The organism is Butyrivibrio sp. FCS014 (assembly GCF_000526935.1).
Lineage (GTDB): Bacteria > Bacillota > Clostridia > Lachnospirales > Lachnospiraceae > Butyrivibrio.
In genome coordinates this window covers 344,476-459,818 of record NZ_JAHA01000006.1, presented here as the reverse complement: position 1 = coordinate 459,818, position 115,343 = coordinate 344,476, and the positions used below count along the sequence as shown (strand labels likewise).

Below are 115,343 nucleotides of genomic sequence, written 5' to 3'. Positions count from 1 at the left end.
ATCAGCTTCTCTTTTCCACCATTCTGACCAGGTTGTAGAACTCGTCCTTGTAGTCATCGGTGTTGTCCAGCTTCTTGTAGGCCTTCATGATGTCGCTGTAGGTGATGTCGCCTGTGTAGTCGCTGTCGCCTATAAGCATTGCGAACTCGGAAACAAGGCTTGCAAATGCCAGGTTCTCTCCTGCCTGCTCATTGAAGAACTCTTCGTCAACCACGTAGGTAAGAAGATTTGACTTATCCTCATCGGGCTCCTTGTAGCGAATCTTGATCGTTGCGTAGTCGTCACTGTCGCTGTTTGCAGCGGTCTGATACTTAAGATCTATGGCTGATTTGCTGCCTGCGGGGATGATCTCATAAAGTGCAACCACGGTGTGGCCTGCGCCGATCTCGCCGCCGTCCTTGGCGTCATTGTTGAAATCCACTGCATCCATCTGTCTGTTCTCGTAGCCAATGAGTCTGTAGGCGTTTACTGTTGCGGGGTTGAACTCCACCTGGAACTTGACGTCCTTGGCAACTGTAACAAGGGTTGAGCTCATTTCATCCACAAGAACCTTCCTGGCCTCTGTCATGGAATCAATGTAGGAATAGTTGCCGTTGCCGCAGTCCGCCAGCCTCTCAAGCTTGTCGTCCTTGTAGTTTCCTGTTCCGAAGCCAAGAACTGAGAGGTAGATGCCGCTGTCTTTTTTCTCGCTGATGAAATCCTCAAGGTCGTCGGGATCTGAAATGCCCACGTTAAGGTCACCGTCTGTTGCCATGATAACTCTGTTGTTGCCGCCCTCGATGAAGTTCTCGGCAGCGATCTCATAGGCCATCTGCATGCCTCTTTCACCGGCTGTTGAGCCGCCTGCGGAAAGCCTGCTTATTGCATTTTTGATGGCGCGCTTGTTGGACATCTTCTCGCCTGAAAGAACAACCTCTTCCCTGCTTGCATAGGTAACTATGGAAACTGTGCCGTCCCCGGGAAGATTGTCCACCAGCTCTTTAAATGCTTTCTGCAAAAGAGGCAGCTTATCCTCGGAAGTCATTGACCCCGATACGTCGATGAGGAATACAAGATTGCTCTTGGGCATGTCGCCGTCAAACTTATCTTCTGCCTTTAATCCCACGAACATAAGCTGGTGATCTTTGTTCCAGAGGCAGGTTGAAACTTCTGTGGTAACTCCGAATTTCTCGCCTCTTTTAGGAGAATTGAGATCATAGGAAAAATAGTTGATGAATTCCTCGGGACGAACCGCCTCTGGATCGATCCTGTCTGCGCCGTAGCCGCTCTCGATCATCCTGCGTATGTTGGCGTAGGATGCGGTGTCAACATCTGCTGCGAAAGTTGAAAGGGGCTGCACCTGTGATAAGAAGAATCCGTTCTCCTCGGGCTTGTCGTAGGATTCATTATTATATGGAACCGGACAATAGGAATCATCCCAGTAATCTTCATAGATATAGCAGCCTTCTGCTGTTGCAGCGCTGTTCTTGTTGGATGAAAAGAACCCTGTAACAGCGTCCGCCGTTGAAGTACGGCCTGTTTCCTGAGGCGCCATGGGAGCAGCCTCCACGGGATACTCGGCTTCCGTGTACTCTGCCTCGCTGCCTGAATCATAAGTATCGGTAGCTATTGTGGTTTCAGTTGTTGTGGTGGTTGTGGTTGTGGTCTGCGTGGTTGTGGTCGCAGTATCTGATGTGGTCACCGAATTGCCGCATCCTGCCAGTGATGAAGCCATGATTGCGGCTCCTGTTAAGATTGATACATACCTGAACTGCTTTTTCATAATTTTTTCCCTCCGTTCATACAGCTTGTTTTTTGCTGTTCTACACTGTACACAATCGGGGGAAGGGAAATGTTGCAAAGATTTGAAAAAAATTTTTATTGGGAAAAGTGCCGCTTGTTTTAATTTTTTACATTTGTGTTGATAATAATCATGTTGTATTGATAATAATCATGGCTGGTATAGACTGATTCACAGATTGCGTAATTGGATATATGCTGCGAACTTACAGGATTTCGATGATTTTGGCAAGGCGTTTCCGACGCATTTGTCTGTTATGGGGCTTTGCGTCGGTAGTATTTGCGAAATAATGTACAGAATTCACAGAAAGCAAACGCTATCCTGATAATCAGGTGCTCAAACATGTCATTTATCGATATATCGTCAAGTTTTTGGGCTATTTTACCGACTCAACCAGCTTATATAATGCTTTGCGTCGGAGAAGGCTCAATTCACATGCCCCTCATCCTGCAGCGTCGGAGAGGGCTCAATTCACATGCCCCTCATCCTGCAGCGTCCAAGCACTTCCAATGCTAGGAAAACCACAATTCACGTTTGTACAATAATCAGTAATGAAAAAAGAGCCGTAGCTTTAAGGATTTTCATCCCAAAACTACAGCTCTTCTATGAATTTACAAATACATACTTCACCGCGGACGGTTTACACCTTGAAGCAGCTGCCGCCCACGAACTCCCTGCAGATGGAGTTTCTGGGGAGGAAGGAGCTGTCTACGCTTACGAAGTAATCAAGGAATTTAAGAAGTCTCTTGGCTTCGTAGTACTCCGGTTCGCCCTTGCCGATGTTGAAAAGAAGCGGCTCAGCGTACTGCTTGATAACTGCAAGCTCGTAGATCTGTGCGGAGTTGAACATCTCGTCGGCTTCCTCCTGGAAGGGGAAGATGTTGGCTTCCTCGCCGGCTCTTACAGAGCCCCACATGCTGATGGTCTTCTTGGCTGAAGCACCTCTCGTCCTTGCGTCTCTTACCATTCTTCGAAGGAGACGTCCATCGGTGGTGGCTATTCTGTTGTGATCATCGATACTAAGGGTTGTAAGGCAACTGATATATATCTTGAACTTGGACTCGGAAGGAAGAGCATAGCTCATCTTCTCGTTAAGTCCATGGATACCTTCGATGACGAGGACATCGTTCTGTCCAAGCTGCATGAAGTTTCCGTTCATCTCACGCTTGCCGGTAATAAAGTTAAATTCCGGAAGCTCTACTCTCTCTCCGTTTAAAAGCCTCTTCATATCCTTGTTGAACTGCTCAACATCCAGAGCTTCAAGGCACTCGAAGTTGTAGCTTCCGTCCTCGTTAAGAGGAGTGTCCTCTCTGTTGACGAAATAATTGTCAAGGCTTATGGGATGGGGCACAAGGCCGTAGGTCCGAAGCTGGATTGAAAGTCTGTTGGCAAAACTGGTCTTACCGGAAGAACTGGGACCTGCGATCATTACGAACTTAACATCTATCCGCTTAAAGATATGGCGTGCGATGTCTGCGATCCTGCTCTCCTGAAGGGCTTCCTGCACCAGAATCATCTCGTTGATCCTGCCCTCGCAGATCATGTTGTTAAGGTCACCCACATTGGAGATCCCCATCATGCTTCCCCAGTCACTAGCCAGCATCATGGTCTCGAAAAGCTTCTCCCTGGGCTCGGATACTATGAGCTGCTCCGGTGCCCTTCTGGTGGGCAGTGTCAGCATGATGCCGTCGTGGTACTTGTCGATCCTGAACTGCTCGATATATGAGGTGTTGGGAAGCATATACCCGTAGAAATAATCGTAGAGGTCACCTAATTTGTAGATGTTGATCTCTGAACTTCTGCGGTATTTAAGAAGAGCCACCTTGTCGGTCATGCCCTGCTTTTTGAAAATCTCAATGGCTTCATCAAGAGGATATACCTTCTTGGTAATGGGAAGCGCCTCGTCCACAAGTTCCCTGAATCTGACAGAGAACTTTTCCACCAGCTCATCGGTTACCTCCACACCATGAAGTGTGCAGAAGTATCCGTTTCCGATGGTGAATTCAACCCTGATCTTGGACTGGTTTTTCTCACCGAGAACGTCCCTTACCGCTTTGATAAGTACCATAACCGCTGTCCTGGCCATGGTCTTGTGGCCGATGTTGTCCTGAAAGGTGATAAAAGACAGCGTGCCGTCCTTCTTAACTGTCTTCATAAGCTCACGGATCTTGCCGTTATAGATGACCGCAGCGATCCTGTGAGGATAATCCTTCTGATATTCCTTGGCGATCTCCTCGAAGGTAGTCGCCTTCTCATATTCTTTCTCTACTCCGTTTATAGTAACTATAGGCATATGATTTCCTCTCTTTGCGGAAAAGTTGTCAAAACATCTTAAGAAGCAGATCTATATCCTCCGCTTCCTGTCTTACTTCATTGTACCTGTCACTATGACTTTGTTTATCAAGGCTCTTCATAATAGAGCCGCAAACCTGCTTTCCATGCAAAAGAAACTGCTCAAGAAGCGGGTCTTTCTTTATAATATTGATCTCTCCGTATCGGTTGCAGATCCTTTCAAGATCCCTTTCATCGCTGATATCAAGAGCCTTTGCAACTTCTGCCGGCCCCGGCATATCCATAAGTCTTAGAGGCGACCTTCCAATGGCCTTGCCAACACGGTCATCCTCCAGAACCTTAACCTTAATCGGGAAATAGTACTTGCCCTCATCAAGGACAATATTCTCATCGACAATGATAAGATTGTTGTCCCTTAAGTATTGTCTGAACTCGTCTATATCGGACTGTGGCTGAAGAACGGCACATTTTATCCCAAGATTCATAAGAGACTTCTTCTCAAGGATACTGATCATCAGCTTTCCGCCCATGCCGGCGATCACCAGAGCATCTGCTTCTCCCGGTTCAAGCCTTTCCAGTCCGTCGGAGAGTCTTGTCTCTATACACCCGGAAAGGTCAAAAGCCTGAACATTTCCTGTTGCCATAGCCAGGGGGCCGCTTCGAACATCCATAGCCAGTGCATTTGCGGCAATACCGCTCTGCACCAGATAAATGGACACATAGCCGTGGTCACAGCCAACATCCGCAACCCGCCTGAATGTTTCGTTCTCTCCACCAAGCATATCCGCCACGGTAAGAAGCCTTTTAGACATCCTGTCGGCAATGCCGGCCCCGGAATCTGTCCGGGACATCCTGTCGGTCACCTGGCTTAATATGTTATCCTGTTTATCCATATATTATCAGTCCAGATAATCTTTGAGCTTGCGGCTGCGGCTGGGATGACGGAGCTTCCTTAAAGCCTTTGCCTCGATCTGACGGATACGCTCACGGGTTACGTTGAACTCTTTTCCTACTTCCTCAAGGGTCCTTGCTCTTCCGTCATCAAGACCGAATCTCAAGCGAAGAACCTTCTGCTCACGCTCTGTCAGAGTGTCAAGAACCTCAACCAGCTGCTCCTTAAGGAGTGTGAATGCTGCTGCATCTGCAGGAACGGGCACATTGTCGTCCTGGATGAAATCACCAAGATGGCTGTCTTCCTCTTCACCGATAGGTGTCTCAAGGGATACGGGCTCCTGGGAAATCTTTAAGATCTCACGAACACGCTCAACAGGCAGGTTCATCTCCTTTGCAACTTCCTCGGGAAGGGGCTCACGTCCCAGTTCCTGAAGGAGCTGACGGCTTACACGGATGAGCTTGTTGATGGTCTCAACCATATGTACAGGGATACGGATAGTTCTGGCCTGATCTGCGATAGCTCTTGTGATGGCCTGTCTAATCCACCATGTAGCGTAGGTGGAGAACTTGAATCCCTTTCTGAAATCGAACTTCTCAACAGCCTTGATAAGTCCGAGGTTTCCTTCCTGGATAAGGTCAAGGAAGAGCATTCCTCTTCCAACATATCTCTTGGCAATACTTACAACAAGACGAAGGTTTGCCTCAGCAAGACGCTTCTTGGCCTCATCACCTTCGTAGATGGCCATGTTCAGCTCTTTCTTCTCAGCCTCTGTAAGCTTGTTCTTGCCCTCGTCCTCTGCCAGCTTCTTCTCGGCATCAAGACCTGCTTCCATTGCCTGGGCAAGGTCAATCTCCTGCTCTGCGGTAAGAAGCGGAACCTTACCGATCTCCTTGAGGTACATTCTTACGGGATCCTCAATGCTGATTCCGTCGGGAACGGAAAGGTCGATATTCTCCATATCAACCTCATCCTCCTCGGAGAGTACCATATCGTCATCATCGGGAATATCATCATCTGTATCGGATACTCTGAGTACATCGATACCGCTGTTCTCGATCACCTCAAGAACACCGTCCAGCTGTTCTTCGTTAAGGTTCATGTCTGCGAAGAAGTCGCTGATCTCGGAGTACTCAAGCATGTTTTTCTTTTTCTTGGCAAGGGCAAGGATGTCCTTGAGTTTCTGGCTGACAAGCTCCTGAGTTGCCTCATCAACCTCGTTTGCAGCCTCTGCATCTTTTGCCTTGGGAGCTGTCTCTTCAGCAGCCTTTTTGGAAGTCTTCCTAGCCTTGGGAGCTGCTTCTTCTGAAGCCTCTGCCTTCTTGGATTTCTTTGGAACCTTAACCTCTTCGGTCTCCTTTGCAGCCTTTGCTGCGGTTTCCTTCTTGGCAGGAGCTTTCTTTGCTGCCTTTTCTGCAGTCTCCTTCTTGGCGGAAGCTGCCTTCTTAGCAGGCTCTTTGGCCTCTTCCTTGGCAGGCTTGGTCTCCTTCTTGGCGGTTTCCTTCTTGGCTGGAGCCTTCTTAGCTGCCTTCTCTGCAGTCTCCTTCTTGGCTGCGGTCTTGGCAGCGGTTGCCTTTGTCTTCTTCTCTGTCTCTTTTGCTGTATCCTTCTTAGTTGCCATGTTTTTCATTCCTTTTCTATAGATTTTTTCATAATCAGTCGTCGGGAGAAATCGGCGTATGCGCCAGATTCTCAAGGTCCTTCTTGCCCTGAATGGTCTTCATAAGGTATTCAGGGTCGTCAGGCTTAAGTGTTTTCTTGAGCCGCTCGTATCCGGCCTGTCTGACACCGTAGATGATGTCGTGAAAAGCCTTCTTCCTCTGTTCGGGAGTTTCGATATCCACCAGATTGGTATTGAACATTTCGGCCACCTGCCGATGTTCCTCTTCATCCTCGAATTTGTCCAGAACAGCTGCCGGAGAAAAGCTTCCGCTCTCCAATCCGGAAAAGAGCTCTCTTGCAACGCTTCTGTATAGATCATCTGAGAAATCCTCAGGCGTTACCCATTTTTTAACCTTGGAAAAGATCTGTGGCTCATCCGTAAGCCAGGTGAGGAGGAGCCTCTGGTTCTTCCTGACACCGTCCTCGGGATCTTTCTTAGGCTGTATGCCGGACAAGGGTCTTGTGGCCGGCTTTATAAGGCCTCCCATGGAAGCATATTCCGCAACCTGCTTCTTGAGGTTCTCCAAAGGGATGTTGTACCTTGCGGCCGTAGCCTCGATGTAGCTGTCCCTCTCAAAGGCATCCTGTATCTCGCTGAGTTTCCGGGCAAGGCCTCTGTAGAACTCGGTCTTGGATTCGGGATCCGACATGTCATGCCGGGATTCCATGATCCTGGCTTCAAAGAAGAAGGGCCTCTCAGCGTTCCTGATGCGCTTTTCGAATTCCTCTTTGCCAAGGTTCTTGATGAACTCATCCGGGTCCTTGTGGGGCCGAAGGTCCAATACCTTGCACTTAAGATCGACCTCCTTGAGGTTCTCAATTCCACGCAAAGCCGCCTTGGTTCCGGGCTCATCGCTGTCGTAGGCAAGGATGACTTCGCCGGTATAGCGCTTAAGTATCATGGCCTGTTCAGCGGTAAAGGCCGTTCCCAGCGAAGCAACAGCCATATCGTACCCCGCCTGGTGCATGGCGATAACATCCATGTAGCCCTCGCAGAGTATCATGTAGCCGGCCTTGGAATTCTTGGCTATGTTAAGGCCGAAAAGATTCCTTCTCTTGTTGAAGATAGGCGTCTCGGGAGAATTAAGATACTTGGGCTCTCCCGTTCCCATGACTCTTCCGCCGAATCCTATGACCTTCTGGGAAGCATCCTGAATCGGGAACATGACTCTGTTCCAGAACTTGTCATGGGTTCCCCGCTTGTCATCGTGGGAGGCAAGTCCCGCCTCGATGATAAGAGCGTCCGAATATCCCTTGGACCTTAAATGCCTTACAAGCTCGTCGGAACTCATGGAGGCAAAGCCAAGGCCAAAACGCTTCATGGTCTCATCCGTCAGCTGCCTTCCCTTGAAATACTCCATGCCCTTGGCGCCCCTCTGGCTCCTTAGGTTGTGATAGTAATAGGTGGCAGCTTCCTTATTAATTTCAAAAAGTAACTGTCTTTTGTTTCTGTCTTCCCTGGCACCGGCGGAATTGTCCTCCTCCGGGAGCTGAATGCCCGCTCTTTCTGCAAGAGCCTGCACCGCTTCAGGGAAAGTCAGGCTGTCATATTGCATAAGGAAGGTGAACACGTTTCCTCCCGCCCCGCAGCCAAAGCAATGGAACATCTGCTTGGACTGGGATACGGAGAACGACCCCGACTTCTCGTTGTGGAAGGGGCAAAGCCCGAAGTAGTTGGCCCCCTTTTTCTCAAGATGCACGTACTGTCCCACAACGTCCAGGATGTCGTTTCGTGATCGCACTTCTTCTATGATGTCATCCGAATAGCGCAATTTATTTTCCCCATTTCGTTGTTAATAAATATATGTAATGATCCCCCGTTACAAAACCGTCCAGGAACGCGGTATATAGACCTCCTCAAACACCGCCACCGCGTATCTGTCAGTCATTGAGCTGACGTAGTCGCACACGATCCTCTCCTTCGAGGACTCGCCCCTGTTCATAAGGTCCTTAAGATAATTGGGAAGGCTATCCACATGATCAAGGTAATATCCGTAAAGGATCTTGATCATCTCCTCAACCTTGCCCTCCTGGCCCTTGGCTATGGGGTTTGTATAAACTCTCTCAAACATGAAGGAACGAAGCTTGTGGAAAGCATCGTACACCTCGTCGGACATTCTGATGTCATCGGTATCCATGCTGGTTGCGATGATGTCATGGATAAAGGTGTCAAGCCACTCTCCGTTGGTGTGACCGATGACCCTGGAAAGATCCTCGGGAACGTCCTTCTCCGTGATGATGCCGCCTCTTATGGCGTCGTCCATGTCGTGATGCATGTAGGCAATCTTGTCGGAGAGCCTTACTACCTTGCCTTCAAGGGTTCCCGGCATAAGATTCATCTCGTGATTCAATATGCCGTCCCTCACCTCCCAGGTAAGATTAAGGCCACGGCCGTAGTTCTCAAGCTTCTCTACGATCCTGCGGCTCTGCTCGTTGTGCCGAAATCCCTCGGGACAAACGGCGTTAAGCGCCCTCTCCCCGGCATGGCCGAAGGGTGTGTGACCAAGATCGTGCCCCAGTGCAATGGCCTCAGCCAGATCCTCATTCAGCAAAAGAGCCTTCGCTATAGTCCTGGCGTTCTGGGAAACCTCCAGTGTATGAGTCATACGTGTCCTGTAATGGTCACCGTCAGGGGACAAAAAGACCTGGGTCTTGTCCTTGAGCCTTCTAAAGGATTTGGAATATAGGATCCTGTCGCGGTCTCTCTGGAAACAAGGCCTTATGTCGCAAGCCTCTTCTTCTTTTTCTCTTCCCCTGGAATTCATGCTGAGAGTAGCATGTTTACTTAAGATTCTGGTTTCTCTCTCTTCGAGTTGTTCGCGGATTTTCAATGTCGTCTTCTTTCTTATAGTTGCGGCTAAATCAGACACAAACTCGAAAATGTAAACATTTTCTCGTTCGTGTAGCTCGCCATATAATCACAACCGCATTCGCATGCAAGCATGCATGCACTTGTGATTTCATGGCTCTGCTTTAGCACGCAAAAGGTCCCATACCGTAATTATTCGACATGGGACCTTAATTTCCTTTTTTTATTTTCCTTTTTTTAGTAAAAAATTACAGCGACCACATATCTATCCTGGTCTCGTACTGGTCGTTGATCCACTTAATGGCTTCTGCAAAGCCCTCATCGGAGATCTCGAAGGTCTTACTGGTCATCAGTGCCTTGTCAGTGGCTGCATATGAATAGGGTTCCGGCCAGACGGTTGCCATAAGTGTTGCGGGCTTCCTCTCCTCGGCCTTAACGAAAACCACGTTCTCAAGGGGTTCTCTTGCCAGTCTGTAGCGCATTCCCTTGTGGCTTCCAAAGTAGGCTTCTCCGTATTCATAGTGCTTGAGATTAAAAAAACTTGAAGGTTCTATTTCCATATAAACTGTTCGCTTTACCTGAATCTATTGAAAAAATTAGCCATGGGACCCACTGTGTCCTGAAGGTCTGCAATAGCTTTGTTGAGGCCTTCGTAATCAACATTGGACATGTTGTCCACCGCATCCGCAAGAGGAACCGCGTTGTCCTCGATGACCTTATTGACATTCTGGCTTGTATTGGTAACATCCGAAACCATTATATCTATCTCGTGGAGAGAATCGATAGCCACCTCTGCAACCTGGCTGACATTCTGAACAGCAACCACAACCTTTGGAATAACGTTAACTCCTACGATTATCAGTGTTATAACAAGAATGAGCACGGCTGAGGAACTGATTCTCTGCCATATAAGTTCTCTTTTGGTCATGTCCCGGATCTCAGTAAGCATATCAACTACTTCATGATCGCTTGCAGGCTGTATTGCCGCTTCCTCTGCAGCAATAACAACTTCGTTATTATTTGTATCCATAACTTATCTCCGTGAAAAAACTCTTAGTTATCAGAGACATTATACACTATTTTTTCAATTTTTAAACATCAAAATTGAGACTTTATTTCATTTACATTTCTACCGGCTCAGCCGCTGTATCTTTTTCCCTGTTCCATATAATGCGTGCAAAAACAGCGAATATGACCACAATTATAAAGATAACGATCTCGGTCACAATCTCTGCATGTGCCATTTCTGACCTGTAGATCATGACTGTAGCGAAATCAAGCAGGGCGTGAAGCAGTATCGCAACAGGGTAAAGGATCGTCTTGCCTTTTTTAACTGCAAACCAAACCAGAACCGAGAAGGAAAGGTGAGCGATCACAGCAGATACTCTCTCAATCATTCCAAGAAGGAAGGTGGCGGGAGCAATCGCTGCCAGGGCATCGATCTGGGTCTGAAGGGTTGCGGCCGCCTCAGCAGGGGCATTGGCCGTAAGTAGGGATAATGCACCGGTGTTTGCCATAACCGAAAGATATATGTTGCCGATCATGGTAATGCCAAGAACCACAATGACCTCAAATCCGCCATGGCCGGCGCCATACATAAGGGCATTGATATCTTTTCCCCTGTACTTCTTCAGAACAGTCTTAAAGGCCACAAATCTTCCGGTCTCTTCGAAAAGACCCGCCATAAGACCGCCGTACAGTGCATACAGAGCTACGTTATTGATTATCACCTCTCCTACAGGGGACATATTCAGAACCACCTGATGGACTAGCGACTCAATGATAAATGCAAAAAGAAGCATCACTGCGCATCCGATGAAAAATGGAGGGATGTCGGCGCCTTTTTTCCTGTAATAAATAAAAAGTCCAACAGGAAGCAGGATGGAAAAAACCACTGCTAAAACCATCACGGCTATGGATAATGAACTTATTGTCTGGATCATACCTTTCTCCTTCGGGATATCTTTTCCCAATTATTTAATGTCAAATTCCGGAGACTCATCAAGAGTCTCCGAAACATATTTGCCGTCCTTTTTCCTCTGCTTGACGCATTCCGTCAGCAGGTATTCGATCTGTCCGTTCACTGAGCGAAAGTCATCTTCTGCCCAGGCAGCGATGGCATTGTATAACTTCTCGTTCAGGCGAAGAGGAACCTGTTTCTTCTCTGCCATCAGTAAAGACTTCCTGAATTAACTATGGGCTGTGCGTCGTGGTTGCCGCAAAGGACTACGAGGAGGTTTGAAACCATGGCTGCCTTGCGCTCCTCATCCAGCTGCACCAGCTCTTTTTCATTAAGGCGTTCCAGGGCAAGTTCTACCATGCCTACGGCGCCGTCAACGATGAGCTTTCTGGCATCGACTACTGCTGCGGCCTGCTGTCTCTGGAGCATTGCTGCTGCGATCTCCGGAGCATAGGCAAGATATGTGATCCTTGCATCAACGATCTCGATACCTGCGTCTGATACCTTGTTCTGAATCTCTTCCATGATGCGGTTTGCAACAAGCTCTGTTGAGCCGCGAAGGCTGCCGTCATCGGCCTGTCCGTCGCCTGTGGTGTCAACGTTCTCCGTTACGTCGTAAGGATAGAGCTTAACTACGTTTCTGACTGCGGTATCGCACTGGAGTGAAAGGTATTCCTTGTAGTTATCTACTGAGAACACTGCCTTTGCAGTATCTGTAACCTTCCACATAACGGCAACTGCAATCTCTACGGGATTACCAAGGATATCGTTAACCTTCTGCTTGCTGTTGCTGAGAGTCATGACCTTAAGGGAGATCTTCTTGTTCTTCATGGAAGAAGTATCAATTGCTACGTTTCCTCCGCCTGTAAGGGCTGTTGCGAACTTGCTCTTGCCGTTGTCTGTGATGTCACCGCTCTGTCCGAGCTTGGTGTCTGCTGCGGGGTTAACTGCGATGCAGAAGGGATTCACAAAGAAGAATCCGTCGCCCTTTAAGGTTCCCACATATTTACCAAACAGTGTAAGAACAAGTGCTTCGCCGGGCTTAAGGACCTTAAGTCCAAGATATAATACCCAGCCTACACAAACGTAGATGATTGCAACTGTGAAGATGATTGATCCTACAGGGCCCTCTGATGATCCTCCGTAGATCAGAAGTGCTATTGCAACAATATATGATACTGTGATCAGTATAAGTGCTGCCATTCCGTTCTTGTGTCCGCGCATTTCTTTCTCTTTAATGTTCTCGTTCATGACAATTACCTCCGTTGTTTGTCTATGAAAATCTTTTGTTTATCTATTTGATATCATTATGATATCACCTTGGTATAAAAAGTCAACATCCCATTTTGGCAAATTAGAGGAAGGTAATCGGTCGCGGGTGGCGAGGGCAAAACACCGCCGCATCGCCCCATCTCAGACAAATGCGGCGGACTCACCTTTTCGAAATCATCGAAATCTTGTAAGTCCGCCGCAAATATCCCTTATATTCAATTATACAACCTGCAGATCAGTCTGCGCCCGCCATGATTAGTATGCCCCCACCGCTCACTTTCGGCTATTCTTGAGCCTTTTGTCTTCGTACATGGCATCGTCGGCTTCCTTTATAAGCTGCTCAATGTTCAGCCTGTCATCTATCAGCGCCATGGCGCTTCCGACACTGGCGGTTATCACATAGTCTTTATCCGCCACATCCGGTCTTCCGGCAAGATAGGCCGCTACGCGGTCTCTGAAGGTATCCGCTGAAAGATAGATTGGATTCTCAGTGATCATCGCGCAGGCGAATTCGTCACCTCCGTATCTGGCACTGATGCCGTTTCGGGAAGCCACGTGGTGGATAGCCTCCGCCATGCACTGGATCGCAAAATCGCCGTCCGCATGGCCGAAATCGTCGTTTATACGCTTAAGTCCGTCCATATCTATGGAAAAGACGGTCAGATACATTCCTCTGCTGGGCGCCATGGTTATGAGGCGCTCCAGTTCTCCGAAAAATCCCCTCCTGTTAAAGATTCCCGTCAGGTAATCCTTAAGGGACGCCTCCGCTATCTCCCTGTGCATGCGGATCAGATTCCTGTTGGCCGCAACGATATTGATGGCGGAAGAAATGAACATGCCAAATTCCTCGCACCTTCTGACATCCCGGTCATTGGTATCCTCCGCACCCTCCACCATATAACCGAAAATCCTGTTTCCGGAATGAAGGAGCTTAACGATCATTACATGTATATTGCCGCTTTCTATGAAGCTCTCGAAATCAGGGAAAAAGACATCCTCATTGTAGGGCTGTCCGATTCCCGTTGCCTCGCCATCCCTGTAGCAGAAAAACGGAGTGTACTTCCCGGGACCAAGATCCTCTATCTCATCCCGAAGAAGATCCGAATAAACCGCAGCAAACTGGAAATCCCTCTTCCAGAGCCACAGCGTCTCCTCTATGGATTTGGACAAATCCGTCAAAGTCTCAAGGATCGCCGCCTGGGAAAACAGCGAGTTAACGCTGGTAACCGCCCAGTTCACATCGTCATAATATTCAGAGAGGTTCTTGATATTCTCCGAAGAAAGAGTATCCCAGGACCTGTTACATCCGCAGGAGCCCCTTAGCCTCAGAAGGAAATCCACCTTGTCATGGCCCTCCGCCAGGGGATTACCCTCGTTATATTTAATCATTTCAATTATCTGATAAGCCTCTTTCATGTAATCAGGGGCAACCGTGGAGATTGAAGGCTGCTTGAAAAGGCACTTGTTAACTCCGTCAAAGCCTGTAACGATCACATCTTCCGGCACCTTGTAGCCAAGTTTCTGAAGCTCGTCGCTGACCGCAATTGCCATGTTGTCATTGGCGCAGACTATCGCCTCCGGCACATCTCCGTCCTCAAGGAACTTCCTGGTGGCTGCCCTTGCGGGCCTGTCCCAGAAATCGCCATAGCCGATTCTCTTTTCCTCAATGGGAATCCCGTTTTCCTGAAGGACCGTCTTATAGGCTTCTATCCTGGTCTCGGAGAAATGATCTCCCCTAAGGCCCGCCATCATATTGACTTTGCGGCATCCGTGAAACTCCACCACGTGGCGGACCATTTCCTCAAAGCCGTTTTTATAGCGCATGGAAATATTAAGACAGCCTTCAGTGTTGCGCTCCATGGCGACAATGGGAATGCCCTTCTCCCTGGCCAAATTCTTGAAAGCTTCTATAAGATAGTCGTTCTTGATGAACTCAAGGTGCATGATTATAGCTTTAAGGTCAAGCAAACCAGCCATCTGAATCAGCTTCATCTCACAGTTGTTCCTGTCCTGATCACTGAAAGTGGTCTCGGAAAACCCAAAGACGATCATCAGATAGCCGTTTTTTCTACACTGCTGCTCCATCGCACGGATGAAATAGCAGTTCTTCTCTTCATCGATCATTCCGCCCATGAAGGCGATAATCTTTTTCGACCTGCTCATATTCAACACCAAAGTATGAATCTCTTTGTTTTAGAATACTACAGCGACGTACGTATTTGTATTGGATAAAATGAATTTTTATACTAATTTTAGATAATTTGGCTTTTCAAAATGAAACTCCCCCGACACCTTAATTTTTGATAAAATAATAGTGGCAATATTTGCTTAAATTTATTTTGTCACCACGGAGGATTATTGATTTGAGGAAAAGAACCGACGATTTCGATGAACGTCTTGCAAAATATCAGGACGAGCTGAAGTGGCTCTACAATGAGCTTTACTATAACGACGAGCAGGCATATCAGTATTTTCTGTCCATGTTAAAAGACTTCTATGACAAAAGAAGCAGTGCCCTTAAGAAATGGGATGCGGAAAAAGAGGCTGATCCCGACTGGTACAAGGGTGGCAACCTGCTTGGTATGCTGATGTATACCAACTGCTTTGGCGGCACCTTGAAGGGTGTGGAGGAGCACCTTGATTATATTGAAGAGGCAGGAGTGAACTATCTCCATCTCATGCCCCTTTTGGAGAGCCCAAAAGAGCGCAGCGACGGCGGCTATGCCGTTTCCGATTTCAGGACTGTACAGCCTCAGCTTGGAACCATGAAGGACCTCTCTCATCTTTCCGCAAAATGCCGTGAGCGAGGCATCAGCCTGTGTCTTGACTTTGTAATGAATCACACCAGCGAGGATCATGAGTGGGCAAAACGCGCCAGAAGAGGCGAGAAGGAATTCCAGGACAGATACTTCTTCTTTGATGACTGGAACGAGCCCAATGACTACGAAGAGACGGTACCCCAGGTATTTCCCCAGACTGCTCCCGGTAACTTTACCTGGTGCAGTGAGGCAGGCAAAGTTGTAATGACCACCTTCTATTCATATCAATGGGATCTTAATTATAGGAATCCCACGGTTTTCAATGACATGACCGCAAACATGCTCTATCTGTGCAATCAGGGCGTTGGGATAATCAGACTTGATGCGGTGCCTTACATCTGGAAGACCATTGGCACCAGCTGCCGTAATCTTCCACAGGTCCACACCCTTGTAAGAATGATGCATATAGCAGCGAAGATTGTCTGCCCGGGCACTCTTTTCCTGGGAGAGGTTGTAATGGAGCCCTCCAAGGTCGTTCCCTATTTCGGAACCCTGGAAAAGCCTGAATGTCAGATGCTCTACAACGTCACCACCATGGCCAGCACCTGGCACACGGTTGCGGTTAAAGATGTAAGACTTTTAAAGCACCAGATGGGAATCCTGTTCTCACTGCCAAAGCAGTATATCTTCCTTAATTACCTGCGCTGCCATGATGATATCGGCTGGGGCCTTGACTACGATTTCCTCCGGCAGTTCGGTGTAAGACAGGTTGAGCACAAGAAGTACCTAAACTCCTATCTTACCGGTTCCATGTACGAGTCCTCCTCAAGAGGAGAGCTCTACAACGACGATCCGGCCCTTGGCGATGCCAGACTTTGCGGTACCACCGCTTCACTTTGCGGTATCGAGGCCGCCGAGTATGAGCAGGATATGAATAAGCAGGCCTGGGCCATTAAGCTTGATATCATGCTCCACGCCTTTCTCCTGACCCAAAGCGGAATCCCGGTCCTCTACAGCGGCGACGAGATCGGCCAGCTCAATGATTACGGATATCACAACGATCCCGTAAAGGCCGGTGACAGCAGGTACCTCCACAGGGGAGACTTTGACTGGGATAGCGCAGCCCTTCGGAAAAAGAAAGGTACCAGGCAGCAACAGCTCTTTTCCGCAATAGGAAAGCTCTCAAAGATCAGACGGGAACATAAGGTATTTAACAGCGCCGCTGATGCCTGGATCATAGAAACCTACAATGACCATGTCCTTGGTATCGGCAGATACTATGGCGGTGAGAAGTTCATAGGTCTTTTCAACTTCGGAGACTACGATGAGCTCGCCCACATCAATGAGGAGGGCAATTACAAGAATCTCCTGACAAGAAGACTGTTTACCGCCAAGAACGTGACCGTTCCGGCCCACGACTTTTTGTGGCTTGCCTATACAATGCGATAAACTAAAATACGATGCGAGCAAGAATAAAGCCCATAATACCGGCACTTATTTTCATACTTCTTTTTTGTTTCGCCCAAAAGACTGCTCTGGCAAGCGAACCGGAGACGGTCTCCTTAGTCATGGTTGGAGATATTCTTCTCCACACTCCCATAGAGGAAGTTTGTGTCGATGAAGATGGAAACTACAACTTCGATACGATCTTTTCAAAGACAAGGACCCTGATCGGCGATGCGGATCTTGCCCTTGTGAACCAGGAAGTGATCATCGGTGGAAAAGAGCTGGGAATATCCGGTTATCCGGCATTTAACGCCCCTTATGAGATAGGCGATGCCCTGGCAAAGGCCGGCTTTGACGTTGTGTGCCACGCCACCAATCACGCCCTTGATAAGGGGAAAAGAGGCATCACAAACAGCCTTGATTACTGGAGTGCGAATCACCCTGAGATCGCAGTTCTTGGGATCAACAAGGATGAAGCTCAGAAAAACACCGTGGACATCATCACTAAAAACGGCATCAGGATCGCAATCCTTAATTACACCTACGGAACCAACGGGATTCCGGCACCCAAGGATATGCCCTATGCAGTGGATATGCTAGATGAAACAAAGGTGAAAAGTGACCTTGAATTTGCCGAGGCAAATGCTGACTTTACCATAGTGTGCCCTCACTGGGGAACAGAGTACAATCTCGGGATCGATTCTTCCCAGAAGAAATGGACAAAGATATTAAGAGAAGGCGGAGCAGACCTGGTGCTTGGCACCCACCCTCATGTTATAGAGCCAATTGAATTTATAGAAGACGATAAGCCGGGATGCAGCAACAACCATGGCGGCGGAGACATGCTTGTGTACTATTCTCTTGGAAACTTCGTAAACTGGACTTCCGGCACGGGAAGAGGTGTTTCCAACCGGATGGTGGGCGGCATGGCCGGGGTAACCCTTGAGAAAAGAGCCGGCGGCGAAGTGGTCATATCCGATTACGGCGTAAGGGCCCTGGTGTGCCATGTGACCCACGCCCCCGGCGGCGTATGTGTTTATCCTTTAAGCAGATATCCCCAAAGCCTTTCTTTGGAAAATGCCATCCGGGAACAGGACAGCTCTTTTTCCAAGGAAAAATGCGTCGAGCTGTGCGATAAAGTCTGGGGCAGCTTCTGGAAATGACAATCCATCCGGATGTATGTGCCTGAATGTATCTTTTGCAGCTTCTGCGGCACATTTTTATTAAGCTAATAAGGCCAATCATGAGGCTGATATCAAAAAGTATGCCGCATTCTTTTTATGGTTCCATTTTAGGCACATGATTCTTGCAACACATGTGCTTATCTCTTGGGAAAATCTCTTTCTCGGCACATAGGAGAAGACATTTGGCCGCTTCCCCTGTGCCTAAATCTACCATTCGAAGCTTCCGGGGCACATTTTTATTAAGCTAATGAGGCTGATCATGAGGCTAATATTAAAAAAGTGTGCCGCATTCTTTTTATGGTTCCATTTTAGGCACATGATTCTTGTAACATGTGTGCTTAACTCTTTGGATAATCCCTTTATTGGCACACAGGAGAAGACATTTGGCTGCTTCCCCTGTGCCTAAACATGCCATTTAAAACTTCTTAGGCACACCACAGGCTTTTACAAGTCCTGGAATATATCAAGTAAACTCATTATTTTCGATCATCCTCTAATTGTCCGAACTTCCTCACTTTTCCAGGATCACAGCGTATTCCCGCTCCCCCTTCTTTGCCCGGTGGATTATCGTATAGTCTTTAAGAAGTTCATCTATTCTCTCCGGATTGTAGGGGCGAAAGAGCATTCCGTTCCTGCCCTCACCTGTGTACAGCAGCGTTCCGTCATCCAGCGTGACATGGACTTCATTAAGGTCTTCCTCTTCAGGAATATCAAATGAGAGCCAGATCAGGCCTCCGGATCTTGTGATTCGAAACAGCTCCGCCAGGGCTTTCTTCGCGTCCTCAAGTGTCAGATGATCCAATACCGCATGAGCTATCACTCCGTCAAAAGAGCTATCGGCATATCCGGTAGCAAGAATGCTTGCCACCTTGACGTTTGATGGATCGATTCCGTATTTTTCAAGTGCATTTATCGTAAGCTTTACGGCTGTTTCCGAAATGTCAAAGCTGTGAACACTAAAACCGTTTGACGCAAAGGCCAGTGAATATGCTCCGAAGCCGCATGCGGCGTCACAGACTTTCGCTATATCATGCTCCTTGAAGATTTCAATTTCCCTGCTTTTTAATTGGTAATAGCCTTCAAGGTATCCATACAATTCGACCGGATCTTCCTCATTCCAGCTGCTTTCCCAAAAAGCATCATAATCATGCTTCATCCAATAGTCCTCATGTAGGGATACTTCACCCGGGGATTTCGCCCGGACGTATTAAGTGAGTCAGGACGAAATACCCGGTGTTTTTAATGACTCGTTTTATTTAAATAGATTTTTATCCTCTTTGCCAAGTACCGGAATAAAGAGCGTTGTTATCATATCTTTGGGCAAATTATATCGGTCCAGAATCTTTTTCGCCAAATCATTTGCATTTTTCTTGGCATCAAGCTTAAACACCGTTGCAAAACTATCTATAACTTTTATACAGAACTTTTCTTTACTCTTTTGTTCTTCATTGTCTTCAAAAGTATTATAGTTCTCTTGTACATTTATAAGCTTGTCCCAATCTTCAACCAGAATCTTAAATGCCTCAATATCGGCATCTTTATTCTTGACCGAATGCTGTGTGACCATTACTCCCGCCTTAATCCTACGCATTATAGTTTCATCAGGGAAATTATTAATTAATGTTGTCCTCTTAGCTTTATAATCGCCCTTTAATTCAATTTTCTTTGATTCTGCTTTCTTCGCCTCTTCCTTCTTACGCGCTTCTTCCTTCTTACGCTCTTCTTCTTTCTTGCGTTCTTCTTCCTTCTTGCGTTCCTCTTCCTTCTTGCGCTCTTCTTCCTTCTTGCGCTCTTCTTCCTTCTTACGCTCTTCTTCTTTCTTGCGCTCTTCTTCCTTCTTACGCTCTTCTTCTTTCTTGCGCTCTTCTTCCTTCTTGCGCTCTTCTTCTTTCTTGCGCTCTTCTTCCTTCTTACGCTCTTCTTCTTTCTTGCGCTCTTCTTCCTTCTTGCGCTCTTCTTCCTTCTTACGCTCTTCTTTCTTGCGTTCTTCTTCCTTCTTGCGTTCCTCTTCCTTCTTGCGCTCTTCTTCCTTCTTACGCTCTTCTTCTTTCTTGCGCTCTTCTTCCTTCTTACGCTCTTCTTCTTTCTTGCGCTCTTCTTCCTTCTTACGCTTTTCTTCTTTCTTGCGCTCTTCTTCCTTCTTACGCTCTTCTTCTTTCTTGCGCTCTTCTTCCTTTATGCGCTCTTCTTCCTTCTTGCTCTCTTCTTCCTTTATGCGCTCTTCTTCCTGTTTGTTCTCTTCCTGCTTATTCTCTTCCTGCTTAAATTCCTCTTTCTTTTCTTCTTCCTTCTTTATCTCTACCTTTTCTTCTTTCTTCTCTTCCTGTTTGATATTCTCCTGCTTTATTTCTTCCTTCTTTTCTTCTTCCTTCTTAATTTCTTCTTCCTTCTTAATCTCTACTTTCTTCTCTTCCTGCTTGACGTTCTCCTGTTTTACTTCCTCTTTCTTCTCATCAAGCAACACACCGCCGGAAACATCTTGGACGTTCAGCTTTTTTTGTGCATCACCCAATAATATTTTCCTTGCAGCCTCAACATAAGTAAACTTATAGCTCTTATACCCAACCATTGCCATATTCTGGCGTTCCTTAGCATCCTCAGTGGTTTCAGGCGTAATCTTTTTAATCGCCTGAGTTCCCTCCATCTTAACGCCATGTTCAATCCCTACCTGAGTTATTACCGTCTGGATGCTTGCTGCCATAAGTTTCTTCGCCTGAAGCATCTTGAGCACAGGTTTGGGCAGATTATCAAAGAATGGCTTAAGCCACTCCTTATCTTGCAGATTAGTAAGATAAGTTGCTTTCGACATTTCTACCAGATCCTCAGGATGATCCTGCAGATAATGGTAGTTGGCCTGACCGATAGACAGCTTACAATTCAAAACATCCCTTACCAGATCACGAAGATATGGCTTAACTTGCTCAATATCGTGACTCATAAAGGCTTTGATCATTTTTGAATTGTACTCATATGCAGCCTTTCCTTCAGGACCGACAGGTTTCCCTTTGCTATCCTTTTGATATCGCTTGCACATAGAAGCTACAGATCTGCCATCTATAAACTCGTCTTTATGAAATTCTTCGTTCTTTCCCATCTTCTGGGTGATCGCAACAACTTCCTTATTGCCAAAATCAAATTTCTCTTTTGACCTTTCCACTACACGAAGGCCAATATAATCCAAAAGATGGTTTTCCCTGTACTCAGGTGTTTTCCTAACCTTCTTTGCCCTGAAGGTATCCTTGATCCTCTGTACCCAGCCCCAGAACCCCTTATTTACAGGCTTAAATTCCTGCATAGGTTCTCCGCCTGCAGCATCTTCCGCCTGAGCGCGATTCAGTATGCGCTGAGATTCCTTAACCGCAAGTTCGGACATCTCCTCATTGAAGATCTCATCCTTGGTCATTCCTTCGTGCAAAAAGTCTTCAACGCTTGAGTGAACGTGCACGTTAAGCTCTCTGTCTTCCTTTTCACGCTCTTTCTGTATCATCTGCTGCTGGCGCTGCTTTTCCCGCTCTTTTTCCAGCCTTATGGCGCCAAAGTTTTCCTCAAAAAAATCGCCCATGCTGTAACCTCCTTATATCAGCATATACTCGTAACTGTGCGACAGATTCTTGGCTCCGGGAAGCATCTGTGAAAGCACCTCCCCAAGCTCATAGCTTGCTGCAGGGATGTAAATCGTCATGGATTTTGAGTGTTTGTTCCTGCATGCGGCATCCGTAAAAGCACATAGCAGTTCCGTCAGAAGGTCCATATCATTGTCTTCATAGTACAAAGCAGATATGGTAAACATGCCTCCCATGGAGTCGTCAGCCACCAGGTAGCCAACTATTTCTTTTCCCTCTCTAAGAAGGATTGAGCACTCCGAGAAAATATCGGGAGATCTAAAGCCGTCTTCCGGTCTTTCCAGAACATTGGTTGCCGCGAAGGTTTCCAGCTCTGTAAGCTCGGCATCTGAGAGTTTGGAAAAAGAAACAGCTCCGGAACTGAAACGCCCGTTCTTAACCGGATCGGAATCCATTATTCCCTTCAGGTTGGTCTCATAAATCCCTAATACGCTATTGCTTTTTGTAAATCCATCATATTTTCCCAAAAATCTGTCAAGTGTCCTGTCTTCCATGATCATTGATACGAAATCGACAGTAACTATGGCAATCTGTTCGGGAAGGACAGAAATCAGTGTATCCATCATAAGGGTTGCTGCGCCTTGCCTCCGATAGTCAGGTGCAACATAAAGCGAGAGGATATCAAATATTGATTCATCTATGACCTGACCGCAGACAACTGCGATTGCAGTTTTTCCGGAAGTAACGCCCAGCGCAAGAATGGGCTCGCCCTTTTCCAGGCGCGATCTTACTTCGGGAAGTATCAGGGATCCGAAAGCTCCCACTTCTCCCGGTGCTATATATCCTATCTTAAATTCTGATGCAATCTCTTTTCCCATGTTCTAACCACCTTCTCCTTGTTGTACGCGTTTATTTGCAACAGATAACACTACCTTTTGGAGGATCTGCGATCGACTCCGCTCTTTCGGTAATACTCGGCTTTTGAATGATACATCTCATCGTCAGCCTTCTTCTCCAGGTCATGGATGTCAAGGCCTTCATTCTCCTTGCTTGAAGCATATCCGATGGAAACTGACAGTTTATCGGAATATTTGCCGCTCCAGTTGTCTACCTGTGCCTCGATGTCACGGCAAACCGTCCCGGGATCCTGCGTATGGAGAATGGCAGCAAATTCATCACCGCCGACTCTGTACACCTTGCCCTTGTTTCCTATAGCCAGCAAAAGACATTCCGCAGCCCCTTTGATAATCTCATCCCCTGCAATATGCCCTATGGTGTCATTCACCTTCTTAAGGCCGTTTACGTCCGCAGATAATATCACAAAGTCGTCCCCCAGGCCTTTCTCCATATATTCGGTAAGGTCTTCTTCATAGCTTCTTCGGTTAAAGAGCCTTGTAAGCTCATCGGTTCTGGCGATTCGAACCAGCCGCTCCTCGCGCCGTTTCTCATCGTCAACATTTCTGGTGGTAAAGACAACTCGCAGAGGAACGCCTTTTTCATCCACTTCCACGGGAATATACTGAGCCCTGAACCACCCGTCTTTCACATTTATAAAGTCATCACTTAAAAGCTTCCTGCCTACCAACCGGGATCTCACAGTACTGATATCAGTAAATTCAATAAAGCTCTTAAGCTGATCCGGCATGATTCCCGGTCTCAGCCCCTGAGTCATGACGGTGTGGGTCTGAGTTTTGAAATCAATGTAATATTTGGTCTGTTCCTTATCTCTCATGGACATCTCGGTATTGTTGGTAAAATCGATAAGATTTACTTTGTCATAGATGTCTGCAAAGGCCTGAAGTATGTTCATCTTATCCTTCAGCTCCGAGTCTTTGGCTTTTGCAAGCTGAACTCTGGCCTCTGAAGCCTTGCGAAGTGAATGATAACGCATTCCCATGCCTATAGCGCAGACAAGTACAAGAACGGAATAATTAATGGTATTTATACCTGCTGCTTTATCAACCGAATATAAAATGATGTAAAGGGTATAATATATGACAAGCATCAGAATAGAACTGAACCAGGGCTCAAGAATGATGAAGATCACCATCATGATCTCCACCGCATAGAAAGTCAGCATCTGCCCGCCCTTGATATAATTCCGATAAGACGACCACATAGACCATATCGACATCAGCAACAGATATATAGTATTGAGTGCAGCTACCCGGAGGTGTTTCATCTTCTCCTTCTTAAGCATGGCTCTCGTTACAAGGAACCCGCACAGACAGGAAACTATGCAAAAGAGGACGCTGGCAATACTGGCCCATTCTTCACTTCCAAAGCTCTTCCTGGTCATGACAAAGTAAAGCAGCGTCAGTGTTTCAAAAATGGCCACTATAGCAGAAATATTCTCTATATTTCTGGTGCTGGTTTCATCCATCAGCTCTCTGACATCATTATCAACCGCTGGGAAAAAGAATCTTTTTATCATGCTTTACTCCACATCGCCTGTTACGGCACGTTTAATCTTTTTTCTCTCGCGTTTATTTTCATACATAAGTTCATCAGCGCGTTTAAGCACATCGGCAACCCCCTTGTCCAAAGCAGGATCAAATTCCGCAAATCCGCTTGATATCCATACTTTCTCCCAGGGGTTACTGGCTGCTGCATTGATCTTCTCAACAGATTTCTCAAAGCGCCTTATGAGTTCTCCCCTGTGATTATAGTCTCCTCTTCTGAAAATAACACAGAATTCATCTCCGCCCATTCTGAACACGGGACTTCGCTTAAATGCATCGCTTATGGCAGCGCAGGCGTTTTTGAGATATTCATCGCCCTTGTCGTGTCCGTAGCGGTCATTTATCTCCTTAAGACTGTCGCAGTCAAAAGCCCCAATGGCAAACTCTGTCTCTTTTGCCCCGTTATCAATCTGCTGCTGCAGTTCATCGGAGATCTTCGCAAAAGCAGCTTTGTTTTTTACCTGGGTGAGAGAATCCACAAATGCCTGCTCGCTAAGGTCGCTGATGTGGGCCCTCATGTTATCCGACAGATTTTTAAAGGAGCCGGTAAGTCTGCCCAGTTCATCATCCTCATTATAAGGAAGGTCAACGTCGTAATTACCCTTCTCAACCTGTTCCGTCGCCTCAGTAAGCTGTTCAAGAGGCTTGGTTATGCGCATGGTGTAAAGCATCAGGAAGAGACTTGATATCAGCAGCACCAAAACAGCGCCCAGGGAGATGTTCAGAATAAGCCCGATCCAGTCTCCCTTGGTCTCAGATTCGGGAACCGAGACGATCAGGCGCATTCCGTTGCTCAAAGGAAGCCACACTGCCTCTTTTTTCTCACCGTTATAGCTGTACCGGACAAAAGAGCTGTCTCCGTCCATGCTAAAGGGTATCGCGTAGCTTGCATCCGAAGGCGCGCTCGTAACGTCTATATGAGGGTGGTAAAAGAGCTTGCCGTCAGCCCCGCTAAGGAAAGCATAGCCGTTGTCGTAAAACTGTATGCTGTCCACTTCCTGCGCCATGGTGGAATAGTCAACCTCTATACCCACCACTCCGATGAACTGCCCATTGCAGTAAACGGGAGCGTCGTAGGAAATAACGCGCACATCCAGATTGTCTGTTATATAAGGCGGAAGCCAGATGGATCTGCCCTCATGCTTGGGGACCGTGAACCAGACCAGCTTTGATGTATCATCCACGTCGTAAAGGGTGATATCCGTCACTTCATGTTCTTCAAAGCCTCCTCCGCTGAGGTTCGTGTACCAGAAGCCTTTTACTTTCGAAGAAACAGAAGGATCTATGCGGTAATAGTAAGTCAGGACGCCCTTGGTCCTTGAAGCCATCATGCCAAAGTATTCTCTGGCGCGCTGCATATGCTTCTCCAGCTCCTCATCACTGGTATCCTTCAGGTCTTCTTCAACAAAGGAAGATACCCTGTCCACGGAGTCCTGAACGCTGTCAAAGTAGTAGTCAAGACTCTGCTCTCCCATCTTACAGAGCATAAGAAGAAGCTGATCTGTTTTTCGACTCTCGGTCCTTCGTATGAAAATCGCACTCAGCAATGTGGTGAACACAAGAGCAATGAATATCACACAGAGCATCGTTGCGGTTATTCTGGTTCTGAGCGAACGCATTAATTGTCTCCTCGGTATCGTATGTTAATCCATGTAATAGCGATAAATACTTATAATTACCTTATTTTATTGTACCGCAGATTAACTATTTTGCGTTCACTTTAGAAAAATATAACATATATTGGAATTTGTTAAGAATTGGAATTATGGATGCTGATAATAAATGATTTCATAAATAGTAAACTGATTTTTACTGGTTAAATTAGCGCTTTTAATACTTTTTTAATTTATATTTTAGCTGCTCAAAAAGCTAAATAACGTATAATAATATATGCAGTATTATTCATAAATTTAGCTGATTTGGAAAGGAAGTGGATCTATGACAAAACGGGCAATTATTCCACTGGCTCTTTTGACGGCATTTATGTGCCTTACATCCGGCTGTGGAAATCAGGCAGCCTCAGATGCCGACGTATCTGAGAGCACTACTTCAATCTCACTGCTCAATACTAAAGGTGAAGTTACTTCCCAGATAGAAGCACTTGCAAAACAGTATCAGGCAGAGACCGGTGTAGAAGTCAAGGTTCTGGGAGTAGAAACAGGTGCTGATGCTCAGGCCACATTAAAGGGTTACTATCTTGCCGATCAGATGCCGGATATAATCGCCTGTGAGTCTTCCGGTTTTGGAAACTGGGAAGGTCTGCTGGTCGATATGAGTGATCAGGACTGGACCAAGAGAACGGATGCGGCTTATATAGACTCAGAATACGGGACACTTGGGTTCCCTTACACCACAGAAGCTATCGGTCTTGCCTATAACGCAGACATTCTGGAAAAAGCAGGCGTGGATCCTTCATCCATCACAGGGCCCGATTCAATGAAGGCAGCCTTTGAGAAGATCGATGCAAAGAAGGATCAGCTCGGACTTACAGCGGTCATCGGTTTCTGTGCTGAACCTGAGAACCTTGGATGGTCCGCCGGCAACCATATTACCGGAGCTTATATAGACTCAGGTCTTTCAAGGCAGGACACAACATATATTGACCTTTTGAAAAACGGAGGCGGAATCGATGATACCCGTTTTTCTCATTTTGCTGATATGATAGGTCTTTTCAACGAGTATTCAGATCCTGCTCTTCTGACGAAGGGCTCCTACGACGATCAGGTAATGGGCTTTGCATCAGGAAAGTACGCTTTTATCACACAAGGATCCTGGATAGGAGCACTCCTTACCGGAGGTGATGCAGACGCTTATGCAAAAGCAGGAAACTTTAAGGTGGGAATGGCTCCATATGCTTTCGAAGAAGGTATGGATACTATTCTGACCAGCGCACCTTCCTGGTGGGCTGTATCCAAGGAGGGTAATGTGGAAGCTGCTCTTGCTTTCCTGCAATGGTGTTCTGAAGACAGCGCACAGCAGATACTGGTAGAACAGGCCGGATTTGTAAGTCCTTTCGTGGATTGTAAATACGTCGCTTCAGATCCTTTTGCTTCGGTTATTTCATCCTACATCTCAGCAGGAAAGACATCCAGCTGGCACTGGATGGAAATGGCGGAAGGTCTTGGGCAGAATGGCTTTTCCTACGTATATCAGAAGTATGCCAATGGAGAACTTGATGCTGCAGGCTTTTTGAGAGAATTCAAAAAAGTAGCAAGTGACTGGTACTCTAAACTGTAAGGAGGGGAACATGAGAGAAGACAAAATACAGGTTAAAAAAATCAATTCTATTATGTTCCAGATACTGGCAACCAATCTGGCTATTTTACTGGCGTTCGTAATTGTTATGAGCTTCGTCATGTCTTCAATGAAGACATCAACCGCCACCAGTATTCAGATGTTTCAGACAATGATGCAGCTTACACAGGATGAAGCCAATCTGAAGAGTGATGTCATGTCACTGTACGATCAGGCTACCGGCTATGTTTCTGCTTCTGCAGATGAAACCAAACAGGCTCTGCTGCCTCAGATTGAAAGTGTAAAGAGTACCATAGAGGCAGATATTTCTACATTGGAGAAAGATTTCTCCACCATGGGAAATGACACTGCCATTGCCAAGATGACAGAAATAAGAGCCCAGTATCAGAGAATGGTAAAATTCATTGATGCTTCTATTGCCAAGTGCGATGCGGGAGACAAGGATTCTGCCTATTCGATACTTTTTGATAAAGCCGAGATACAGAAAATTGCCATCTTCCACTCTACCAAAACTCTGGACCAGGCAATCAATGATTCCGCAAATGATACAACTTCGCTGATGACACAGCTTCTTAAGTCGGGTAATCTGACAGCCATGATCGGAACAATTCTGATCGTAGTCCTGATAATCATAAGCTTCCTTATCAGCTATAAGAATATAGTCAAGAAGATCAGAAAAATAGCGGATGAAGTGAACGTGATCATCAGCAATATCGAAGATGGCCAGGGTGATCTTACCGCAAGAGTTAAGACAAAGACCAAATCAGAGCTTCTTTTCATAACATCAGGAATAAATCACTTTATAGAGACGCTTCAGGGAATCATGAAGGATGTAAAGGATGGTTCCATAGTTCTTTCGGAATCCTCCGAAGAGGTTTCATCGCAGCTTCATATAGCAGATGACAACGTGACCAACACATCGGCTGCACTGGAAGAGCTCTCAGCAAGTATGGAGACCGTTTCAGGAAATGTATCCCATATCAACGAATCCGTTGAATGTGTAAAAACTGCAGCTCAGGAAATCGCAGACCAGGCAACAGAAGGCACAAAGACCGCTGACAGCATCAAAGCCGAAGCTGATGAGCTTAAGTCCCGAGTAACAAGCAAGAAAGCTGAAGCCGGTGAAAAAGTGGAGCATCTGTCGGAAGTACTGCTCCAATCAGTGCGTGAATCCGAGAAGGTTGCTCAGATCAACGAACTGACAAAAGTCATTCTTGATATAGCAAGTCAGACAAACCTGCTGGCTCTTAACGCTTCCATTGAGGCCGCAAGAGCAGGCGAAGCCGGAAAGGGATTCTCCGTTGTGGCAACAGAGATCAGTTCCCTCGCGGATAACAGCAGACAGACAGCTGCAAATATCCAGGATATAAGCAATGAAGTAACCGAAGCTGTAAACAACCTTGCCAAGAACGCACAGGCAGTTCTGGATTATATAAACGGTCAGGTAATCAGCGACTATGACGAGTTCGTAAGCACCGGTGAAAAATACGAGCACACTGCGGACATCATGGAAGAAATGCTTACAAACTTCAATCAGAAGGCTGAAAACCTTACGGATATAATGACGGAAATGGTTGAATCGGTTCAGCTTATAAGCACCTCTGTTGTAGAAAGCTCGCAAGCCATCGCCCAGTCCGCTGAGAGTTCTCAGGAGATTGTGGGCGGCATCAAGAAAATCACAGAGGCGATTGATAAAAATAACGAGGTTACGGAACAGCTCTCGGATACGACGCAAAGATTTACTATGCTATAAGAAATATGAAGGCACCGAAGAGGGCCGGCTCTTTCGAGCCGGCCCTCTTATTATTTCAGCTTTTTCATTGATGTGCTCTTTATATTCATTCATCCGGCTGCTGTCCGTCGTGTGCAGCCCATGCGCATTCCGTCAAAGCCATATCTGTAAACTCTGCAGTAAAAGAAGAATCCTCCGGAGAGCAAGCATATATGCCGAAGCTAACCTTGCCAGCACCTTCATGCAAGTGGCAGACTCTCATCTGCTTCCACTTCTGTCCGTCATCCGAGCATTCAATGCAATAATCATCTTCCCTGCGGCTGAGTCTATACCACATACTTTTTACCGATGCAGGGATCTGTGTAGTTGCCCAGTCAGAATATCCGTGATTGGTAACTACTGAGCCAAGGTGACCCATCTCATCATTTTCATATTCAACGGACCCCTTCAGCCAGTTATCGCTATCAAGATACATGACAATGCCACACTGATCAAAACGGTGATGACTATCTGCAAAGTTTGTCTTCACAACAAAAGAAAAATATTTCTCCTCGGTATCCATTTGGAAAACAGGCGCATTATCATTTCTGAAATGATAATACGTGCGCTGCCACAAGTCTGTGTGGGGAAGCGTTGTTATGGAAATCTTCTCTCCTTCAATCACGAAGCTCTTCGGTTCTCTTGTCCATTTGAAATCTTTAATATCCATTTGAATCCTCCTATTTCAGAAATCATACCTTCTAACTTCGCAGTTTTTAATACCAAAAGATGAAAATTCTTCGTTATCCATCTCCCTGAAATATGACTCAACTATCCTGGCGATTCCGTTATGTGCTACAAGAATACAGACCTTATCTCCTGCCTTTATGTCATCAAGAAGGTTATATATCCTCTGGGCAAGGTGCAGCATGGACTCTCCGGTCCCAAACCTGCTTGCCATATCCTTTTTGGCTTCGTGAAATTCCTTGCCGTCCCTTGGAGTAGATTCATACCTTCCAAAATTCTGTTCTAAAAGACGCTCTTCCACCTTTACAGGGATTCCTGTTATCTCAGATATATGTCTTGCAGTCTCAGATGCACGAACCAGTGGGGAAGTCAGAATAAGATCAGCTTTTATGCCTTCCTTAAGAATCTTTTCTCCTGTTTCCACCGCCTGCTCATGGCCCTTTTTCGTGAGCTCTATATCGGTAGCTCCGCAGATCTTGTTCTCGACATTCCAGATGGTCTCCCCATGTCTTACAAAATAAAAGTGATTCATATCTCGCTCCCAAACTAATTTTTTCAAAACTTCAAAACCATGTAGATATCATCACTGTATGTGCCGTCATCGTATTTGTTGGCATTTGGCATACGTCCGCATTCCTTGAATCCAAGGCTCTCGTACAGATGATATGCCTTATCGTTTCCACTTACGACAGTAAGCTCTGCCTGCTCATATCCGCAGTCTTTTATCTTTTGGATCAGCCTCTCCAGCATTAGTCTCCCGAGGCCGAAACCTGTGTATTTCCGGAAAAGAGCTATCCCGATATCAGCTCTGTGTCTGGCTCTTCTGCTGCTTCCTCTGCTGGTAAAAGAGCAGTTTCCTGCATATGCACCATCTACGAAAGCGCACATTACAAGTTCATTATCCGACTCGTTATGACTCTTGATGAACTTAACTTCATCTTCTGTTGTGTACTTGACCTCATCAGGATTGACCAAAAGGAAATTTGTCTCTCCGCAAACTGTTTTAAGGTAATCTATGAGCATGTCAGCTTCATCTTCATGAGCGCTGCGCAGAACAATATTTCTCTCCCCCAACGTATACTTTTCTTCATTGAAAATCATTTTTCGCTCCTCCTAAAGTTGTCGTAAATCTTCACATAGATACTTTATAACTCACTATAAAGTAAACTACTACCCGTGTCCAGGACACGGGTAAAGCAGTCAAAAGAACCGTCCCCATGACTGTTTCTCACTCATCTATGTATGTACAGCCTTGTAGGCTCAGGCTCTCCATCCCCCTGTGCCATACAAAAGAACTCCCATCCATATCTTTCATAAAATCCAACATGATCCGTAACAAGGTAGATTGGAGAAATGCCCTTGGATTTCATATCTTCAACCACCATATTTAAAAGATTTCCGGAAATACCTTGGCATCGATATCCTTCTTCTGTATAAACAGCACAGACATTAGGCGCAAGATCTTTCCTGTCATGAAAATCATTGTCTATAACTCCAAGACCTCCGACGATTTTTTTTCCGTCAAGACATATATACCAGCCATATTCTGTAGTGCCTTCAATATAGGCATCAATACATTCCATATAAGCCTCTGTGGGTACTCCCCACTTTTCATGGAACCAATTCGCTGCCGCTTCATTGAGTTCCGGTTTTTCTCTCAGATTAAAGTATTTATAATCGCTCATATTTTTTCATACCCCTTTTTCTTTTCAATTCATAGCAGTCAAAGGGACGGTTCTTTTGTCTTATTCTCTATGCTACTCTTTTCCTGCTGTCTGAACTATATTACGTCCTATTCCGGTAAGTCTTGATATCTGGCGCACAGACAATCCGTGTTCTTTGAGCTTTGCCAGCGCGGCATTTCTATCTTCTTTACTATATTTTTGTAAAGTCGTGCCACTTTCGATGCCAAGATATCTTTTCATGATTTCTTTTGCCCAGGAATCACCGTGTCTATTTCGCGAATGCTCAAGCCCCTTATCTTCATCTTCCCCTTCAATATACTTGCTATAATTTCTAAAATCGCCTAAAAGGCTGTGAATTGCTGATAAATCCATAAACGGAAGCGGATTATCATAGTACCTGTAGCTGTTCCAAGGATATTGCATTGCACTGCATATTCCCGCTTTCTGCGGATTCTTCAAAATATACCTGAATGCCGTCAGAAAATAGGCCTCGTTTTCTATAGGTTCACTCTTATATCTATCCTGAAAAAGATGACCTTCCCTCTCATATTTCTTATTATAATACCAGGAATAGCTCACCCCTATTTTTTTCATCAAAAGAACTATTGATTCATGTTCTCCCCTTACTAATAGATGCACGTGATTATCCATAAGGCAATAGGCACATACTCTAACCTCTGTATCCATACAGTAGCGCTCCAATTTAGCCAAATAATATCTATAATCATAGTCATCCTCAAACAACAATTGCTTCCCAATCCCCCTTACTATTATGTGCATATAGCCTGATGCACTCATAATTCGCGCGCGACGCGGCATTAATAATCCTCCTATATAAATTTTTTGAAATGGAAATCGACTGAATAGAGCAACTTCTACTCAGTTCCCTCAGAAAAAGAGAATAGATTTTTAAATTTCAAGAATGAACTATATCATCAAATACGATAGTTGTAAAGCAGTCAAAAGAACCGTCCCCATGACTGCTTCGCGCAAAAGAAAAAGGACCAACTCTTTCGAGTTGATCCTTTTCTTTCGTGCGGAAGATGGGACTTGAACCCACACGATGTAAGCATCACAAGATCCTTAGTCTTGCTCGTCTGCCAATTCCGACACTTCCGCATTTCCCTTCGTCATGGCTTATCGCTCGTGACGACTTTCATATAATAGCAAACTTGAAAGTCTTCGTCAACACTATTTTTAAAATTTTTTTCAAAAATCGTTATGGCAATCGTAACCCCGCGGAAAATCGCTAATTCCTCACTACGTAAGTCTCCAAAAGCCGTGTAAACACGCCATCCCCGGCAAAATCCCTCTCATGCCAAAAGAAAATCAAAAAATCAGGAAAAATCTTTGCAAGTCTGCAGTCATTATCCTAATTTTTCCAGAATACCCACAATCTCCATTGGTTCTTCAACGAAAAAGTTATCTCCCGCTCCTGCTTCAACAAGCTCCTCTTTCGTCCTGAATCCCCACAGACATGAGATACATTTCAGTCCCGTATTGACCGCAGTCTTGTGATCAACCTCCGAATCACCCACATAAATGCACTCATCAGCACTGCTTCCAAGAAGCTTCATGGCCTCCAGGCACTCATCGGGATAGGGCTTGCGCCTTAAGGTGTCTGTAACACCAATTGCCACATCAATGTAGTCTCCAAAGTAAATCTTATTGAGTTCCTTCACTGCTCCCATAGGCTTGTTGGAAACAATAGCCATCTTGTAGCCTCGCTCTGAAAGTGCCGTCATAAGCTCTTTGATCCCCTTGTAAGGACCGGTCTTGATGTTGCAGTGCTCCTCGTAATACACCTTGTACTCCTCAAGAATTGCCTCGAAATCCAGTGTCTCTTTTCCATGAGGAAGGGCACGCTCCATCAGCACCACTGCTCCGTTTCCCACAAAGTGCCTGATCTCGTCGATGGTCCTTTCGGGAAAGCCGTGCCTTCCAAGTATTACATTCACGGAATCGGTGATGTCCTCAAGGGTATTGAGAACCGTCCCGTCCATATCAAATATCACGGTATTTATCTTCATCAAAAATCTCCTTTCAAGCAAAAACAAAGGCTCCGAAATACTTTTCGTACTTCAGAGCCTCCGTATCAAGTGCAGAAGAAGGGACTTGAACCCTCATGTAGTTGCCTACACATGGACCTGAACCATGCGCGTCTGCCATTCCGCCACTTCTGCAAGCGACAAAAATAATGATACTCATTTTGCGGCGAGATGTCAAGGCATTTCAAAGCATTCTTCCATCATTATTTAACCGTCAATTTATCTATGTAGACGCATATTTTTTTCACCGCGTCGGACATAGCCTTGTAGCGAAATCCGAGCCAGGCGGCGCATAAAGCCATCACTGCAGCTGCCACAAAGCTTCCGATGAAGAAATTCACAAATCCCGCAGCCAGAAAGATGCATGCGCAGATAATAAGCGCCATCATGGGCAAAAGAAGTCTCATCATTTCCTGATGGATCTCGGTGAGCCTAAGCTCAAGCCTCTCCCTCTCTTCCCAGATTTCTTCCTCTGAGATCACCTCAAAATCAAGCTTTTCCAGATGTCTTAAATAGTCTCTCAGTCTCTTTTCCATCAAACGCCTCCGATTCGGGATTTATGTCTTTATTTCATTATACGCTATTCCGTCTGTGCTTGCACAAAATATTGCATCACTTCTTCATTAAACCGCTGATTTCCTGCAATTGCGGCATCAAGATCGCAGTCCTCCTGCTCCGGTGCGCACTCTCCGCAGATGTCGATTCCAATGATTCCCTTACCGCCCTCTGACTCTTCCCTTCGGAAAAGAGCCTTCACAAATCCGATAACCTCCGAAACCGTAAGTTCTCCCTGGTCCCAGTTTGTTACAAGTTCATCCCTTCTGATAACGTCCTTGTCCACGGAAATGTATACAGGATATTCTGTCGCAGGAAGTACCTCTGCATTTTCGTAAAATTTCACCCTTTTCCGGGTCTTTTCATCCACCTGGGATATCAACACAGGGTCTGCCCCAATAACGTGAATATCGCGGACGTAAGGGTTATTTTCGATGACATGGAGGATCCAGCCGCCGCAGGATAAGATGTCAAACATAGGCGCCTGCATATCGGGGTGATGGTCAAGGACCACCAGAGAAAAGGGTTCTCTCACAAACTCAAGGTACAGCGCCGACAAATAATGGTAATTCCCGTTGTCGATGAAGTGAAGCCCGCCCTTGCCACCGCTTATGGCTGCAGCCAATGTCTCTTTTGCCGCGTCATCACACATGCAGTTGGTGCCGGGAACGTCCCTAAGATCCACGAAATTAAGGCCCTCCACATCTCTGTAGAAGGCCTCGCGTTCATATATGCCTGATAAATTCAATACACTTATACTATTCTTCATTTAGCCAAATCCGCCAGATGTACCACAGCATCCTCTGCTATGATGCACTCGCCGTGCTCCTGTATCAGCATAGCCTCGGGAGAATTCACCGTCAGCATCTCGGAATACTCAACTCCAGCTCTTCGCATATCATAGATGATGCTGTCTCTGGAGGACATAAGCCCCGCCATGAGGTAGAACCTGTCTTTGTACTTGTACAGCGCCGAATCCACAATGGGAAGCTTCTGCACCACCTTGGAAAAGCGGGCTGCATCCTCAAGATTATCAAACTCCATCATATAGCCGGCATATTCGGAAAGGGGCTGATAGCTGAAGCTTGCATTCTCGGGATCGATCTCGTCCTGCTCGCCGTGGCCGTAGATCTTGTTGATAGTATCGGTGACATTGGTGATGACTTCGTTTAAGGCCACGCCTTTGTCCCTGCCGGTCTTGGATTTGATCTCGTCCACCCGCTCCTGTGTCAGCATCTTAAGCACGGTCTCAGCGGCGCCGCGAATGCGGTCCGTAGCCTTCTGAATGTCGTCGTTGCTCATCTTTACAGCAAAGATGCGAACGCTGCCGTCCATCATCATGTTCTTGCTCATCATCATGACCTCGGTCTCGGGGTCATAATCCAGCTGCGCTCCCACCTCTTTATTGAGCTGGGCAAAAAAGGAAGTGGTATTCTCCGCTCCGCTTATAACAGCCTCAGGGGTAAGCCCGATCTCATGGAGCTCAGATGCAGCGATACTGCACTCAACTGTGGTTTCATTCATTTTTACTATGATCACTCTGCATCATCTCCTCTCCGTGGATAGTCTATTACTCCTTGTACTGTAATTATAGTACTCATTCAAGACACTGTCCACGAAGGGGATGCTTAAATTTCCATTAAGAATTTATATCTATCTTACGTGTTTGCTCTCTTCAACTGCCTTCAGAATGTCCGGAACTTCACCGGTTTTACTCACCTCTCCTGTTGCCTCGCATCGAACAGTTACACGGTTGGCACCGCCCAGGGTACAGGTAAACATGGTGAAATCACATTGCCCTGCTTCCATCTCCTCAGTATCATAGGCGCCGAGAGTCTCCAGGTTTGAAACCACAAAATGAAAGCTCTTGCCATTCATGTCAGTCACAATGACCTCTGCTCCCATCTCCAGCTCACCAAGGGTTCCGAAGTGCTCCGTATAGTTGTGGCCGCAGACGATCAGGTCGTTGTCATACACTGAACCCTTGTATCTGCATATAGCCACCTTGGCATTCTCCTTGCTCCACTCATCCTGAATGGGCAAAAGAAGTCCCAAAGAAGGGATCTGTACGGTCCCCACAAAGCTCCTGCCGTCAACACTAACAACAGGCATAGGTCCTGAATCCTCTGCCTCAAGAACTACTGTGGGCATCTGCTCGACAACCTCGTTAAGAAGTTCCTCGGAAGCAGCACCTGCAACGGTATTTTCATCAATATTGTTCTTAAGCAAAAGAGCTGCCATGAAGATCAAGGCAACTCCAATTGCAATGTAGATATATCCTAATTTCCTTTTATTGAACATTCTTTCTATTCTTTCTGATTCCTTTAACTATAAATACTATTCCTGCGATCACCAGTATGGGAATGGGCCACCAAAGCTGTCCTGTCTGGGGAAGTCTTCTTGCACCCAGAACTGCGGGAAGTTCTCTTATGGCTCCAAGAACATCGGGAAAATCAGGCGTTCCAGGTGTGTCAGGTGTTTCCGGAGGATTACCGGGCGGCGTATCCGGAGGCGTATCAGGCGGTGTCTCAGGGGGCGTATAGCTGTTGGTGCAGGTATACCAGAATTCGTGTCCCTGCTGGTAAATACTTATTCCTGAACTATATCCGCTTCCAATACCAACCTCTTCTACATTATAAGTATGAACGCCTTCATTGGACCACTCATAGGACCAGCCGTTAGATTCTGAAAGAGTAACTGTCTCCATCAGCTCATCATCACAATAGATGTTGAAGGTTACTGATGCGGGTCTCTTGTCGGTATTTCCGCTGTCATTCCATCTCTTATAAAGGTGGCAGTGAACGACAATATCGTTCTTTACCTTGGCCTTCTTGGGTGAAGCTGAAGGATTGTAATTCTTGATAATCTGTCCTGTAGCTTCATCGTACTCAAGGATAGGTACGGGATAAACAAAGTTTACAAATGAATGTGTATAATCATCCTTTTCAACCTTGTCGCTGAGCACATAATATATTCCGAGCTCAAGGTCTGTGTAACAGGTCTTTCCTTTGCTGTCTGATACCTTGCTGTCTACTTCTTTGATGCCGTTCTCTTTGATATAAGTCTGGAGATTGTCCGAATCACTTTCAGTCTGATAATCGACACATTCTTTCCAGTCATCATAGTTAAAATCATTGTTGAAGAAATCAGGGTCATCAAAGCAGCCCTTAAACTCATCTGTAATGGTATAAGTGCCGTTTTCATCAATAGTGGCCACAAGGTAAATGTAGGATCTGACGTTTTCCATCAGTTCCTCATCCACGGAAAAGTGGGTGATGGTGAGACTTCCCTTCTTTCCAAGGTCAATGCTTGCCCACGTATTGGGGGCTGCACTTACCATTTGTGAAGGAATAGCGATGATCGCCATCAGAACCGCCACAATGATCGCCGATATTCGAATATAAATATTCTTCAGCTTATTCATAGTATTCCTCATAAAACTTTGTTACTGCTTCTCCTCCTGCGGGACCACTTGGAAGTCATGATAAGGAAGACGATAAATATTACAAGTAATGCCGGAGCACCCACAAAAGGTGCAACCATTAAGGTTCCGTACCTGGTCGCATCTGCAGGTACGATCAGCTTTGTTTCTTCATTATAATCAACACGCTTCGCTCTAACAAGGAGCCTGTGAGTATTGACGCCGTAGGGCGTACAGGTCACCAGCGTGACGTATTCTTTTCCATTGACCCTCATAAGATCATTGGTCTCCTCGGGGAGAACGATCTTAATCTGGTCTACCTGATATGCAAAAGTCTGGTCCATTATGTGAAGGAGGAACGTGTCTCCCTCGATCATCTGATCCAGATCCGTAAAAAGTTTGGCGGAAGGCAATCCCCTGTGTCCCGACAGAGCTACATGGGTAGACTCGGTTCCTGTGGGAAAAGAGGTCCCTTCCAGATGGCCGATTCCAACCTGAAGGACCGACTCTTCGGTTCCGTGGTAGATTGGAAGGTTTACTCCGATATTTTCTATCTCTATTGTACCAATAACTCCGGTTCCCGTGGGATCCAGAATGCTGTCATATTCCTCTTTCTCTTCTTCCGTAAGAGTGAAGTCAAGAGGTTTCCTGGCGAGGTCCTCGTTGTACGCTTTTGCTGCCTCCCAGAATCTTGTGTAATCTTCTTTTGATAACGCCGCTATGGCTGCATCGTAGGATGCCACCGCACGGCTCTGGTGCTTTGAATTGATATAGTTGCTGACCGACGGATAAAGAAATATGGCCAGTCCAACCAGAAAAATAACACTGAATATTATGTTCGGTATTAACTTCTTAAGCTTTTTGTTCATCAGATCATTGTAACATTTCTTTTGAATCAATCCTGTATCTCCCGGAAAAAGAGCTGTCTCTTTTTCCGGAAGGATACAGTCAGTTTCTATTCAGAAACAAGATTCAAATATATATCAACTTTTTCATACCCTAAATTTATTACTCTGCATCAGCCTTTCTGCGAAGGATGAAGTAAGCTACACCTGCAACGATAAGGATACCGCCGATGATGTAGAAGATTGTTGTACCGATTCCACCTGTTGAAGGAAGAAGTGTACCTGTAAGGTTGAGGATATCAAGTGTTCCTGTGTATGTTCCTTCTGCATTATCATCTTTTATAGCGCTTGAGCTTGTGTATACTACGGAGATATCAGTCTGGCCAACATTGGTAGGTGCTGTGTTTGATTTGATTGTGACTGTGATAGGATCCTTAAGAAGGTTGTATCCCTCGGGAGCCTTTGTCTCTGTAAGTACATAAGCATCTGCATCAAGTCCGCTGATTGTGATAAGACCTGACTCAGGAGTTGTCATCTCAGTAACAGTATTCCTCTCGCCTTCCATAGGAAGTCTGTAAATAGCAGCAGTATCTTTATCTCCCTTACTGATCTCAACAAGTGCAAGAATATCATTCTCAGCTGTAGCACGTGCGATTGTGAATACTGCTCCGGGAAGAACCTTACCCTGCTCATTTACCTTTTTAAGTTTGATGGGATATGTGTAAGTTCTTGTCCAATCCCACTCTGTGTGACCATTGTTACCATAAGTAATTCTTGAATGGTTGTCGTTGCCTGTTCCAAACTCACCCTGTGTTGAGTTCTCGTCTCTTACAACTGCATTCTCGTTAAGAACTGCTGAGTATTTGATTGTATATGTTGTAGCCTCTTTAAGAGCTGATGTTACATCGTCCTTGAAGGCTACTGTGAATTTGTCGTGAAGAAGTGCACCCTCTTTTTCGTTCTCAAAAAGAACTTTTGATGTGGAAATACCATTCTCTTTAACTACTGAAGAAGTGATTTCTTTGTTATCTTTATCATAAACCTTGATTGAATCAGCCTTAAGAGTAAGAGAAGCTGTCATCTCATCTTCGAATACTACATTAAGAGCTCCACCTGCAGGAATTGTAACAGTACTCTGGAAGTTTACGGTCTGTCCAATATCTGCATCGTCCTTGTCACCAAGCTTACCTGTTGAATCCTCTTCAACCTGCTTCTCGGATGTAGGCTGGCCGTTCTTCTCTTTGATGGTTGCGTCGGGTGTTGCTGTGTTGATACCAACGATAGCACCTACTGAAGAACCAACCATGTAGTAACCATAGTCAACGCCTGTGAACTTAGCATTATTTTTTTTATCAGCCTTAACCTGCGCTGTAGGAGCTACATTCTTTGCATACTCATAAGCTGCCTTTGCAAAAGCTGCGATAGCTGTCTCATCATTTCCTGTTACGCTGTTGGTTGTATCTGTGTTAACCCAGGCAACATAGTTCTTGCCGCCCTCTGTTGTTACCTTAACATATGCCTTAGCTGTATCTGAAGTTACAAATCCATACCAGGGACTGTCTGACTTAATTGTGTAAACACCTTCTGTTTTGCTCTTTGTTCCGTCTGCATTTGTAGCAGCTTCGAAATCGAAGATCTTGTAGAGACTGTAAACCTCATCTGCAACAGCTGAAGCAACTGTGATGGAGCCTTCTCCTTCTCCAACACTTACTGTGCCAACGGAAATCTGTTCTGCCGGTTCTGTCTCTGTAGCAAATGCAGTTACGTTCATTGTAAGTGCAAGAGTTGCTGCAAGAATACCTGTTAATAGTTTCTTAATTCCTTTCATTTTTCCTCTCCTTTGAACCTTGTTCTTTTTTTCTTTATGTTTAAGCCCTACGGCTATAAACCAATGTGTTATCAAGTGTCTCTTTTTCTAAAAATCAACATTCCTGCTGCCGCTATTGCTATCAGCAGAGTTCCCAGGGCTAGCAATGGAATAGTTCCCATACCTCCTGCGCTGGGAAGGACGTTGTCGCCCCTATCATTCTGAACAGCCAGCATGATGAAGGGATAATTGTCACCCTGAACATAAACCTGCTTCCAATTCGTACTTGACTGGGTGTAATCGGTAAATCCGTGATCGTGCCTGTAATCATCCGGCTTTGTAACATTGCTGTCGTTGTAGCTGTAATATACAATCAGCGAGCTCTCTTCATACTCGATGTTGCCGGTGGAATCACACTCAACTATGGAGTAGGTATACTTACGCGAAACAGGGATCTCAACTGTCCACTCATTACCGTAGCTGAGCATTATCGCTTTCTGATAAAGTGTCATCGGGCCGTCCTGATAAGACCGGTAGAGATTAACAAATACGCTTCCGTAGCCTTCGGTCTCTGCATAAGGGATCTCCTGATCATTCTTGGTCCATATCTTCCTGATGATAAGGTACGGTGTATTTGTGAGCTCTACACTTATGTTTCCTCTTTCATCGTAACTTGTATCATACTCTGTGAGCTTGTAGCCGTTGACAGTCTCTACTGAATTCTCCCTGAGGTAAGCCTCGCTTACGAGCTCTCCTTTGGCATTGTAAACTTTGGAGGCCAGTGGCAAAAGCTGCGTGCCGTTATAGTACTCATCTACGGCGTATTCGTACTTGTTACCGTCATCATCGTATGCCCGAAGGTTATCAAATACGACCTCTTTTGAATGTCCTGCCTCAGGATAATCGGAAGAAGTGATTACATATCTTTTCACCTCTTTGTACTGGCCACCTTCAACTCTTCTCTTTACAACTGCTGTGACATCCCAGATATTATCGGTTGTCCAGTCCTCTGAAAAAGAATCGTCCGCGAGGTCATCCCAGTGCTTAACAAGTGAAAGCTTGATAAGGGTCTTGTTATTGAAAGCTGCTTCCTCACCAGTTACTTCGTGTGAAGCATCACAGTAGTTGAGTGCGTTCAGATGGACTTTATTTACTTCACTTATCTCCGCACTATCACTTATCTTGTAATAGCCCTTTTGGATAGTAACGCCATCCACATAATAGTCAACCTTTATTACAAAGAGTGTCTTATCAAGTGAAGTAGATACTGTATTACCCTCTTCTGCATTTCCCTCAATAAAGAGGTAATAGTAAGTCTTTCCCTTTTCAAGTTCCCAAAGATCCGGGTCTACCGTGTATCTGATACTTCCACCTATATTCTGAACAGAATTGGCGGATCTGTATCTTGTCTGGGTACTGCCGTTTGTTCCCTTCTCAACACCGATACCGTTTTCATCTTTATACAAAAGTCTTACCCAGAAGTTGAACTTAAGGTCCGATGAATCCGGAAGGAGTTGGCCATCCAGATACTTGTAAAGCTGTATATCGAAGGGACCCTTTTTAATGTTATTGAAGAAAACATCAGCGGCATTGGTTATAGGATCAGCGAACCACTTTGCATCAAATTTCTTGAGAAGGTTCCTAACATGGCTATTTTTTATCCTGTAGTAACTTATCTCATTTATGGAATCGGTAACTATTCCCGCAACCGTCTTGGGATAATACTTAACCTTTATGCCTATTCCACTGTCATCTTTGTGATAAGCACTTGTCGTATCATTCTCAGTCAGCAGGAAGTAATAGGTGTTTCCTTCTCCATACTCCATTCCGTATATGGTAGGATCATCAAACTTGTATGTTATCCTGTCACCGTCATTCCTGATGTTGTCTGAAATGGTATCCCAGCTCTTTGTCTTTTCGTTGTAATATTTCAGAGTGAAGGAGAATATCTCATCGTGTTCCGGAGTGTCGCCGTCAACAAGCTTCCTTGCTTCAATCTCGAAGGGATAAATGGTACTTCCTTCATTTACGATATCTACTGTGGCCTGCTCATCAAGATAACGTCTTACGTCCATCTTGTGGATCTCGCAGACTTTATCGACATAGTCTGCAAGAATCGTTCCACTGTAGGAACTGGTCACATGAACAGTAGCTTCAGGAGCTATCAACGTTCCTGACATTGTATCAGCTGTCAACTCCCCGTCAAAAGGAATGAAGTCGCCGTTAGCATCTCTTTTAACAAGATTCAGGATGATGTGATTTGCAGCCTGGCTCCAGTCTCCTGTTCCTTTTGTGTTGTACTTGATCTTGCTGAGTGTATAGTTCGTTGCATCTGTAAGATCAACATTTATTAACAGGAGCTTATTATCAGGAAGAGAAAATCCTGTGTTTACCGCATAGTCATTTGGATCGCTGGATACATTGAAGTAGTACTTACTGAGGTCAGTCATCAACGAGCCATTCTCTTTAGTTCCCACAAGGTTTACCACTTCGACATCACCGGTTGAAACCGCATAAGCCAGCTTACTTGAAGTAATCTTGGCATCGTTCAGCATAGCTGTGTGGTCAACAGGCATTCTGCCCTCGTAGTCTTCTCTGGTGTAATTGGTCAACCCATATTCGCCATTAGGTTTTTTACCATATACCTGCTGTTCATGATAGGTAATGCCCATGTAAGAGTTCCAGCCTGTGGGCGTGTAGATCGTTGCACCGTCAACCTTCTCGAGAGCATCGACCACATCGTTGCCATTCATGTCAACGATGTAGTTATCATTAAAGAATCTGGCTACATCAGTTACTCCGGCGATATAGTCAGTACCATAAGCAACTTTGTACTTTCCAACGGTTCCGCCTTCCATGACTGCGGTTCCGCCTTCTCCATCAAGCTCGAAAACATATAAGCCCGGATACTTTTTGCTGAGATCAGCAAAATCAATGATATGGGAACCTGTTCCGTCAGCACCTGTAGTAATAGAGAATTCACTTCCGCCTATCTTTTTCTTACCTTCAGAATCAGAGAACAGTGCGAAATAGAATGTTCCTACCTTAGGAGATCCATGAACAACTTTGTTTACCTTTACTTTGTATTCTGTAAGTTCTGTATATACCCTGGTCGAAATACCGATTGTGTAATTCTGGATATTCTCGATCTTCCCTACAGCAATGTTTGCTTCACTGTGGTTAGTATGTCCATTGTATCTTTCTGCAACCACACCAAAGAGTGTGGAGTCACCCAGCCACTCAACTATCTCTCTGGCACTGTAAGCTTGATTTCCTACCCAGGAGTGCTCACTGCTGCTCTTGATTGCACCGTATACGGAGAAAGAAGTAGTCTCGAAGGTTACGATATCGCCGCCATCTCCGATTTCAATACTGCTGTTCTCCATGATCTCAACATTGATATCAGCAGATGTGATATCCGTAGCCTCACTGGTTGATGCTACTTCCTGCATCTTCTCTTCTGTAAGTGGAAGGTGAACGATGGAGATGTCTTCGGCCTTCTTAGCATCAAGTCCATCTGAGATCTGATTATCTGTAAACTCTATGGAAACGGAAACTGTTCCGTCCTTGGGTTCATATTCAATCCCATCAAGAACAAATGCTATGTCAAAGAGATATGTATTTGTTTCGTCATACTCTGTCTGAGTATCTTCGCCGTTTGCTCTTGCTATCTCTTCAGCGCTCTCATTAAGAGCATCTATATATGCTAAGTAGTTATACTCTTCTGAATCTTTTTCAAGAGCCTTTACTGAAAGCTCAACTCCTGCAGGAAGGATTGTAGGATCTGACAGTTTAACCGTCACCTTTATGCCGTCCTGATCATATACAAATTCATCTACATCATTTACTTTGTTGTATATCAGCTTCAGCTCAGCATCTTCTGTGATCTCGAGTTCCTCACCGTTTGCTGTATCTGCCAGGTAGTAAGCGCGCTCTGTTTCTTTGTCAGACTCCTTAGTTACCTTTACAACTTCTGTCTCATCGATAACAGCCTTATCGAAGATGTATCCCTCAAAGCTTCTTGTATCTTCCTTAACATTGAAGCACTCTGAGATATTGAGCTCCTTGGACTCGGCGATCTCTTCACCTTCGCCGTCAACGTAGAGAACAGTGATGACTACGTCTTCCTTTACTTCTGTTGAAGACTCTTTTGAAGCCTCATCTGATGCTTCCTCGCTGCTTGCCTCATCGGCAGCCTCTTCCTCTTCTTCATCAGAAGTTCCGGCTACAGCAGATGACTCTTTTCCATCTTCGGAATCGTCTGTATCGCTGCCAAGACCTGCCTCGTCAGAGCTGTTGTCTTCGCCCTTCTGATCCTCGACGCCTGAACCGGAAGCGGCATTGTCTTCTGCTTCAGTGACGTCATTGTTCTCGTTCTCAGCCTTGTTCTCCTGTGTCTGTTCAATAAGGCCGGCCTCGAATTCGGAATCAGCTGTCTCAAGCACAAGTCCTACGCTCTTTGCACCCTCCGCAGTCATGGCGGTGGCGGGCTTGTTGAGGCCATACAGTGTGAGCGTGCCTGTCAAAAGAGAAAGACACAGCGCAAAGGCGATCCACCTTTTGCGGCGCTCATGCTTTTTTATGTAGTTTTTTGCGCGAACAATTTCATTACTGCGCATTTTCCACCCCTGATAAAAAAAGCTGTTATCGTTAATCTTTACAGTTTTCCGATATTCTTAAACGGGAATACCCTGAATATAATCTTGCCAATCAGCTGTTCCTTGGTGACACAGCCTACAACGCTTGATCTTGAATCTATGGAAGCGCTTCTGTGATCTCCCAGAACGAAGTACCTGTTCTCGGGAACCTGATACGGAAACTCCAGATCCGTGGGATCAAGGCTTCTGTCGGAAACATAGTCCTCATCAAGCCGCACACCGTTCACTGATACGAATCCATCGTCGTCAATGGTGATCCAGTCTCCCGGGGAGCCCATGACTCTTTTCACCAGGACCTTATTGTTGTAATAGAAAGCTATTAGGTCTCCCGGTTTAAAGGTGCTTGAATTCTGGGCTATTACAATCTCACCTGTGTCAAGGGTCGGTGTCATGGAATCTCCCGTAACCTTAAGCACTGTGATAAAAAAGCTTGATATTAGAACTGCCAGCGCTGCCACAACGATCACCACCATCATGGTGTTGCGAAGGACGTTCCTGTATTCCGTTTTCCTGTTCTCCCTCTTAAGCTCTGCCTTAAGCTCGTCTACAGAGGGTTTTACAACCTGACTGTTTTCTTCACTCATTCTTTGTTTCTGCCTTTTCCCGGAGGGCCTTTAAATAAATGTCAGCGGCCTTCTGTGCCGACTCCAGGACTTCACTTATGGCAACCGAAGCCTCGGCAAGGCTTCCTGCCTCATCTATCTTTTTCATCTGACGGTCAACCAGGGTCTTAAGCTCTGCTGTTTCTCTCTCGTGGCGCTCCTTAAGTCCTGCGATATCCTTGTCGAACTTCTCCTGCATTGCAGCTTTCTGTTCGTTGAACTTCTCTCGCATTAAAGCCTTTTCTTCATCAAAGTCCTTGAGCATCCTGGCTCTCTCATCAGCCATCTGCTGCTGAAGTTCAAGCCTTTCCTTCTCAAAGCGCTCCGTCAGCTCCGCTTCTCTTTTTCTGCAGTTTTCCGCTTCTTCGGAGAAACTGATCATCATCTCCAGAAGCTCGCTTCTTTTCAGCTTTTTAAGATTTACTTCTTCCATAAACGTTACTCAGTCCTTTTTGGCGCAAAAAAATAGCACTATGCACCTGCTTGCAGCACATAATACCTTTTATTGTCACAAAAAGGTACTTGCCTAAACAAAGCCCATTGCATGAACGGATAAATCAGTTGTCAAAAACAAAAGCCCGGCAGCCTTCCCCCCTTGATGCCGATACTCTCAGGGACGATGCCCCGAAAAGAATAAATTTACCCTACACACAATTACTTTTAATCGCGTTCCCTTTATCGTTTTAATAAATATAATATAAACCAATTATAAAATCAACATTAATTTACAAAAAATGATACCAAAATGAAAAAAAGGAACTAGACTTTTGTCTAATTCCTCTAATTCGCTCTCGCGCATCTTGGTTAATTTTACTTAAACGATGTTTTCGTGTCATCGTTTCAGACCTTTAAGCACCTGTAACATTTCATCGGATGTGGTGATGACTTTACTGTTTGCCTGGAAGCCTCTCTGGGTTGTGATCATATCCGTAAACTCTTTTGCCAGATCAACGTTACTTGCCTCCAAAACGCCTGAGTTCATGTAGCCGCCGTCCTTTGTAACGTCCATGACCTGAGCTCTTCCGGAGTTGAGAGACTCTGCGTAGAGGTTGTCTCCTACCTTCTCGAGGCCCATGGCATTATTAAACTGTGCCACTGCGATCTGGGCCAGCTTTACTGTCTGACCGTTGGTGTATCTTGCAAAGATGGAACCGTCGTTGGAGATGGACAGTTCGCTCATGGTTCCGTTGGCGTAACCCTGATTAAGTCCCTGCTCGTTGCCCTTTGTTCCGGTCACCGTTGATGAATGGCCTGACATGGAGCCTGCGTAGTTGGAAGTATTGTTAAGGTTCACGTTAAGAGGTCCGATCACGCTTGCTGCGCCGGAGAATGACATCTGTACATATCCGGTGGTGCTGCCGCCTGCGGACATAAGCTTGCCGTTGTGCTTGTCGTATACAAGGTCAAAGCTGTTCTCTGTATCGTTCCTGATGGTATTGCCGTTCATATCCTTTACGGAGAGAAGGCGCAGATTGAAGGTGTTGTCCTCGGTATCGCCGCCGTCGGTAATACCGAACTTCAGTGTATATCTTTCGCCGTCCGTTCCGAAAACTTCAATCGCCAGATTTTTTCCATCCTCTTCTCTTAAGGCGGGATCAAGGCTGTCAAGATTTCCCTTGAAATAAGCCTGGGAAGTTGCTGTTCCTGCAATGGAATTTGTTGCGGGAGTGATGAGCCTTAAGTTCGTTGTTGCTGCTCCGTCAGGCACTCCGCCGGCGCCCATGGTTCCCAGCACATAGAAGCCGTTATTCTGTGTTACCAGTTTTCCTTCCGCATCGATGGTAAAAGAGCCGTCTCTTGTATAGTTCCTTGTGACTCCGTCTGTGCTTACCATAAAGAAGGAATCGCCGGTGATCATCATATCAAAAGCATTTCCCGTGGTCTGCATTGAACCGGGAGCTGTGATATTGGTATAAATGGACGCAACCTTGGAGCCAAGGCCAACCTGGGATGTATTTGTGGATCCCACGTTTTCTCCGCCGCCTGTGCCGCTCTTTACCGTCTGATAAAGAACATCGGAAAATCCCGTTGCCTGGGACTTGTATGCTGTTGTATTTACATTGGCGATGTTGTTGCCGATAACATCCATCTCAAGCTGATGTGTCTTAAGACCGGCGACACCGGACCAAAGTGATCTCATCATAGTACACGTACCTCCGTAAAAGAGCCTTCTCTTCCTGTCGTACGTCCCTGTACCTCTGGCAAGATCCTTTTGCCGGAAAAGAACATTATAATACCTGCTATTTTTCTTATCGGCTTGATTTGTTAATAAATTTAGAGGGAAGCAGCAATATTTTTTGCATATTGAGCGCAATAGTATTGTATAATGAAGCATAGATTTTGAAATGACGAGGGATTCCTTATGGATTATAAGAAGAATTGCAGCGATACGGAACTCAAGACAGAGATCAAGGACATCGTGGATCTTATCCTCTCCGACTACGAGAAGGGCCGGGACGTGGATCAGATGGATGTCTACAATCAGCCTGACAGAGACGCGGTAAAAGATATAGTGATAAAGCTTATACGCATCATATATCCGGGCTATTACAGGGACAAGGTCTACAAAAGCTACAACGACAACAACCGTGTGGCTGTCGTGATCGAGGACGTTATCTACAACATGCAGAAGCAGATAGCCATCGCCTTCCATCACAGCCCCGATTATGCCAACGCTTCCGATGAGACCCTTGATTGCGGTGCCCGCCGTATCACCCATGAGTTTTTCAAGAAGCTCCCCAGGATCAGGGAGTATGTGGACACGGACCTTCAGGCCTGCTACGATGGCGACCCGGCAGCCTACAGCAAGGGAGAGATCATCCTTTCATATCCGGGTCTTTTTGCTACCACAGTTAACAGGATTGCCCACGAGCTCTACCTTCTCAAGGTGCCGCTGATCCCCAGGATGATCACGGAATATGCCCACGGCAAGACCGGAATTGATATCCACCCCGGCGCCACCATCGGCAAGTATCTGATGATCGACCACGGCACAGGCATCGTTATCGGCGAGACCTCCATCATCGGCGAGCACGTGAAGATCTATCAGGGCGTTACCATCGGCGGTCTTTCCACCAGAGGAGGCCAGGCCCTTAAAGGGGTAAAGAGACATCCCACCATCGAGGACAACGTCACAATCTATGCCGGAGCTTCAATCCTTGGCGGCGAGACCGTCATCGGCAGAGATACGGTTATCGGAGCTAACGCTTTCATCACAGCCTCGGTTCCCGCAGGAAGCAGGGTGAGCATGATGACTAACAACTGCCCCGAGCAGAAATGATGAATAATATGCGCGGATTCGCAGCAAATATGCGATGATACAGTTTATGGCAAAGAAAAGGCTTAACATGGTTTATTCCATGCTAAGCCTTTATTTTTTTGTGTACTTATGTGGCAGCATCACCCGGTGGCATCACACAAACGGGTTATAGAACCTGCTGCCGTTTTTTATTGTAAGGGCCACTGTTCCCGCAAAGAACAGGATTATGAAAGCAAGTACCAGGAAGTCGGCTGCCTTGAGCTTTCTTCTGCTGTACCAGGTCCGCTTCGGCTTTTTTCCAAAGCCCCTTAGCTCCATGGCGTTACTCACCACTTCTATTCTCTCCATGGAAGAGAACAAAAGCGGGAAGATGATGCTGGCAGTGTTCTTGATCCTGTCAAGAAGCTTGCCCTTGTTGCTCATCTCGATTCCCCTTGCCTCCTGGGCATTCCTTATCCTTATGAACTCGTCCTGAACATCGGGGATGTACCTTAGTGCAATCTCCAGAGAATATGCGATGCTGTAGGGCACTCCTATGCCGTTCAGGGAAGCCGCCAGCTCACTGGGGTTGGTGGTCACAAGGAAAATGAACACCGCAGGGATAACCGTAAAGTACTTGATGAAAACATTCATCTCATAAAACAGCTGCTCTTTGGTCAGGGTGTAATTTCCGAAAAGATGCGCTATCTCGGTTCTTGTTCCGTAAATCTCACAGCCCTGGTAGGGTGCGAAAAAGAAAATACAGGTAAGGTTTATGACCATGAAGATCATGATGGCCTTAAACACTGTGCTGACCTGGTTCCACTTTGTTCCGGAAACCGCATAGATGGCAAATCCCATAACCAGCATCAGGATCAGCACTCTCGTATCAAAGGTCAGTGCGCTGGCCATGCACCATACAATAAAGAAGACAAGCTTCGTAAAACCGCTCAGCTTATGGATCGGAGTGTCCTTGTCCTCATAGGATATCATTCTAGCCATGGGACACCTCCTTTCCTTTGCTTCGCTCAAAGTCGATGAACCTGGCGGCAAATTCTCCCGTATCATCTATGCCGCAGGAAACAGCCAGGTCATAAAGGGAAGTTGTCTTAAGATATGCCCTGTCGCAAACAGCACTGTCCGTAAGGACCTCATAAGGCGTTGCATCCTTGATGAGCTGCCCGTCAGTCAAAACCAGCGTCCTGTCGGTGTACTCCAGCATAAGGTGCATATCGTGAGTAATCATGATAATGGTGATGGGGAGCTTTCTTCTTATCTCCTGCAAAAACTCCATGATCTCGGTGTAATGCATATAGTCCTGCCCGGCCGTGGGTTCATCCAGAATAAGTATCTCCGGATTCATCACAAGTATCGAGGCGATGGACACTCTCTTTTTCTGGCCAAAAGAAAGAGCGGAAACCGGCCAGTTCCTGAAGGGGTAAAGGCCACAGATCTTCAGGATGTCACAGACCTTATCATAGACCTCTTTTGGGGAAGCGCCGCGGACGGTAAGTCCAAGGCCCACTTCCTCCATGATCATGGGCTTACTTATCATCTGATTTGGGCTTTGCATGCAAAAGCCGATCTTCTCTCCTCTCTCCTTGATGGAAAGGGGCGAAATATCACTGCCTTCAAGAAGAATGGTTCCGGAATCCGGCTTATGGAAGCCGCAGATAAGGGAGGCCAGCGTGGACTTTCCTGCGCCGTTCTTGCCGACAAGGGCCACCATCTCACCTTTCTTTATATCAAAGGAAACATCCTTAAGTATCTGCCTTGATCCGTCGTAGCTGAAATTCAGGTTCTGCACTGAAAGTACAGTCTCACCGGTCTTGGGCTTTTCATGGGCAGGCATGGAGTGGTACCACTTTTTTACCGTATCGCGATAAGGCTCGATGTCCAGAGTCTCCATGTGCATGGGATGGCTCTCCGGCATGAGTTTTGCCCCTGCTGCCTTGAGTGCTGCCACATACAAGGGCTCCCTGATCCCGTTCACAGGCAAAAGATCCGTGCACAGAAGTTCATCCGGCGTCTTGTCCGCAATGATCCTGCCGCCGTCCATAAGGATCACCCGGTCCACATCCCTGTAAAGCACGTCCTCTAGTCTGTGCTCGATGATGACAACCGTAAGATCCTCCCGCTTCATGATCTCGTCGATTAAAGCGATGGTTCTTTTCCCTGTTGCAGGGTCAAGGTTGGCCAGGGGCTCATCAAAGAGAAGGATCTTGACGTCGCACACCATAACGCCTCCCAAGGATACTCGCTGCTTCTGGCCGCCGGAAAGGGCTCCCGGTGAATTGCGCATGACCTGGAGGAGTTCCAGCTTGCCGCCCACCTCTCTTATCTTGTTGAAGATCTCGTCCTGAGGTACGCAATCATTTTCCAGGGCAAAAGAGATATCTTCAGCCACCGTAAGTGCGATGAACTGGCCATCGGTGTCCTGAAGCACCGTGCCCACGATCTGGGACATGCCAAAAACCCCGAGCTTCGAGGGATCCTTGCCGTCAACCGTAATGGTGCCGGTCATGTCTCCCGGGTAAGAACAGGGAATAAGTGCGTTGAGACAATGAGCAAGGGTGGATTTTCCGGAGCCGGACTGGCCGGCGATCAGGATCTTCTCACCCTTGTAGATTCTCAAGTTAATGTCCTTCAAAGTAGGCTCGGTCTGAACCCTGTATTTGAAGGACACGTTATTAAATTCTATGATCGGCTCGCGGTCACTTTCCAAAGATTACTCCTCCGCCTTTAGCTCGGATGATCCACCTGCGATCTTGCTGTAGGCAAGAAGAAGGATTGTTCCGAGGATACCGATGATGATGATGTTCAGAACAAAGGCAACTGCGCCCTGTGAGAATACCTTGTTGGCGGGCTCTTTGTAGATAACAATGTCAAGAACAGGAGCGCAGAGGATCCATGCTACTGCGTTGGCAACAATCTGAACTGCGTTGAAAATGATCAGGTTCATGCCGTTTGCAAAGCCGCCTTCCTTAACAGCGAACTTCTTGGCAAAGATACCGATGGCTGCGCCTACTACTGCCTCGGGAATAACCCAGCTCCACCAAACAGAGCCGTAGAACACTGCATCGCCAAGAGCATGTCCAAGGAAACCTACAACTGCGCCAACGATAGGGCCGAAGGCTGCTGCCAGGAATGCCAGGATAGCCATACGAGGCTGAAGTGCTGTGTTAGGCACGATAAACACGGGAATCTGCACATTTGTAAGAACCACAAACAGAGCAGTTCCGATACCCATTGCTACTACTTCCTTAATACCGATCTTCATACAATTCTCCTCCATATTTAATATGTCATATTTTTGGGTAATCCCTTGTACTTGGCCTCAAACTCCTCAACAGGCATGGGCTTGTCGAAGTAGAATCCCTGGAACATCTTACATCCTATGGATGAGAGGTATTCCAGCTGATCTTTGGTCTCCACGCCCTCGGTAACTACGCCCATTCCCAATTCATGGGCAAGCTCCACTGTATAGTTCAGAATGACCTGAGCACGGTTGAGGTTCTCTGTCTTCCTCAGGAACCCCATGTCAATCTTCAGCACATCGGCGTTGATATCCTTTAACATGTTCAGCGATGAATAGCCGCTGCCAAAGTCGTCGATCTCAACCACAAAGCCGCTCTTCTGAAGCTCCAGAATGAGTCTTGAGCATTTGTTTACATCCGATGTTACTGCGGTTTCCGTGATCTCTATGTTAAGGTACTTGGGATCGATATCATATCTCTTTACCAGCTCCATGAACTCTTTCTTGATGTCCAGGTAGTAAAGATCCTTTGGGGAAACATTTACTGAGATAGCAATGCCTTCTCTTTCGGTTCCCTTCCAGTCAGCCAGCTGTCTTGCTGCCAGCTCCCACACGTATCTGTCCAGCTTGTAGATAAGGTCTGCCCTTTCCAGAACATCGATGAAAACTCCCGGCTGAATAATGCCGTTATCCGGGTGAATCCATCTTGCCAGCGCCTCGGCGCCGTATATGGTTCCGTCCTTGTAGACCTGAGGCTGAAGATACATTCCGAATTGTCTGTTTATGATAGCAAAGTCGAAGCTCGACAGGATCTCTTTTTCCAAAAGGGCATTGACCAGCATCTCATCACTGTACCAGGCTATCTCGCAGACGTTGTCCCGTTTGATGGACTTGCAGGCCATATAGGCCCTGTCGCACATAAGGGTCACGTCCATGTTAGGATCCGTGATCTCGTAGACGCCGATCTGGAAATGCAGTGAATAGGATTTGCTGGTGAGCCTTCCCGTAATCTCCTTCACCGCTTTCTTGAAAGTCTTCTCATCGAAGCGGTCCTTGGGCATCACAAGAGCGAAATGGTCGCCGTTTATCCTGCCGTATATGTCGTCTTCCTTGACCTGCTGAGCCAGCATCTCTCCTATGTTCAGGAGGATGTCATTGCCCTTCTCCAGGCCAAAGAGCTGATTGATCAGTTTGAAATCCTTGATATTGGAATAAAGAAGCACATATCTTCTGTCATCTTCTATACTGGCAAGAAGCTGCCTTGTGGCGGCTGTGAAGCCCTCTCTGTTGTAGAGATGGGTAAGTTCGTCGTGGGTAAGCCTGTACTGCTCGCCTGACCCGTTGTCGACAATCTCTGACAGGTTCTGGATGATATACATGTGACCAAGGGGCTTGGCGTCCTCGTCGATAAGGTGACGATAGCGGACTTTGTACAGCCTCTCCTTGCCGTTCACCGCATAGACTCTGCACCAGGAGGTAGCATGGGGCTCTATGCCCAGCCTGTTGATCCAGCCACTGAAGGTCTGGCCGAGTTCTGTCAGGTTGTCACGGACATAAAACATGGTGAAGGCATACTTGTTGGCATAGAGGATCTTTCTTTTTTCACTGAAAAAAATAACGCCATGATCCACCTGCTGAACGCCATAGGAAAGAATCCTGGCGAGCTCGCCCGGATCAGCGCTGTTGTCATAGTAATATGTGTTTTTGCCCAAAAGTATCTCCGTCCCCATAGCTTTAGTTTACTGTGTTTTTGTGTTAAATGCCACCCCGAAACTATTATTCTTTGTTGCGTTCCTTGCGGTGCAGGCGGTCTACTGAAAACCAGGCCAGCACCAGGGCTGCGATGCCCGCAAGGATGATGTAGTTGCCGTTGAGTCTTACGCTGTTGTCGTTCTCTGTCAGCGAGTCCGTGTCCTTGTAGAGGATAAGCGTAGTCCCAAGATCGTTTGTGGCTATTGTGATGGTGTCGGCGTCCTTATCTATATCTTTTTCCAGCTGACACTCTCCCATTAAATCTATCATGGTGTAATAGTCACGCTCATCCCTTACAAGATAAAGCGGAATGTCTATCTGGAATTCCACATCCTGGTAGAAGTAGCTCAGCTCCTCGGTCTCTGCGTCTCCCACGGTCTTGCTGCCCTGCGCCTCAAAGTAGACTCCCTTCTCCAGGATGCCGTTCTTATTAACGGCTGCCTGTATGGCTTCATCAAAAGTCGCTGCTTCCGATATATCGCTTGGCTCATCCATCATCACAAAGTCGAAGGTAAGCTCTGCGGTGCCTCCTGCCTCGATCTCCTTGAGTTCCTTCTCCGTGAAGCAGGATTTTACCGCCTCCTTGTAGTCTCCAAACCTGATGTCCGGCGCCGGAATCTCCGTTGTACTCTCCGAGTTCATTATAATGTTCACCACTCCGTAGCCATAACTTATCTGTGTTACCTCGTGCATCGTACTCCGCCTTGTCGATATTTAATAATACTATTATGCCACATAACGATTTTTAGGAAAAGTTTTGATTTTTTTGAAAAAAATAGTTGCTTTTATTTTGCGAGGGATATATAATGGTCAATGTCGCTGATTGATATAGCAATCGCGTATCGGGGTGTGGCTCAGTTGGTAGAGCACTATCTTAGGGAGGTAGGGGCCGCGTGTTCGAATCACGTCACTCCGATTTGAATGAAGAAACCGCTCAGTTTTGAGCGGTTTTTTTATCTATTGTTTTATGTTTGTATTGGTTATGTATTGTTATCTGTTCTATTATCAGCCTCGTGCTGTCATGGAAGCTTGCCAGCTATAAGCTAGGCTCTTGCTATTCGCGAATTTACTGCATATTCTTAATTTTCCATTTTGTACAGTAAAAAAATAGCTGCACATTATCAGATTTCTATTCTATGCCGTAGCCATTTGCTCTTTTTACAGCACAGATTCTCTTTTCAATTCTCTACAGTAATTTTTCCATCTGATTTAGTAGAAATCCCACTTCAATTTACTGTATAAATCTTGCTTTTAATTTCTGAACAGTAATGAAAAAAAGTGCTTACAGCCCAGAGTCAAAATCCATATCTGTGCAGTAATCTCACAATATTAAATGCTCTCAAACAATGAAGCTCATCCAAAAACAAAGAGCTCATCCTCAAACATTAAGTTGGTATTCTTCATCACATCTAAAGCATGGCCACTAAATAGGCTATATAGAAGAATGTTCATTCATATTCTAACAATTCTGGTTTTTTCCGATGCATCTTCCCGCACTAAATTCACATTAAGAAAGGACTTATTCACAATGATAAATTACAAAAACGAGCTTCAAAAGCAGCTCAAAGAACTTGATTTCCTCTTAGACAGAGCACAAAAACGAAAAAAGCAATACAAGAACCTTGAAAAAGGTAAACTACAGGTGACCTCCAGCCACGGCGTACCACAATACAAATTTCTGGCCGAAGATGCAACTCACCCAAAGTATATTCCCTCCATCGAAAAAGAACGCGTGAAGTTGTTTGCACAAAGAGAATATGACGAGAAAGTCTATGAACTCCTCACGACAATGCGAGGAAGGTTGAACCGCTTCATAAATAACTACGAAGCTGATTTCTTAGATACATACTACGATAGTCTGTGCAAGGCAAGAAAGCATCTCATCACTCCCATAAAACCAACGAGAGAAGCCATGATAAATGCCTGGATGGAGAGCCACCCCGGTAATTTGAATACTTTTGAAACGAAGCCTGATTGTAAGACAGCGCGCGGCGAATACGTTCGTTCAAAATCCGAGAAGATCATCGCAGATTATCTTTTATCACAGGGCATCCCATATCAGTTCGAGCCGTCATTTCGCCTCTTCTCAGGAGATACGGTGTTTCCGGACTTTGTTATTCTCAATGTAAGAAAAAATAAAACAATTTACTGGGAGCATTTGGGAAAAGTCGGGGATTTGGACTATGCCACCAAAAACTTCGGCAAACTCATGGACTACGAGCAAAGTGGCCTGATCCTTGGTGATAACCTGATTGTCACTTTAGAAACCAAGGAAAGGCAACTGGATATTGAGCTTGTCGAGAAAAAAGTGCAAGCATTTCTATTATAAGCAAAGTCCACCCTATCACAGACATCTACTTTATTTCGGGGCAGTATTTTGTACTGTTACTGTATGATTCATATTATCTTTTCTATACAGTATAAAAATCAGGGCACAAAACCATTTTCCTGTTTTGTACCGTACACATACCGTAGATATTACTGCATAGATTCAACTTTCAATTCTCTACAGTAATGTTTTCAGCTGGTTCAGTAAAAATCCCACTTCAAATTACTGTATAAATCTTGTTTTTAATTTCTGTGCAGTAATGAAAAAAAGTGCTTACGGCCCAGAATCAAAATCCATATCTGTGCCGTAAGCATCTCTCATCCAATATAGCTCTCGCCCTCGAATATATCCATCAGATATTCGCCGTCGATGTCGGGCTCGTCGCCGTCGCGGCTGTAGATGATGCGGGCAATACGTCCATCATCCAGATAGCAGTCGACTAATTTATCTTCCGCAGTGCGGAAAGGCATTACATGGGTTCCGTCAGGAAGCATCTCCTCTGCCGTCACCACGTTCCCGGCTTCATCAACCACCTCCACCTTGAGGTCCTTCTTTAGGGTGATGTGGTCAGAGCATTCAGTCACGTACTTGTAATTCCCCGTAAAAACAGGCATTCCGTCCTCGCCTGCGCTGTACTGCCCAACCAGCACAAAGTCGCCGATAATGGTATTTATTTCGCCAAAATACAGGTGCTTCGCATCAATTGCCGCGCCCTCGCTGATCAACTCTCCAACAACACCGCCACTCGTACCTTCGCCAACGAGGCCCACGGCTTCAGCATCGGCCATACCTTCATCACCCGCACCTTCGCCAGCCTTATCTCCAGCATTGCCGCCAGCCGCACCTTCGCCAGCCTTCTCACCAGCCTTATCTCCAGCATTGCCGCCAGCTGCCTCTTCGCCAACCTGCTCGCCAGCCTTCTCACCAGTCTGCTCCCCGGCCTTTCCGCCATCATCACCGACCTCCAGCCCTGTCTTGCAGAACACCGCCCTTCCGCAGGTCCTTGGAATTCCATCCGTAATCTCAAAGGCAAAAAAGTCATAGTAATACCCAAGGCTCTTGGAAGTCACATATAGATACTCCCGTCCGTCCCCGGTCACAACCTTTCTGGTACTTATGGACTTTTCGTCCTCCATCATAAATGACTCATCAAAAGAAGCCTTCACGTTTCCCTTTTTAAGATAAAGCCCCTTTGCCAGGCCCTCGCCCTCCTCGCCTGGCACGTAGTAAAGAGAAAGCCTGTCGCTGTCACTGCTGCTGTCCCATTTCGAGGACTCGGGATACAGTGGCTCATCACTCACGAAGCCATCGTTTTTGCTTCCTAACACCAGCTCTTTTCCCGGGAAATCTCCCAGCATTTCGTAGGGCACTGTAGCTTCAATGATACCAAAGCCGTAGGCCGCCAGGTCGTAGGGATTGAAGAAAAAATGCATTCCCTCAGGCTCCATGGTCCAGTTATAGTGATTTATGTAGGAGTTCTTTTCTTTGTCGGCAGAATCGGGATCAATGAAATAGTTGGCAAGGCTGTCGTCCAGATCCCAGTAGTCCTTGTAATCTTCCGCATCCTCAATCTTGATCCTGTCCCTGATCATGCCCCGAAGCTGTTCATCGGAGATGTTTAAGATTTCCTTCAGCTCATACTTCTTGCCGGTGCTGACATTCACCGTGGTCCCAGCCTTGTAGTGGTAGCCGTGGGCGCCGCCGGCATAATTCTCATAGTAAGTCACAAAGCTCAGTATTTTATCGTTCAAAAGAGCTATGTTCTCCCGCTGCATATCGTACCAGGGCCCCGGAAAAATGCCTCCTCGGGACACCGAGTCCTCGTAGCCCTCTAACACATCTATATCTCCAAGGGTTCCTTCCTCGTCCTTATCCGCAATGGCCGCCCTGTCAATGACACGCTCCTCAAGAAACTTTGAAAGCTCAGGATACGCATTCTTGCTTGGCTCCGTCACCAAAAGATACTGCTCATCGGCGTAGTACAAAAGACGGTGGTCCTTGTCATCACCATAATAATTCTCATCTACAAGGTCTCCCTCGTAGTACCTGTCGTACGTATAAGTCACCTGCTTGAACATTGGATAATCATCAGGCGCACCCTCAGCGGACTCAGAATTCTCCCCGCTTCCTTCGCCCTTTGCGTCACCCTCTGGATCCTCCTGGGGCTCATCCACGGACTTCACGGCCTTGTTGAGGTACTCTGCGATGTTATCGTCGGTTATTTGGGTATAGGGAAGCCTAATGTACTTGCCATCCTCCACCTCATACACGCTCTCAAGGTCAGCGATGCTGCCGCCCCTTGCCAGCGTCATGGCAAGGCTGTACATTGCTCCGGCCTGTCCCTCTTTGTCGTTGTAGACCGTGCCCTTAAGCTTTCCCTGGGCCACCGCTTCAAGTCCGACGTCCGTTCCGTCTATTCCGAAAAACACCGGCATGGCGCTCTCCAAAACTCCTGCCGCCTCATAGGCATCGATGGCTCCAAGTGCCATATCGTCATTGTTTGACAGCACCAGCTCGATGCTGTCGCCGCTCTGCTCAATAAGCTGAGACATCTTGGTCTGTGCCTGGGCCCTGTTCCAGTTGGCGATGGCATAGCCAAGCTTGTCCACCTCGATTCCTGCTTTTATCATGGTGTCAACGGAATACTCGGTCCTTACAATGGAGTCCTGGTGCCCCGCCTCTCCCTCAAGAACCACGAACTGGATAACACCGTCGCCGTTCCTGTCGATGGAAGCATCGTTTTTAATGGCCTCAGCTGCAAGCTCACCCTCCAGGATTCCGGATTCAATGGCATTTGCTCCCACGTAAAAGAGCTTGTTCCACCTGCCCATGTCCCCCTCAACCAGCTCACGGTTAAAGAAAATAATGGGCACATCCGCCTTCCTGGCAGCGTCGATGACCGCAGTGGGATCTGTTCTGTCCACCAGATTCACGCAGATCACATTGCAGCCGTCCTCTATCATTTTTCTGACCTGGGTGTTCTGGGTCTGCTGGCTGTTGGAAGCGTTGTAAACCGCCACCTCCACGTTGTCCTCCACCAGATCCGTAAAGCACTCCATCAGCTGGGAAATGAAGGTATCGTACTGGTCGTACAGCGTCACCCCGATCTTGATCTTGCCTGCAGGCTTAGATCCCGCATTTATGCCGCAGCCTGACATCAGGCCCACGATCATAGCCCCGGTCAAAAGAAATATCACAAACCTTTTAAGTATCTTCCCCATCTACAGTTTCCTCTAAACTCCTCATCATTCCGCGCCGCAAAACGGCGCCTCTTGTCGTAATCATTCCACGCCGCAAAATGGGCGCCTCTTGTCGTAATCATCATTCCACAACCGGGAAAAGCATCCTCTGGTTGCTCTCATCAAAAAGATTCTCTCTGTTCACCACCCTGAAGGATATGGTCTCATCCTCCATGGGAGTAAGCCTGTTCTCCAGCCTTCTTACGATGGCCGCAACGCTCTGATAACCCATGTAATACTCGTTGGGCACCACCATGCTGGTGATGATACCATCGTCAAGATAGCTGACATTCCTTATCGAGGTACCCTCTCCAAAGATCATCACGTCGCTTCCGCTTCTCTGGGCATATTCGCTGGCCGCTTCAAGGCCGCCGTTTTCAAGGGCAACGATTATGTCTGCCTGCCCTATCACCTGCCTGAACTCTATTCTGTCCTGAAGGCTCACGTTGTTGGATTCGATCCAGGCTATTTCAGCCCCCGAGGACTCTATGTTCTCGCTAAATCCCCGGAGTCTTTGCTGTATCGAATGAAGCTTCTGATTGCCCGCCACAATGCCGATCTTATGCCCTTCCAGCTTGTTTCCGAAGGCGATTCTGACCTCGTTGGCAAGGGCTCTTCCTATCTCCACATTGTCCGCCTCGATACATGCGGATTTTCCCTCCACGTCAAAGTCCATATCTGCGCTTGTATCCACCAGCTCCAGCACCACTTTGCCGCTGATATCGGTGATGATGCTCTCGGTTCCTCTGCTGGTGATGACCTGAAGGATTATGCCGTCAGTCTCCATGGCGATCTCATCTTTTATGAGATTGTACTGCTGGTTCAGCGTTAGATTTTTTCCCGTTGAAACCACGTTAAGCTTGACTCCGTTGTCCTTGGCTGCCTGCTCAAGCCCCGCCATAAAGGACGCCCATCTTCCGGAGCCGCTATCATCCACAACAACCGAGACCTTCACCTGATCATCCCTGGTCCCGCTGAGGATCAGCGCCGAGGTGGAAGCCGCCAGTGTTATCATGAGCACCGCTGACAATATCAAAATGAACATGTTCCTGTTACTCATACTCATGCTCCTTTCCTCCCTCTAAGCGCTTCTGATTCTCCTCGTTATAGGGAATTGCCGGAATATGGATGGTAACCGTTGTACCCTCATCAGGCTCGCTCTCTATCTTAAGTCCGTACTGCTGCCCAAACCGCAGCTGTATCCTTCTGTGCACATTTATAAGACCAACGCCTGATCCGTGGCCCCGGGCCCTCGTATCGTCGGTCAAAAGAAATTGCAGCTGCTCACTGCTCATTCCAAAGCCGTTGTCAGAAACTTCAATGTAGATGTCGCCGTCATCACCAAGATACCCTCTTACCTTGATCTCGCCGTCCTCCATATCCTTGACTCCGTAGTACACGGAATTTTCCAGGATTGGCTGGACAATGAGCTTAACTGTGCAGCATCTTTTTATCTTCTCATCAATATCAAAATCAACGGTAAAGGCATCCTTGAACCTTACCTTCTGAATATTCATATAATTCAACGCATGACGGATCTCGTCCTCCACGGGGATGATGGTCTTGCCGCCGGACAGCGACACCCTGAACAGACTTGCCAGCTGGGTTATCATGAACACGGCGTCGTTGTATTTTTCTCCCTCTATCATCCAGACGATGGAATCCAGAGTGTTATACAAAAAGTGAGGATTTATCTGGGACTGCAGCGCATCCAGCTCGGATTTTCTCTTCTCCTCCTGGGAGGCCACCATGTCTTTCATCAGCTGATTTATCTGATCATAACTGGACCGCAGGGTCCTTCCAAGATGCTCCACCTCAGTGGGGCCGCCGATGTAGACTGTGGGATTGACCTTTCCCATCTCGATATCCCTGATGGAATCGTTGAGTTTTCTGATGGGCCTTGTAACCCTGTTTGCCACAAGCCTGTTCAAAATCAGCATGGCAAGGAGCGTGATGGATACGATCATCACAACGAAGTATCTGATATCCTTTAGCCCCATGTAGGAGTTACTGGTGGGAATAACGCTAACCAGCTTCCATCCCGTATAACTCATGGTGTTAACGGTAACAATCCTGGTGCTGCCCTCAAAAACCTCCTTGTGGCTGCCGTCATCATAGCCCGCAATGCTGGTATTGTTCTCCGCAAAAACTCCTGCGCTTATCTGCATCAGCATGGGATGGTAGATGATGGTCCCGTTCCCGTCGCACAGATACACATACTGCTCCGAAGGGTTGACGTTAACATCCTCCATCATCTGCTCGATCACAGCATAGTTCATATCCAGCAAAAGAACTCCCTGTCCCGGAACGCCGCCTCTGTTAAGCTCTACGGCACGGCTAAGGGAAGTTACCCAGTAATATTTGAAGGTGGGATCGTCCACGAAGATATTTTGAACGTGGGGAAGGGAGAAATGAAGATTCTCAGGCTTTTTAAGAGCGGTCTTGAACCAGCTCTGGCTCGTAACATCACCCCCCGGCTTTTCTACACCTACGGGAGATGCGCTGATAAGTGTCCCGTCCTCATTATAAAGAGCAAGGCTTATAAGATAGTCCTTATGGGCCTCGTAAAGAAGATTCATCTGATTGCTTGGGGAATCCACGGAAAGGTCCTCGTCTTTTATCACGTTGTAATAAATTGCGTCGGAGACCCGTCGCATGCTTCGAAGATAATCCTCAAGATTAACAACGGTCTGATCAAGCAATGTCTGGGCGCTGTCCGTGAGCATTTTCTCGGAGCGCACATAAAACCTCTGATAGAGAGCCACGCCCATTGCAAGCATGCAGACTAAAGCTACGATGGTAAAAGAAACTGAGATCGTAGCCTGAACACTTCGTGGGGCGATATGTCGCATGTAACGGCCAAAGCGCCACCTCGCTTTCAGCTCATTTGCTTTTTCTTTCAGAAAGTTTTTGGATTCCACTTTTTATGATTCCCTGCCGGCCTTGTATTTTGAAGGGGAAACCCCAAACTGTTTTTTGAATACATAGCTGAAGTAGTTGGGATCGGAATAACCAACCTGCTGGGCAATTATATAGGTCTTTTCATCTGTCTCCACCAGCATCTTCTCAGCCTTCTCCATGCGGTAATCGGTAAGGTAGCCCACAAAGGTCTTGCCGGTCTCCTTCTTGAATACCGTTGAGAAGTAAGCGCTGCTCACCCCGAGGTAGTTGCAGATAAAATCGATGGACAGGTCCTGATCAGCGTAGTGATCAGCCACATATTCTTTTGCCTTGGTGACAAAAGACCTGGTGTTGTCGGAACGTTTGCCGTCTATAAGCTCTCTGATCTTGAGGCATACGGAGCTTAGCCAGTTAGACAGCTCTTTTCCCTCCATCTGCTGGACCAGGGCGTACACATCCTTGTTGGCATCGAAGACTTCGTTGACGTCGAGCTGGTTGCCCCGCAGGAATTTGTAGAGCTCACTGACAAGTTCCATCACAAAGAACCTGTGGTTCTGGATCGAGCCCTGCTTCTCAAGATTGCTCTCTATATACTGCCTTGCCGCAGTTTCAACGGCATCGCTGTCCGCCATCTTCATCTTCTTGAACACGTCGGTAAGACTGTCGCTGCTCTCCTGTCCTTCCGTCTCCTTCTCAAGGGGAGAGATCTCGGAGATGTTGATAGCCTTGGTGTGGCCATAAAGTACCCTGTAGGAAACCGCATCCCTGGCGCCCTTGTAGGAATCGTCAATCCTTGAAAGGCTGTCCACCACCTCTCCGATGCCGATGGTGACGTTGGCCTTACAGATGCTCTCAGCAAGCCTGCAAAGCCTGTCGCACTCGTCGGTAAAGGCCTTGGCATCCTTCTCCACAGACAGCTGTGAGATCATCACGGTGCTGCCAAGATAGGAAAAGAACCTGCAGCCCCACTTGGGGTCAAGGCGCTCTTCAAGAAGCTTCCTTACGGAAACCGACAAAAGAACCGGATTTATGCCCTCGGGAACGCTGGACATGCTGATGTGGACTATTGCCGTAAGGTACAGGGGAGCTTTTAGGTCGATGCGATAGTCGTCCATGAATTTCTGAATTTTATTCTGGGCGATCCTGCCCTCCACAAGGGACGCAAAGAAGTCCTCCTGAAGCAGCGGCAGCGAATCCATATAGTAATTCTCAAGTTTTGCCACGTTCAGCTTCTCGTCGATGTCCCTGTCCAGGGCCTCATGGACTCTGGCAAAAACAGCCCTCAGTTCGTCCGAATCAATGGGCTTTAATATGTACTCTTCTGCCTCAAGGCGGATTGCCTCCTTGGCATATTCAAATTCATCAAAACCCGAAAAGAAGATGATCCTTATGTTTGGGTAGAGCTGCTTCAAATTCCTCGAGAGCTCCATTCCGTCCATGTAGGGCATCTTGATATCGGTCATGACAATGTCAGGCCTTAGCTCCTCGGAAAGTTCCAGGGCTTCAAGGCCGTTTCTGGCATAGCGGGGGATTTCAAATCCCATGGCTTCCCAGTCAAGTTTTTTTAAGATAGCCTGGGCGACGTCTTCCTCGTCATCCACAAGCATTACACGATATTTATTCATAAGTGATTACTCCAATGCGCGCGTTTGGGTATTTGATGCAGCCCGCTCCGGCGCGGGTGTTTGTTCACGGGCCGAGACGCGTGTTTGCGTGGATGTCATGCGGCACCGGGGCTTATTTGCCCATCACGAATTTCTCGTAAATGAATTTCCATGCGATACCCATGGCCACAACAGCGATAATGATGAATGCCAGTGCAATCTTGGGATTGAAGAATGATAAGATTCCCATGATAATGGCCGCAACGCCAAGAAAAATGATAACCAGGCCGGCATACAGCGTGTATTCACGGGGATGCTTGATGTTTGCGGGATCCTCTTTCTTATTAAGTATGTGAACATCCCTTGTGATGATGAGCCTGATCCCAAAGAACATGCATGCCGCAAACAACAGCAGCTCTATACCCATCTGATTTATGATTGTTTCAAATGTCATGATGATTCTCCTTCTAACTAACTATCTATATAATTATACTGTGCGCAGGCAAGAATAGCCATATAATAGCCATGATTACAAGATAACTTATGCGTTCTTTTGTATGTTTTTCAAACGAATTTAGTGTTCTGAAAGGGGCATATGCGTTGATGTTCCGCCGCAAGCTTACTTTCTGGCAATTTGCGGCGGTGACTTTTATCTAAAGTACTACCCATGTCAAGGACACGACAGAGCATTTGCGTCGGTGTTTTTCGTCTCAGCATTCCGACGCATTTTCATATTTTACCCATTTGCGTCGGTGCTTTTCGTCTCAGCATTCCGACGCATCTTCATATTTTGCCCATTTGCGTCGGTGTTTCACAGATTCACTTGCTATTTTTCCCCTGTTTAATCCGACACAAAATCCGGTTTTAGGCATTTGCGTCGGTTACAATGTTAAAAAAACTCCGACGCATGCTATAAATTGTACTGTTTGTGTCGGATGCAAGGGTAAAAATGCTCCGACGCATGCTTCAAATTTTACTGTTTGCGTCGGATACATGGGCAAAAATGCTCCGACGCAAGGTCAAAATGCTCCGACGCATGCTATAAATTATACTGTTTGTGTCGGACGCAAGGGTAAAAATGCTCCGACGCAAGCTTCAGGTTTTACTGTTTGCGTCGGACAGAAGGGCAAAAATACTCCGCCGCAAACTTAACCCAAAGTCATTTGCGGCGGAATTCAATCATATCTTGTTCCTCGAATGTATTGATTTCCTTGCAGTAAGGGCATCTTCCCCCTCGATTGTGTCAACTTCCTTGCAGTAAGGGCATTTTACCCCTCGAATGTGTTGATTTCTTTGCAATAAGGGCATTTTACTCTGGAATGCGAAAGCTTTACAGGAAAGAATCTGCCGCAGTGGCTGCAGGCTACGCGAACAACGTCTCTGCCAAAAGTGGCGCCGCCGGTAACATCAGACAATTCCTCTTCATCAAATATCTCAACCTTGCCACGGGGATTCTCCCCTTCAATTACACCAGCCTTGCCACGAGTATTCTCATCTACGCCCATCATCTCACCCTTGCCATAAATCTTCTTATTATTTAGATCACTCATTTTGCATTACCTCCAAAATATCACAATAATTATCGCATATTTATTTATACGATTCAAAGTCACTTTGGGGCAGATTATGATAGAATATTTGAATCAATGATATTTGCAAGTTTCATTCACGAGGAGAATGTATGAAAGATTTTGATGCGGTAGTATTTGATATGGACGGTGTTATCTTCGACTCCGAAAAATGCGTTCTGGAATGCTGGGAAGTTGTAGCACAGCGCCATAGTTTTTCAGACATAGAGGAGGTTTTCCTCGCCTGCACCGGTACCAATGATAAGAAGACAAAAGAGATAGTTCTTGAAGCCTTCGGACAGGATTTCCCCTACGATGAGTATGCCAAAGAGTCATCTGTTCTTTTCCATGAGAAGTACGATAACGGAAATCTTCCGTTAAAGCCAGGAATTTTCCATATACTGGATTTCCTAAAGGCCGAGAACAAGAAGATTGCCCTTGCCTCTTCCACGAGAAAAGAAATAGTGACCCAGGAGCTGCGTGATGCAGGCCTGCTGCACTACTTTGATAAGCTTGTCTGCGGGGATATGATCTCAAAAAGCAAACCTGACCCGGAAATCTACTTAAAGGCCTGCAAAGAGATCGGTGTCTCCCCTGAGCGTGCCTATGCCATAGAGGATTCCTACAACGGCATAAGAGCTGCCCATGCAGGAAAGCTAAAACCTATCATGGTTCCCGATCTTCTTCCCGCGGATGATGAGATGAAAAGTCTTGCGGAGGCAGTAATAGACAACCTGGACCTCGTAATCGATTATCTCAAGGATTAAGGTCCTCCTGCTATTTCTATCAGATATCTCAAGGATTAAGGTCCTCCTGTAATTTCCGTCAGATATTAAAAGAGGAGACTGCGATACAAAATACCGCAGCCTCCTCTTTTTTGAGTAAAAGGGTTCGTATTATTTCTTAGCAACGTACTTACGGATATCCAGTGATATAGCGATGAAGATAACTACGCCGATAGCGATGTACTGTGCGTTGGCATCAACACCAAGATACTGGAGAGCTGCCTTCAAGAGCTCGAATACCGCAACACCGATGATGGCTGAAGAAACCTTACCACGTCCACCGGTAACTGATACACCACCGATGGTGCAGGCTGCGATAGCTTCCATCTCGTAACCAAGTCCAAGGTTTACGGATGCGCCGCCGGCCTTTGCGCCAAGCATGAATCCTGCAAGACCGTACATCATAGCGGCCTTCATGTAGATGAGTACCATTGTAAGACGAACAGGAACACCGGCAACCTCAGCAGCCTGAGGGTTTCCGCCGATGGCATACATGTACTTGCCGTGACGGGTCATATTGAAGATGAACCATGTAATTGCAGCTACGATGATAGCGATCCAGATCAGGTAACTGATACCAAGGAATCTTCCTGTAGCAATGTTTGTGTACTCAGTTGTATATCCACCAAGAGGTGTAGCACCTGTGTAGATAAGAGCAAGTCCGTAAACGATCTCCATCATGGCAAGGGTTGCAATGAAGGGAGGTACGTGAAGGAATGCAATGAAGAATCCTGTGATGGATCCGAATGCTCCTGTGATGGCAAGAACGATCAGAAGAGCCACAAAGATGTTAAGGGGCTGCATATCAGGGAAGAACTTTCCTGAATAATCAATCTTCTGAAGAAGTGTTCCTGCGATACATGCTGCGAAACCGATCATACGTCCGGCTGACAGATCGCAGCCTGCGGTGATAACGCATCCTGCGATACCAAGAGCGATAACAAGTCTTGAGCTCATGTTCATCAGGATGTTGAACAGGTTGTTGGATGTAAGGAACCTGTCGTTTGTGATACCTGTGTAGATTACCAGGATGAACATAACGATGATAACACCGTTATTGATAAGAAAATCTATTGCTTTCTGTTGTTTTGTCTTAACCATTTTCTTTCCTCTCCGATCTTAGAATTGGGTAGCGTAGCTCATAACCTTTTCCTGAGTCATTTCGCTCTCTTCGGTTATCTCGCCGCGAAGTTTACCGTTACACATTACATAAATTCTGTCTGACATGCCGAGAAGTTCTGCCATCTCGGAGGATATCATTATGATAGCCTTGCCCTGCTTGGCCAGATCTGTCATGATCTCATAGATCTCATGCTTGGCACCTACGTCGATACCTCTTGTAGGCTCATCCATTATAAGGATGTCAGGATCGTTGGCAAGCCATCTTGATACGATAACCTTCTGCTGATTACCACCTGAAAGATTAGAGATGTGTTCCTGCATACTGGGTGTCTTGATGGAAAGCTTTTCAATGCTGTCGTCCACAACCTTGTTGATCTTGTTGTGGTCAAGAACAAAACCGCCCATAAGGTACTTGTTGTATACTGAAACGCCTACATTATCCTTAATTGAAAGACATCCGAAGATACCGTTTCCTCTTCTGTCCTCTGTGATCATTCCTATTCCGGCATCCATGGCATCTCTGGGGCTCTTGATCTTGGCCACCTTGCCATGAATCTTGATCTCTCCTGCCGAAAGATTTCTGATTCCGAAGATACCTTCCATAAGCTCGGTTCTCTGAGCTCCTACAAGTCCGCCAAATCCGAGGATCTCGCCCTTTCTTAAAGTAAAGGATACATCCTGGAAGGATTTCTCATGAATGGAGGAAATTCCCTTGGCCTCCATTACTACCTCTCCCGGAGTTCTGTCCTTGGGAGGATAGATATTGGTCAGCTCACGTCCAACCATCTTGGCGATGATATCGTCGATGGTAAGATCTTTGGCCGGCCATGTTCCGATATATGTACCATCACGCATGATGGTTACATCATCTGCGATACGCTTGATCTCATCCATCTTGTGTGAGATGTAGATCATGGCAACGCCTCTGTCTCTTAAGGTCTCCATAATCCTGAACAGCGCTTCTACTTCGCTATCTGAAAGAGAAGATGTAGGCTCATCAAAGATAATAACCTTGGCATCATGTGATACTGCCTTTGCAATCTCTACTGACTGCATCTGTCCGATGGACAGTGTATCAAGCTGTGCCTTAGGATCAAAGTCCATGTTAACTTCCTTGAGCCACTTCTCTGTTTGTTCGTACATTGTCTTGTGGTCGATTATCTGAAGTGGACCAATTTTCTTTACCGGGAATCTTCCAAGAAACATGTTCTCTCCAACGCTTCTTGCAAGAACCGGCTGAAGTTCCTGATGCACCATTGCAATACCTTTTTTCATTGCTTCATCAGGATTGTCGATTGTGGTTTTTTCTCCGTCGATATAGATTTCTCCGGCATCCATCTTGTAAATACCGAAGAGACATTTCATAAGTGTTGATTTTCCGGCTCCGTTCTCTCCCATAAGTGCATGGACGGTACCGGGCTTAACTGCCAGTTGTACGTTATCCAGTGCCTTTACACCGGGAAAGGACTTGGATACGCCCCGTAGTTCCAACTTGTACTCCGATGCCATACGTAGTCCCCTTTTCTCAAAAATCGGTGCGAGAGCAAAGCGCTCTCGCACCAGGATTATATAGTTCTAAAAATATACTCGAGATTAACTCGTCTTAATTACTTAAGTGAATCAAGAACTGACTGAGCGTTGTCAGTTGTAACCTTTACGTAGTCACATCCGATGTAGTACTCGTTGCCAGCACCTGTGATGTAGTTGATAGCTGCATCAGCTGCGCCGTGAGACTGAGCGATGTGATCGTTGAATACTGTACCGGTCATTGTTCCTGCGATAACGTCCTCAAGAGCCTCTGTAAGAGCGTCAACACCTACAAGATAGATGTCCTCGCCAACCTTACGTCCAGCTGCCTCGATTGACTGAAGAGCGCCAAGAGCCATAGCGTCGTTGTTGCAGAATACAACTTCTGTCTCAGGATGAGCTGAAAGCATGTTAGCAACCAGCTGCTGAGCTGTAGCCTGATCCCAGTTACCTACCTGATCATCAAGGCAATCTACTGTCCAGCCAGCATCCTCAAGAGCCTTAACTGAGAACTCTGTACGATACTGAGCATCTACGTTCTCGGGGTCACCCTCAACCATAACGTACTGGATCTTGCCGTCGCCGTTAAGGTCAACTTTGTCCTGACCAAGGTCAACGATGATCTCACCCTGCATTGTACCTGACTGACGAGCGTCACATCCAACGTATGTTACGTTCCAGCCGTTTGAAGACCATCTTGCTTCCTCGTCTGCATCGGGCTCACGGTTGATGTATACGAGAGGAATGTTTGCGCCAACTACAAGGTCTGTAATTGTTGCAGCAGATGAAGAGTTAACGGGGTTGATGATCAGAACGTCTACACCCTGTGTGATGAAGTTCTGGATCTGGTTTGTCTGTGTAGCCTGGTCATTAGCACCATCTACGATTGTGATGTTGTCCTTTGAGAATCCCTGTGATACGAGATAGCTCTCAAGCTCGTTACGGAAAAGTGTCATGAAGTTGTCAGCGAACTGGTAGATACATACGCCAACCTTCTTGTCTGCAAGATCTCCTGCAGGTGCTGCATCAGCAACTGTCTCAGCAACTTCTGTTGCAGTCTCAGCTACCTCTGTTGCTGTCTCAGCAACTGTCTCAGCTGTCTGTGTAGCTGTATCTGCTGCAGCGTTGCCGCAACCAGCCAGCATAGCCATTGTCAGAGCTGAAACTGTTAAAAGACTAACCAATTTCTTTTTCATTTAATACATCCTCCTTAAAATATGTTTGGGACGCACCTTAAGTACAGCCCCAATGTTTTGTTTACATGGATGATTATAGCAATGGCATTTGTGCAAAAACATAGAGAATTCTTCTGTGAATCTTAGAAATCCTTTTTAATTTTATTTGTTTTTATGTATTTTATACAAAAAGAAACACCCGTTTTTGGTAACATTTCCTTTTCGGAAACGTTATCTCAAAATCGGGTGTCGTCGTTTTGATTAATTCGTCAAATTGTTTATTCAATTCCAACACTTCCGTCAGAATATGTTATGACCCAGTAGCCCTCACCGGTGCCGCAGTCCTCATGGTATTCCTTGTTTATTATCTGAAGCGCTGTGGCTGTATTGCTCTCGGACGCAGCCTTCGCCGTATCCTCTGCGGATGCTGCCATGGGGACTTCCTCGTCCTTAAGATTCTCAAGAGAAGTCTCAGTTTCTTTTCCCGTAGAGATTTCTGAAAGCGGAGCATCAGGTTCTTTTCCCGGGGCGAACTCTGTGAGCTCAACCTCAGTCTGTGCTCCATTTTCTGCTCGGTTGACCTCTACCACCGGGATATCGTCATCGGGGGAGACTATGGAGGATATTGTGTCGTGATATCCGGGAACAAGCGCATACAAGACGATATTCAAAAGAAAGACGGTAAATACAGTCCCCATAAAAATCATTATAAACGTCAAGGCTTTATTCATATCCTCTATCCTCCTGTTCTTAAAATATGTGTTTCCTTATGTTTCCTTAATAAGTCACCGTGTAGGCTGCTGCCGGAACCAGCGGTCCCGCAGGGTAGCTGTCGTAGGTCTGTCTGTAATAGCCCTGGCCCTTGGCATCCTGCATTTCGGTGTCAAAAATGTACCAATTGTCTCCCATCCTTACTTCCGTCCAGGCATGGGGCGTTCTTCCACCCAGAGAAGAAGTTACCGTTCCGGTGCAGACCCTGGCGTCATATCCAAGGCCCTTTGCGATATAGGCAAAGCCCGCTGCGTAGTTGTAGCAATTTCCTTTGCCGTTTCTGAGAATGTCCGTGGCGTAGGTTCCTGTCCAGTTGCCAAGGGGGACATCCATCTTCCGCTCATATTCCGAAGCTTCCACAAAATAGTTAAAGCAGTTAAGAAGCTGTGTCTTCTGACTCATGTTTTTGGTGGTGCTGGCTTCCACCACGGATGCCGTAAGCTTCATCAGCTCGGTATCGGGCTCCTTAATGGTTCCGTCCTCCATGCGCCACTTTACGCCTGACTCCGTGTGCATGAAGTGCGCGCCGGGAACCTGCCATTCCATCATGCTCTCCTGCGCCTGCTCTCCAATAACGCTCCGGATCTGCTCCTTTAAGGTGTTTGGAAGTCCGTACAGCGCATAATCACCGATTGAAACCACCGATTCGGGGATCACTGCACCGGGAAGTGCCGCGGGGTAGCAAAGCAGCTCCGTCATCTCCTTGTTGTAAAGGCAGTTGCTGTAGGAGGCGTAAAAGGGATTTGACTTGCTCACCGTTATGGACCTTAATCTCATCAGATTCCTGAAAGCTCCCGAAGTGATCTGTGTCACATCGCTTCCTATATGGATCGTTGAGATCTCCGTCTGCCCCCGGAATGTGGATGAATCTATGGTTGTAAGCTCTGCAGCCTCCACATCCGTATTAGGGAAAAGAGATATCAATATCGCCGTAAGTCCTATGGCTATTAAGTTACGAAATGCTTTGCAGCTGTTTCTTTTCATATAGTTATCATCTCTGGGTTGCCACATCGAATTTGTATCTGATCTTTGCATAGGTGACTGCGTCGGAGGCCTTGCCGCCCTCGTTGGGGTGCTTGCCGTAGCCTGCTGATTCTATCATGGCGTCGCCGTAGCCTTCTTTGCCGTCAACGATCACTCTGCAGTACTGGTCTGCCCAGGTGTTGATGTTCACATGTACCCAGGTGATGCCAAGGTAATCAAGGATGAGGCCAAGAGCTCTTGTGGCTCCTGCGCAGGAATACTCTCCTCCTATGAAAACGCCGTAGGCTGTTCTGTAAATCTTTCCCTTGGTGGTGTAGGTTCCAAGGTCGCAGTAGGCCTTCACTACACCGGCAGCATATGCTACCTTCTCAACATCCTTGATGCTCTTTGCTTTGGAGGAGGATTTACTTGATGAAGAGCTGCTTGAAGAGCTTGCTGTTCCGGCGTTGTTAATGGCATCTGCAATCTGCTTGGCTATGCTTCTTGCCATGATCTCCTGCTCGTAGGTCATACCGCCGTTGTCGTGCTTGGTCTTCTTTATAATGGTCACGCTCTTATCGCCTGTTGGTACAACGTACTCAGTGTTGTCTCCAACAAGCTTATTTGCTACGCGCTTCTCTTTTTTGCCAAAGAGCACCCAGTGCTCAATGAGTTTGTTGGGGTCGGCGCCGAATGCCTCTCTTAGGTCTTCATAATTCAGATAGTAGAAAAGGGGATTATACTCGTTTTTATAATCCACTCCGTTATATACCGTGGTACCTTTTGAAAGGGCGGTGTAGGGATCGTCCTTTGCCTCTGCGCGGAGGCTGAACATCTGTGAACAAACAAGGAATGCTACTGTAGTAAATGCCAGGGTAAGACTGAATACTCTTTTTGCAAACAGCTTCATAAAAACGCTCCATCCCGCCAAAATAGGCGCACAAAAATTACCTGTAACAATACTCACAATACATATCGTCATTTATTTATAGAAAATTAATACTTTGAAAATAAAAAAGGGCACATTTTCAGTGCCCTTGGATCAATGATAAGAATATGCACCCGTACACCACGGGTTCCGCGTGCGATACTTCACACTCAGATAAGTTTCATGGCATCCGCCACGGAAGATACGCCAACAATCTCTATGTCAGTAAAGGTCTTCTTGAGCTTCCCGGCAAGGGCCGATGGAACTATACAGGTCTTAAAGCCAAGCTTTCTGGCCTCGGATACTCTGGCTTCTCCCATGTTCACGGACCTGACTTCCCCGGAAAGTCCCACCTCTCCGAAAGCTACAACCTCCGAGCCAATGGGCCTGTTTCTGAAGCTGGAGATAAGGGCAAGGCAGATGCCAAGGTCCAGGGAGGGCTCAGCGATCTTCATGCCGCCGGCAAGATTAACGTAGGCATCATACTCTCCCATCTGGAGGCCTATCCTCTTTTCAAGAACCGCCATGAGAAGGTTCACCCTGTTGTAATCCGTGCCGTTGGCCTGGCGCCTTGGGAATCCGAAATTACTCCTGCAGACAAGAGCCTGAACTTCTATAAGAAGAGGCCTGGTGCCCTCTACTGAGCAGGTAACTATTGAGCCGCTGGCATCCTCGGGTCTTCCCTCCAGCATGAACTCGGAGGGGTTCGTAACCTCTACAAGACCTTTCTCCTGCATCTCAAATACGCCTATCTCGTTGGTGGAGCCGAATCGGTTCTTGACTCCCCTGAGTATCCTGTAGGATGCGTGTCTGTCTCCCTCAAAGTACAGCACGGTGTCCACCATGTGCTCTAAGACTCTGGGTCCTGCCACCTGGCCTTCCTTGGTCACATGTCCCACGATGAAAATGGAGATGCCAAGGCTCTTTGCTATACGTAAAAGAACCGACGTAGACTCCCTTACCTGAGACACACTGCCAGGGGCCGATGAAACCGCCTCGTTGTACATGGTCTGTATGGAATCGATGATCACAACCTGAGGTTTGGTCCTGGTGATGATCTCCTCTATGGTGCTAAGGTTGGTCTCACACATGAACTTAAGACTATCGGAAAAGCTTCCTATTCTGTTGGCACGAAGCTTGATCTGCTTGAGGGATTCCTCACCTGAGATATAAAGGACGTCCTTATTGTCCCGGGAAATGTTTCCGGCAACCTGCAAAAGAATCGTCGACTTACCGATACCGGGATCGCCACCCACCAGGATAAGCGAGCCCTTTACCAGGCCTCCTCCCAGCACTCTGTTGAGCTCCCCGATATGGGTATCATATCTGTCCTCATCATTCATCTCTATCTCTGAAAGAGACTTGGGACTTGACTCTCCCCCTGCCAGCATTCCAAGTCCGACTCCTGATGCAGAAGCCGATTTAGAGGCCTTGGAAACAGGCTTTGCAACCTCCTCAACAAAAGTATTCCACTCCCTGCAGCCCGGACACTGTCCCATCCACTTGGAGGATTCGTATCCACAGCTCTGGCAGAAAAACACGGTCTTAATCTTTGTTGCCATAACTTCTTAACTCCCCATACAAAATTTAAAAAGGGGCTTTCCGTCCGATGGGAAAGCCCCTTGCTTTTATTAAGTTACTTTTCGACTCTCACGTCTACCAGTCCGTTACCGGACAATTCAACGCTCAGATTCAGCTTGCCTCCAAGATTGGTGGTCATCTTGCCGATGCTGTTGCCGCCTATAAATACGCTGTATTCGGTATTCTCCAGAAGTCCCAGTGTGATCTGGGCATCACTGTCGCCCTCAACCTTGAACTCCACTCCGTTTTCTGTCTCCTTGAAACCTGTAACAGCTGTTCCGGGAACTGATTCATAAACGAAATTCTCGTTGCTCTCCAGCTTAGTGATGTCCTTGTAGGTCTTTACCTTCAGGATGTTGCCGTTGTGCTGGAAGTTCTCAAGCTTCTTCTTCTCCGGAAGCTCGTAATTACCAAAGCTGATGGTCCCGTCGCTCTCAGCTCTGATCAACTGCTCTATGACAGCCATAGTCGTCCTCCTAAAGTGTGATGAACAAACATAAATGTCACTTATATTATATTCCACAAAGGTGCAATATTAAATGAATTTTTTCTTATTTTTTGGCCTTGGATTTTTTGGCCCCGGGCTTTCTTGTGGTGACTGCAGTCTTGGTCTTTGCAGCTCTGGCAGTGCCCGTTGTCTTAACATTCACCTTCCTTACAGAGGTGCTCTTGCCGTCCTTTGGGACAAATACGATCTTATCGTCCTTGAGGGAAACGGTAACGCCCATGCCGGCTGTAATTGTGCCCTTAAGAAGCTCCTCAGCAAGCTGATCCTCGATAACGGACTGGATAGCTCTCTTGAGAGGTCTTGCACCCATCTTGGCATCTGAATGCTTGGTAACAAGGTACTTCTTCACTGCAGGAGAAATGGTAAGGTCAATGTCCATCTGCTTCTTGCATCTGTCGGAGAGATTCTGGGACAGAAGTGTGACAATGTCCATCATCTCCTTCTCTGTAAGAGTATGGAATACCATGATCTCGTCGATACGGTTTATGAACTCGGGCTTAAAGAGCTTCTTGACCTCATCCATAACTCCGGATTTCATATCCTCATAATCCTTCTTGGCGTCATCTCCGGCACCGAATCCCAGCTTCTTGGGATCAACGATCCTCTGAGCTCCGACGTTTGAAGTCATGATAAGGATGGTGTTCTTGAAGCTTACCTTGCGGCCCTTGGCATCGGTGATATGTCCGTCATCAAGAACCTGCAGAAGCACGTTAAAGATATCGGGATGGGCCTTTTCTATCTCATCAAAGAGGATAACGGAATAAGGGTGTCTTCTTACCTTCTCGGAAAGCTGTCCGCCCTCATCATAGCCCACATATCCGGGCGGTGAACCGATCATCTTGGATACGGAGTGGCCTTCCATGTACTCCGACATATCTACTCTGATAAGAGCATTCTCATCACCGAACATTGCCTCTGCAAGAGCCTTTGACAGCTCTGTCTTGCCGACACCTGTCGGTCCCAGGAAAAGAAATGAGCCAATGGGCCTGTTTGGATCCTGAAGCCCTACTCTTCCTCTTCTGATGGCCTTTGAAACGGCCTTAACCGCATCGTCCTGTCCTATTACTCTCTTATGAAGAACGCTCTCAAGCTTAAGGAGTCTCTCTGATTCCTTCTCAGCGATCTTCTTAACAGGGATCCTTGTCCACTCGGCAACAACCTCTGCAATATCGTTCTCATTTACAATATAGCCGGAGGTCTTGTCCTTTCTCTTCTCTGCGCTCTTTACACGGCTGAGCTTGGCTATAAGCTTGTTCTGCTCTTTGTTGAGCTCACCTGCGGTCTTAAAATCAGCGGCCTTTAAGGCTTCCTCGATCCTGGAATCCAGCTCTTTTATCTCATCCTCCATCTGCTTAACCTTGGGAGATGTGCCCATGGTGCGGAGTCTGACTGCGGATGCTGCTTCGTCGATAAGGTCGATGGCCTTATCAGGAAGATTCCTGTCATTGATATATCTTTCCGACAGCTCAACAGCTGCCTTTATGGCCTCGGGAGTAACAGTAACCCTGTGGTGCTCCTCATACTTGCTGACAATACCATTGAGGATATCGATGGCCTCTTCTTTTGTGGGCTCGTCCACATTTACAGGCTGGAAACGTCTCTCCAGCGCGGCATCCTTCTCCACATGCTTGCGATACTCGGTGATGGTTGTGGCACCGATCATCTGGATCTCGCCCCTTGCAAGGGAAGGCTTAAGAATATTGGAGGCATCGATGGCACCCTCGGCGCCACCGGCACCAATAAGGGTATGCATCTCATCCACAAAGAGGATGATGTTGCCATCCTCGTAAACTTCTTTGATGACTTTTTTGATTCTCTCTTCAAATTCGCCTCTGTACTTGGATCCGGCGATCATTCCTGAAAGATCCAGAGTTACAAGGCGCTTGTTCTGCACTGTAAGAGGCACATCACCGGAGGCAATGCGCTGGGCAAGTCCCTCTACCACCGCGGTCTTACCTACACCGGGCTCGCCGATGAGGCAGGGATTGTTCTTGGTCCTGCGGCTGAGTATCTGGATAACACGCTTTATCTCCCTCTCTCTTCCGATGACGGGATCAAGCTTGCCGTCCCTTGCAAGAGCCGTCATATCTCTGCTGTACTGGGCAAGGATTGAAGTCTTCTTGCCAGTCTTGGCCTGAGCACCCTTCCTGCCAAGGTCCTCTTTTACAAGGTTGGGGTCCTCTCCCATTGCCGCAAGAGTCTCGGCATAGATCTTCTGGGCAGGTACATTCAGTGTGCTGATGAGCCTTACGGCTACATTCTCTCCCTCTTTGATAAGGGCCAAAAGAATATGCTCGGTTCCCGTCTTGTCTGCGCGGAACCGCTCAGCCTGTCTGTGGGCTTCCTCCAGTACCTTCTCGGCTCTTGGTGAAAAGCCGTCTTTATCAAGGGTTCTGACGTTGCTGTCCGGCACGATCAGATCCCTTATCATATCCATCATTCTGTTCTCATCTATTCCGTTGTCGATGAGTATTCTGGATGCAACGCAGCCATCCTCAAGGATAAGTCCCATAAGGATGTGCTCTGTGCCCACATAATTGAGCTTGAGACTTCTGGCTGTCTTCCTGGCCAGTTTAAGTGCATCCGCTGCCATTAATGTGAATTTAGAATCCATGTATCAATTCCTTTCGTTGTAATTCGGGTGTCGGTTTAGTACTTGCATGTAGCTCCCTGCATTTAACTTCGCCGCTTTGCCTAAATCCGTGTGTTTGCTTCGTAATTGTCATAAAGCTGGTCTACCAGGGCGTGGATATCATCTCTCCCGATCCCCTTGCATATAGCTCTTGCCAGCACCACAGCCAGTTCCGACCTGGCCTCCTTAAGCGCCTGGAGCTTATTGATATCAATGGCGATCACCGCTCCCCGCCGTCTGTCGATCTTCACAAAGCCGTCCTGCTGCAGAATAGAATACGCCTTGTTGACAGTATGCATGTTGATACCGATAGTCTCAGCAAGCTGTCTCACACTCGGGAGCTGCTCGCCCTCCCTGAATTGAGACGTCGCTATGCCCAGAATGATCTGATTGCACAGCTGCAAATAAATAGCCTCATCGCTGTTAAAATCTATCTCGATGATCATGTTCCGCCTCCTTTCTGTGATATGTTTAGTATAACATATATTACAGAATTATGGAATCGAGGCTGACTCCTCGATTCTGCACACAGACATTCCGCACTTCGTGCTCCATGTCCTTACGACCGGCAAATGAATTTGTATGCAAGCATCCATTCGCTTGCCGGTCTTGTGCACCAAAAAAGAGAAGACCTTGCGGGTCTTCTCTTAGAAGCCATTATAGACATGATGAAATCAATTACTTATCATCATCAAGATCAAGGAACTCGAACTCGAAGTCGTCCTCATCTCCGAGGAAGTTGCGGGCTTTGCGCTTGGGTGCTTCCTTGGGAGCGGGAGCCTGATCCTGATCTCTGTAGGATGAAGGGCGTCTTACCGGACGATCCTCATCGCAGTCGTCTCTTCTTACGGGTCTTGAAGGTCTCTCTTCTGCAGAGCGTCTTACGGGTCTGTCCTCATCGCGATCAGCGGGACGTCTTGTGGGACGAACTGTTCTATCCTCTGCATCCTCGTCTCTTCTTACAGGTCTTGAAGTTCTCTGAGACTCTTCTCTTGCAGGTCTTACTGTTCTATCCTCAGAAGCAGGTCTCCTTACTCTGGATCTGTCATCCTCTTCGTCATCTCTTGCTCTTCTTCTGGGATTCTGATCGTAGCGATCATACTCTTCTTCATCCTCATCCTCGTAGTAGAGAGAATCTCTGAGTTTAAGTGCCATGAAGATAAGTCCGATCACAAGCGCTCCGATAAGGATTGCAAGAGCGATCAAAACGGTCTTGTAGGTGTTGTTGGTCTTCTTGAGCTTGCTCACTTCATCGCTGCTCTTAGCTGCGTCAATGAGCTCGTTAACCTTTACTCTGTAGCCCTCAAAGTTGTCATACAGATACCAAGAGTTGTTGCCTTCGTTATCGGGAGTATATACAAGAGCGTAGTTACCGTCTCCGGCATCTGAAACGGGGCTTGCGGAAGACTCTGATTCCGAGCTGTCCTCAGTTACTTCGCCGCCCTCTTCGGGAGCTGCCTCTGTGCCTTCGGGGTTCTCGGTCACTTCGCCGCCCTCAGCACCTTCAGCGGGAGCTGCTGCTCCAACCTCGATGAGGTCACTTCTTACAAATCCTGTTCTGTCATTGCCGAACTTTATCTGATACCAGGTCTTGTTATCTGTCCCTGTAGCTTCACCGGTTACTGTTACTGTGGTTCCCTTTGTAACCTTGCCAACAGAATCATAGCCTGTGCCTGCACCCTTGCGGACATTTACGCTGTCTGCGGTGATGGTGGCCGGCTTCTCCTCGGTAGCTGTTACCGCTGTCTCGGGAAGAGAAGCTGCTGATGTTGTGGTTGTGGTTGCGGCAGGTGCTGCAGCGGCTGCTCCGCCTGCCTTGCTTATAAGATCGCTTCTTACATAACCAAACTCACTTTTGTTGACGCGGATCTTATACCATACATAGCCGGAAGCATCTGTAGACTCATCAACGATGTCTACCTTGTCTCCGTTCTTAAGACTGGACACCTGTGACGCTGTGGTGCTTGCTGATGCTCTTACCTTAACGTTATCTGTTGATACGGTTCCTGTTGTCTCTGTGTACGCAAAAACTGTAGTAGCGGCTGTTACAAATAATGCAGCTGATAATATCACTGAAAGTCCCAGTGATACAAGCCTCTTTCTGATATTTTTTTTCATAGTACCTCCTCGTCTATCGCCTTTCCAATATCATGACGCATATATTTATTTGAAAAGCTTACCCATTCGGTAGCCTCATATGCCTTGGCTCTGGCTTCTTTAAGAGTATCACCTTTGGCGGTGATACCCAGTACCCTTCCGCCGTTGGTAACAATGCCCTCCGGTGTCTTCTTGGTTCCCGCATGGAAACAATAGTATCCCTCTTTGCCCTTGAAGTTCTCAAGTCCTGTGATGAGCTTGCCCTTCTCGTAGCTTACGGGATATCCCTCGCTGGCCAGAACAACGCATACTGCCGCCTTGTTCTCAAAATCCAGTTCAAGATCTGAAAGAGTGCCATCAATGCAGGCATCAATGACATCGATTATATCAGTTTTAAGTCTTGGAAGCACTACCTGGGCCTCGGGATCACCGAATCTTGCATTGTACTCAAGGACCTTGGGGCCGTCATCTGTGAGCATAAGTCCGAAGAAGATAACTCCTTTGAACTCTCTTCCCTCTTTGGCCATGGCTTCAACAGTCTTGCCGTAGATATGTTCACGGCAGAACTTGTCCACTTCCTCTGTATAGAACGGGCTGGGTGAGAAATTACCCATTCCTCCCGTGTTAAGTCCTGTATCTCCGTCTCCTGCCCTCTTGTGGTCCTGGGCTGAAGACATAAGCCTGTAGGTCTTGCCGTCCACGAAGGAGAGCACAGACACTTCGCGGCCTGTCATGAATTCTTCAATGACCATGTGGTTACCGGCATTTCCGAATTTCTTATCTTCCATTATCTCCTTGACTCCGGCCCTGGCCTCATCAAGATCCTGACAGATAAGAACTCCCTTACCAAGTGCCAGTCCGTCTGCCTTAAGTACGATGGGGAACTTGGCAGTCTCAAGATATTCAAGCGCTGCCTTGGGATCATCAAAGGTCTCATAGGCTGCGGTGGGAATTCCGTATTTCTTCATAAGATCCTTGGAGAAAGCCTTGCTTCCCTCAAGGATAGCGGCATTCTTGCGGGGGCCGAAAACACGAAGCCCCTCTGCCTCAAAGGCATCAACGATTCCGCCCACCAGCGGATCATCCATACCAATAATTGTAAGGTCAATGGCATTCTCTTTAGCAAAAGAAACCAGCTTGTCGAATTCCATGGGAGTTATGGGCACGCACTCGGCAAGCTCGGCTATACCACCATTTCCCGGAGCACAATAGATCTTGTCTACTCTGCTGCTCCTGGATACCGCCTCTGCAATGGCATGCTCACGACCGCCTCCACCAACAATCAAAACTTTCATCAGAAAATGTTCTCCTCTTCATACCCTTCAATAAACACCTTGTTGTCCCTGACCGAAACCCTGCCGTTGGCAATAAGGTCTATAGCCATGGGAAGTATCTTCCATTCAGCCTGCTCCATTATCCTCTTCTGGAGAACTTCCGGAGTATCATCCTGTCTTATCATAACGGGCTTCTGCAATATGATAGGTCCCGTGTCGGTTCCTTCATCAACAAAATGAACGGTTGCTCCGGAAACCCTGACTCCTCTTTCCAGCACCTTCTCATGAACTTTGAGGCCGTAATAGCCGGTGCCGCAAAATGAGGGGATCAGTGATGGATGGATATTGATGATCCTGCCCTCGAATTCCTTTACCACATCAGAAGGGATCACCACAAGGCAACCAGCCAGTACAATGAGGTCCGGATCTGCATCCTTAAGGATCTGCAAAAGAGCCTTATTAAAATCCTGCCTGTTCTCAAATTCCTTAGGGCTCTTTGCCACATAGGGAATCCCCGCAAGCCTGGCTCTCTCAAGGGCATAGGCCTTCGGATTGTTGCTGTAAACAAGACAGATCTCGGTATTTGTTATAAGTCCGCTGTTGATACCATCTATGATGGCCTGGAGGTTCGTTCCGCCTCCCGAAACCATTACTGCAATTTTCATACTTCCCCGCAATCTTAAATCAAATCAACGCCCTTTTCGCCGGAAACAACCTCTCCGACAATAAAGGCCTTCTCCCCTGATGCCTCTATAGCCTTCAGCGCGCTGTCCGCGTCCTCTTTTGCAACTGCAAGGACCATGCCAAGACCCATGTTGAAGGTGTTGTACATCATCTTGTCTTCTATATCGCCCTTCTTCTGCATAAGTCCGAAGATAGGTGGAATGTCATAGCTGTCTTTTTTCACTACTGCCCTTGCGCCCTCAGGGAGCATTCTGGGAATATTCTCGTAGAATCCGCCGCCGGTGATATGGCTGCATCCCTTAACGGTAATGCCCGCATCCCTTACGGACTTCATCATCTTAACGTAAATCCTGGTGGGTGTCAGAAGGCATTCACCGAGAGTCATTCCAAGTTCGTCATAATATACATCAAGGTTCTCTTTGGTAACGTCAAAGACCTTACGCACCAGTGAAAATCCGTTGGAGTGAACACCGGATGAAGCAACGCCGATAAGCACGTCTCCTGCCTTGATGCTGCTGCCGTCGATCATGTCCTTCCTGTCAACGACACCAACCGCAAATCCGGCTACATCATATTCATCCTCAGGCATAAGACCGGGATGCTCAGCTGTCTCGCCGCCTATAAGAGCTGCGCCGGACTGTTTGCAGCCCTCTGCCACGCCCTTTACAATCTCGGCAATCTTCTCGGGGATGTTCCTGCCGCAAGCTATGTAGTCCAGGAAAAAGAGCATGTCTCCTCCCGCACAGGCTACGTCATTTACGCACATTGCAACTGCGTCGATTCCTATGGTATCATGCTTGTCCAAAAGGAAGGCAAGCTTGATCTTGGTTCCGACACCGTCGGTTCCGGACAAAAGAACCGGATCCTCCATCTCCTTGATCTTGCTTAGGGAAAATGCTCCGGAGAAACCGCCAAGACCGCCCAGTACCTCGGGTCTCATGGTCTCCTTAACATAAGCTTTCATCAGTTCCACAGACTTGTAGCCGGCTTCGATATCAACTCCGGCTTTCTTGTAATCCAGTGCCATACACTCTCCTCTTATGAGTTAATAGTTTTTGTATCCTGTTTCCTGAAGCCTTGCGTCCTTGGCCACTACGCTGTCCTTGAGGGATGCTGAATAATCCTTGAGCTTCTGTAAGAGCTCAGGATCGGATGTGGCAAGAATCCTGGCTGCAAGCAGCCCTGCATTGGCTCCGCCGTTTATAGCAACAGTTGCCACCGGGATCCCCGAGGGCATCTGAACTATGCTGTATAATGAGTCTCTTCCGCCAAGTGATGTGGTGTGCATGGGAATGCCTATAACGGGCATAGGGAAAATAGCTGCGCACATACCAGGTAAATGGGCCGCCATTCCTGCTCCGGCTATGATAACCTTATAGCCTCTCTCTTCGGCAGTCTTAGCATACTCAAAAAACTCATCAGGTTCTCTGTGGGCCGATATAATGCGCATCTCAAAAGATATTCCAAGTTCAGTCAGTATATCTGCTGCCTTGGACATAACAGGCATATCCGAATCGCTCCCCATTACAATTCCAACTAAAGCCATGGCATCCTCCAACAAATGTTTTCTATATTTAGTCAGTTGTATCATAACACAGCACAAAATATTGTGCTACTAAAATTTATGACATTTTTATTAACAATTTAGGTAAGTCCCAGCACTAAAAGTGCCACCACAAAAATAATGGATGCCAAATTCAGTGCTATGCCGAGGTTCGGGAAAAGTTTGAAAATATCCCGTTCAAATCTTGACATAATTCCGAGAACAAGCCCCGCTACAGAAAAAATCGCCGCAACAAAAGCCGCTGCGGCATATCTGAGCTGTGCCTGTCCTCCGTCCCTGTAGGTAAAGAGGACAGCCACTATTAGTGTTCCCACTGAAATGCATCCTAAAATTGCAGACATTATCCCCTTCTCGGGATGCCTGTTATCTGTGAACATGTACCGGTCTCTAACCGGTTCAAGTTTTTTGATCTTTAGTCTAAGTTTCCTGTTCATCAGTCGGTATTACCTGGCCCCATATTCTGCATAGTACTCATCGATGGCCTTCTTGATATCCTTTGTAAGAAGTACTTCACCGTCAATGGGCCTGTTGTAAAGATAACCGACCACATCCTCCATGGTTACGATGGCGTGAGCGGAGAATCCGTATCTTTCCTTGATCTCATCAAGAGCGCTCATGTCGCTGTCCTGGCCCTTTTCCTGTCTGTTAAGAGAAACCATAAGGCCTTCGATATCACAGTCAGCCTGCTCCTGGATGATTGGCACCGTCTCCTCAATGGATTTGCCGGAGGTGGTAACGTCTTCGATGATAAGAACCCTGTCACCGTCACGAAGCTTGGTTCCAAGAAGAATACCCTTATCCCCGTGATCCTTGATCTCTTTTCTGTTGGAACAGTATCTGATCTCTCTTCCATAAAGCTCGCTGATGGCCATGCTTGTAGCAACCGCAAGAGGAATACCCTTGTATGCAGGTCCGAAAAGCACATCAAACTCAAGGCCGAAAGTATCATGAATGGCTCTTGCGTAATAATTGCCAAGCTTCTTGAGCTGTGCTCCGGTCACATAAGCACCGGCATTCATAAAGAAAGGTGACTTACGTCCACTCTTCAAAGTGAACTCCCCAAACTTGAGGACATTGCTGTCAACCATAAACTCAATGAATTCTTCCTTATATCTTTCCATAATTCAGGAACTCCTTTAAAGATTGTCTTGAAAAATCTACTAATAGATTATAGTGCAATTAATTAAATACTGCACTATAAAAATATAAAAGTTTTATCCAAGGGCGGAAGCTATGTCAGCCTTCATATCAAGGGCTGCTGCCCTGGCGGCTTCTCCCACGTTTCCATCCGCAAACTGTGTGTACTTATCGCTCTTCCATGCAGCGATTATTCCTCTGGAAGAATTGACGATGGCTCCAAGACCATCCTTATCAAAGAAGTGAACCAGATCCTTGCCGGTTCCTCCCTGCGCTCCGTAGCCGGGAACCAGGATATATGCATGGGGCATGATCTTTCTAAGTACCTTTCCCATCTCGGGATATGTAGCTCCCACTACCGCTCCCACATTACTGTAGGCTCCATCCATTGACTCTTTTCCCCATTCCTCAACCTTCTCGCCTACGATCTCGTAGAGGGGACGTCCGTCAATGAGGCGGTCCTGAAACTCTCCGCTGGAAGGATTGGAGGTTTTTACAAGAACGAAGATACCCTTGTCCTCCTCGTTGCAGACATTGATAAAGGGCTTTACACCATCGCTCCCAAGGTAGGGATTAACAGTGGCAAAGTCCTCGTCAAATCCGCGGTATCTTGTGTCCCCTATCTTAACTCCCCCAAGGTGCCCAACCGCATAGGATGCAGAGGTTGAACCGATGTCTCCCCTTTTTATGTCTCCGATAACTATAAGTCCGTTTTCCCTGCAATAGTCCACGGTCTTCTTGAAGGTGATAAGACCGGGGATCCCAAGCTCCTCGTACATTGCGATCTGGGGTTTGACTGCAGGAACTATGTCTTTGATATTGTCTATGATTTCCTTATTGAACTGCCAGAAAGCCTCTGCTGCCCCCTCCGGAGTCTGTCCCAGTTCCTCGTAGCACTTCGAAAGAATGCGCGGGGGGATAAAATCAAGTTTGGGATCAAGTCCCACCACAATTGGAGCTTCTGTCTTTTTAATCTTGTCGATCAGCTTGGAAATCATGTTCTGTTTCTCCTCTTATTTATAATTTCTGGCGTCCACGGCGTTGAAATAGTCGTCAATGGCGCCTATAAGCGTGTCCTTGGGCATTGACTTAAGAAGGTATTTAATGGGCTTAAGACTGACAACCCTCATAACACTCTCCTTGTCATCCTTGGCGGTAAGGAAGATAACGGGTGTATCCTTTAGCGACTGGGTATTCCTTATTTCCTTCAGAACATCGGGCCCGGACATAACAGGCATCTCGTAATCAAGGAGTACAAGATCCACCGGTGTCTGTGCCAGGAAAGAAAGGGCAATCTTGCCTGAACTTGCCATATATACATGATATTTTACGGAGAGCCAGGTCTTCATCATCCTGAGCATAGCTCCGTCATCATCGATAATAAGTATCTTCTTGCGAAGATTTTCATCAACTGCGCTGTAATCCACCACCATATTCAGATGGTCCACTAAAAGCTTGATATCCAGCGGTCTTAAAAATGTCTGGGTTACTTTACTCTTGGAAATCACGGACTGAACGCCCATAAGTTCATCATTGTTGCCTATAAGATAAAGCATGAACCTATCGGCATCTATTGCTGAATTAAGATACTCAAAAAGAGGGGCATGCTCCATTGTCAGGTCGCCAAGATAAAGAAGATATATCTGCGGCCTGTTCTCTATAGCCTCAATGGCACTCTGGAAGGGAGCTGCCGGCACAACCTCATACTCAGCCTTCTGCAGCCCTACCACAATGGCATTAACCATGAAACTCTTCTGTAGTCCGATAAGTAAAACTCTCTTGTCCATGTGAGTCCTCTCTTTTTTCTATACTAAAGTACATTTAAAAGCCCGTCTCTGTCAACAGCGGAAAGCAGCCTTTTTACTTCGCGGTACTTTTCCTTCGAACCTTCCGGAATTGAATATCCCTCCAGCATTCCCATGATATCGTCTGCGCTGTCAAAATATGATGCCGAGACAAATTCTTTTATGGAAGCAAAAGCATTTTCCAGCTCCTCTTCACTGATCATAGGCTTATCCCCGTCATCCTCTTTTTCAAGGATCGGCTCAAGCTTTGTAAGATAGCTTCTGTAGAGTTCAAGAAGCTCAGGTGTAAGTTCCTCTATCTCGTCGATATCTCCGCCATTTCCGCAATTTTCAAGATACTTGGCTTTTTCGGACAGATCCAGGGCGCCTATTGCTTTTGCCGAACTCTTAAGGCCGTGGACAAATATGGTGTAGTCCTTTATGTCCCTGATGGATTCATAGTGTTCTATCTTGTCGGCTCTTTCCTCAATACTCTGCCAGAAATCCCTCATTACTTCCCTGGCAAGGGTTGCAGAACCGCAACGGCTTATGGCTGCATTTACATCCACTCCCGACAGACCAAGGAGCTCCTGAAGTGCCTCTTTTTCCTCATCTGTAGTGGTTCCTTCCGTCTCAAAGTCCACATCACCGGGCTTTGAAACAAGCTCCGGCGGCAGGTACATAAGGATCATCTCCTCGAGCTTTGCCGGATCTACAGGCTTGGCCATATAATTGGTGAAGCCCTCCTTGAAATACATCTCCCTTGAACCCGATATGGCATTGGCTGTAAGAGCGATAACGGGAGTATCCCTGTTGATATCCTCCGCCATCTCCTGCATTGCATGGAAGGTCTGAATTCCGTCCATCTCAGGCATTCTGTGATCCAGGAAGATCATGTTATATTTGGTGTATCTGGCCATCTCTATGGCTTCAACACCGCTGGTTGCAGTATCAACCTGCATCTTTGTAAACTTAAGAAGTCCCTTGATAACGGTAAGATTAGTCCTGGTATCGTCAACCACCAGTATTCTGGCTTCAGGAGCATGGAATGATTCTGTATAGGCATCACTTTCGCTCCTTACTTCCCTGACCTTCTTTTCAAAGTCTCCTATAGGCTCCCAGTCCACTACGTTTTGAAGTATCTTAAATGAAAATATCGAGCCCTTTCCGTATTCGCTTTTGATCTCAAGTTTTGAGTCCATAAGCTCCAGAAGGCTTGTGACGATACTTATGCCCAGGCCCGTGCCCTCGATGGTCCTGTTTCTGGTTTCGTCCACCCTCTCAAAGGCGGCGGACAATTTCTCCATGTCCTCTTCCCTGATTCCGATTCCTGTATCCTCAACGCTTACCTTAAGAAGAATATTATCCTCTTCTGTCTGAGGATTTTCCGACTCGGCGATCTCATAATCAATGTTTAAGGTTACGCTTCCCTTTTCCGTGTACTTGACGCCGTTGGTGACTATGTTCAGGATACACTGCTTGATCCTGATCTCGTCTCCAAACAGAACGTGAGGGATCTTTTCATTAACATTGATATTAAACTCAAGATCCTTTTCCCTGGCACGCATCTGGGACATATTTACAAGGTCGTTAAGAAGTGAGCCCAGCTCATACTCCACAGGAATCAGATCGATCTTGCCTGCCTCTATTTTGGAAAAATCAAGGACATCATTAATAAGGGCAAGAAGCGTCCTGCCTGAATCCTGAATATCTCTGGCGTAAGAGAGGATGCTTTCATCCTTGCTCTCTCTGATGATCATCTCATCAAAGCCAAGTACTGCATTTATAGGTGTTCTTATCTCGTGGGAAATATTTGAAAGGAATCTGGATTTGGCTTCACTGGCGGATTTGGCAACCCTTAGCTGATCCTCGATGGTCTGCCTTGTACGTACCAGCTGAATATACTCAACAAGCCTGTAAACCGTAAGGTCCATGGTGTGATAGAGCTCCTCTATCTCATCACCTGTTCTTATATCCATGTCATGGACCTTCCTGATGTTCTCATCAAGATTATCTTCGTTGGAATTATAGATTTCAGACATGGACTTGGACATGAGCCTTATTGGGGCCACTATCCTTCTCTGGGCATATCTGTTCATAAAGACTGCCATGGGAATTACTATGATGGATATCAGCATTGCAAGGCGCACGCTGAATTTTATATTCAGAGTACTTGCTCTATCAGACGCAAGAAGTCCGGTGATATAATCGCTCTCTGCCCGGGAATCTCTCATGATGTCAAGACTCACCATGCTCTCTATCCTGTCGGTACTGCCTACATAGGAAAATACCGAACGCTGTGCGGGCGCAGAGAGTTCCTCATGTTCCTTCATGGTGGGGATCAATGTATTTGAAGCCAGTTCCGCAAATATGCCAAGGACCAGTGCCTCAAAAACGATAATGTTCATGACAACTTTTCCGATCCTTGATCTGCCTTCAACAACATACCTGTCATCTTCGGAGAGATGTCTGGGATCGACATAATACTTGCCGTTGCCAAAAAGAAGCAGAGTCTTCTCCGGAAGCTTGTTAAGAAGAAGATAGATCACAACAGTGCAAAGAAGACTTCCGGGCAGCTCATTAAGAAACAGCATGACCACCTGCCTTACGGATATGGTATAGATGCCGTAGTCGCTAAGAAGCAGTAAGACTATTCCCCAGAAGGTTCCAAGAAGGTTCATTAAAACTATCATGGCCGGGAAGATCTTCCAGGATCTGTTAAACCATTTTTTCTTGACCAGCACATCAATAACGCAGGCCGCAAGAAGATAGATAAAGGTAAGGTATGAGAAACTGCTGTAAGCAACAGAATAATATATGAACACCAGGATAATGCTCATCATTCCCGGAACTGCCCCGCCAAGGGCGGTTGTCACCAAAACCGGAAGATATCTGAAGGCATAGATTATCCCGGCTATGCCATAGCTCATATTGTCCACGTGGTACATCTTCTGGTTGTACTTGACGGTATAAACGGCAGTGAAGATTACCATCACCGCATGGATGATGATCTTTAAAACTTCCCGCTTATCCATTGGCATTGCAAGCTTACGAAACAGTCTTCTCATATTTAACCCAACCTTTTAAGTTTGAAGTTAGTGCCCGTCTCTGTGCATTGAGAATTTGTCCATCGGATAGTTCTTGAGGTTCTCAAGTACCTTTCTGTCGTCCGCCTTTGAGAGCAGTGTCTCTCTGGCTTTATTGATATCGCTTATATTCTTGTGTCTGGATGGTCCGCCTACGCAGCCGCCGGGACAAACCATACCTTCAATGAAGTCCTCGGGAAGTTTGCCCACCTTAAGAAGTGTAAGTGCCTTCTTACATTCGGCTCCGCCTGCTGCCCTGTGGAGTTTAAGCTGTGAAGTATCCTCGCCTCTCTCCTGCATGCACTCTATAACTGCATTTGCAACGCCGCCGCTGGCTGCAAATCTCTTGCCCCAGATGGAGGATTCCTGATATCCTTCGGGAACCGGCTCGAACTTCACATCTTTTGATCTCATGAGAGCCCTGAGCTCTCCGTAGGTCACAACAAAATCCGCATTGTCCGGTACTGATTTATCCTGAGCCTCAGCCTTTTTGGCAATGCAGGGACCGATGAATACCGTAACGCATCCGGGTCTTGTGGCCTTTAAATACCTGGAAATAGCACACATGGGAGATACGGTTGATGACATGTTGTCCCTGTACTGATCCGGGAAGTGCTTCTTTAACATGTTGATGAAAGCAGGACAGCAGGAAGTTGTCATCTTGTGTCCTTCCCTGAATGCCTCGGACCACTCGGCAGACTCATAGGCAGCTGTCATATCTCCGCCAAGTCCTACCTCAACCATGTCGGCAAAGCCGATCTTCTTGAGGCCTTCCTTTATGGAGCCCATTGAGATGTCCTCACCGAACTGTCCCTCTGTTGCGGGAGCAGCCATGGCGATGACTTCCTTGCCCTCCTTGATGGCCTTGATGATATCAACCAGGAAGGTCTTGCTTCCGATAGCTGCGAAAGGACAGCTGTGGATGCAATGTCCGCACTGGATGCACTTGTCCTCATCGATCTTGCAGTAGCCGTACTCATCATAAGTGATGGCTCCTACAGGGCACGCCTTCTTGCAGGGGCGCTCCAGGTGAACGATAGCGTTGTAAGGGCAGGCATTGGCACACATTCCGCATTCCTTACACTTTGCGGGATCGATATGCATGTGAGTATCACCGGGGGTGATAGCACCGAATTTGCAGGAATTAAGACAGGGCTTGCCCATGCAGAATCTGCAGTTGTCGGTTACGGAGTACGCCGCAATGGGGCACTCATCGCAGGCAGGATCTATTACCTGCACAATATTCTCTGAATGAGGATTGTAGGACGGAGCCTTGGCATTGGCCAGGTTAATCCTCTGTCTTACGATCTCCCTCTCTTTATAAATACAGCATCTGTACTCAGGCTTGGGACCGGGGATCATCTTAAGCACCAGTTCCTCAATGTGTTCCTGATCATTCTGTCCGTTCCACTCCAGCCTGCAAACCTCTTCCATTATCTTATGCTTGAAGCTGTTCATGCTGGCATCATTCGTTACCATTCCCATACTTTAATTATCTCCTCTCCACATTTATAATTCTTCCAAATCCAAGTCCCGTAACATCGTGGGACGTTATAACAAGAGGGCCGGAACCCTGCTTGTCTCTGATATAATCAATGGCTGTCTGCCTTGCCGTCTCATCCAGCCCCGTAAAAGGTTCATCCATGATAAGCACATCGCTCGGGATCGCGCAGGCCCTTACTATGGCCACCCTTCTCTTCTGCCCGCCGGACAGTTCCCTTACCGGCTTATAAAGAGCTTCCTCCGGCAAAAGACATTTCAATTCCCGGATGGCATTCTCCTTGTAGATCTTCCTGCTGACCATGGTCACATTGGTGACCGCATCAAAGTCCTCGCAGAGCCTGTCCTCCTGAAACACAACGCCGGCATTGATATAGGGATATTTGTAATCCCCCAGAAGCTTTACTGTTCCCTCATCCGGTTTATCCAGCCCCAGCACCAGCCTAAGAAGCGTTGTCTTCCCGCAGCCCGAGGCCCCGGTAATGATGTAGGAATGCTCCTCTTCTATATTCAGATCAAAGCTGTCCAAGACTTTTTTGCCGTTAAAGCTCTTGGAAACGCCCTTTACTTCTATTGTCAATTTGTCACCTTCTAATGCAGTCCACCGCTGCCATAAGTATTTTTTCGCAGATAAAAGAAATTATTACAACCACTATGGTCCAGGCAAAAAGTTCACCTGTCTCCAGAAAGATCTTGGCCTGATACAGGCCGTTTCCTATGGTGTGCAGAGGCTGTCCGATGACCTCGGCAGCTATTCCGCTCTTAAACGCCATGCCTATGGCCAGTTTCAGCGCCCCCCGAAGGAAGGGATGAAGCTGAGGTAAAAAGATATACCGGATCTTTGAAAACGCCGGTATGCGGTAGATCTGCGCCATCTCCAGCATCTTGACGTCGGTGCCGCAAAGTCCCTCATAGGTGTTAAGGTAAAGAACAGGAAACACAACCAGTGCACAGATCACCACCGCTATATTTCTGTTGCCGAACCATATGAGAAGCAGGATAACAAAGCTTGCCACCGGAACGGACTTCATTGCAAGAACCAGGGGCTTAAGAAAATCTCCCACGATTTCCTTGAAATATCCCAGCATTGCAAGGCCGCATCCAAGGACCGTTCCTATGAGAAATCCAAGCAGGATGTTAAGGGTGGTCCCTGCGACGGAGCTCCAGAATTCCTGCTCTTTGGAGAGCCTTACCAGTGCATTCAGCGTATCTATAGGGCCTGCCAGAAGTACGTGGTTGTGTACCGCCATGGCCACCAGCTGCCAGATAACAAGCCAGGCCGCCACAGGCACCAGCATTTTAGTGATAAACGACTTACTTTTCATAGTAGAAACCATCCTCCGGAAGACTTCCTCCCAGAGTCTTGGGATCCATGTCAAAGATTACCTGAAGGTATCCGCCAAGAGATTCCTTCATCTCCCTTCCTGTGATGCATACGATATTGCAGTTAGGGATTGCCTTCTGAGCCAGGGGCTCCTTGGCTATGATGCCCTGCTCCACCACAAGCTTTGCTGTGGTATCAACATCTGAAAGTGCCAGTTCCACGCTGTCCTTGTGCTCTGAAAGGAAAGTATCCACAGCCTCCTTGTTGCTCTCAAGGAACTTGTTGGAAACAACGGTAACGCCTGTGATGATGTCGCAGCTGTCGTTGACCTTTGCCCACTCATCATCAAGAAAGAACGCTATATTAAATGCCTTATCCTGAAGCAAAGCCGCTGTAGCAAAGGGCTGAGGCAGGATGCCTACCGCATTGTGATTCTCGGAAAGAAGTGCAACCACCTCGGTGGGCTCTGACTTAAACTCAATATTGCAATCTGTAACACCGTTCATATCAAGAAGATATCTCATGGTATATTCGGGAGTTGCGCCCTGTCCGGTCATGTAAAGGGTCTTGCCGGAAAGATCTGCCACAGTTGTTACTTCTGCATTTCCCGTAACACAGTTGAGAACTCCCAGTGTGTTGATATCGATAACCGTTACTCCGCCCTCGACCTTCTTGTTCATGACACATGCCACGTTGGAAGGAACAAGGCCTATATCCGTCTCTCCTGCTGCCATTGCAGCCATAACATCTGACCCCTGGGTGTACATTGTAAATTCATAGTTTCCTTTTGCCTCACCTTTTGATGCCTTATCCATAAGATGCACCAGTCCTATGGTTGTAGGTCCCTTAAGAGCTGCCACCCTGACAGTTGCCTTCGAAGCGCCTGTCTCATTGGCTCCGCATCCCGTAAGGGCGCCTGCCAGTGATCCCAGTACCATGGCAAGGATCAGGAATAGTGCGATAAATGACACTGTCTTTTTAAATCTGCCTTTTCTTAATGTCTCCATTTTTACAACAAACCTTCTTTCATTTTTGATTTATCATACTGGCCAGATATCCGGCTCCGAATCCGTTATCAATATTCACCACGCTGACTCCGCTGGCACAGGAATTCAGCATGGACAAAAGAGCCGACAACCCTCCGAAAGATGCTCCGTAGCCCACGCTGGTGGGTACTGCGATAACGGGGCAGTCAACAAGACCTCCCACAACGCTTGCCAGTGCTCCCTCCATTCCCGCGATGGCTATCACAACATTGGCGGTCATGAGGATGTCCATGGCATCCTTGTGAAGAAGCCTGTGAATACCGGCCACTCCCACATCGTAGAGCCTGACCACATTGTTGCCGTAAAACTCAGCGGTAAGGGCAGCTTCCTCAGCCACTGGAATGTCGCTGGTGCCGCCTGTTGCTATCACTATCTTGCCGGTAAGTGATGGCTCTTTTGACGAGGGATCGGATCCTCCGCAGGCGATCCCCACCCGGCTAAGGTTGTGATATGTAAATTCAGCAATCGTTTCGCTCTTTTCTCTATCAAGATATTCTGAGGCTTCACGGCTCATCCTTGTGATAAGGACCTTGTCCTGGCCGTGGGCAATAAGGTGCTCGGTGATCTTAAGGATCTGCTCCGGGGTCTTGCCCTGGCCGTAGATAACCTCACTTCTGCCCTGTCTTAGGCCCCTGTGAAGGTCAGGTCTTGCAAATCCCATGTCTTCAAAGGGCGCTTCCTTAAGCTTAAGAACCGCATCATCCACCGGGATCTCTCCCGCCTTAACCTGCTTTAGCAGTTTTAAAATATCCTTCTCATCCATGCCGTGACTCCTGAAAGATTGCATAGTAATGCATACTAATCTAATTTTATTCTATCAAAACATATGCTCTATTGCTACAAATAAAAAAAATGATAAGATATAAAGTGCTTATAAAGAAAGGACTTAATACTATGAATATTCATTTATGCCAGGGGGATGAAACCCTTGAGGATGCTCTTAATTTCATTAACGAAACAGACAAGGAAGGGCGCAGATACACCTTAAATCCCGAGCTTGACAGATGCTATGTGGGAGATGAGGCCTTTGCATCCGCTCCCGTTATCATCAATTATAAAAACACTTATTATGCACTTCACGAGGTGTGATATGGACAGAATAAAGACAGCTTTACATAATTACTTCACTTCCAAGGACTTTGGAAAAAGATTCTTCATAATGATGCTGGGAGTTGTGTTCATGGGATTCTGGCTCTCTTTTCTGATCCCCGTTGATCTTGGAACCGATCCCTGCACCTTCATGAACGTCACGATCTCCGAAAGGCTCGGTATCCTCATCGGAACCTGGCAGGTGCTCTTCTTTTCGGTCCTTCTGATACTGGTACTTATCTGGGGCAGGGAGCATATAGGCCTCGGAACCCTTGCAAACATGTTCCTTATAGGCTACACCATCGACTTTTTCAGATGGCTGTGGGGCAGAACCCTTCCCGAAAGCCTGTTTACACAGTGGCCCACAAGAATAGCCATCTTTGTTGTATCCCTTATTATGTTTGTGGTATCGGCCTCCCTTTACATGAACGCCAATATGGGTGTTGCTCCCTATGACGCCATTCCAATGATGGTCAAGAAATATCTTCTTAAGAAAGTGCCCTTCTCCATCATCAGGATCGTATATGACTTTACTGCCATTGTCATCGGCATCCTCCTTGGGGGAAAGCCCAACATCGGCATTGTGCTCATGGCTCTTTTACTGGGACCTGTCATCACCGCAGTTGGCAGATTCCTTAACAAAAACGTATTCCACATCGAAGGCTAACCTCTTTTGGTGAAAAGCAAATGAAAAACAGGCTGCGCTCATCCTTTAATTCAAGACAATACATGGTTTCCTCAGACTTTGAGGTCTTTTACTATTCCGATAAGGGGTTCAGGACCTTAAATCCTCATGCCCACGATTACTACGAATTCTACCTTTTCGTGGAAGGGGACATAACCATGGAGATCTTTCAGGGAAAAGAAACATCGTCTTCCTTCAGGATGTCTCCCGGGGACCTAATGATCGTGCCTCCCGGAGTATCTCACCACGCAGTGATCAATGACCCTGAGGCAAATTACAGAAGGTTCGTCTTCTGGATAAGCAAAGAGTGCTGCAGCAATCTCATGGCAGAATCCGTTGATTACACCTATATCATGCAGAAGGCAGAGGCCTTCCATCAGTACATCCATCACCTTGCTCCCGCTGATTTCCATCAGGTGGAGTCAAGGTTTCTTCGCCTTCTTGAGGAGATAACCTCAGAAAGATACGGCACCACGGCCGCAAGGCACCTTTACCTGTGCGACCTTATCCTGACCATAAACCGCATTATCTACGACTACGACCATGCAAAGACCGGCAGTGATGAGCTGTCTCTTTTCCGGAGCATTCTCTCCTATATCGAGAGTAATCTGGAGGAGCCCCTCTCCCTTGATGAAATTGCCGGCAAATTCTATGTGAGCAAATATTATATTGCCCATCTCTTTAAGGATACCCTTGGTATCTCTCTTCATCAGTACATCATTAAAAAACGCCTTGCCGAGTGCCGCAGCGCCATAGTAAGCGGAGACAGCATCAGCAAGACGTATGAAAAGTTCGGTTTCGGTGATTATTCCAGTTTCTTTAAGGCCTTCAAAAAGGAATACGGAATGTCTCCGAAGGAATATCAGAGGCTCTTTACCATCTCATCACGAACACTGTCATAATGAGCTCCGATGAGGCCAAAGTCTTTTTCCTTGTAATTCCAGAGTGACCTTCCAATACCATATCTCTCGAAGGCATCGTGGATGTCCTTGATCCATTTAATGGTGGACTCTGCCGGAGCCTGATCGATAACGCCGTATTCTCCGCAGTAAAGAGGTGCGTTGTTCTTTGTGGCTGCCTCAACCGCCGGCTCGAAGAGCTCTGCGAAATAGTCCGCGTTGGTCTCCTTTGCCTTCATGTTAAGGATCGCTCCTGCCCAGTTGGGGTCAAATCCCTTGGACTGCTCTGAATACTCCAGTGTGGTGGCAGGATAGGTAACTGTGATATCCTTGGGCATCTCCTCCATCCAGTAAGCTCTCTGGTGGGTAAAGATCATGGGCTCGTAGCAATGGAAATTGTATACGATGTGATCATCCTTGGGAGGATTGAGAAGGGGAACGCTCCTTACGTTGTTGTAGCATACTCCGCCGATAACAATGTATGCCTTGGGAGCATTCTTCCTTATCACATCAACAGCCTTGTCCGCAATGGCATTCCAGCTGTCCTTCACATCGGGAGAGATAACCTCGTTCAAAAGCTCAAAGGCCACATCCTCCTGATCTGCATATCTTTTTGAAATTCTGTCCCACATGATATAGAAGCGCTCCTGGAGCTTCTCATCTCTGAAGAAGATCTCCTTGTCTCCGTTTACCTCCAGGGGATCAAAAGTATATCCAAATGTGTTGTGCATATCGATAAGCACGTTAAGATGGAACTCTCTGCACCAGGAGATAACGTTGTCTATATACTTGTATCCGTCCTCAAGCATGGAGCCGTCTTCGCCTTCAATTACTATGTAATCCACGGGAACTCTTACATGATCGCATCCAAAGCCTGCGATACGCTCAATGTCTTCCCTTACGATAAAAGTATCATAATGCTCTTTGGTCTTCTCATCTGCCTGAGAGAGCCATCCCCCCAGATTAACGCCTTTTTGGTAACCTTCAAATCTTCTCATCTGCCTTTTTCTCCTCTTTTAATTTTGCTGCCAAAACATCTCTCAATGTATTTTCAAGTATAACCATATCTATTGGTTTTGCAACATGTGCATTCATTCCGGAGTCGTGAGCCCTCTTTATATCTTCCGAAAAAGCATTGGCTGTCATGGCTATTATTGGAATCTTCCTTAGATCCTCACGGTCCGAATTTCTGATTGCAGCTGCCACCTCATATCCGTTCATCACCGGCATCTGAATATCCGTAAGTACTGCGTCATATAAGCCCTCAACAGAGGCATCCAGCATATCCAGGGCTTCCTTGCCATTCTCCGCCTGATCCACCGTAAGCCCGAGGCCCTCAAGCTGCATGGTGGCGATCTTTCTGTTTATAGTCATATCATCAACGAGAAGTACCCGCTTGGAAGTCAGATCCACCATGGTCCGCATACTGTGCTCATGGCCTTCAGTTGCCATTACAATGTCAAGCCTGTCCTCTTCAAGGAACTTAAGATCAACATTTATGATAAATTCTGTTCCCTTGTTCAGGGAGGACACACACTCAATTTTTCCACCCATCAGGTCCACAATGCTCTTGCAGATGCTCATTCCAAGGCCTGTTCCCTGGATCCCATCAACCTCTGTCCTGTGCTCTCTCTCGAAGGCCTCAAAAACCCTGGACGCAAATTCTTCACTCATTCCGATTCCGGTGTCACGAACCCGTATCTCATAGCGTCCGTATCCCGGCTTATCAGAGGTCTGCTCGCTCACCATAACTGCGATCTTCCCGCCCTCCGGGGTAAACTTGTAGGCGTTGCTTATAAGGTTAAGCAAAAGCCTGTTAAGTCTGTTCCTGTCACAGTAAACTCCCCTGTGTTTAATGCCCTCCACATCAACAGCAAAGTCAATCTTCTTCTCCGTCATCTGAACGCCGAAAAGATCCTTTGTCTCAAGCACCGTCTTTTTTAAGTTGGTGGGAACCGGCTCAAGCTCCATCTTGCCGCTCTCGATCCTGCTCATCTCCAGAACGTCGTTGATAAGGGCAAGAAGATGATTGCTGGATCCCTTGATCTTTGCAAGGTAATCCCGAAGTTCCTCCTCAGACGATGCCTCTTTTTCCGCGATATTTATGTAACCGATTATGGCATTCATGGGAGTCCTGATGTCGTGGGACATGTTGGACAGGAATATGGTCTTGGCCTTGTTCATCTCATCGGCCTTGAGCTTATCGATCTCAGCCTTCCGCTCTCTCCTTGCAATAATAGAATAGAGGCTCAGCATGATGGCAAGGGATACTGTGATGATTATCATCTGGACAACACTGTTCCAGAACATGGTCTTGTCAGCATAGCGAAGCTGAGCGTCTATAAAGTCCTCTGTGCGCCTGAGTACTGACATGTTTTCCGAAAAGCCAAGAGACTCATAGTATTCTCTTATGCCTTGAACCAAATTAAGGGTCATCACGTCCATGGACTTCTTGATCCACATAAGGGATGTGGCAAAGATCAAAAGAAGAACCGAAACCCACACAACAGTGGATTTGCCAAATCTCTTTTTCGTATCCTTATCGAACAGGAATCTGAAATAGATAAAGCCCAGAACGCTCCAGATTATCAGGATAAGATACGACTCCGTTGCAGTGATCTCATTGGAGGATACGATAAAGTACGCCGTAAGAAACAGCGATAAGATAATACCCGCAATACCGGTGATCTGAACAAACAGGTTGCGCTCTTTTCTGGCACCGACAAAGGCAGCTGCCGATGTATAGGTGTAAACGATGGTAGCACCGATGGTTGTAACGTCCACGATCCAGCCTATGGCCGTCCTTCCAAGAAACGGGATAAAAAGAGATATCACCGTAATGAAGATGATGGCATTGCTTGGGGCCTTCTCCTTGTTGAGTTCCTTAAACCATCCGGGCAAAAAGCCCTCATCCGCCATGGCATAGATAAGACGGCTGCAGGCAATAAGATTACCGATGATACCGGTCATCATACCCGCAAAGGCACATAATCCCAGGATAAAGATACCGGTCTGCCCCATGCTCTTGTTTATGGAAAAGAATACCGGAAGCCCCTCGAGCCCCTCAAAACTGTCAAGGCTGCTTATGTAAGCCCTCCATCCCGAAAATCCTTCGGGCTGGGCAAAGGTTGCAATAAAGGTAAGCATGATGTAGGAAAGACTGCCGGTAATGAGGGCTGCCAAAATGATCCCGAATATCTTTTTGGAAGAAAAGTTAAATCCAAGGGTAGAATTTGATACGCTCTCAAACCCCACAAAAGCCCAGGGCGAAAGAACGGCAATGGAAATGATCTGAATGGCTTTGCCGGATCCCTCATAGGCAAAGCCCGGAGCCGACATCCCAACCATAGTTCCGGAAGCTCTGCAGGTAGCGATATAGCATAAAATAATGCCTCCTATAAGTATCAGTGCAAAGAGGGTCTGAAGGTTGGCGGCGAATCTTTTCCCGTAGGTACAGATAACTCCGCATATTATCATGGCTGCCATGGACAGCATGACTTCCCCCATGTAAACCTCATATCCAAGGATCTCATATCTGAAGCCAAACCTGAATGTATTTCCAAGAAGATACTTGCTTATAAGGCCAAGTGCCGAGGCATTGGCCCAGATTATGGCGATGTACACCAGAAGAAGGAACCAGGAAGTCAGGAATCCATGATCATATCCGAAAATGTTGGCGGTGTAGGTCATTGTTCCGCCGGAAGCCTCAGGGTACTTGTTTATCAGATAGTGGTAATTGACTCCGACGATGAGCATGATAAAGGCGCCCAGCAAAATTCCAAGAGCCGTCCCCAAAGGGCCCGCCAGAGGAAGGAACTTGTTGCCGGGCATGACAAAGGCGCCCCATCCCACTGCACAACCAAAGGACAGCGCCCATACCTGAAGCGGATTAAGATAATGCCCTACCACATTCTCTTTTTGATTCATACATTATATTTTAATACATCTTTTCACGAAATACTAACAAAAAAAAGAGGAAACTCCAGTTAGGAAGCTTCCTCTTAAATACTTATTATTTGAATTTAATATCTTCAATCCTCGAAGCCATCTGGCAGGAATCAAGATCAACGTAGCGGCCTGTATTTCTGTCTATGCCGCCAAACAGGGTCTTCATCTGCTTCTGATACTCTTCAGGAGTGGTGGGAACTGCATTTCCTCTGCCGGGGATCGGATTGACGTATTCCGTGCCGTTCATTGTGTACTGCCCGTTAACCTTTGAGATGCCGTATTCAGGGAAATCCAGGCTGGATTCGTAGTTTACCGTGCTTACGGTATATTTGTCAAAGGAGCAGTAACTCTCCATATGACTTCCGCTTCCTGTTTCCTCAACGCTGATCATGTTCTTCATGGGATAGTAGGTAAAATTGCCTCCCCAGAATCCAAAAGAACCTATAAGATCAACACTGCCGTTATCGTAGGTATAAATATCTGCCCCGTTCTCATGGGCTACTCCCCGGGGACTTAGGATAACCAGCTCGGGAGTCTGATTGTCATTGACGTAGATAACGGAATAAGCCACCGGTCCGTCCTTGATCCTGTCTGCAAGAAGTCCAAGATATTCCATGGGAACAGCGGGCTCATCACCTGATCTATCCTGCAAAAGAGTCAGCGACTCAAGCACAAGACAGAGCTTTCCTTCCTCGGAGAGTACGATTTCCTTGATGGAACCCGAAACATACTGCCCAACGTGAAGGTCAAGATGGCTTAAGATGCTGAAGTCCTCTGTAAGGTCAAGCTTTATATCTACCCTGTCGGTATTTATGGTCCTCTCCCGGTCTCCATCAGATACAACTATATTGACCGCATCATCAAAGCCCAGAGAATATTTGCCGGCGGAAGTCCAGTCAGCGGAAGCATAGGCATATGAGAAATCAGACTCAAGTCTTCCCTTGATCTGCATCCCGCTCTTATAGCGCGTATTCTCACTGCCTCCGTTGATGGACTTGTTTTCAAGCCACCAGGACTTGCCGCTTACGCTGCTGTAGAAGCGATTGCCGGGAGCGGCGCCGCTCTTTGACAGCTCTGCAGCTTCCCACAAAACGCCGTAGCGGTTATCGTTAAGCTCACAGACTTCACAGGAGCCGTCATCATAATATACATGGATTGCAGGATTGCTCTCGCAAAGGTCTCTGCTTCCGTAAGCTCCGGAAGAGATATCCGTATAATTGCTCACATATGTCCTGTAGCCCCCCTGGGCGGAAAGGTTTACAACAGCAAGCTCACATCCGTCAGCATTATCCCATACAAGATGGTTTCCGAAAGAATCCTCGAAGGTATCCCTTCTGATCCTGTCCATATCTCCTCTTGTTCCGAATGCGGGAGTAAATACGGTCATATCAAGATCCGCATCAGAATCCCAGGATAGGATCACCTTTGCGGTATTCTCAGCGGGGGTTGTCACCACGAAAATATTCTTTTTGCATCCGTACTGAGTCACCTCGATATTGGTGTAGTCAGTGCAGTACCCTTCCGTTACTGTCTCTAAGGTGTAGAATCCGGGCTTAAGTGCAGTCTCCACCTCACCTTTGGTGTTGGTGTAACACTCTGCCATCTTATCCCCGAGTCTGTTTCCAAGGCCTTCTCTTATGCATATCCTGGAAAATACGCCGCTTTTTCCGGAATCTCCGGTGCGGTAGGTGTCTGCATCATAGACGTTGAAGGTTACATCGCACACCTCTTCATCTCTGGGATAAAGCACAATATTGTCATATTCAAAAGCTCCGATGCTATGGTCAAATGCAAGGTCATAAATATATGCATCGCTTAAGGTTTCGTTTCCAAGGACGCATAAACGGTATCTGTCTCCGTCAAGCTTTACATTTATGCTGAAAGCCCCCTGAGAGTCAGTCTGGGAAGCATAAATGATGTTTCCGTCAAAGACTTTCTGAAGGAGTACCTTAAGGCCGCTTAGCTCTTTTCCCTGGTCGTCCTTAACGGTTCCGCATACTCTGCCTATGGACTTTGTGCTCTTTACCGCATCCAGGATGTTATAGGCCTTGTTGAGCCACTCCTGCTCAAACCTGTCGTACTGAAGCTTGACAACATCCGGAGCCGTATAGTACTCAAATTCCTCATAGTCGGGATTGTTGTCGGTATAAAGGCCTGTCTGGCTCACCAGCATGGTGCCTTCAACAACAGTCCTTGATCTTACAAGAACATCGTTCTTAAAGTAGAACCGAACCCCGGGCTTGTCAGTGGAGTCGTAGGCGGGAGTATAAACCTCCTCGTTTCTCTTGTATATGAAGTAGGGTTTATTGTCCCTGTAGAAGTACTCGATTATCTCGGGCCTTCCGTCTCCTGCTTCCTTGTAGGTGATTATCCTGTTGACGGTCTTTCCGTCATCCTCAGTGTAGACTTCACAAGACAGCTCTTTTCCGTCAGCCTTGTCTATAAAGCGGTACTGAGTCTTAACTCCGGACATGTTTAAAAAGCCCTCATCCCATTCCATCCCCCTCTGTCTGGAACCGGATGCGTGCTTCCTGGCGGTAAGATCTACCTTATCAAGTTCGCTTATGATTTTTACATTTGAAAGATCTACAGATTCCCGGTCAATGGGCTCTAAAGCTTTCCTTGACGGCTCATCGGGTGTTTCGGTTGAAGCTTCCATGCCGGGAAGGCTGACACCGTATCTGTGTGTAAATATACCGGTGCACACGAACACCACCGCGATCAGCGCCAGAACAACAAGGGCGATGATCAACGGCTTCTTTTTGTTTTCTTTCAGGTAATCCGAGAAAGAATACTCTTCATTTTTCATACGCTAAATCTCCTGTTTCTCCCCCTTTATAATATTACACCGAAACAGAAGAATATGCCATAATCCGATGGTTTAGTCAGTTTTGTTTCCGGCCTTCATTGATGCTTTTTTATCATACATGGCCCTGTCAGCCTTCTTGAAAACATCGTCTACGGACTTATCTGCGGATTCATCAAACCTTGCAAATCCCAGGGCAGCTGAAGCCTTTTCCCAGGGCTTAAGAGAGCTGTCCTCCTGCATGAGCCTAAGTCTGTCATAGAAATCCTCTATGAGCTTATCTATATTCCTGAAATCCTTGTTCTTTGATATGACTGCGAACTCATCTCCGCCTATTCTGAATACCTTTGACCTTTTGAACACGTCACATATCAGATTGCTGAGCCTTATTATGTAGGTATTGCCGTTCTCATGGCCGTAGGTGTCGTTTATTGTTTTTAATTCATTGAGGTCGATCATTGAAATGCCAAACTCAGTAAAGCCGTCAAGAATCTCCTCATTAAGCTTGCTGACCTCTGCTTCGTAAGCCAGTCTGTTCCAGACACCTGTAAGAGAATCCTTAATTGCCAGCTCTTCCATGGTATTTGCTTTTTCTTCCGTTATCTTAAGAGCTCCTCTGGTATCCATCAGCGCAGCGATATTTTCATTCATCCCAAATTCCATCTGCTTGAGGGAATTTATCAGCTGAGCCATCTCGTCATTGTTGTCGTAGGTTATCCTTTCAAAGGCATGGTGAACCGCACCACTGTCCGTGGAGCAGTAGTTCTTGGCGGTATCCGAAAGTGTCAGTATCGGAGTGATAATATAATTGTTCACATGTATCAGGGCTATCGCAAGGACAAAGGTTGTGACAAGGATCATGATAGCTGCAGTCACAAAAACATATTCGTTTTCCTTTTGCCTGATCTCGTTCATGGAGATGTCTACGCACAGGTAGGAGATGATATCACCGTCAATTATGACAGGATACCCTGCAGAAACGAGCCCGCCATACACTTCTTCATTGGTAATGGTTGTTGGAATATAGCCGCTTTCGTCAGGCCAGAAACCATCGTCAAAAGAGTCCACAACTCCCGGAGGGCATTCATCTACGTATGCCGCGTCCACGATGTACACGGCATGGTGATCTGCTGCATTAAAAGCCATCATGTAGATGCAGCTGACATCGAAAATATCCTGATAAAGACGAAGGTGGTTCCTTAGCTGTTCAAATACCGGAAGTTCTTCAATTCCGGAATAGTTTGACATATACTCATTCCATGCATCGGACCCCCACTGGGTACTTGGAACGACAACATCCACATTTTTGTATATATCCATGACATCATCGGTAAGAACCTTGACCCTGACGGGATCAAGCGTGTTTACCACAGCCTTTGATATCTGTTCGGCTTTGCTGGTGTACTCGTTGGCTACAATGTCCTCTGCTATCTGATTCATCAAAAGCACAGCCAGAACGCCAATAAAAAGGCATATAACGGCAACGCCTATGGACATTTTCACTTTAATGGAAACAAAGTATTTTTTCTTCATATTTGGCATATTTTGTTTTGGCCGGAAACGCTCAGGCTTTTTTATCTGTCTCTTTTAACTTCTGCTTGTTCTCGTACATTTCTTTATCGGCGCGCTCAAATATATCGGAAACCGAAGTGTCTTTTTCCGGATTATAATCCGAAATACCGACAGCCAGAATCGGTCCGGTTCCTGATTCTTTATTCTTAAGAACACGTTTTTTCAGTTTATCTATCAGTTCCAGTCTGTTTACATAGTCATCCCCTCTAAGGAATACTGCAAATTCATCTCCGCCTATCCTGAATACAGGGCTGTGCACAAAGGTATCGCACAAAAGCTTGGCAGAGGCCTTTATATATTCATCTCCCGCAGCATGGCCGAGGGTATCATTTATCATTTTCAGATTGTTGGTATCACATACTGCAAGAGCAAAGGGCAGATAATCCATGCCGTTTTCTATATTTGTCTGCACCGAAGTCTCAAGCTCCTTGTAGGCAGTCTTGTTCTTGGTGCCTGTCAGCTCATCACGCCTTGCCAGTTCCTTCTCGGTCTTTAAGGCCTTAAGGTGCTGCTTCTCTCTCATGATCTCATTATCGATATTCTCTACACCGATGATAAAGTGAGTTCCGTCACTCGCCTTTCTGACGATCATTCTGGCGTACCGTGCTTTTCCGTCTATTACGAGGCGGTAATCGATACTGCGGGCTTTGCTCTCCTCAAGGCCTGATATCATTGTGTCCTTATCCATGAACGCAAGCAGACTTTCCTGATCCTGTTTATGGATAACCTGAGGGATATTGACCAGGGATTCGCCATAGAAATCCTTGCCTAATCTGCTGATCTCCAGCTGTCCGTAGATATTGTTGGACTCATAGCTCACATAAGAGTCATCCGTCATATCCACATAGTAGATCTCATCGTAGTTGGAAGCCAGGCTCTCTGCGATCTGGGTAAAGGTAATGGTCTTCTTCTGGCTCTCCTTGCGCTTTTTCTCTGCCATAAGCTCGTCGTTAATATCTTTCTCATAAAGAACCATATGCCGCTTATCGTCTCCGGCATACATATAAGTCATAAGGAAAAACCTGGGCTCTCCGTATACCATAAACCTGTATTTGCAGGAAAATGACCGTCTGCCTTCAAGGTTCTTTAAAATCGTCTCTTTTTCAAAAGAGACGGTAGCGGGCTCTACATCATCAACAAATGCATTTTGTGCGATATTGGACTTAAAGGCCGCATAAAAGTCTTTTCCCGAGGAGGGCATATCCATAAAGTCCTTCTGCCTTCCGGCATATTCAAGATATTCTCCCGAAGCCACTTCGATATAATATATGGCAATATAATCTTCTGCCATAACCTGTGCGATACGATCCTGGATCTCTTTATCCTGCTTCTCTCCTACTTCAACAATGGAATGTACAGTACAAATTCCAATCAAAAGTCCGATCACATACAGCGGATAATAGGAATACAGGATCTGGAAAAACATGGAGATTCCCAGAGCGACACTTGTACATGCCACGGCCATGCATCTTATCTTCTGGCGGCCTGTAGCTTTTCCTGCTGCAGCCAGCATATATGCAAAAGTGATCAGATAGGTAAGGGAAAGATATGTAAACACCAGATATCTTCCCGATTCCGCTATGTATTCATGTGCCTCATTAAATGAAAAAATAAAGGGGTAAAAGCGATTGAGCATCAGACAGACAAGGCTCAGTATGAACGCTATCCAGGCACCGGTGGTAAGCGCCCTGAAGCGGATGCTGTTCTTGTCAAGATATGCCACTATGTATCGCGACCATGTTAATATGGTCAGAAGCATGAATATGAAATAAAAGATGGTGTTGCAATATATAGCAGTAAAAAACCCGGGCTTATCACGATTTCCGTAGAAAATTCCCCATCCTATCTCTGCAAGAAAGAACAGGTTTGCCGCATGCAAAAAATGGCTGTAGCGAATCCCTATCCGCTGATCTTCACTCTTCGCATCAGCCTTGGAAAAAATCAGCCTGATATATTTCCAGTTCAGTATTAAATTCACTACCAGAGCAACTAAGGCAATTAATGAATAATACATCCCTTTTTTATAAGCCTCCTGCTTATAATGATAACCGTAAAAACGTCAAATAAAAAGGGATTTTATAAATATTTAATGGTCTGGATCATCATTCGGACCAAAGGGTCAATCATCCTCCTCTTGCATATTTACAGTTATCCTTCCCAGAGTTATCTTACCCAGAACTTTATCATTCATGGTAACAGTATGGTTTGGCAGGATCTCTTCCTGATAGTACTCGCCATCCCAGTTTACAAGCTCCTGCCGGGCCCGGAGGGCGCTTGAGTATCCGGTAAGGTCCCTGTTCTCCACAAGGTATTGCGCATACTTTGAGGCGAGGGTATGCTTTTTCTTTATCTTTAGGATAAGCTCACCGCTAAGGCCCGTTGCCTCAAGCTGCTCCTTCTTCATTCCGGAGAGCATCTCCCGGGCTTCGCTCTCAGCCTTGGCTTCTTCCTCGCTGCTTAGAACAATTCCTGCGGCCATAGCTTCCTGACTGTAGATTTCATCCATAATGCAGGTGTTTATAGTAACCTTTTTTGCATAGTCGCATACAAACTGAGAATCCACCCCTGCGGAAAAATGCGTGTTCCACCAGTGCTTTGGATTCTCAGGATCATAAAGAAGGGCCTGGTTTTGGACGAAGGCCTCTATCTCATAGATATAATAGCCGAATTCCCTTAATGTTACGGCATTGTCATCAATAGAAATGACCATCTCATCGAGATGGTCTTCATAGTCAAACCGGCTGAGCAGCTTGCCGCAGATTGCGAAAGCTACCAGCGCGATATTGATAAGTATAATTGTAATGATGGCTCTTTTCCCGGTTCTATTCATAAAGGCTCCTGGTCATCCTCTGTAAACAAATCCTTGAACTCCTTTCGTCCGGGGACCCAGGCCTTTTCGTATATGCTGGTGAAATGGTTCTTCACAGTCTGCTCCGAAATTCCCAGCATATACGCTATCCTTCGATTGGAGAACCCTGATACCTTTAAATATCCAAGCTCAAGTTCCCTCTTCGTAAGCCCGAATCTGCCGGCCACCTCAAGATATCTCTTTTTTGTGATTCCGGTATCATTCATCTTCCATGTCCATTTCTTCATTCATCTTCCGCTCGGCATTAAGTCTCAGGGGCAGAAGGAGAAATTCAATCAGTACCGCATAAAGCCCGGAGAGGAAGCAAACAGCAAGATTAGGGCCGATGGTCTCGGGATTATCAAGATGCCCCATAACAATCACGCCTGAGATGATTATGGAAAAAAGTGCCGCAAATACCGTCAGTTTCTGGGCTGCATCCACTGCCTCAATTATGTTCTTGAGTTCTAAAAGCCTGTAGCTTTTTATTCCCACGGAAAAAGACTTAGCGAAATCCTTCCACTCTCCCATAATAATGAGCCCCGGAATAAGGATCAGAAGAATTACGATGAGGGACGGAAAATCAAGGAACCATGCTACAGCCGAAAGGCCCAAGCCGCCTCCGACGATCAAAAGTGCAAATACTACCGCAAAAAGCAAAAGTTCAAAAAGTAAAACCACGCGTATATTCTTTTTCATTAGAAATCTCCTTTGTAAATGTGCAGGTCGTTTATTGATCGGTTGTTCTAACATGACACTACCACAGGTAACAAAGGAATGATATAGTACCTTTTTGATGAAAAATCCAGGGAGTCTTTTATTGCAACTTTATGCTATTGCTTTAGTTCTTTTGCCAATTAAACAATAGTATGTCACCATGAGCATCAGAAAAGCGCCTATCCATGCAGATACTTCAGAAATGGCAATTCCCTTAAATCCGTTCCTTCCTACCAAAAAGCCAAAGATCAGTCTCATAATGACTTCGAGCCCGCCTGAGAGCATTGGTATAAAGGTATTGCCCAACCCCTGAACAGAGTATCTGTATACAAAAAGCCAGCCCAGGGCAAAAAAGCTTATTCCCATGATCGGCATGAAATCGGTACAATAACCGATTATCATGTTGTCAGTCAGCAGCATCCTTGCCAGGCTTCCGGGCACAAATATCATAAGGAGCGATATAGGCACATTCACAAGTGTAGAGAGCATCAGGCCCTGTCTTACTCCTGTGCGTATCCTGTCATATTTGCCAGCGCCCTTATTTTGCCCCACAAAGGTCATCATGGAAAGACCTACGGACATTCCGAACTGCTCAAAGAGTGATGCAAATTTCATGCAGGCTGAATAGGCTGCCACATATGCGCTTCCCATAAGATTTACGAAGTACTGCAATACCATGGCCCCTGCAGCTGTGACCGAATTCATAAGTGCCACAGGAAGTCCTATTTTCATCAGTTCAACCAATATATTCTTTTCATCTGCTATTTCTGACGTGTCTTTTCCCAGACTCATAAAATCGATGGTTCTAAGCTTTTTAAGGCACAAAAGGTATGATACAAACTGAGAGACCACTGTTGCCACTGCTGCTCCGACAACTCCTGTGCCAAAGGCCATTATGAAAATAATATCAAGCATGATGTTCACGAGTGATGAACAGATCATAGCAGTGAGGGGCGTTCTGGAATCTCCCATTGACTGGAGAATTGTAATCTCAAGGTTATTCATAACCGTCACTACAATTCCCAATAAGATCACAGCAAAATATCTATACGAATCGTCAAAGATATCTTCAGGAGTGTTCAAGAACGTCAGCATCTTATTGAGCAAAGAAACGCATACAACAGTAAAGGCTATTCCAAACGTGATACTGAGCTTCTTGGCTGCTCTGATGTATGCATTCAGCATAGCCATATCGTTTTTTCCAAAGCTCTGGGCAAAGGTTATGCCAAATCCTCTGGTCATCCCCACAACAAATCCAAGTATAAGGAAGTTAAGTGTCCCGGTTGCCCCAACAGCGGCCAGCGCCTGATCCGAGATTCCCTTGCCAACTATAATGCTATCCACAAGACTATATAGTTGTTGGAAAAGATTTCCCCATAATAAGGGCAAAAAGAACAGTATGATCTGTTTCATACTGTTTCCTGAGGTCATATTTTGTGTGGTCTGTTCTGTATTTGTCATGGCCGCTCTCTTTGGCCTTTCTCTTGATGTTAATTATTTAATAGTTAAGATCATTTAAGTATCCAGGCTATTCCCTTTGTGCAGGAGTATCAAATCCAAAGATTCTATCTGACATTTCAATACTATCATGATTCATCATCATGTTGTACCTGAGTTTATCCCTAAGGCTCTCAGCCACAGTCATTTTCCCCACCGCCTGCGGTCCACATACTACTATTAGATTTGCCATTTGCCTTCCTCCTCACTCAAATATATTTGCCATTATAATCTCATCTCGGTATGTTCAGTCCTTTAGCTTGAAAGCTCTGGGATTCATCCCATATTCCCTGAATCCCATCTTCCTGTACATATGCCTTGCTCTGTCATTATCGCTGTAAACTCCCAGCTCTACCTGCTCAAAGCCATTCGCTTTCGCCTGCTCCTTTATTCTCATAGCCACCTCCTGATGTTTTGATAAGAAATAAATAAGCCCCATCAAACCTTTCGCTTGATGAGGCTCTGTAAGCCATTTCAGTTATAAAGCACTATCTATCTCTTACAAATAGCCTTATCCCCATCACACATATCAAAAGCAAACCCCTGAATCATATTCACGGATGTATTATTGACAATATATGTAGTGACGAGATTAACTCTTGCCATAATGTCCCTCTTTCTGAAAATTATTAGTTGTTATACGTTTATAAACTTCTTTGTACTGTCGCTAAGTTTGTTCGTAACCTGATTGTTATTATCCATGGCCTCTCCGATTTCTTGAATTTCTCCCACAATCTCCGTAGAGTTGGAAGCTGAAAGGCTGATGGCCTGTGTGGACTCTTCAACGGAATCGGTGATTGTAAGAATTGAGTCTGCCATGCTGTGCATTGTGTTATCAAGAGAGTCTGCCTTCTCAGTAAAGCCTTCAAGAATTTCATTCATTATCTCTGCTGTACTCTCATATTTCTCTCCTGTCTCAACAAAGGCTTCATAATCGGCAATAACAGTATTGTTGATAAAATCTACAACCTCGATGGCATTATTCGAAAGCTCCTGAACAGCCTTTGTCACATTCTCACTTATAGTCTGAATATTTCCGGCTGTCTGTCTGCTGTTATCGGCAAGTGCACTGATCTCCTGTGCAACTACCGCAAAGCCCTTGCCGGCTTCACCTGCTCTTGCAGCCTCAATGCTGGCGTTAAGTGCAAGAAGGTTTGTCTGGGAAGCTATATCGAGGATAACCTTGGTAAGTTCTCCGATCTGATTAACCTGCTCACTTTCCTTTACTGACTCATCAAGGGTCTTACTGAGTGCCTCAACTCTGGCACCTGTATTCTCTTTCTTCTGCATTGCCTCGTTCTTGATGGTATCTGCTTCCTTCTGGATCTCGCCTGCGCGCTCTTTTCCTGAAGCAACCTCTTCATTGATGCTCTCAACCGCATCTCTTACATCATTAAGCTGTTCCTTGATCTGAGAAGCTGTAGTTGATACATTGTCCATACTTGCTGAGAGCTCCTCAAGAGCAGCGGATGTATTTGTGATATTGTCGTTAGCCAGTGCGATCTGTGAGGTCATCTTATCTGCAGAATCTGTAAGGATAAGTGTTCCGTTCTTAACATCCTTCATTACACCCTGGAGTGTTTCGATGAACTCATTTACACCGTCTCTGATAAATACAAGCTCGTTTCCTGTCTTAACATTTATTCTTGCTGTCAGGTCGCCTTTTCCATCGTTTATATCGTTTATGATTCCCTGAACAGAATCGGAAATCTTAATGATAACTTTTGTAATCAGAACGAATGATACATATAAGTTCAAGAGAAGACATACGATAAATACTGCCATTCCAATCACATTCATGACTGTTATCTTGCTTCTTGACTGTGCCATATATCCGACAACATTTTCCCGAAGAGAATCAATAGATGCATCGAGAGTAGCCATGCCTGACTTAACGCCTTCCATGTTGGTCATATAATCTCCGGTGAGTATCTGAGATGCAGCAAGCCCATCTCCGGTTGTCATCATTATATTAAACACTTCATCGACGTTCCCAATAAGAGCTTTTGCCGAAGCATCAAGCTGCGTCGTTGCGTTTGGATCGCCATACATAGTAAACTCATCGCCGATTTCTTTTACAAGAGTGGTCACTTCGCTCTCGTAGGATTTAAGCTCGCTTCCGATTCTCTCTTTATCAGCATCAGTGTAATATGACCATAGTCCCAGTGCGCTCTGGACCGTTCCGTCAATCCTAGCCAGATCTTCCTTAACTGTTCCCTCTTTATGAACCAGCCCAGTCACTCCTGCAATGATGCCCTGAGCGCTGTCAGACATTGATGATATACCATCATTTACAACGTAGCTGACCACATTAAATACTACCAGCATCAGAATGTTAAAGAACAAAATCTGAACCGGAATAGATTTGAAAAAACTGACCTTATTCTTCTTGTTTTCAGTTGTCCTTGACATAGCGACACTCCTTTCAACATAATAAATATCCGCCCATATACATTATACAGCTAAATAATGCACTGTTATACGTTTAATATTTTTTTAATAAAATTAAATAAAAAATGCATAAAAACACAACACAAAAAGACCCGGTACATTGTACCGAGTCTTTTGAAATCTGCAATAGCAGATCGATTATCTCTTTGAGAACTTTTTCACTGTCTTAAGTGCCTTGTTTTGGGCATTTGTAAGGCGAGTTGCTGTTTACCTGCTGCGTACGGTAGAAAGCTCAGGGCTACTGTATGCGGCTGGTAGCAACTCTGTTATTTCATCCTAAAAACAGATCTATCTTTCTGTTTCATCATATTCTTTCATTTCCAGACTGATCTGAGTATAAAGCCTTCTCAATAGTCACATTCATATGAGATTTCTTGCGAAATCCCATAGTCCCCATCCTGCTTCGGAACGCTTGCATTTCATACAATGCCTCCTACCACTCGCGCCTTATCTTTTCAAAATCAATTGTCTTACCGACTTTCTTCCATATGATCAGAACAAAGACCAGATTGATTACTATCAGTCCGACATAGACCAAAAGTAATTTAGCTGCATCATCACCCGTCCGGACATAGGAGCCAAGACCCTCTTCGGGAATAAATAATCCAGAGGTATAATCAGTAAGAAAATCATTTAGTCCGTGCGCCAGTCCGCATGCCCATATATTTCTTGTTTTCCAGTACAGTATCAGAAGAGCAAATCCGAAAAGGCTTGCTTCAAGAGTTTTTCCAACAGCCTGTCCCCAAGCCATTGCTGAGAGTGGATCAAATCCGCCTAAAACATGTACTGCTCCAAAGACAAGCGAGGAAACAACTGCCCCAAGTACAAATACATATTTCCAATTCCTGAATTTATATATGATCGCATCGTTGACAACAGCCCTGAAGGACAACTCCTCAAAAAGCCCCACAGACATATACATGAGGAACACAACAAACAGCTCCAAAACAGGATTCTGCAAAAGCGGCCTTTTTTCACTTATATCTGAAACCAACGCAATAGTGCCAAGTGAAAAGGCTACTATCAGAAATCCAACAGAATACTTCAAAACATAACTTGTTGAATTATAGCTGGATGCAAGGGTCTTGTCTCCCGATATCTGATACAGGAAAAAACACGCTGCTCCACATAGCATCGTTCTTACGATGAAAAACTGAAAATGCGTCTGGGTCGGCACTGATTTGAAACATACGACAACATATACTATGCAGAGCGCAGCAGTAATCAGTGGAGATCTTTTCATGAATTCAATGTACTTTTTAAGCATTGGTATTCTCCTCTTTTACTGCGCGTCTTCAGGTAAGACAGAAAGAGCAGAGAACTTTTCAGCGTTCTTCTTGGCTCTTACCAGCACATAGATCAAAAGAACAATATTTGTCAAAATTGCTACTCCGCCAAGTATGCCACCTACAATAAAATCGCTATTCTTCAAAACCGAATAGTTAAAAATTGTTCCGGCATCATACAGAGTATGTAAAGCAGTTGGAATGATGATTGCCAAAGCCCAGTACAGCGCAGTCGGACCTTTGCCCTTTAATTTGTTGTACCTGGCTCTTCCTATAAACTCTCCCATTATCATGTTCAATGTCATATGAGTGAACACTAAAGGAGTTCTGATTAGTAACACAATAATCGAGTCTCCAAAAGTAAAGTCCTCTACAAACGTAAAGCCAAAGCCAACCGCTGCTCCCAGGAGGATATACTCATAAACGTTGCGTACCTTATTTTTCAGAGCAAACAGCGTTATGATGATTGCAAGAAACTTAAACAATTCCTCCACGCCTCCAGCCATAAAAAATGCTGTAAAGAAAGATGCCGATAGCGCCTGCATTTTTGCACCCTCTATCCCGATGATCCTTAATACGGCCAATAACCCAATCCCGGAACCGGCGGAAATCGGTACGCAAATACATCCCAAAACAACCGGCAGGATTGCCTGTAGTTTCCCTATAGGCTCCGGAACTTCCCTTTTGATCATTCGCTGATAGATAAATCCACAGATAACAAAGGCAAGTAATGCGGCAATAATTGAAATAATAATTGTTTTTGCGTCCATGAATAATTCTCCTCCTTAATTTGCATTAAATAGGTGTCCTTATCGTTCAGTACAGATTATCTTAGCTCCGTCGAGGCTTTATATACCTCTTTAAATTTTACAACATTCCGTCTTGCGATAGTCTTAAAAGTCCATAAATAATGCATAGATGCAAAAAGACCCGGTACATTGTACCGAGTCTTCTGAAATCTGCCATAACAGATATTCTCATCTCTTTGAGAACTTTTTCAATGTCCTAAGTGCTGTGTTTGTGGCATTTCTAGGACGAGTTGCTGTTTACCTGCTGCGTACGGTAGAAAGCTCAGGGCTACTGTATGCGGCTGGTGGCAACTTTAATAACCACGATCAAAAATAATACTCTGATTTTACTTTCTGCTCATTAAATCTTTATCTGTTGTAAGATTATCTTCCGATATATCTTTCTTAGCGGAGCACACGGGACTTAAACCAAAGGTTCACAATGTACCCACAGCTCTAATTAATCCGTTATTTCTCCTCCAGCCTCTCTAAGATCAAACAATGAAACGATCTTAAACTCTTTCTTTTCAGTATCCACATCCCTAAACCAGATGCTTCCACTATTGATACATGCGCCCTGCCAGTTCGCCCATAGATCTGATATGTCCCATGATGCAAGTGCGGTCATCTCTTCCTCATTAAATGCTTTTTTAAGAATAGGTATGCTTATCGTTATTCATTTTACTAAAATGTTTATGCCACCGGTAGGATTTCCTCACATATTGCACGGATCTCTTCACTGAAAACAGTATCTTTTGGCCAGATGAAGGTAAAATCATGTTTTACCCTAAAGTCGTCAAGGGGGATTGTTTTCAGATATCCGGACTGCAGTCCGGATGCAACCGCTGCTTTATATAAAAAGGTGATGCCACAGTCTTTTTCAATAAGGCTTATTATGGCATGCATGTTCTCCACCTGGATAAAATTCCTAAAATCACTTGTAGAGTAATTGTTCAAGGCAAGAGCTCTTTCTAATATATTGCGCGTTCCTGAACCGGGTTCTCTTATAAGAATTCGCTCGGGAAAGAGATCTTTTATCACGCGCGGTTTCTGAGTGAAAGAGTGCTTTGCCGAACAGACAGAAACAAACTCTTCTTTGCTAAAAAGCAGCGTTTCATAATCATTTTCAGGAAAATATCCTTCTACAAGTGCAAAATCTATAACCCCCTCGGAGAGTTTTTTAAGAAGCTCCGATGTGTTGCCAAATGTAATCTTAAGATTAGTATCCGGGTGATTTTTTATGTAATCACTGATCGGATCAGCAATTATGTATTCTCCTATGGTCATGGTGACACCAAAAGAGATGTCTTTTAAGCCATGGTTATTCTGTGAAAGTATTTCTTTGAGACTTTCATCATCATTTTTTATCTGATTCATTTTTTTATACAGGAGTTTTCCGTTGTCAGTTAGAAAAAGTTTTTTTCCATCCTGAGTAAACAGCTTTGTCCCGTATTCATTTTCAAGATGATGTATGTGTTGAGAAACAGCGGGCTGAGTAATATTCAGCTCCTTAGCCGCCTTGGTGAAATTGAGGTGTCTGCAAACGCAGAGGAAAGTATCTATTCTGAAATCCAGCATAATCAGTCCTCCCTAACGATAAGAAATGTTTATGGATATATAATAATATATAATTTTATCTTTTTCAAAAGACAGAATATAATAAGACCTACGAAAGAACAGATTAAAAAGAGAGAGAGGTCTTGAGATGGATTTTTTGAAAAAGAATTACATGGGAGTAATAGTATGCTTCACTATTGCAGTTCCTTCATGGCTCCTGGGAAAGCGCTTCCCTGTCGTTGGCGGAGCGGTGATTGCAATCATTCTGGGCATGATAATAGCCCTGTTCTGGAATGACAAGGGGAAGGCGGCTGATGGAATAAAGTTCACATCAAAGATAATTCTGCAGGCGGCTGTTGTCCTCCTTGGATTTGGTATGAATCTTTCGGTCGTTCTTCAGACCGGGAAAC

The 115,343-nt window shown here is 46.3% G+C and carries 97 protein-coding genes and 3 tRNA genes (1 of these 100 running past the window's edge); 12 read left to right on the top strand and 88 right to left on the bottom strand.

What is annotated here, in order from left to right; all coding sequences use genetic code 11:
- Window position 1: 1 nt before the first annotated feature.
- From T456_RS0105845 to T456_RS0105790, 12 genes are all read right to left on the bottom strand, one after another.
- Window positions 2-1,762: a vWA domain-containing protein gene (locus T456_RS0105845; RefSeq protein ID WP_024865345.1), complete on the bottom strand. Its 1,761-nt coding sequence runs from the start codon at window positions 1,760-1,762 to the stop codon at window positions 2-4.
- A 658-nt stretch (window positions 1,763-2,420) separates the two neighbouring features.
- Window positions 2,421-4,073 (bottom strand): nucleoside kinase, encoded by a 1,653-nt coding sequence (locus T456_RS0105840; RefSeq protein WP_024865344.1) that lies wholly within the window; start codon window positions 4,071-4,073, stop codon window positions 2,421-2,423.
- A 28-nt stretch (window positions 4,074-4,101) separates the two neighbouring features.
- Window positions 4,102-4,965, bottom strand: coding sequence for a class I SAM-dependent methyltransferase (locus tag T456_RS21105; RefSeq protein WP_024865343.1), 864 nt, complete (start codon window positions 4,963-4,965; stop codon window positions 4,102-4,104).
- A 6-nt stretch (window positions 4,966-4,971) separates the two neighbouring features.
- Complete coding sequence (rpoD, locus tag T456_RS19270; RefSeq protein ID WP_024865342.1) at window positions 4,972-6,585, bottom strand: RNA polymerase sigma factor RpoD; 1,614 nt, start codon at window positions 6,583-6,585, stop codon at window positions 4,972-4,974.
- A gap of 34 nt (window positions 6,586-6,619) precedes the next feature.
- On the bottom strand, window positions 6,620-8,398 hold the full coding sequence (dnaG, locus tag T456_RS0105825; protein WP_024865341.1) for a DNA primase: 1,779 nt from the start codon (window positions 8,396-8,398) through the stop codon (window positions 6,620-6,622).
- Window positions 8,399-8,446: 48 nt separating this feature from the next.
- A complete protein-coding gene (locus tag T456_RS0105820) occupies window positions 8,447-9,457 on the bottom strand; it encodes a deoxyguanosinetriphosphate triphosphohydrolase (RefSeq protein WP_024865340.1) in 1,011 nt (336 codons plus the stop codon).
- Window positions 9,458-9,683: 226 nt separating this feature from the next.
- The gene (locus T456_RS0105815) at window positions 9,684-9,995 is read right to left on the bottom strand and encodes a hypothetical protein (protein ID WP_024865339.1); all 312 of its coding nucleotides are present in this window, start codon (window positions 9,993-9,995) and stop codon (window positions 9,684-9,686) included.
- 14 nt (window positions 9,996-10,009) lie between these two features.
- The gene (locus T456_RS0105810; RefSeq protein ID WP_024865338.1) at window positions 10,010-10,465 is read right to left on the bottom strand and encodes a hypothetical protein; all 456 of its coding nucleotides are present in this window, start codon (window positions 10,463-10,465) and stop codon (window positions 10,010-10,012) included.
- A 91-nt stretch (window positions 10,466-10,556) separates the two neighbouring features.
- A complete protein-coding gene (locus tag T456_RS0105805) occupies window positions 10,557-11,378 on the bottom strand; it encodes a YhfC family intramembrane metalloprotease (RefSeq protein ID WP_024865337.1) in 822 nt (273 codons plus the stop codon).
- 30 nt (window positions 11,379-11,408) lie between these two features.
- Entirely contained in the window at window positions 11,409-11,606 is a 198-nt protein-coding gene (locus T456_RS0105800; RefSeq protein ID WP_024865336.1) for a PTS ascorbate transporter subunit IIC, read from the bottom strand.
- The gene (locus T456_RS0105795) at window positions 11,606-12,634 is read right to left on the bottom strand and encodes an SPFH domain-containing protein (protein WP_024865335.1); all 1,029 of its coding nucleotides are present in this window, start codon (window positions 12,632-12,634) and stop codon (window positions 11,606-11,608) included. Before T456_RS0105795 ends, T456_RS0105800 begins: the two co-directional genes overlap by 1 nt.
- A 306-nt stretch (window positions 12,635-12,940) precedes the next feature.
- Complete coding sequence (locus T456_RS0105790; protein ID WP_024865334.1) at window positions 12,941-14,830, bottom strand: diguanylate cyclase domain-containing protein; 1,890 nt, start codon at window positions 14,828-14,830, stop codon at window positions 12,941-12,943.
- A gap of 200 nt (window positions 14,831-15,030) precedes the next feature.
- Here T456_RS0105790 and T456_RS0105785 point away from each other — a divergent pair, with 200 nt between their 5' ends.
- Both T456_RS0105785 and T456_RS0105780 read left to right on the top strand, forming a co-directional pair.
- Window positions 15,031-16,875, top strand: a complete 1,845-nt coding sequence (locus T456_RS0105785) for an alpha-amylase family protein (RefSeq protein WP_024865333.1) — start codon at window positions 15,031-15,033, stop codon at window positions 16,873-16,875.
- 119 nt (window positions 16,876-16,994) lie between these two features.
- Window positions 16,995-18,035: a CapA family protein gene (locus tag T456_RS0105780; RefSeq protein ID WP_051464974.1), complete on the top strand. Its 1,041-nt coding sequence runs from the start codon at window positions 16,995-16,997 to the stop codon at window positions 18,033-18,035.
- A gap of 532 nt (window positions 18,036-18,567) precedes the next feature.
- Here the strand turns inward: T456_RS0105780 and T456_RS0105775 are convergent.
- From T456_RS0105775 to T456_RS0105755, 5 genes are all read right to left on the bottom strand, one after another.
- A complete protein-coding gene (locus T456_RS0105775) occupies window positions 18,568-19,212 on the bottom strand; it encodes a class I SAM-dependent methyltransferase (protein ID WP_024865331.1) in 645 nt (214 codons plus the stop codon).
- 96 nt (window positions 19,213-19,308) lie between these two features.
- On the bottom strand, window positions 19,309-21,618 hold the full coding sequence (locus tag T456_RS22350; protein ID WP_024865330.1) for a hypothetical protein: 2,310 nt from the start codon (window positions 21,616-21,618) through the stop codon (window positions 19,309-19,311).
- 12 nt (window positions 21,619-21,630) lie between these two features.
- Window positions 21,631-22,497, bottom strand: a complete 867-nt coding sequence (locus T456_RS0105765; RefSeq protein WP_024865329.1) for a GNAT family N-acetyltransferase — start codon at window positions 22,495-22,497, stop codon at window positions 21,631-21,633.
- Window positions 22,498-22,547: 50 nt separating this feature from the next.
- Window positions 22,548-24,053: a GGDEF domain-containing protein gene (locus tag T456_RS21095; protein WP_024865328.1), complete on the bottom strand. Its 1,506-nt coding sequence runs from the start codon at window positions 24,051-24,053 to the stop codon at window positions 22,548-22,550.
- A 3-nt stretch (window positions 24,054-24,056) separates the two neighbouring features.
- Entirely contained in the window at window positions 24,057-25,700 is a 1,644-nt protein-coding gene (locus T456_RS0105755) for a sensor domain-containing diguanylate cyclase (RefSeq protein WP_024865327.1), read from the bottom strand.
- A 319-nt stretch (window positions 25,701-26,019) separates the two neighbouring features.
- On the opposite strand from T456_RS0105755, the gene T456_RS0105750 reads away from it, so the two are divergent.
- Window positions 26,020-27,318, top strand: a complete 1,299-nt coding sequence (locus T456_RS0105750) for an ABC transporter substrate-binding protein (protein ID WP_024865326.1) — start codon at window positions 26,020-26,022, stop codon at window positions 27,316-27,318.
- Window positions 27,319-27,328: 10 nt separating this feature from the next.
- Window positions 27,329-29,089, top strand: a complete 1,761-nt coding sequence (locus T456_RS0105745) for a methyl-accepting chemotaxis protein (RefSeq protein WP_024865325.1) — start codon at window positions 27,329-27,331, stop codon at window positions 29,087-29,089.
- 85 nt (window positions 29,090-29,174) lie between these two features.
- Here T456_RS0105745 and T456_RS0105740 read toward each other — a convergent pair whose 3' ends face one another.
- From T456_RS0105740 to T456_RS0105650, 19 genes are all read right to left on the bottom strand, one after another.
- Window positions 29,175-29,777 carry a DUF1349 domain-containing protein gene (locus T456_RS0105740; RefSeq protein WP_024865324.1) on the bottom strand — a complete coding sequence of 201 codons (603 nt, stop codon included), beginning with the start codon at window positions 29,775-29,777 and terminating at the stop codon, window positions 29,175-29,177.
- Window positions 29,778-29,792: 15 nt separating this feature from the next.
- Window positions 29,793-30,326 carry a histidine phosphatase family protein gene (locus T456_RS0105735; protein ID WP_024865323.1) on the bottom strand — a complete coding sequence of 178 codons (534 nt, stop codon included), beginning with the start codon at window positions 30,324-30,326 and terminating at the stop codon, window positions 29,793-29,795.
- A 23-nt stretch (window positions 30,327-30,349) separates the two neighbouring features.
- Window positions 30,350-30,895 carry a GNAT family N-acetyltransferase gene (locus tag T456_RS0105730; protein ID WP_024865322.1) on the bottom strand — a complete coding sequence of 182 codons (546 nt, stop codon included), beginning with the start codon at window positions 30,893-30,895 and terminating at the stop codon, window positions 30,350-30,352.
- Window positions 30,896-31,026: 131 nt separating this feature from the next.
- A complete protein-coding gene (locus T456_RS0105725) occupies window positions 31,027-31,479 on the bottom strand; it encodes a GNAT family N-acetyltransferase (protein ID WP_024865321.1) in 453 nt (150 codons plus the stop codon).
- A gap of 72 nt (window positions 31,480-31,551) precedes the next feature.
- Window positions 31,552-32,259, bottom strand: coding sequence for a transposase (locus T456_RS0105720; RefSeq protein WP_242835878.1), 708 nt, complete (start codon window positions 32,257-32,259; stop codon window positions 31,552-31,554).
- Window positions 32,260-32,514: 255 nt separating this feature from the next.
- A tRNA-Leu gene (locus T456_RS0105715) sits at window positions 32,515-32,598 on the bottom strand.
- 248 nt (window positions 32,599-32,846) lie between these two features.
- Complete coding sequence (locus T456_RS0105710) at window positions 32,847-33,509, bottom strand: HAD family hydrolase (RefSeq protein WP_035801226.1); 663 nt, start codon at window positions 33,507-33,509, stop codon at window positions 32,847-32,849.
- Between the two features lie 70 nt (window positions 33,510-33,579).
- A tRNA-Leu gene (locus T456_RS0105705) sits at window positions 33,580-33,662 on the bottom strand.
- A gap of 68 nt (window positions 33,663-33,730) precedes the next feature.
- Complete coding sequence (locus T456_RS0105700) at window positions 33,731-34,063, bottom strand: hypothetical protein (RefSeq protein ID WP_024865318.1); 333 nt, start codon at window positions 34,061-34,063, stop codon at window positions 33,731-33,733.
- Window positions 34,064-34,107: 44 nt separating this feature from the next.
- On the bottom strand, window positions 34,108-34,851 hold the full coding sequence (locus T456_RS0105695) for a hypothetical protein (RefSeq protein WP_024865317.1): 744 nt from the start codon (window positions 34,849-34,851) through the stop codon (window positions 34,108-34,110).
- The gene (locus tag T456_RS0105690) at window positions 34,848-35,621 is read right to left on the bottom strand and encodes an adaptor protein MecA (RefSeq protein WP_024865316.1); all 774 of its coding nucleotides are present in this window, start codon (window positions 35,619-35,621) and stop codon (window positions 34,848-34,850) included. The genes T456_RS0105695 and T456_RS0105690 overlap by 4 nt, the downstream gene beginning before the upstream one ends.
- A gap of 114 nt (window positions 35,622-35,735) precedes the next feature.
- The gene (locus T456_RS21090) at window positions 35,736-36,383 is read right to left on the bottom strand and encodes a sortase (protein WP_024865315.1); all 648 of its coding nucleotides are present in this window, start codon (window positions 36,381-36,383) and stop codon (window positions 35,736-35,738) included.
- On the bottom strand, window positions 36,373-37,506 hold the full coding sequence (locus T456_RS0105680; protein ID WP_197026860.1) for a Cna B-type domain-containing protein: 1,134 nt from the start codon (window positions 37,504-37,506) through the stop codon (window positions 36,373-36,375). The genes T456_RS21090 and T456_RS0105680 overlap by 11 nt, the downstream gene beginning before the upstream one ends.
- Window positions 37,507-37,514: 8 nt before the next feature.
- Window positions 37,515-38,402, bottom strand: a complete 888-nt coding sequence (locus T456_RS0105675; RefSeq protein ID WP_242835872.1) for a class C sortase — start codon at window positions 38,400-38,402, stop codon at window positions 37,515-37,517.
- 109 nt (window positions 38,403-38,511) lie between these two features.
- Window positions 38,512-40,176, bottom strand: coding sequence for a SpaA isopeptide-forming pilin-related protein (locus T456_RS0105670; protein ID WP_024865312.1), 1,665 nt, complete (start codon window positions 40,174-40,176; stop codon window positions 38,512-38,514).
- Between the two features lie 71 nt (window positions 40,177-40,247).
- Window positions 40,248-44,774 (bottom strand): hypothetical protein, encoded by a 4,527-nt coding sequence (locus tag T456_RS0105665; RefSeq protein ID WP_024865311.1) that lies wholly within the window; start codon window positions 44,772-44,774, stop codon window positions 40,248-40,250.
- A gap of 38 nt (window positions 44,775-44,812) precedes the next feature.
- A complete protein-coding gene (gene lepB / locus T456_RS0105660; RefSeq protein WP_024865310.1) occupies window positions 44,813-45,397 on the bottom strand; it encodes a signal peptidase I in 585 nt (194 codons plus the stop codon).
- Entirely contained in the window at window positions 45,390-45,848 is a 459-nt protein-coding gene (locus tag T456_RS0105655) for a hypothetical protein (protein ID WP_024865309.1), read from the bottom strand. Before T456_RS0105655 ends, lepB begins: the two co-directional genes overlap by 8 nt.
- Window positions 45,849-46,247: 399 nt before the next feature.
- Window positions 46,248-47,558, bottom strand: coding sequence for a flagellar hook protein FlgE (locus T456_RS0105650; protein ID WP_024865308.1), 1,311 nt, complete (start codon window positions 47,556-47,558; stop codon window positions 46,248-46,250).
- 219 nt (window positions 47,559-47,777) lie between these two features.
- On the opposite strand from T456_RS0105650, the gene epsC reads away from it, so the two are divergent.
- The gene (gene epsC / locus T456_RS0105645; RefSeq protein ID WP_024865307.1) at window positions 47,778-48,695 is read left to right on the top strand and encodes a serine O-acetyltransferase EpsC; all 918 of its coding nucleotides are present in this window, start codon (window positions 47,778-47,780) and stop codon (window positions 48,693-48,695) included.
- A 132-nt stretch (window positions 48,696-48,827) separates the two neighbouring features.
- Here epsC and T456_RS0105640 read toward each other — a convergent pair whose 3' ends face one another.
- From T456_RS0105640 to T456_RS0105620, 5 genes are all read right to left on the bottom strand, one after another.
- A complete protein-coding gene (locus T456_RS0105640) occupies window positions 48,828-49,655 on the bottom strand; it encodes an energy-coupling factor transporter transmembrane component T family protein (protein ID WP_024865306.1) in 828 nt (275 codons plus the stop codon).
- Complete coding sequence (locus T456_RS0105635; protein ID WP_024865305.1) at window positions 49,648-51,378, bottom strand: ABC transporter ATP-binding protein; 1,731 nt, start codon at window positions 51,376-51,378, stop codon at window positions 49,648-49,650. Before T456_RS0105635 ends, T456_RS0105640 begins: the two co-directional genes overlap by 8 nt.
- A 3-nt stretch (window positions 51,379-51,381) precedes the next feature.
- Window positions 51,382-51,933: an ECF-type riboflavin transporter substrate-binding protein gene (locus tag T456_RS0105630; protein ID WP_197026859.1), complete on the bottom strand. Its 552-nt coding sequence runs from the start codon at window positions 51,931-51,933 to the stop codon at window positions 51,382-51,384.
- 17 nt (window positions 51,934-51,950) lie between these two features.
- Entirely contained in the window at window positions 51,951-53,621 is a 1,671-nt protein-coding gene (locus T456_RS0105625) for a putative bifunctional diguanylate cyclase/phosphodiesterase (protein ID WP_024865303.1), read from the bottom strand.
- A gap of 64 nt (window positions 53,622-53,685) precedes the next feature.
- The gene (locus T456_RS0105620) at window positions 53,686-54,354 is read right to left on the bottom strand and encodes a hypothetical protein (RefSeq protein ID WP_024865302.1); all 669 of its coding nucleotides are present in this window, start codon (window positions 54,352-54,354) and stop codon (window positions 53,686-53,688) included.
- A gap of 150 nt (window positions 54,355-54,504) precedes the next feature.
- On the opposite strand from T456_RS0105620, the gene T456_RS0105615 reads away from it, so the two are divergent.
- Window positions 54,505-54,577, top strand: a tRNA-Pro gene (locus tag T456_RS0105615).
- Window positions 54,578-55,189: 612 nt separating this feature from the next.
- A complete protein-coding gene (locus tag T456_RS0105610; protein ID WP_155838027.1) occupies window positions 55,190-55,990 on the top strand; it encodes a hypothetical protein in 801 nt (266 codons plus the stop codon).
- Window positions 55,991-56,307: 317 nt separating this feature from the next.
- Here T456_RS0105610 and T456_RS21890 read toward each other — a convergent pair whose 3' ends face one another.
- From T456_RS21890 to T456_RS0105580, 6 genes are all read right to left on the bottom strand, one after another.
- Window positions 56,308-59,211, bottom strand: a complete 2,904-nt coding sequence (locus T456_RS21890; RefSeq protein ID WP_024865300.1) for a substrate-binding domain-containing protein — start codon at window positions 59,209-59,211, stop codon at window positions 56,308-56,310.
- Between the two features lie 100 nt (window positions 59,212-59,311).
- Window positions 59,312-60,295, bottom strand: a complete 984-nt coding sequence (locus T456_RS0105600) for a sugar ABC transporter substrate-binding protein (RefSeq protein ID WP_024865299.1) — start codon at window positions 60,293-60,295, stop codon at window positions 59,312-59,314.
- Complete coding sequence (locus T456_RS0105595; protein WP_024865298.1) at window positions 60,282-62,081, bottom strand: cache domain-containing sensor histidine kinase; 1,800 nt, start codon at window positions 62,079-62,081, stop codon at window positions 60,282-60,284. Before T456_RS0105595 ends, T456_RS0105600 begins: the two co-directional genes overlap by 14 nt.
- Before the next feature lie 72 nt (window positions 62,082-62,153).
- Window positions 62,154-63,755, bottom strand: a complete 1,602-nt coding sequence (locus tag T456_RS0105590; protein ID WP_024865297.1) for a response regulator — start codon at window positions 63,753-63,755, stop codon at window positions 62,154-62,156.
- 112 nt (window positions 63,756-63,867) lie between these two features.
- Window positions 63,868-64,188: a hypothetical protein gene (locus tag T456_RS0105585; protein WP_024865296.1), complete on the bottom strand. Its 321-nt coding sequence runs from the start codon at window positions 64,186-64,188 to the stop codon at window positions 63,868-63,870.
- An 814-nt stretch (window positions 64,189-65,002) separates the two neighbouring features.
- Window positions 65,003-65,284, bottom strand: a complete 282-nt coding sequence (locus T456_RS0105580; protein WP_024865295.1) for a hypothetical protein — start codon at window positions 65,282-65,284, stop codon at window positions 65,003-65,005.
- A gap of 131 nt (window positions 65,285-65,415) precedes the next feature.
- On the opposite strand from T456_RS0105580, the gene T456_RS0105575 reads away from it, so the two are divergent.
- Window positions 65,416-66,069 (top strand): HAD family hydrolase, encoded by a 654-nt coding sequence (locus T456_RS0105575; protein WP_024865294.1) that lies wholly within the window; start codon window positions 65,416-65,418, stop codon window positions 66,067-66,069.
- Between the two features lie 129 nt (window positions 66,070-66,198).
- Here T456_RS0105575 and T456_RS0105570 read toward each other — a convergent pair whose 3' ends face one another.
- The 25 genes from T456_RS0105570 to larB all read right to left on the bottom strand — a co-directional run bounded on the left by T456_RS0105570 (window position 66,199) and on the right by larB (window position 93,553).
- Complete coding sequence (locus tag T456_RS0105570) at window positions 66,199-67,188, bottom strand: galactose/methyl galactoside ABC transporter permease MglC (RefSeq protein ID WP_024865293.1); 990 nt, start codon at window positions 67,186-67,188, stop codon at window positions 66,199-66,201.
- Between the two features lie 18 nt (window positions 67,189-67,206).
- Window positions 67,207-68,718 (bottom strand): sugar ABC transporter ATP-binding protein, encoded by a 1,512-nt coding sequence (locus tag T456_RS0105565; RefSeq protein ID WP_024865292.1) that lies wholly within the window; start codon window positions 68,716-68,718, stop codon window positions 67,207-67,209.
- A 98-nt stretch (window positions 68,719-68,816) separates the two neighbouring features.
- Complete coding sequence (locus tag T456_RS0105560; protein ID WP_024865291.1) at window positions 68,817-69,932, bottom strand: galactose ABC transporter substrate-binding protein; 1,116 nt, start codon at window positions 69,930-69,932, stop codon at window positions 68,817-68,819.
- A gap of 257 nt (window positions 69,933-70,189) precedes the next feature.
- A complete protein-coding gene (locus tag T456_RS0105555; RefSeq protein WP_024865290.1) occupies window positions 70,190-70,642 on the bottom strand; it encodes a hypothetical protein in 453 nt (150 codons plus the stop codon).
- A gap of 46 nt (window positions 70,643-70,688) precedes the next feature.
- Window positions 70,689-71,666, bottom strand: a complete 978-nt coding sequence (locus tag T456_RS0105550; RefSeq protein ID WP_024865289.1) for a transglutaminase domain-containing protein — start codon at window positions 71,664-71,666, stop codon at window positions 70,689-70,691.
- 7 nt (window positions 71,667-71,673) lie between these two features.
- Window positions 71,674-72,555 carry a hypothetical protein gene (locus tag T456_RS21085; RefSeq protein WP_024865288.1) on the bottom strand — a complete coding sequence of 294 codons (882 nt, stop codon included), beginning with the start codon at window positions 72,553-72,555 and terminating at the stop codon, window positions 71,674-71,676.
- A 188-nt stretch (window positions 72,556-72,743) separates the two neighbouring features.
- Window positions 72,744-74,135: a DNA repair protein RadA gene (gene radA, locus T456_RS0105540; protein ID WP_024865287.1), complete on the bottom strand. Its 1,392-nt coding sequence runs from the start codon at window positions 74,133-74,135 to the stop codon at window positions 72,744-72,746.
- Window positions 74,136-74,209: 74 nt separating this feature from the next.
- Window positions 74,210-74,620 carry a hypothetical protein gene (locus T456_RS0105535; protein ID WP_024865286.1) on the bottom strand — a complete coding sequence of 137 codons (411 nt, stop codon included), beginning with the start codon at window positions 74,618-74,620 and terminating at the stop codon, window positions 74,210-74,212.
- A gap of 85 nt (window positions 74,621-74,705) precedes the next feature.
- Complete coding sequence (locus T456_RS0105530; protein WP_024865285.1) at window positions 74,706-77,276, bottom strand: ATP-dependent Clp protease ATP-binding subunit; 2,571 nt, start codon at window positions 77,274-77,276, stop codon at window positions 74,706-74,708.
- Window positions 77,277-77,356: 80 nt separating this feature from the next.
- Window positions 77,357-77,740, bottom strand: a complete 384-nt coding sequence (locus T456_RS0105525) for a GntR family transcriptional regulator (RefSeq protein WP_024865284.1) — start codon at window positions 77,738-77,740, stop codon at window positions 77,357-77,359.
- Between the two features lie 232 nt (window positions 77,741-77,972).
- Window positions 77,973-79,412 (bottom strand): SH3 domain-containing protein, encoded by a 1,440-nt coding sequence (locus T456_RS0105520; RefSeq protein WP_024865283.1) that lies wholly within the window; start codon window positions 79,410-79,412, stop codon window positions 77,973-77,975.
- On the bottom strand, window positions 79,409-80,686 hold the full coding sequence (gene purD / locus T456_RS0105515; protein WP_024865282.1) for a phosphoribosylamine--glycine ligase: 1,278 nt from the start codon (window positions 80,684-80,686) through the stop codon (window positions 79,409-79,411). Before purD ends, T456_RS0105520 begins: the two co-directional genes overlap by 4 nt.
- Entirely contained in the window at window positions 80,686-81,330 is a 645-nt protein-coding gene (gene purN, locus T456_RS0105510; protein ID WP_024865281.1) for a phosphoribosylglycinamide formyltransferase, read from the bottom strand. The genes purD and purN overlap by 1 nt, the downstream gene beginning before the upstream one ends.
- A 14-nt stretch (window positions 81,331-81,344) precedes the next feature.
- Window positions 81,345-82,370, bottom strand: a complete 1,026-nt coding sequence (gene purM, locus T456_RS0105505; protein ID WP_024865280.1) for a phosphoribosylformylglycinamidine cyclo-ligase — start codon at window positions 82,368-82,370, stop codon at window positions 81,345-81,347.
- A gap of 24 nt (window positions 82,371-82,394) precedes the next feature.
- Window positions 82,395-82,895: a 5-(carboxyamino)imidazole ribonucleotide mutase gene (purE, locus tag T456_RS0105500; protein ID WP_024865279.1), complete on the bottom strand. Its 501-nt coding sequence runs from the start codon at window positions 82,893-82,895 to the stop codon at window positions 82,395-82,397.
- Between the two features lie 98 nt (window positions 82,896-82,993).
- Entirely contained in the window at window positions 82,994-83,347 is a 354-nt protein-coding gene (locus T456_RS0105495) for a DUF6142 family protein (protein ID WP_024865278.1), read from the bottom strand.
- Window positions 83,348-83,356: 9 nt separating this feature from the next.
- Window positions 83,357-84,034 carry an orotate phosphoribosyltransferase gene (gene pyrE / locus T456_RS0105490; RefSeq protein WP_024865277.1) on the bottom strand — a complete coding sequence of 226 codons (678 nt, stop codon included), beginning with the start codon at window positions 84,032-84,034 and terminating at the stop codon, window positions 83,357-83,359.
- Window positions 84,035-84,127: 93 nt separating this feature from the next.
- Window positions 84,128-85,048 (bottom strand): orotidine-5'-phosphate decarboxylase, encoded by a 921-nt coding sequence (gene pyrF, locus T456_RS0105485; RefSeq protein ID WP_024865276.1) that lies wholly within the window; start codon window positions 85,046-85,048, stop codon window positions 84,128-84,130.
- Between the two features lie 15 nt (window positions 85,049-85,063).
- Window positions 85,064-85,837 carry a response regulator gene (locus tag T456_RS0105480; RefSeq protein WP_024865275.1) on the bottom strand — a complete coding sequence of 258 codons (774 nt, stop codon included), beginning with the start codon at window positions 85,835-85,837 and terminating at the stop codon, window positions 85,064-85,066.
- A 23-nt stretch (window positions 85,838-85,860) separates the two neighbouring features.
- On the bottom strand, window positions 85,861-88,902 hold the full coding sequence (locus T456_RS19235; protein ID WP_024865274.1) for a response regulator: 3,042 nt from the start codon (window positions 88,900-88,902) through the stop codon (window positions 85,861-85,863).
- A 27-nt stretch (window positions 88,903-88,929) separates the two neighbouring features.
- A complete protein-coding gene (locus T456_RS0105470) occupies window positions 88,930-90,399 on the bottom strand; it encodes a 4Fe-4S dicluster domain-containing protein (protein WP_024865273.1) in 1,470 nt (489 codons plus the stop codon).
- A gap of 13 nt (window positions 90,400-90,412) precedes the next feature.
- Complete coding sequence (locus T456_RS0105465; protein ID WP_024865272.1) at window positions 90,413-91,000, bottom strand: ABC transporter ATP-binding protein; 588 nt, start codon at window positions 90,998-91,000, stop codon at window positions 90,413-90,415.
- A gap of 4 nt (window positions 91,001-91,004) precedes the next feature.
- The gene (locus T456_RS0105460; RefSeq protein ID WP_024865271.1) at window positions 91,005-91,745 is read right to left on the bottom strand and encodes an ABC transporter permease; all 741 of its coding nucleotides are present in this window, start codon (window positions 91,743-91,745) and stop codon (window positions 91,005-91,007) included.
- On the bottom strand, window positions 91,735-92,751 hold the full coding sequence (locus tag T456_RS19230) for an ABC transporter substrate-binding protein (RefSeq protein ID WP_051464973.1): 1,017 nt from the start codon (window positions 92,749-92,751) through the stop codon (window positions 91,735-91,737). The genes T456_RS0105460 and T456_RS19230 overlap by 11 nt, the downstream gene beginning before the upstream one ends.
- A 19-nt stretch (window positions 92,752-92,770) precedes the next feature.
- Window positions 92,771-93,553 carry a nickel pincer cofactor biosynthesis protein LarB gene (gene larB, locus T456_RS0105450; protein WP_024865270.1) on the bottom strand — a complete coding sequence of 261 codons (783 nt, stop codon included), beginning with the start codon at window positions 93,551-93,553 and terminating at the stop codon, window positions 92,771-92,773.
- Between the two features lie 131 nt (window positions 93,554-93,684).
- On the opposite strand from larB, the gene T456_RS0105445 reads away from it, so the two are divergent.
- From T456_RS0105445 to T456_RS0105435, 3 genes are read left to right on the top strand one after another with little or no spacing between them, the layout of a single operon-like run.
- Complete coding sequence (locus T456_RS0105445) at window positions 93,685-93,879, top strand: hypothetical protein (protein ID WP_155838026.1); 195 nt, start codon at window positions 93,685-93,687, stop codon at window positions 93,877-93,879.
- A 1-nt stretch (window position 93,880) separates the two neighbouring features.
- Window positions 93,881-94,546 (top strand): YczE/YyaS/YitT family protein, encoded by a 666-nt coding sequence (locus T456_RS0105440; RefSeq protein WP_024865268.1) that lies wholly within the window; start codon window positions 93,881-93,883, stop codon window positions 94,544-94,546.
- A gap of 20 nt (window positions 94,547-94,566) precedes the next feature.
- Window positions 94,567-95,466, top strand: a complete 900-nt coding sequence (locus T456_RS0105435) for a helix-turn-helix domain-containing protein (protein WP_024865267.1) — start codon at window positions 94,567-94,569, stop codon at window positions 95,464-95,466.
- On the opposite strand, the gene T456_RS0105430 is transcribed toward T456_RS0105435, so the two are convergent.
- The 16 genes from T456_RS0105430 to T456_RS0105345 form a co-directional block, all read right to left on the bottom strand.
- Window positions 95,427-96,461, bottom strand: a complete 1,035-nt coding sequence (locus tag T456_RS0105430) for a glycoside hydrolase family 5 protein (protein ID WP_024865266.1) — start codon at window positions 96,459-96,461, stop codon at window positions 95,427-95,429. The genes T456_RS0105435 and T456_RS0105430 overlap by 40 nt on opposite strands.
- A complete protein-coding gene (locus tag T456_RS21080) occupies window positions 96,448-99,390 on the bottom strand; it encodes an amino acid permease (RefSeq protein ID WP_081748992.1) in 2,943 nt (980 codons plus the stop codon). The genes T456_RS0105430 and T456_RS21080 overlap by 14 nt, the downstream gene beginning before the upstream one ends.
- A gap of 85 nt (window positions 99,391-99,475) precedes the next feature.
- Window positions 99,476-102,220, bottom strand: a complete 2,745-nt coding sequence (locus T456_RS0105420; RefSeq protein ID WP_024865264.1) for a hypothetical protein — start codon at window positions 102,218-102,220, stop codon at window positions 99,476-99,478.
- 72 nt (window positions 102,221-102,292) lie between these two features.
- A complete protein-coding gene (locus T456_RS21075) occupies window positions 102,293-103,750 on the bottom strand; it encodes a GGDEF domain-containing protein (protein WP_024865263.1) in 1,458 nt (485 codons plus the stop codon).
- A 31-nt stretch (window positions 103,751-103,781) separates the two neighbouring features.
- Complete coding sequence (locus T456_RS0105410; RefSeq protein WP_024865262.1) at window positions 103,782-105,803, bottom strand: GGDEF domain-containing protein; 2,022 nt, start codon at window positions 105,801-105,803, stop codon at window positions 103,782-103,784.
- A 105-nt stretch (window positions 105,804-105,908) separates the two neighbouring features.
- The gene (locus T456_RS0105405; RefSeq protein WP_024865261.1) at window positions 105,909-106,619 is read right to left on the bottom strand and encodes a hypothetical protein; all 711 of its coding nucleotides are present in this window, start codon (window positions 106,617-106,619) and stop codon (window positions 105,909-105,911) included.
- Entirely contained in the window at window positions 106,616-106,885 is a 270-nt protein-coding gene (locus T456_RS0105400; RefSeq protein ID WP_024865260.1) for a helix-turn-helix transcriptional regulator, read from the bottom strand. The genes T456_RS0105405 and T456_RS0105400 overlap by 4 nt, the downstream gene beginning before the upstream one ends.
- Complete coding sequence (locus T456_RS0105395) at window positions 106,857-107,336, bottom strand: hypothetical protein (protein ID WP_024865259.1); 480 nt, start codon at window positions 107,334-107,336, stop codon at window positions 106,857-106,859. Before T456_RS0105395 ends, T456_RS0105400 begins: the two co-directional genes overlap by 29 nt.
- A gap of 129 nt (window positions 107,337-107,465) precedes the next feature.
- Window positions 107,466-108,815, bottom strand: a complete 1,350-nt coding sequence (locus T456_RS0105390; protein ID WP_024865258.1) for an MATE family efflux transporter — start codon at window positions 108,813-108,815, stop codon at window positions 107,466-107,468.
- A gap of 67 nt (window positions 108,816-108,882) precedes the next feature.
- On the bottom strand, window positions 108,883-109,044 hold the full coding sequence (locus T456_RS22345) for a hypothetical protein (RefSeq protein WP_155838025.1): 162 nt from the start codon (window positions 109,042-109,044) through the stop codon (window positions 108,883-108,885).
- Between the two features lie 54 nt (window positions 109,045-109,098).
- Window positions 109,099-109,248 (bottom strand): GNAT family N-acetyltransferase, encoded by a 150-nt coding sequence (locus tag T456_RS21885; RefSeq protein ID WP_242835870.1) that lies wholly within the window; start codon window positions 109,246-109,248, stop codon window positions 109,099-109,101.
- 239 nt (window positions 109,249-109,487) lie between these two features.
- Window positions 109,488-111,263 carry a methyl-accepting chemotaxis protein gene (locus T456_RS0105370; RefSeq protein ID WP_024865257.1) on the bottom strand — a complete coding sequence of 592 codons (1,776 nt, stop codon included), beginning with the start codon at window positions 111,261-111,263 and terminating at the stop codon, window positions 109,488-109,490.
- A gap of 472 nt (window positions 111,264-111,735) precedes the next feature.
- The gene (locus tag T456_RS0105360) at window positions 111,736-112,569 is read right to left on the bottom strand and encodes a CPBP family intramembrane glutamic endopeptidase (RefSeq protein ID WP_024865256.1); all 834 of its coding nucleotides are present in this window, start codon (window positions 112,567-112,569) and stop codon (window positions 111,736-111,738) included.
- 15 nt (window positions 112,570-112,584) lie between these two features.
- The gene (locus T456_RS0105355) at window positions 112,585-113,358 is read right to left on the bottom strand and encodes a PrsW family glutamic-type intramembrane protease (protein WP_024865255.1); all 774 of its coding nucleotides are present in this window, start codon (window positions 113,356-113,358) and stop codon (window positions 112,585-112,587) included.
- Between the two features lie 478 nt (window positions 113,359-113,836).
- Window positions 113,837-114,004, bottom strand: a complete 168-nt coding sequence (locus tag T456_RS22340; RefSeq protein WP_015550812.1) for a hypothetical protein — start codon at window positions 114,002-114,004, stop codon at window positions 113,837-113,839.
- A gap of 65 nt (window positions 114,005-114,069) precedes the next feature.
- The gene (locus T456_RS0105345; protein WP_022780006.1) at window positions 114,070-114,954 is read right to left on the bottom strand and encodes a LysR family transcriptional regulator; all 885 of its coding nucleotides are present in this window, start codon (window positions 114,952-114,954) and stop codon (window positions 114,070-114,072) included.
- Between the two features lie 127 nt (window positions 114,955-115,081).
- Here T456_RS0105345 and T456_RS0105340 point away from each other — a divergent pair, with 127 nt between their 5' ends.
- Window positions 115,082-115,343, top strand: partial view of a YeiH family protein gene (locus tag T456_RS0105340; RefSeq protein ID WP_024865254.1) — the beginning only. 776 nt of this gene lie beyond the right edge of the window; 262 of the gene's 1,038 nt are visible here — the first part of the coding sequence; its start codon is at window positions 115,082-115,084; the stop codon falls past the right edge of the window.

Bases quoted from the DNA above. Each gene is read 5' to 3' on its own strand.
- T456_RS0105845 (WP_024865345.1), bottom strand. From the start codon at position 1,762: ATGAAAAAGCAGTTCAGGTATGTATCAATCTTAACAGGAGCCGCAATC.
- T456_RS0105840 (WP_024865344.1), bottom strand. From the start codon at position 4,073: ATGCCTATAGTTACTATAAACGGAGTAGAGAAAGAATATGAGAAGGCG.
- T456_RS21105 (WP_024865343.1), bottom strand. From the start codon at position 4,965: ATGGATAAACAGGATAACATATTAAGCCAGGTGACCGACAGGATGTCC.
- rpoD (WP_024865342.1), bottom strand. From the start codon at position 6,585: ATGGCAACTAAGAAGGATACAGCAAAAGAGACAGAGAAGAAGACAAAG.
- T456_RS0105815 (WP_024865339.1), bottom strand. From the start codon at position 9,995: ATGGAAATAGAACCTTCAAGTTTTTTTAATCTCAAGCACTATGAATAC.
- T456_RS0105810 (WP_024865338.1), bottom strand. From the start codon at position 10,465: ATGGATACAAATAATAACGAAGTTGTTATTGCTGCAGAGGAAGCGGCA.
- T456_RS0105805 (WP_024865337.1), bottom strand. From the start codon at position 11,378: ATGATCCAGACAATAAGTTCATTATCCATAGCCGTGATGGTTTTAGCA.
- T456_RS0105800 (WP_024865336.1), bottom strand. From the start codon at position 11,606: ATGGCAGAGAAGAAACAGGTTCCTCTTCGCCTGAACGAGAAGTTATAC.
- T456_RS0105790 (WP_024865334.1), bottom strand. From the start codon at position 14,830: ATGAGCAGGTCGAAAAAGATTATCGCCTTCATGGGCGGAATGATCGAT.
- T456_RS0105780 (WP_051464974.1), top strand. From the start codon at position 16,995: ATGGTTGGAGATATTCTTCTCCACACTCCCATAGAGGAAGTTTGTGTC.
- T456_RS0105775 (WP_024865331.1), bottom strand. From the start codon at position 19,212: ATGAAGCATGATTATGATGCTTTTTGGGAAAGCAGCTGGAATGAGGAA.
- T456_RS22350 (WP_024865330.1), bottom strand. From the start codon at position 21,618: ATGGGCGATTTTTTTGAGGAAAACTTTGGCGCCATAAGGCTGGAAAAA.
- T456_RS0105765 (WP_024865329.1), bottom strand. From the start codon at position 22,497: ATGGGAAAAGAGATTGCATCAGAATTTAAGATAGGATATATAGCACCG.
- T456_RS21095 (WP_024865328.1), bottom strand. From the start codon at position 24,053: ATGATAAAAAGATTCTTTTTCCCAGCGGTTGATAATGATGTCAGAGAG.
- T456_RS0105755 (WP_024865327.1), bottom strand. From the start codon at position 25,700: ATGCGTTCGCTCAGAACCAGAATAACCGCAACGATGCTCTGTGTGATA.
- T456_RS0105750 (WP_024865326.1), top strand. From the start codon at position 26,020: ATGACAAAACGGGCAATTATTCCACTGGCTCTTTTGACGGCATTTATG.
- T456_RS0105745 (WP_024865325.1), top strand. From the start codon at position 27,329: ATGAGAGAAGACAAAATACAGGTTAAAAAAATCAATTCTATTATGTTC.
- T456_RS0105740 (WP_024865324.1), bottom strand. From the start codon at position 29,777: ATGGATATTAAAGATTTCAAATGGACAAGAGAACCGAAGAGCTTCGTG.
- T456_RS0105735 (WP_024865323.1), bottom strand. From the start codon at position 30,326: ATGAATCACTTTTATTTTGTAAGACATGGGGAGACCATCTGGAATGTC.
- T456_RS0105730 (WP_024865322.1), bottom strand. From the start codon at position 30,895: ATGATTTTCAATGAAGAAAAGTATACGTTGGGGGAGAGAAATATTGTT.
- T456_RS0105725 (WP_024865321.1), bottom strand. From the start codon at position 31,479: ATGAGCGATTATAAATACTTTAATCTGAGAGAAAAACCGGAACTCAAT.
- T456_RS0105720 (WP_242835878.1), bottom strand. From the start codon at position 32,259: ATGCACATAATAGTAAGGGGGATTGGGAAGCAATTGTTGTTTGAGGAT.
- T456_RS0105710 (WP_035801226.1), bottom strand. From the start codon at position 33,509: ATGAAGATAAATACCGTGATATTTGATATGGACGGGACGGTTCTCAAT.
- T456_RS0105700 (WP_024865318.1), bottom strand. From the start codon at position 34,063: ATGGAAAAGAGACTGAGAGACTATTTAAGACATCTGGAAAAGCTTGAT.
- T456_RS0105695 (WP_024865317.1), bottom strand. From the start codon at position 34,851: ATGAAGAATAGTATAAGTGTATTGAATTTATCAGGCATATATGAACGC.
- T456_RS21090 (WP_024865315.1), bottom strand. From the start codon at position 36,383: ATGTTCAATAAAAGGAAATTAGGATATATCTACATTGCAATTGGAGTT.
- T456_RS0105680 (WP_197026860.1), bottom strand. From the start codon at position 37,506: ATGAATAAGCTGAAGAATATTTATATTCGAATATCGGCGATCATTGTG.
- T456_RS0105670 (WP_024865312.1), bottom strand. From the start codon at position 40,176: ATGAAAGGAATTAAGAAACTATTAACAGGTATTCTTGCAGCAACTCTT.
- T456_RS0105665 (WP_024865311.1), bottom strand. From the start codon at position 44,774: ATGCGCAGTAATGAAATTGTTCGCGCAAAAAACTACATAAAAAAGCAT.
- lepB (WP_024865310.1), bottom strand. From the start codon at position 45,397: ATGAGTGAAGAAAACAGTCAGGTTGTAAAACCCTCTGTAGACGAGCTT.
- T456_RS0105655 (WP_024865309.1), bottom strand. From the start codon at position 45,848: ATGGAAGAAGTAAATCTTAAAAAGCTGAAAAGAAGCGAGCTTCTGGAG.
- T456_RS0105650 (WP_024865308.1), bottom strand. From the start codon at position 47,558: ATGATGAGATCACTTTGGTCCGGTGTCGCCGGTCTTAAGACACATCAG.
- epsC (WP_024865307.1), top strand. From the start codon at position 47,778: ATGGATTATAAGAAGAATTGCAGCGATACGGAACTCAAGACAGAGATC.
- T456_RS0105640 (WP_024865306.1), bottom strand. From the start codon at position 49,655: ATGGCTAGAATGATATCCTATGAGGACAAGGACACTCCGATCCATAAG.
- T456_RS0105630 (WP_197026859.1), bottom strand. From the start codon at position 51,933: ATGAAGATCGGTATTAAGGAAGTAGTAGCAATGGGTATCGGAACTGCT.
- T456_RS0105620 (WP_024865302.1), bottom strand. From the start codon at position 54,354: ATGCACGAGGTAACACAGATAAGTTATGGCTACGGAGTGGTGAACATT.
- T456_RS0105610 (WP_155838027.1), top strand. From the start codon at position 55,190: ATGATAAATTACAAAAACGAGCTTCAAAAGCAGCTCAAAGAACTTGAT.
- T456_RS21890 (WP_024865300.1), bottom strand. From the start codon at position 59,211: ATGGGGAAGATACTTAAAAGGTTTGTGATATTTCTTTTGACCGGGGCT.
- T456_RS0105600 (WP_024865299.1), bottom strand. From the start codon at position 60,295: ATGAGTATGAGTAACAGGAACATGTTCATTTTGATATTGTCAGCGGTG.
- T456_RS0105595 (WP_024865298.1), bottom strand. From the start codon at position 62,081: ATGCGACATATCGCCCCACGAAGTGTTCAGGCTACGATCTCAGTTTCT.
- T456_RS0105590 (WP_024865297.1), bottom strand. From the start codon at position 63,755: ATGAATAAATATCGTGTAATGCTTGTGGATGACGAGGAAGACGTCGCC.
- T456_RS0105585 (WP_024865296.1), bottom strand. From the start codon at position 64,188: ATGACATTTGAAACAATCATAAATCAGATGGGTATAGAGCTGCTGTTG.
- T456_RS0105580 (WP_024865295.1), bottom strand. From the start codon at position 65,284: ATGAGTGATCTAAATAATAAGAAGATTTATGGCAAGGGTGAGATGATG.
- T456_RS0105575 (WP_024865294.1), top strand. From the start codon at position 65,416: ATGAAAGATTTTGATGCGGTAGTATTTGATATGGACGGTGTTATCTTC.
- T456_RS0105570 (WP_024865293.1), bottom strand. From the start codon at position 67,188: ATGGTTAAGACAAAACAACAGAAAGCAATAGATTTTCTTATCAATAAC.
- T456_RS0105565 (WP_024865292.1), bottom strand. From the start codon at position 68,718: ATGGCATCGGAGTACAAGTTGGAACTACGGGGCGTATCCAAGTCCTTT.
- T456_RS0105560 (WP_024865291.1), bottom strand. From the start codon at position 69,932: ATGAAAAAGAAATTGGTTAGTCTTTTAACAGTTTCAGCTCTGACAATG.
- T456_RS0105555 (WP_024865290.1), bottom strand. From the start codon at position 70,642: ATGAATAAAGCCTTGACGTTTATAATGATTTTTATGGGGACTGTATTT.
- T456_RS0105550 (WP_024865289.1), bottom strand. From the start codon at position 71,666: ATGAAAAGAAACAGCTGCAAAGCATTTCGTAACTTAATAGCCATAGGA.
- T456_RS21085 (WP_024865288.1), bottom strand. From the start codon at position 72,555: ATGAAGCTGTTTGCAAAAAGAGTATTCAGTCTTACCCTGGCATTTACT.
- radA (WP_024865287.1), bottom strand. From the start codon at position 74,135: ATGGCAACAAAGATTAAGACCGTGTTTTTCTGCCAGAGCTGTGGATAC.
- T456_RS0105535 (WP_024865286.1), bottom strand. From the start codon at position 74,620: ATGGCTGTCATAGAGCAGTTGATCAGAGCTGAGAGCGACGGGACCATC.
- T456_RS0105530 (WP_024865285.1), bottom strand. From the start codon at position 77,276: ATGGATTCTAAATTCACATTAATGGCAGCGGATGCACTTAAACTGGCC.
- T456_RS0105525 (WP_024865284.1), bottom strand. From the start codon at position 77,740: ATGATCATCGAGATAGATTTTAACAGCGATGAGGCTATTTATTTGCAG.
- T456_RS0105520 (WP_024865283.1), bottom strand. From the start codon at position 79,412: ATGAAAAAAAATATCAGAAAGAGGCTTGTATCACTGGGACTTTCAGTG.
- purD (WP_024865282.1), bottom strand. From the start codon at position 80,686: ATGAAAGTTTTGATTGTTGGTGGAGGCGGTCGTGAGCATGCCATTGCA.
- purN (WP_024865281.1), bottom strand. From the start codon at position 81,330: ATGAAAATTGCAGTAATGGTTTCGGGAGGCGGAACGAACCTCCAGGCC.
- purE (WP_024865279.1), bottom strand. From the start codon at position 82,895: ATGGCTTTAGTTGGAATTGTAATGGGGAGCGATTCGGATATGCCTGTT.
- T456_RS0105495 (WP_024865278.1), bottom strand. From the start codon at position 83,347: ATGAACAGGAAACTTAGACTAAAGATCAAAAAACTTGAACCGGTTAGA.
- pyrE (WP_024865277.1), bottom strand. From the start codon at position 84,034: ATGGAAAGATATAAGGAAGAATTCATTGAGTTTATGGTTGACAGCAAT.
- pyrF (WP_024865276.1), bottom strand. From the start codon at position 85,048: ATGATTTCCAAGCTGATCGACAAGATTAAAAAGACAGAAGCTCCAATT.
- T456_RS0105480 (WP_024865275.1), bottom strand. From the start codon at position 85,837: ATGGACAAGAGAGTTTTACTTATCGGACTACAGAAGAGTTTCATGGTT.
- T456_RS19235 (WP_024865274.1), bottom strand. From the start codon at position 88,902: ATGAGAAGACTGTTTCGTAAGCTTGCAATGCCAATGGATAAGCGGGAA.
- T456_RS0105470 (WP_024865273.1), bottom strand. From the start codon at position 90,399: ATGGTAACGAATGATGCCAGCATGAACAGCTTCAAGCATAAGATAATG.
- T456_RS0105460 (WP_024865271.1), bottom strand. From the start codon at position 91,745: ATGAAAAGTAAGTCGTTTATCACTAAAATGCTGGTGCCTGTGGCGGCC.
- T456_RS19230 (WP_051464973.1), bottom strand. From the start codon at position 92,751: ATGGAGACATTAAGAAAAGGCAGATTTAAAAAGACAGTGTCATTTATC.
- larB (WP_024865270.1), bottom strand. From the start codon at position 93,553: ATGGATGAGAAGGATATTTTAAAACTGCTAAAGCAGGTTAAGGCGGGA.
- T456_RS0105445 (WP_155838026.1), top strand. From the start codon at position 93,685: ATGAATATTCATTTATGCCAGGGGGATGAAACCCTTGAGGATGCTCTT.
- T456_RS0105440 (WP_024865268.1), top strand. From the start codon at position 93,881: ATGGACAGAATAAAGACAGCTTTACATAATTACTTCACTTCCAAGGAC.
- T456_RS0105435 (WP_024865267.1), top strand. From the start codon at position 94,567: ATGAAAAACAGGCTGCGCTCATCCTTTAATTCAAGACAATACATGGTT.
- T456_RS0105430 (WP_024865266.1), bottom strand. From the start codon at position 96,461: ATGAGAAGATTTGAAGGTTACCAAAAAGGCGTTAATCTGGGGGGATGG.
- T456_RS21080 (WP_081748992.1), bottom strand. From the start codon at position 99,390: ATGAATCAAAAAGAGAATGTGGTAGGGCATTATCTTAATCCGCTTCAG.
- T456_RS0105420 (WP_024865264.1), bottom strand. From the start codon at position 102,220: ATGAAAAATGAAGAGTATTCTTTCTCGGATTACCTGAAAGAAAACAAA.
- T456_RS21075 (WP_024865263.1), bottom strand. From the start codon at position 103,750: ATGAAGAAAAAATACTTTGTTTCCATTAAAGTGAAAATGTCCATAGGC.
- T456_RS0105410 (WP_024865262.1), bottom strand. From the start codon at position 105,803: ATGTATTATTCATTAATTGCCTTAGTTGCTCTGGTAGTGAATTTAATA.
- T456_RS0105405 (WP_024865261.1), bottom strand. From the start codon at position 106,619: ATGAATAGAACCGGGAAAAGAGCCATCATTACAATTATACTTATCAAT.
- T456_RS0105400 (WP_024865260.1), bottom strand. From the start codon at position 106,885: ATGAAGAAATGGACATGGAAGATGAATGATACCGGAATCACAAAAAAG.
- T456_RS0105395 (WP_024865259.1), bottom strand. From the start codon at position 107,336: ATGAAAAAGAATATACGCGTGGTTTTACTTTTTGAACTTTTGCTTTTT.
- T456_RS0105390 (WP_024865258.1), bottom strand. From the start codon at position 108,815: ATGACAAATACAGAACAGACCACACAAAATATGACCTCAGGAAACAGT.
- T456_RS22345 (WP_155838025.1), bottom strand. From the start codon at position 109,044: ATGGCAAATCTAATAGTAGTATGTGGACCGCAGGCGGTGGGGAAAATG.
- T456_RS21885 (WP_242835870.1), bottom strand. From the start codon at position 109,248: ATGAGAATAAAGGAGCAGGCGAAAGCGAATGGCTTTGAGCAGGTAGAG.
- T456_RS0105370 (WP_024865257.1), bottom strand. From the start codon at position 111,263: ATGTCAAGGACAACTGAAAACAAGAAGAATAAGGTCAGTTTTTTCAAA.
- T456_RS0105360 (WP_024865256.1), bottom strand. From the start codon at position 112,569: ATGCTTAAAAAGTACATTGAATTCATGAAAAGATCTCCACTGATTACT.
- T456_RS0105355 (WP_024865255.1), bottom strand. From the start codon at position 113,358: ATGGACGCAAAAACAATTATTATTTCAATTATTGCCGCATTACTTGCC.
- T456_RS22340 (WP_015550812.1), bottom strand. From the start codon at position 114,004: ATGACCGCACTTGCATCATGGGACATATCAGATCTATGGGCGAACTGG.
- T456_RS0105345 (WP_022780006.1), bottom strand. From the start codon at position 114,954: ATGCTGGATTTCAGAATAGATACTTTCCTCTGCGTTTGCAGACACCTC.